This is a genomic window from Frigoribacterium sp. VKM Ac-1396 (assembly GCF_015350895.1).
GTDB lineage: Bacteria > Actinomycetota > Actinomycetes > Actinomycetales > Microbacteriaceae > Frigoribacterium.
This window is the reverse complement of the sequence record NZ_JADKSD010000001.1, coordinates 410719-526061: the sequence shown is the minus strand read 5'-3', so window position 1 is coordinate 526061 and position 115343 is coordinate 410719. Positions and strand designations below refer to the sequence as shown.

The window sequence follows — 115343 nt, the reverse complement described above, 5'->3', positions numbered from 1 at the left end:
TCGCGAGAGGCAGATGGTCAGCGACGCCAGCCACGAGCTGCGCACGCCCTTGGCGGTGCTGACCACCCGGCTCGAACTGGCCCACCGCGAGTTCGGCGACGCGGCGGCCCTCGAGCGCGAGCTGCTCTCGGCCGAGCAGACCGTGGCCCGGCTCACGGCACTGGCCTCGACCCTGCTCGAGCTCTCGAGGCTCGAGTCGACCGAGGTGGCCTCGACCGAGGTCGTCACGGGCGCGGACCTCGTCACCGAGGCCATGGCGGCCGTCGACCGGGCCCGGGTGCTGGCCGGCCCGGGCGGCGACGCCCCCGGCTCGGCCGTCGACCTCGAGGTCGACGTGCCTGACGAGGCCGTCGGCTACGCGTTGTCGGTCACCGCCCTCGGACGGGTGCTCGACAACCTCGTGGCGAACGCGCTCTCGGTTCGACCGGCCGCCCGGTCGATCACCGTCTCGGTCGGGCAGACGGTCGACCGTCGACTGGTCGTGTCGGTCGTCGACGACGGCCCGGGCGTGCCCGAGGACTTCTTGACCGTGGCCTTCGACCGGTTCTCGCGCGCCGACCCGTCACGGGCCTCCAGCGGGGGCAGCGGACTGGGCCTCGCGCTGGTCCAGGCCGTCGCTCGGCGGGCCGGCGGCCGGGCGGCCCTCGTCAACGAGCCCGGCGGGGGTGCGCGCGCGACCATCACCGTGCCTCCTCGGGGCTGATCGCCTCGGGGCCCGGAGCCCCCGGCCGATGTGAGCATTCGAAGGCGACGGGGCGGCCGTTCGGAGTCCTCTCATGGGCGAGCCCGCGAGTCTCGGACCACCCCGGCGGGTCGAGGCTCCACGCTCGGCCCGTCGGGCCCGACCGGAGGCCCACCATGACGACGACCCGCACGGCACCCCGTGGCACCCCGCCGCACCCGGCCCCGCCTCGACCCACCCCCGGGCCGGCTCCCGACGCCCGCCGTCGACGTCGGGCCTGGCGCCGTCGATCGGTCGCGGCCGACGGCCTCCAGACCGCCTGCTGGGCGTCCGTGGCCCTGGCCGTCGCCCTGTGGCTGTCCTCCGGTGGCGCGGCGACCGTCGTCGACGTCGACGTCGCGAGCGTCGTCACCGCGGCCGGCATCGTCGCCGGGCTCGTCGCGACCGACCTGGTGCTGGTGATGATCGTGCTGGCCGCCCGCATCCCGTGGATCGACCGCACGGTCGGTCACGACCACGCCCTCGCCGTGCACCGCTCGCTCGGCAAGCCCGTGCTGTACCTGCTGCTGACCCACGGTGCCCTCATCACCGTCGGCTACGCCCTCGCCGACGGGGTCGACCCGGTCGCCGAGACCGTCTCGATCTTCGGCGGCATCGCCGACGCGCCCCTCGCGTACCTCTCGCTGCTGCTGTTCGTCATGGTGGTCGTCTCGTCCCTCGTCGTCGTTCGCCGGCGCTGGCCCTACGAGGCCTGGCACGTCGTCCACCTGCTGACCTACGCCGCCGTGCTCGTCGCGCTGCCGCACCAGCTGAGCGCGGGCAGCGTGATGGCGACGGGCACGCCGCAGCGCGCCTACTGGATCGCCCTCTACGCCCTCGCGGTCGGATCGATCGGCTGGTTCCGGTTCGTCCGGCCGGCCGTCGTGAGCCTCCGACACCGGGTGCGGGTCGTCGACGTGGTCGAGATCGCGCCGGGCGTCGTGTCGATCCACCTGACCGGCCACGACCTCGACCGGCTCGGCGTCCGGGGCGGCCAGTACGGCATCTGGCGGTTCTGGTCGGCTTCGACCTGGTGGCACGCGCACCCCGTCTCGTTCTCGGCGATGCCGACCCGCGACGCCGCACGCATCACCGTGCGTGACCTGGGCGCCGGCTCGGCTCGCCTGGGGCGCCTGCGTCGGGGGACGCGCGTGTCGCTCGAGGGCCCCTACGGCCTGTTCACCGACGACGCCCGGACCAAGCCGTACCTCGCGGTGATCGCCTCGGGGATCGGCGTCACCCCGGTGCGCACGCTCGTGGACTCGGCCACGCTGCGACCGGGCGAGGCCACGGTGCTGCTACGCGCCTCCGATGCTTCGCAGGCGTACCTGTGGGACGAGGTCGTCGAGCTGGGGCGTGGGTCGGGCACGGCCGTGTACTCCATGGTCGGCCACCGACCGTCGCACGGGTCGACCTGGCGGTCGGCGGAGGCCGTCGCGCGGGGCGTCACCCTGCGGAGCGTATTCCCGCACCTCGACGAGTCCGACCTCTACGTCTGCGGACCGCCCGCCTGGAGCGACCTCGTCGTGCGTGACGCCCGGGCCGAGGGCGTGCCCGAGCACCGCATCCACCTCGAGAGGTTCAACTCGTGAGCGTCCGCGGCCGGGTGGCAGGGGTCGTCACCTCGGCGGTCGTGCTCGTGTTGGGCTGGCAGGTCGGGCAGGCGTCGCAGGTCTCGCCCGGGACGACGGCCACGGCTCCGGTCGTGCCGGGGCCGACCGCGTCGACTGCCGCCGGTGCGACGGCGTCCCCGTCGCCGACCACGGTCCCGCCGTCGACCGCGCCACCGGCCGCCACCGCTCCGGCTCCGGCCCCCGCGGCCCCGGCCGTCGTCGACGGGACCTACACCGGCGTCGTGAGCCGGACGCCCTACGGCCCGGTGCAGGTGGCTGTCACGGTCACCGGGGGAGCCCTCGCCGACGTGACCGCCGTGCAGCTCACGAACGACGGTGGCCGCTCGGTGCAGATCAGCAACCGGGCCGCCCCGATCCTGCGGCAGGAGGCGCTGGCCGCGGGGTCGGCGAACGTCCAGATGGTCAGTGGCGCGACCTACACGAGCCAGGGCTACCTGACGTCGCTGCAGTCGGCGCTCGACCAGGCCGGCCTGTGATGCGCACGGCGCGGGTGATGGGCACGGTCGCGAGTCTGCACGCGCCCGACGACCCCGGCGACGAGGCGTGGAGCGAGGTGCTCGGCGTCTTCGAGCGGTGGGAGGGCGTCTTCAGCCTCTGGCATGCCGACTCTGAGCTCGACCGGATGGCCCACGGACGCTTGGCGCTGCCCGACGCGTCGCCGCTGGTGCGCGAGGTGTACGCACAGGCCCTCGGCTGGCGGGCGGCCACCCGGGGAGCGTTCACGCCCCACCGGCCCGACGGGGTGGTCGACCTGTCGGGTCTCGTCAAGGCCCTCGCGACCGACGAGGCCGGCCGTGTGCTCGACGAGACGTCGGAGTCGTGGCTGCTCGGGGTCGGCGGGGACGTGCTCGGCCGGGGCGGGCAGGCCGTCGACGCGCGTCACGAGCCGTGGCGCTGCGGCGTGGTCGACCCCGGCCGTCGGGACGCCCTGCTCGGCGTCGTCGAGCTGACGGGGCACCGCCGGGCCGTGGCGACGTCGGGTACGGCGGAGCGCGGCGAGCACGTGTGGCGACGCGAGTCGGGTGCGGTCTTCACGCAGGTGACGGTGTGCGCCGACGACCTGGTCACGGCCGACGTGCTGGCGACGGCGATCCTGGCCGGAACGCCGGACGACCTCGACGGCATCACCGACGCGTGGGACGTCGACGTCGCGACGGTCGACCGTGACGGCGTCCTGTCGGGCACCCCCGGCACCCTGGGCTGGTGGCCGGCCTGCGAGGTCAGCGCGGAGCCGGGGCGGTGAAGCGCGCGGCCGCGCGCCGGGTGCGGTTCGGCGCACCCGGCGGGGCCGTCGCTCAGCGGCGCGCGGTGCTGCGGCGACCCGAGACGGCGACCCAGATCGCGAGGACGACGATCGCGCCGATGATCGAGCCGATGATGCCGGCGGGCTGGAAGAACCCGTCCGTGGGGTCGTGCTGGAACAGCAGGAACCCGAGGAACCCGCCCACGAACGAGCCGATGACGCCCAGCACGATCGTCATGACGATCGAGAGGCTCTGACGGCCGGGGACGACCGCCCGGGCGATGAACCCCGCGATGAGGCCGACGACGAGCAGGCTGATGATGAGACCGATCATGGTCTTCTCCTTCCAGGAGGGGAGCGACGGGCACCGGCGGTGCCCTGGCGTCGCATGACACAGCAGACCACCCCTGGGGAGGTGGCGGCACACCCCTCGGGGTGGGATGGTGTCGTCATGCCCCTCGCACCGACCCGATCGATCACCGTCGCCCTCGTCGACGACTACGACGTCGTGCTCGCCGGTCTCGCGCACCTCTTCGACCGGTACCGCGACCGGGTGGTCGTGGCCGAGATCGACGCGACGACGGCGTTGTCCGACCGGGTCGACGTCGTGCTCTACGACTCCTTCGCCCAGCCCGAGTCCGACCACCACGAACTCGCCGAGCTCGTCGCCAACCCCGCGGCCGGCAAGGTCGTCGTCTACACCTGGAACTTCCACCCCGAGCTCGTCGAGGCGGCCCTGGCGCAGGGCGTGCACGGGTACCTGTCGAAGACCCTCACCGCGCGCGAGCTCGTCGAGGCGCTCGAGGCGGTCCACCGCGGCGAGCAGGTCGTCAGCGACGTGCGGGGGCGGGCGCCGAGCGCGCCGGGCCTCGACTGGCCCGGTCGCGGCGAGGGCATCACCGACCGCGAATCCGAGATACTCGCCCTCATCACCCAGGGCAAGAGCAACGCCGAGGTCGCGGCGCTGACCTACCTGAGCCCGAACACGGTCAAGTCGTACATCCGCTCGGTCTACCGACGGATCGGCGCCACGAGCCGCACGCAGGCCGTGCTGTGGGGCGTCGAGAACGGCTTCCGCCCCGACCACCACCGCATCGACCACTGGTTGGGCGGTCCCTGAGTCGTGACCCGCGCCTCCTACCGGTCGGTGCGGGTGGCGAGCACGGCCCGGGCGGCCATGCCGATCACGGCGCTGTAGGTCGGGTAGGCGAACCGGACGTCGGCCAGGGTCGCGACGTCGACGCCGCCCGCCATGGCGGTGGTGACCGCCTGGACGACCTCGACGGCGCTCTCGCCGACGGCGTGGGCGCCGAGCACCAGGTCGCGACGCCGGTCGGCGATCAGCTTGAGAAAGCCGGTCTCGCGGTCGTCGATCACGGCGCGATCGACGCTCGAGTACGGGATGGTGACGACGACGCAGCCCTCGTCCGCCTCGCGGGCCTGCTCCTCGGTGAGGCCCACGCCGGCGTAGTCGGGGTCGGTGAACCCGCCGGCGGGCAGCAGGTGGTGCGGCGTCCGACGGTTCGCCCCGAGGACGGCGTTCTCGGCCGCCGCCTCGCCTTCGAACTGCGCCGCCTGCACGAGCATGTCGCGGCCGTTGGCGTCGCCGACCGCGAACACGTGCGGCACCGCCGTCCGGAAGTACCGGTCGGCGGGGATCGACGACCGGACCACCTCGATGCCGGCGTTCTCGAGCCCGAGGTCGTCCACGTCGGCCGGCCAGCCGGTGGCCATGACGACGACGTCGAAGTCGGCCGAGAGCATGTCGTCGTCCTGCCGCCAGGTCAGCGTGATCGAGCCGTCGTCCGCGCGGGCGAGGCTCTCGACGCCGTCGATGCCGGTCCGCACGTCGATGCCCTGCTCGGCGAACGCCCCGGCGACGACCTCCGAGATCGAGGCGTCCGAGGCCATCAGCACGCGAGGGGCGAGGTCGAGCAACGTCACGTCGCTGCCGAACGCGTCGAAGACGGTCACGAGTTGGGCACCCGTGTTGCCCGCACCGATCACGGCCACCCGGCGCGGCAGGGTCGGCAGGTCGAGGACGTCCTCGGGCACCGTGGCGAGTTCGGCACCGGGGATGGGCAGCCGTCGCGAGTGCCCTCCGACGCAGATCAGGATCGACTCCGCCGAGATCGTCCGTCCGCTGTCGAGGACGAGGGTGCTGTCGTCGACGAACCGGGCGCGGCCCTCGTGGACCAGCTCGACGTCGGCGGCCTCGAAGCGTTCGGCCTCGCGCTTGATCGAGCGCACCCGGTCGACGCGCTCCCGGACGCGGGCGACGGTCGCCGCCCAGTCGATCGTCGGGGGAGCGACGTCGACGCCGTACACGTCGGCGTGCCGGGTCTCGCGGATCAGCCGCGCCGTCTTGGCGAGCACCCGGGTGGGAACGCACCCGGTGTTGACGCAGGTGCCGCCGACACGTGCCGCCTCGAGGACGACGACCCGTGCCCCGAGCTCGGCCGCGCGCAGGGCCGCGGCGGTGCCCGCGGGGCCCGCGCCGATGACGGCGACGTCGTAGTCCTTCTCCGAGATGCCCATGTGCTGCCTACCCCTTCGTGCGGTCGAACGTTCGGGTGCACTCAACCAGCCGCACATGCGCGGCGGCCCGGACGCCCCCGGGGCCAAGGGGCGTCGTGCGTCGACGTGGGGGCCGTCCACGGGACCGACGGTGCTCGTGGGGCTCACCGGGCCGGGCACGAGTAGCGTCGCGGCCGTGAAGCCGAGCCCGACCCGTGAACCCGCCCGCGCCTCCTCGGGGGTCCGCGTGCCCCTGGCCGCGAGGCTCGTCCTGCCCCGCGCGCTCGTCCCTTTCTTCTTGCGGGCCACGCACGCGAACCGCACCTTCGTCACCGCCGCGGGCGCTCGGCGGCGCATCCGACAGCGCTCGTTGCGACCGGCACCGTTCGGCCCGCCGGCGACCCTGCGCGACGACGTCCGGGTCGACGTCGCGCAGCGCGGCGGCTGGCCGGTCTACACGATCACCCGGCGTGACGGCGCCTCGCACGGCACCATCGTCTACGCGCACGGCGGTGGCTGGGTGGGCGAGATCGTCTCGCAGCACTGGCACCTCGCCGCGCAGCTCTCCGCCGAGGTGGGCGCGACCGTCGTCCTGCCCATCTACCCGCTGGTCCCCTTCGGCACCGCCGAGGAGGCGCGGGTCGGCCTCGTCGACCTGGTCACCTCGGCCGACGGCCCGGTCGCCCTCGCGGGGGACTCGGCCGGCGGTCAGATCGTGCTCTCGGCCGCCCTGGCGCTGCGGGACGCGGGCGTCGTCGTGGCGAACACGGTGCTGATCGCCCCGGCGCTCGACCTCACCTGGAGCAACCCGCGCATCCCCGAGGTGCAGCCCACCGACCCGTGGCTCGGGACGCCCGGCGGTCGCGTGCTGGCCGAGCACTGGCGTGGCTCGCTCGACCTCCGGCACCCCACGGTCAGCCCGCTCTTCGGCGAGCTCGCCGGGCTGGGGCCGGTGACGGTGTTCACGGGCACGCGGGACGTCCTCAACCCCGACGCGCACCTCCTCCGCGAGCAGGCGGCCCGGGCGGGCGTCGCCCTCGAGTGGCACGAGGGCGAGGGCGACGTGCACGCGTACCCGCTGCTGCCGACGCGCTCGGGCCGGGAGGCGCGGGCCGCCATCGTGCGGACCCTGCGGCGGTCGTTCGGTCGCTGAGGCGGCACGGCCGCCGGACCGGGAAGACGGGGCCCACCCCCGTCGTTGTCCCCGTCACGCAACCGAAAGGAACACCATGTCCACGATCGTCACCGCCGCCTCCGGTCAGCTCGGCCGCCTCGTCGTCGAGGTCCTCCTCGCCCGCGGGGCCGCCCCCGAGAGCGTCGTCGCCACGTCGCGCGACGTCTCGAAGCTGGCCGACCTCGCCGAGCGCGGCGTGCGCACCGCCGAGCTCGACTACGCGCGGCCCGACACCGTCGCGGCCGTCATCGGCGCCGGAGACGTGGTGGTGCTCATCTCGAGCGACGCCGTGGGGCAGCGCGTGGCGCAGCACACCGCCGTCGTCGACGCCGCGAAGGCCGCCGGGGCCGCCCGCGTCGTCTACACGAGTGCCCCCAAGGCCACGACCTCGGCCCTCGTGCTGGCGCCCGAGCACAAGGCGACCGAAGAGCACCTGGCCGCGTCGGGCGTGTCCGCGACCGTCCTGCGCAACGGCTGGTACACCGAGAACTACGCCGGCGAGGTCGCCACGGCCCGTGAGTCGGGCGTCGTCTCCGCGAGCGTGGGCGACGGCCGCGTCGCGAGTGCCAGCCGCCGCGACTACGCCGAGGCCGCGGCAGTGGCCGCCCTCGACGACTCGACCGCAGGGCGGACCTTCGAGCTGTCGGGCGACCACGCCTGGAACTGGGACGAGCTGGCCGAGGCCGTCGCGGGCATCACCGGCACGCCCGTCCGCTACGAGTCGCTCACGCCCGAGCAGCACGCCGAGCGCCTGCGCGGCGCCGGCCTCGACGAGGGCACAGTCGGCTTCGTCGTCGCCCTCGACGGCAACATCCGCGACGGACTGCTCGCCGAGACGAGCGGTGACCTCCGGGCGCTGATCGGCCGGCCGACCACGCCGCTGGCCGAGGGCCTCCGGGCCGCCTCGGCCGAGTAGCCCGAGCCGCCGAGTGCCCCGAGGAGGCGCGGTGCCGGTCGCCCCGGCACCGCGCCTCCTCGTCCGTCGTAGGCCTCGATCAGGCGACGAGCCGGGCGACGAGCCGGGCGGCGAGCCGTGGGACGCATGCCGCGAGCGGGCGCCCGGTCACGCGCGACCCGCCAGGTCGTCGTCCGAGACGTGCTCGAGCCACGTCGTGGTCGTGGCCGGGTCGTCGCCGGCTTCGAGCATCGCGATGTGCTCCATGAAGCCGTCGCCCCCGGCGGCGTGCCAGTGGTCCTGCCCGGGCGGGGTGTAGATCGTCTGGCCCGCGTGCACCTCGTGGACGGTGCCGTCGCGGTCGCCGAAGCGCGCGACGCCGGCCGTGACCCTCAGGTACTGCCCCCGGGCGTGCGAGTGCCAGGCGGTCCGGGCGCCCGGGGCGAAGCGGACCGTCGCGACGGTCATGCGCTGGTCGTCGGTGTGCGGCGCGGCGATCACGTCGAGCCAGACGTCGCCGGCGAACTGCTCGGGCGGGTTCTTGACGGTGGGGGTGGTGGGTTCGATCTGCATGGTGGTCCTTCCCGTGTCGGTGCCTCGACGCTAGGCCCGGGTCGTCCGGCGAGAGAGGCACTGACGTGCCCCCTCAGCGGTGCCACCGGGCCGACGGACCGGGGCTGGCGCGGCCCGCGGGTGTCTAGGCTCGGGGCATGGCCACCCTCGTCCTCGTCCGGCACGGACGCACCACCGCCAACGCGAGCGGCGTGCTCGCCGGACGGACGGCCGGCGTCCGGCTCGACGACGTCGGTCGCGAGCAGGCGCGGCGCACGGCCGAGCGCCTCGCCGTCGTCCCGCTCGTCGGCGTCGTGTCGAGTCCGCTCGAACGGTGCCGCCAGACGGCGCGGGCGATCCTCGACCGCCAGACCGGGGCACCGGCGACGCCGATCGACCGCGGCATCACCGAGTGCGACTACGGCGACTGGCAGGGCCGGCCGCTCAAGGACCTCTCGACCGAGCCCCTCTGGTCGGTGGTGCAGAACCAGCCCTCGGCCGCGGTGTTCCCCGGCGGCGAGTCGCTGCTGACCATGCAGTCGAGGGCGGTCGCCGCGGTCCGTCGACACGACGCGGCGTTCGAGGCCGAGCACGGGCCCGGTGCCGTCTGGGTCGCCGTCAGCCACGGCGACATCATCAAGTCGATCCTGGCCGACGCCTACGGCATGCACCTCGACCTCTTCCAGCGCATCTCCGTCGGTCCCGCCTCGGTGTCGATCGTGCGCTACGGACCGAACCGCCCCGACGTCGTCGCGACGAACACCGACTCGGGCGACCTCTCGTGGCTGCGGCAGGCGGCGCCGGCGGCCGACGCGGCCGTCGGAGGAGGCGCGGGTCCGGCCGGTCACGACGGTGGCGCCGGGCAGTCTGCCGCGACCTGAGCGCCCGCGTCGGGCCGCTCGTAGACTCGACCCATGCCCTCCATCGTCCACGCCTTCGACTGGCCGGATCGCGTCGTCGTCGGCACCGTCGGCCGCCCCGGCGCCCGCGCGTTCTACCTCCAGGCCCGTGACGGGGCCCGCGTCACCAGCGTCGGGCTCGAGAAGATGCAGTCCGCCGCCCTCGCCGAGAAGATCGACGAGATCCTCGACCAGGTGATGGCCGCCGACGGCAACCCGGTCAGCGTCCCCACGGGCATCCCGGTCGAGCTCGTCGACAACGAGCCCCTCGACCAGCCGGTCGAGCCCGAGTTCCGTGCCGGTGCGCTCAGCCTCGGCTGGGACCCGTCGACCGCCCAGGTGGTCATCGAGGCGTTCCCGCTCGTCGAGGTCGACGACGACGCCGAGCTCGACGACGAGACCGCGGTGGAGCCCGACGAGGTCATGGTCGTCCGCATCCCCGTCGGCACGGCGCGCGCGTTCGCGGCCCGCACCCTCGAGATCGTCGGCGCGGGGCGTCCCCTGTGCCCGTTCTGCGGTCAGCCGATCGACCCCGAGGGTCACGTCTGCGTCCTGCCCGGCGACCTCTGATGTCGTCGGCGCCGTCGGACGACGCCGAGGTCGACGAGCCCGGCTCGGGCGCCGACCCCGGCCCCGTCGCGACCGACGACGTCGAGCTCGAGCTCACCGGTCGGATCCGCACGGCGTCGAACGCGTCGTTCCTGGCCCGCCTGGGCGACGTGTCGGTCATCTACAAGCCGGTGGCCGGCGAACGACCGCTCTGGGACTTCCCCGACGGCAGGCTCGCCGACCGCGAGGTGGCGGCCTACCTCGTCTCCGAGGCCCTGGGCTGGGACGTCGTGCCCCGCACCTGGCTGCGCGACGGTCCGCTCGGTGAGGGCATGGTGCAGCTCTGGCAGGACGTCGACCCCGAGCACGACGCCGTCGACCTCGTCCCGGTCGACGACCTGCCCGACGACGGTTGGCGCCTGGTCCTCGAGGGGGACGGCGACGACGGGCCCGTGGCCCTGATCCACGAAGACACGGAGGCGCTCCGGCGCATGGCGGTCTTCGACGTCGTGGTCAACAACGCCGACCGCAAGGGCGCCCACGTGCTCGCAGTGCCCGACGGGCGGCGGTTCGGCGTCGACCACGGTCTCACCTTCCATGCCGAGCACAAGCTGCGCACGGTCCTCTGGGGGTGGGTCGGCGACCCCCTGACGTCGGCGGAGGTCGAGGGCGTCGCCCGCGTCCGGTCGGGTCTCTCGGGCGCCCTGGGTGCCGCCCTGAGCACGCTCGTCACGGCCGACGAGCTCGAGGCCCTCGACGACCGGTGCGACCGACTGCTCGCCGCCGGGGTCTTCCCCGGACCGCACGGCCCTATGCCGGCGGTTCCGTGGCCCTTGTTCTGACGTACGACCCCACGACCGCGGCACCGAGGTCGTCGACGTCCGGCGCCACCACGGTGCCGTCCACCCGGCGGGCCATCCCGTCGACGAAGCGTGCGAGCCCCGGGTGGTCGCCGAGGCGGAAGAAGCTGGTGTGCGCGCCGAGTCGGCGGGCGACGTCGAGCTGCTCGACCGCCCGGAGGATCGTCACGGGGTGCGGCGGGTAGTCGAAGAACACCTCGCCCCCGGGTTCGAGGTGCGAGGTCGGCTCGCCGTCGGTGACGATCAGGAGCACGGGTTGCGCCGTCGGGTGCTTGCGGAAGTGCCGGTTCGCCAGCAGCAGCGCGTGGTGCAGATTCGTGCCCTTCTCCCACTTCGCGTCGAGGGCGACGAGCTGCTCGATCGGCATCACCTCGGCGTGCCGTCCGAAGCCGATCAGCTGGAGGTCGTCCCCCCGGAAGCGCGACGTGATCAGGGTGTGCAGGGCCAACGCGGTGCGCTTCATCGGCACCCAGCGGTCCTCCATCGCCATCGAGAACGACGTGTCGACGAGCAGGGCGACGCAGGCCTGGGTCCGGGCGTCGGTCTCGTGCACCTCGACGTCGCCGATCTCGATGCGCACCCCGGCGTCCGTCCGGGCGCCCTCGGCCGCGGTCCGCGTGACCGCATTGGTGATCGTCCGCGTCACGTCCCACGGCTCGGTGTCGCCGAACGCCCACTCGCGACTCGCGCCGGAGCGGTCGCCGAGCGCTCCGGCGGACCGCAGCTCGCGCCTCCCGGATCGCCCGGACAGCTTGGTGGCGACGTCGCGCAGGAGGTCCTTGCCGAGCTGGCGCATGGCCCGCGGCGTGAGCGCCAGCGTGCCGTCGGCCCGACGCCGGAGGGCTCCCGAGTCGCGGAGCGCCTTTTCGAGTCGTCGCAACGCGGCGGCGTCGACGGCGGCCTGCTCGCCCAACTGGCGCCTGAGGGCGTCGACGTCGACGTCGTCGAGCGTCGACCCACGGGACTGCTGGGCCAGTTGCTCGGCGAGCGCGTCGAGGTCGGCGAGGTCCTGGAAGACCCCGGTGCCGTCGCCGAGCCCGAGGCCCTGCTCGCCGTCCATGCCCTCGGAGCCGCCCCAGTCCTGCCCGGGTCGCAACGAGCGCAGGGTGCCGTCGAGTTGTTCGAGCGACTGCATCAGGTCGGGGGAGCCGAAGGCCTGCTGGGCCAACGCGTCGAGTTCGGCTCGTTGCTCGGCCGTCATCGAGTTGCGGAGGCGCTGGGCGGCGGCGGCGCGGGCGGCCAGCGCGTCGATCAGCTCGTCGACGTCGCCCGGCTGCTCGGGGAAGGACGCCCCGTGCTTCGCCATGAAGTCGTCGAACTGCTCGGGGGTGTCGTCGCCGCGGGCGTGGGCGTCGAGCAGGTCGTTGAGGTCGCGCAGCATCTCGGCGACGGCCTCGCGGTCGGCGTCGGTCGCGTTCTCGAGGGCGCCCTTCATGCCGGCGAAGCGCTGGTCGAGCATCTCGCGACCGAGGAGGTCCTTGATCTGCTCGTAGGCCTGTCGGGCCTCGCCGCTCTGCCACCCGTAGTCGGACAGCTCGGCGACCGCCCCGGCCGGGGACGGCGGCAGGCTGTCGAGTTGCAGCTGGGCCAGCGCGCGATCGCCGTCGTCGAGGTCGACGTCGCGGGCGAGCTGCGCCCGTTCGGCTCGGACCGCCCGGTCGAGCAGCTCGCGGACCTCCTGCAGCGTGCCGTCGAGGTGGTGGTCGCGGGTGAGGGCCCTGCGGCGTTCGGCGACCTGGCGGGCGAGGTCGTCGAGACCGGTCTGGTCCTTCCCCCCGCGGCGCAGGAACTCTCGCAGCGCGGCCTCGGCGCTCGTGCCCGCCATGACGTCGCGCCCGACGGCGTCGAGCGCCTCGGAGAGGTCGGCAGGAGGCGCGAGCGGGTCGGGGCCGTCGGCGTACGCCTGGTAGCGCGCGGCCCGGTGCAACCGCCGGTTACTCCTGGCCACGTCGCACCTCAGAACCCGTAGGCCGCTTCACCGTCGCCGCTCTCCTTGCTGACCCGCCGGGCCAGGAAGAGGCCCTCGAGCGCGAGTTCGACCGCTCCCGCGCGGGCGCCGTCGGACGTCGCGCCGAGGCGCTCGGCCACCCGGTCGTAGAGGTCGTTCTCGCCGAGCGAGGGCAGCCCTGCCAGGAAGTCCCGGGCGGTCACCTGCTCGCCGGTGGTCACCATGACGCCCGACTCGAGGGCGTCGACGAGGGCGTCGAAGTCCAGGCCCCTGAAGTGCGCGCGCACCGTCTCGGCCGTCGCCGTCCTCAGCAGGTGCTCGAGCACCTCCTCTGCCCGGTCCTCTTCGCCCGACTCGAACTCGATCTTGCCGCCGAGCACGTCGACCGCGGTCTCGAGGTCGATCGGGCGCGCCACCGCCACGTCCTCGCCCTGACGGGTCGCACGGTGCAGCGCCGCGGCGGCGATGGTCTCGGCCCCGGCGATGGCGAACCGGGCGCTGACGCCGCTGCGCTGGTCGACCGACGGCGACTCGCGGAGGGCCCGCGTGAAGCGGGCCAGGATCTCGACGAGGTGGTCGGGCACCTCGGCGACGAGGTCGGCCTCCTGTCGGACGACCGCGACCTCGTCGACCAGCTCGGTCGGGTAGTGCGTGCGGATCTCGGCTCCGAAGCGGTCCTTCAGCGGCGTGATGATGCGCCCGCGGTTGGTGTAGTCCTCGGGGTTGGCGCTGGCGACAACGAGCACGTCGAGCGGCAGGCGCAGCACGTACCCGCGGATCTGGATGTCGCGCTCCTCCATCACGTTGAGCATCGCCACCTGGATGCGTTCGGCGAGGTCGGGCAGTTCGTTGACCGCCACGATGCCGCGGTGTCCGCGTGGGATCAGCCCGAAGTGGATCGTCTCGGGGTCGCCGAGGCTGCGGCCCTCGGCCACGCGCATCGGGTCGACGTCGCCGATGAGGTCGGCGACGCTCGTGTCGGGCGTCGCGAGCTTCTCGACGTACCGCTCGTCGCGGCCCCGCCAGGCGACCGGCAGGTCGTCCCCGAGCTCGCCCGCCCGGCGACGGCTCTCGGTCGTGATCGGCTCGAACGGGTGCTCGCCGAGCTCGGACCCCTCGATGACGGGCGACCACTCGTCGAGCAGGCCCGCGAGGGTGCGCAGCAGCCGGGTCTTGCCCTGGCCGCGCTCGCCCAGCAGGACGACGTCGTGGCCGGCGATCAGGGCCCGCTCGAGCTGGGGGATGACCGTCGACTCGAAGCCGTGGAGCCCGGGCCAGGGGTCGCGGCCCTCCCGCAGGGCGTCGAGCAGGTTGTCTCGGATCTCGGTGCGGAGGGGCTTCGGGACGTGGCCCGAGCGCCTGAGCTCGCCGACTGTTCTCACGGAGGGAGGCATCACCCCGGTGACGCTACGCTCCCTGCCCCGCACTGGCGAGGGGCGCCTCCTGCGAGCTTGCCGTGACGTCACGATTCGACGACATCCGTCGCGTGACGGTGGTCGCCGGCGATCGACGGACCGGCCCGGACGCCGCTACTGCACCGCCGCGGTCAGGCGCGCGACGTTGTCGAGCACCTGCAGGGGGGCGGGTCGGGTCAGCCAGCCGGCGAGGGTGATCTCGTGCGACTTCGCGCGGTAGTCCTCTTCGATCTCGCGCACCTGCTCGACGAACCCGGCACCGCGCACCATGAGCGACACCTCGAAGTTCAGGCTGAACGACCGCATGTCCATGTTGCTCGAGCCGATGACCGCCACATCGTCGTCGACCGTGAAGTGCTTCGAGTGCAGCACGATCGGCTTCTCGTACAAGAAGATGCGCACCCCGGCGCGCAGCAGCGTCTCGTAGTACGAGCGCTGGGCGTGGTAGACGAGGAACTGGTCGGCGACCTCGCAGGCGAACAGCTGGACGTCGACCCCGCGCTCGGCGGCCGTCGTGATGGCGTAGAGCATCGAGTCGTCGGGCACGAAGTACGGGCTGGCGATGATCAGGCGCTCCTGCGCGCCGTAGACCAGGGCGTTGAACAGCCTCAGGTTGTTCTCGCCGTCGAACCCGGGCCCGCTCGGGACGACCTGGCACTCGAACGCGTCGTCACCCGTGCGCGGTTCGACGCGGGGCCCGGCCTGGGCGTCCGTCGGCAGCTCGTCGGTCTCGCTGTACCAGTCGGTGATGAACAGGGCGTTCAGGCCGATCGCGGCGGGCCCGTCGAGGCGCACCATGAGGTCCTTCCACTGCAGACCGCGCCGGATGTTGCCGCGCTTGTTGTAGCTCGGGTCGGTCATGTTCTGCGAGCCGGTGAAGGCCACGTCGCCGTCGACGACGACGATCTTGCGGTGGTTGCGCAGGTCGGGGCGCCGCCACATCCCCTTGGTCGGGTGGAACGGCAGCATCTCCTCGAAGCGGATGTCGTTCTCGCGCAGCCACGTGCGCGTCACGCGTCCCTGGGGGTTGCGGATGGTCGCCCAGTGGTCGTAGAGCACCCGCACCTTGACGCCGCGGTCGTGGGCACGCTTCAGGGCGTCGAAGAACAAGAAGGTCGACTCGTCGCGGGTGAAGATGTAGAACTCGACGTGCACGTAGCGCTCGGCCGCGTCGACCGCCTCGGTCATCGCCGCGATCGACCCGGCGTAGTCCGGCAGCAGCCGGGTCGCGTTGCCGGGGATCAGGGGCATCGCGCCGAGGGTGCGGTTCAGCTGGACCACCGTGCCGAACCAGGGCGGCTGGGCGTCGGTCGGCACCCGGTTGTCGAGGCCCTGGGTGTTCTCGAGTATGAGCGAGTTGATCTCGCGCTGCTTGTCACGCCGGTCCTTGGGCAGCTTCGAGCTGCCGAGCAGCGCGTAGAGCACGCTGCCCGGGATGGGGGCGACGAAGATGGCCATCAGCCACGCCATCGCCGAGCTCGGGCGCCGGTTGCGGGGGACGACCGCCACCGAGACGATGCGGATGAGGACGTCGACCACCAAGACAACGGTGGGGAAGGCCTTGAGGAGCTTGCGCCAGGTCATCCGCCGATCATGGCAGGTCGCGGGCACCCGGGGCCGCCCCGTCACGGGGAGGGTCAGCGCCCGCTGCCCGCGAGGCTCGCCGTCTCGCCCTCGGGGTCCGTCATGAGGTAGCAGGTGACCTCGCGGTCGCCGGCGGTCCACGAGTCCTCGGTCGGCGTCAACCAGCCGTAGTCCAGGGCGGAGTCCTCCCACGACGACCCGACGTACCCGGCGAACGACTCGTAACAGGCCTCGTCGCCCAGCCGGGTCACCTCGTCGTCGCCCGGGAACGCCACGTCGTCGAGGACGGGCTCGGCGAACACCTCGAAGTGGTGCATCTCGCCGCAGGTGGTCACGTCGACGAACGTCTGGCGCTCTTCGTCGACGCCGTCGGTCATGTCGAAGCAGTCGCCGGTGGCGAGTTCGGTCACGAGCTCCGACCCGGTCTCGACGAGGGCGCCTTCGCCGCCGTTCGCCTGGTACATCGCGAAGCAGACGGCGCCGAAGGCGATGACGCCGACCGCACCCAGCACGCCGAACAGCACTCCGCGGCGGTCCTTCGACGACGGTGCGCCCGGCGCCGAGGTCGGCGCGAGCCACGCGGGCGCGGACCAGGGCGTGCCCAGGCGGGACTCCGGCGGCACGAGGGTCGCCCAGTGGGCCACCACGCCGGTCGCGGCCTCGAGGACCGCGGGCGTCCCCTCGCCCACGCCGACGCCGAAGGGATCCCGCCGCCGCTGGTCGAACGGCGTGGGCCCGGCCACGTCGATGCGCAGCGGCACGGCGAACCACTGCGACCCGTCGTGCGCCAGGTCGACGAACTCGGTGGTGCCGAGGCGGACGCGCAGCATCTCGGGGTGGCCTCCGGGCGTCGCGGCGAGGCCAGCTACGGGGTAGTCGCTCGGCACGACGAACATCTCGAGCGGTCCGAAGCGCTGCACGAGCCCCTCGGCCAGGTCCGACGCGGTCGTCACGCCGTGCTGCGCCGCTGCCGTCGAGTGGTCGTCCGGTCGGTCCACGAGGTCCCCCTGCTGTCGCGCGGACCGCGTCCCGCGGCGGCCGTCGTCGGATGGTACCGGCACCCGGTGACGCCGCAGCAGCCCCCCGTCGGTGGGGCACGGTCGGGGGCGTCCGCACGACGCGAGCCGACGGGCGGTGCCGCACCGCGCCTCCTATGCTCGGGGGATGCCCGCCGGTGACCCGCGCCCGTCCCGCCCCGACGTCGACCTGGTCGTCGTCGGGGGTGGGGCCATGGGGCTCGCGACGGCCTGGCAGGCCGCGTCGCGAGGCCACGAGGTCGTCCTCGTCGAACGGTTCGAGCAAGGGCACCACCGCGGCGCCTCGCACGGCGCGACCCGCAACCTCAACCTGGCCTACGACGACGCCGACTACGTCGCCCTCGCCGAGGAGGCGCGGGTGCGGTGGGACGCGCTGGCCGCCGAGACCGGCACCCCCCTGCTCGACCTCGTGGGGGTCGTGAACCACGGTCGCCCCTCGATGCTCCGCCGCATGCGGGCGCTGCACGCCGAGGCGGGCGTGGCGAGCGAGCTCGTCGACCCCGTCGACGCGGGGGAGCGGTGGCGGGGCATCCGCTTCGAGACCGAGGTGCTGCACGTGCCCGGCAGCGGTCGCATCCGGGCGGCCGACGCCCTCCGCGCCCTCGCCGGGGCCGCCGTCGCCCACGGGGCGCGGCTGCTCTGGTCGACGCCCGTGACGGGCCTCCACGTCGAGGGGCCCGACCGTGTGCGCGTCGTCACGGCCGACGCCGAGATCACCGCCCGTCGCGTCGTCGTGACGGCCGGTGCGTGGACCGCCGACGTCGTCGGCGGGCTCGTCCGCCTGCCGAGGCTCACCGTGACGCAAGAGCAGCCCGCCCACTTCGCCGTCCGCGACGTCGACGCCGTCTGGCCGAGCTTCAACCACCGGCCCGACCCCGACGACGCCGCCGAGTCGTGGTGGCCCGGCGTGGTCTACGGCATGCTGACGCCGGGCGAGGGCGTCAAGGCGGGCTGGCACGGCACGGGGCCGGTCGTCCACCCCGACCGGCGGTCGTACCGGGCCGACCCCGAGCAGCTCGACGCGCTGCGGCGCTACGCCCGCGAGTGGCTGCCGGGCGTCGACGCCGAGACGGCCGACCCGATCAGCTGCACCTACACCTCGACCGACGACGAGGACTTCGTCCTCGACCGGGTGGGCCCCGTCGTGGTCGGTGCCGCGTTCTCGGGGCACGGCTTCAAGTTCACGCCGCTCGTCGGCTCGATGCTCGTCGACCTCGTCGAGGGCGGCGAGGCCCCGGCGAGGTTCCGACGGCTGGGCCGGCCGTGACGCGGCGACCGGCCATGACCCGGGGCACCGTGGGCGGCCTGCCGTTCGTCCGACGCGGCGAGGGCACGCCCACCGTCCTGCTGCCGGGCGTCGGGCCGGGGCGGCACCACCCGTCGGCCTGGGACCGCACCCTGCTGCGACTCGAGACGGCGGCACTCGCGCACGAGGTCGACCTGTGGACGCTCGGCCGGCGGCGCGGACTGCCGCCGGGCACCACGATGCACGACCTCGCGGGCGACGTAGCCCGTGCCGCCGCCGAGATCTCGGACGGGCCGATCGACGTCGTCGGCACCTCGACGGGCGGCAGCATCGCCCTGCAGCTCGCGGTCGACCACCCCTCGGTGGTGCGTCGGCTGGTGCTCGTCTCGGCGGCCCACCGGCTCGGCGACGACGGCCGCGAGGCCCAGCGACGCGTGGCGGCACACCTCCGCGACGGCGACGCGAGGCGGGCCGCGGCGACCATGCTCGCGCAGACCACCACCGGCGTCACCGCCTCGAACCTGCTGCGCCGGTTCGGACGGCTCGCGCCCCACTTCGTCGTCGGCGAGCGTCACCACGACCTCCTCGCCACGCTCGAGGCCGAGGACTCGTTCGACGTGGGCGACCGCCTCGGCGCGGTCACCGCGCCGACGCTCGTCGTGGCCGGGGGAGCGGACGGCTTCTACCCCCTCGACCTCGTCGCCCGGACCGTCGCCGGACTGCCGGACGCGACGCTCGCCGTGCACCGGCGGTCCGGGCACCTGGGACTGGGCTCGCGGGGAGTCTCGCGCGAGGTGCTCGCCCACCTGACCCGCGCCTCCTGACCCTGCCGTCGCCGGCGCCACCCGACCGGGCCCCGCGAGACACCGAGCTCGACGAATGTGCCGGTCGGACCGGCGAGTCCGCCCGTCCGGCGGCCGTTCGTCACCTAGCATCCGAGCATGGCCGACAACGTGCAGACCGCGAGCGTCGGGGGCATCGCGCCCTCCGACGACGACGTCGCGTTCCACCGTCGCCGTGTGACGTTCGTCGCACCCCTCGACGACACCGCCCCCGCTCGAACCGCGCGGCCGGGCCGGCACGACCAGGAGCACCACCCCGTGAACCAGACCCTCGCCCCCGAGGCCCCCGCCGACCAGCTCGCCGGACCGTCCGAGACGATCGCGATCGAGCTCGCCCCGAGCGGTGCCGCCACCGCGACGGCCGACACCGTGATTGCCCACACCGCCGCGGCCGACACCGCCGACGCCGGGACCGACACCGCCGATGCTGAGGAGACCGACGCCGAGGCACCTGCGCACGCGTCGGCCGCGCCCACGGCCGTCGCGCCCACGTCCGCCGAGGCACCCGTCAGCCCGCCGCACCGCGAGCCCCGTCCGGTCTCGACCCCGTCGCACCGGGCCGACGTCGACCTCGACGACGTCGTCCCCACCGACGCGTACGAGGCCCGCCCCGCGAGCGTCGCCCGGCACTCCGTCGACACCTCGGTGATCACCCTGCCGGTGCTCGCGGTGTCGGTGCCCGACGGCCTGCCGCAGCCTCCCGAACGCCTCACGCTCGACGACGACGTGCTCGCCCGTCTGGTCGAGAAGCGCCTCGACGACACGGCGACGATCGACCTGATGGCCGTGGTCCAGGCCCAGCTCGACCTGCGTCGCGTCGAGGCCGCCCGCTTCGCCTCGTGGGAGGACGAGATCACCCGCGTCGGCACCGACGAGGCCGCCCGGGCCCTCGAGGCCACCCGCCTGCGCTTCACCGGCGTCGTGCCCGTGGTGACCCCCGGGGCGCCGCGTGACCCCCGACCCGTCGTCGAGGCCGGCCACGCGCCGTCCGCCCCCACCGACCCCGCCGTGGCTCCGGCGCCGGCCGACGCCCCCACCGTCATCGCACCGACCGGCCCCCAGGCCGTCGCCGCGACGGCTTCCGACGATGCCGACGAGCAGGTGGTTGCCGACGAGCAGGCGGTTGCCGACGAGCAGGCGGTTGCCGACCAGGAGGCGCTGGTCGCCCCGACCGCGTCGGCGCCCGACGCGCAGGCGGTCACCCACGCCCCCGTCCCGCCCCTGCTGCGTCGCCCCCTGGCGCTCGTGGTCGCCGCCGCGGCCCTGCTGGTCGTCGTGGCGGCCGTGGTGCTGGCCTTCGTGCCCGGCCTCGCCGTGGCCTCGGCCGTCGTCGCGACGGTCGCCGTGCCCCTGACGACCGGCATCGTCGGACTGGCGGCCCTGGCCTCGGTCTCGACCCGGCCCGACGACGCGTCGCGCGTCGCCCGCCGCGGCCCGATCGGCGTGGTCGCCGGGGTCGTGGTCGGCACCGTGGTCGGATTCGGCCTGCTGTTGAGCGAGCTGGGCTCGTTCGCCTGGCAGGGCTACCTCGTCCGCGCCGTCGACCTCACGGGCCTCTCGACGCCGGTCTCGGTCGTCGTCGCCCTCCTCGGCGCCGGTGTCGTCGCGTTCATCGTCGCGGTCATGATCACGGGGTTCCGCTCGACGGCTCGCGACTAGGCTGTCGAGGTGTCCACCCTCGCCTCGGTCAACTCCGTCATCGAACGTCTCTGGCCTCTCGCGGGCGCCTCGTCGTGGGACTCACCCGGCCTGGTGGTCGGTGATCCCGACCAGCCCGTGACCCACGTGCACTTGGCGGTCGACGCGGTGCTCGACACGGTCGACGAGGCCCTCGGCATGGGCGCCGACCTGCTGCTCGTGCACCACCCCCTGCTCTTCCACGGCGTGTCGACGGTGTCCGAAGACACGACCAAGGGCGCCGTCGTCGCGCGGCTCGTCCGAGCGGGGTGCGGCCTCGTCGCGGCCCACACGAACGCCGACGTCGTCGAGACCGGCACCTCGCGAGTCCTGGCCCACCAGCTCGGTCTCGTCGAGCAGCGTCCGCTCGTCGCGGGGTCGGTCGACGGCACCGGCCTGGGCGTCGTCGGGCGCCTGCCGCACGCCATGACCCTGGTCGCCCTCGCCCGTCAGCTCGGCGACGTCCTGCCCCCGACCGCGTCGGGCGTCCGCGTGGCGGGCGAGGCCGACCGCGTCGTCGAGACGGTCGCCCTCTGTGCCGGTGCCGGCGACTCGTTGCTCGCCGACCCCGGCGTGCTCGACGCCGACGTGTTTGTCACGAGCGACCTGCGACACCACCCCGCGTCCGACGCCCGCGAGCTCATGCGACTCGGTCGGGGCCCCGCCCTCGTCGACGTGTCGCACTGGGCGAGCGAGTGGCTCTGGCTCGACACCGCGGCCGCGCAGCTCCGCCTCGAGTTGCACGACGTCGAGGTCACCCTGAGCGACCTGCGGACCGACCCGTGGGACTTCGCCGTCGTGCAGTGAGCACCCCGGGTCGTCCGACGCGACGACCCTGCGGCGCGACCTCAGAGACCCCTCGACCCGCGCCTCCCGGGCACTCCGCCCCCGCCTCCCCCCGATCACGAGAAGAGCCCCCATGCCCCTGATGAAAGCCAGTTACGAGCACCAGGCCCTGCTGCTCGACCTGCAGCAACTCGACACCACGCTGCGTCAGATCGCCCACAAGGGGGCGAACCTGCCCGAGATCGCCGTGCTCGCCTCGCTGGAGGGCGACGGCTCGCGCCTGCGCAGCCGCCTCGCGACCGAGCAGGGCGCGTGGGAGGACGCACAGGCCGAACTGAAGCGCATCGAGTCCGACGTCGCCGTCGTCGAGGCGCGCGTCGCCCGTGACGAACAGCGCATCGCCTCGTCGTCGTCGACGAAGGACGTCGCCGCCCTCGAGGGCGAGCTGGCAGCCCTCGCCAAGCGCCGCTCCGACCTAGAAGACGTCGAGCTCGAGGTCATGGAGCGCGTCGAGGGCCTCGGTGCCGTCGCCACCGTCACACAGGGCGAGCTCGACCAGCTCGACACCCGCCGAGTCGACGCCGAGACGGGCCGCGATGCCAAGCTCGCCGAGCTCGAGGCCGAGCGGGCCGAGGTCGTGGCGAACCGCGAGACCATCGCCGCCACCGTGCCGCCCGAGTTGCTGGCCCTCTACGAACGACAGCGTGACCGCTACGGCGTCGGCGCCTCGTTGCTGCGCGGCGGCGTCTCGAGCGCCAGCGGAGTCGCCCTGACCGGCAGCGACCTCGCCGCGGTGCGTGCCGCAGCCGAGGACGACGTCGTGCTCTGCCCTGACAGCAACGCGATCCTCGTGCGGACCTACGAGTCGGGCATCTGAGCCCTGCCGATGCCTCCGTCGACGCCGGGCGGCGTCCGACACCGCTGCCCGGCACCCGGGCGTCGCGCGGCACCGGTAGGCTCGGTCACGCGGATGGGTCGACAAGACGGTCGCGTCGGCGGGTGCGAACCCGCCGCCGAGGAACGTCCGGGCTCCACAGAGCAGGGCGGTGGGTAACACCCACCCGGGGCAACCCGCGAGAAAGTGCAACAGAGAGCAGACCGCCACGGGTCGCACCTTCGGGGGCGACGCGGGGTAAGGGTGAAACGGCGGTGTAAGAGACCACCAGCGGCTCGGGTGACCGGCCGGCTATGTAAACCTCGCCCGGAGCAAGGTCAAAGAGGGGATGTCGACGCTGCTCGCCGAGTCCCCGGGTAGACCGCTAGAGGGCTGCGGCAACGCAGTCCCGAGAGAGATGGCCGTCCAGGGTGCTTCGGCACCGGGACAGAACCCGGCGTAACAGTCGGCCCATCCGTCTCACGCGACAAGACCCCGGGTCAGGAGGCGCGCCTCCTGACCCGGGGTCTTCTCGCGTCGGTCGCGACCCGCCTCAGAACGCCGGGTTCGAGTCGGCGGCCAGCGCGGCGGCACCCATGATGCCGGCGTTGTTGCGGAGCTCGGCCGGGACGATCTCGGCCCGCAGGTCGAGCAGCGGCAAGAACTCGTCGTGGTGCTTCGAGACGCCCCCGCCGACGATGATCAGGCGCGGGTAGAGCAGGGCCTCGAGGTGCGAGTAGTACTTCTGCAGGCGCTTGGCCCAGTGCTTCCAGCTGAGGTCGTCGCGCTCCTTCGCGGCGAACGAGGCCTTCGTCTCGTAGTCCTTGCCGCCGATCTCGAGGTGGCCGAGCTCGGCGTTGACGATGAGCACACCGTCGTTGATGAGGGCGGTGCCGATGCCCGTGCCCAGGGTCGTCATGACGACGAGGCCCTTGACGCCTTTCGCGGCGCCGAAGCGCGTCTCGGCGTAACCCGCGGCGTCGGCGTCGTTGACGAAGTGGATGTTCCGGCCGAGGGTGGTCTCGAACAGCTTCTCGGCCTCGAAGCCGATCCACTTCTTCGACACGTTGGCCGCCGACAGGGTCTTGCCGTCCATGATCGCGGCCGGGAAGCACACGCCGACCGGCAGCGAGGCGTCGTCGAGGCCGAGCTCGTCGACGATCTGCTTGACGACCGCGACGATGGCGTCGGGCTCGCCGCCCTCTGGGGTGCTCTTCTTGATGCGGTCCGAGAGCAGTTCGCCGCTGTCGAGGTCGACGATCGCCCCCTTGATGCCGGTGCCGCCGATGTCGATTCCCACTGCCGTGCGTGCCATGGGGGTCCTTTCTCAGGAGAGCGTGAGGATGTCGGCACCGCGTTCGGTGACGACCAGGGTGTGTTCGAACTGGGCCGTGAGGCTCTTGTCGCGGGTGGTGACGGTCCAGTCGTCGTCCCAGACGTCGGCGTCGATGCCGCCGAGGGTGAGCATGGGCTCGATGGTGAAGACCATGCCGACCTCGATGACGTCGTCGTACTGCGGGGCGTCGTAGTGGGGGATGATCAGGCCCGAGTGGAAGGCGCGCCCGACGCCGTGGCCGGTGTAGTCGCGCACGACGCCGAGGCCGAAGCGCTTGGCGTACGACTCGATCGCGCGACCGATCACGTTGACCTGACGCCCCGGGGCCACGGCCTTGATGCCCCGCCGCAGGGCCTCGCGGGTGCGGTCGACCAGGTCGACGGTCTCGGGCGACCCCTCGCCGACGACGAAGGTGCGGTTGAGGTCGCCGTGCACGCCGTTCTTGAAGGCGGTGATGTCGACGTTGATCAGGTCGCCGTCGACCAGGACGGTGTCGTCGGGGATGCCGTGGCAGATCACCTCGTTCAGCGACGTGCAGACCGACTTGGGGTACCCGCGGTAGCCCAGGGTCGACGGGTACGCGCCGTGGCCCACGACGTACTCGTGCGCGACGCGGTCGAGCTCGTCGGTGGTGACGCCGGGGCGGAGGGCGGCCTCGACGGCGTCGATCGCCTGCGACGCGATGCGGCCGCTCTCGCGGATGAGCTCGACGGTCTCGGCGTCGTACACGTCACCGCCGGTGTACTCGGCCGGCGCGGCCTTGCCGACGTACTCGGGTCGGGCGATCGACGGGGGGACCGGACGCTGTGCTGAGATCCGGCCCGGGGTCAAGAATCCGTGGGAGTCCCGGGGCATACGATCAAGCTTAGGGGGAGCGCGACGGGCTCGCGTTCTCGACAGCCGCACCGAGAGGACGACACCATGGCCGAGTTCTGGTTCAACACGAAGACGCACGAGGTCGAAGAGGGCAAGGTCTCACCGGCCGTCGACCGAGTCGGGCCCTACGCCACGCGCGACGAAGCCGCGCACGCCATCGAGACGATCAAGGCGCGCAACGCCGCCCTCGACGCCGAAGAGGCCGCCGACGACTGATCGGCTCGGCCGTCCCGTCGGCGGACCGCCGACGGGACGCCGGGGCCTCAGACCGTCGTCGGCCGGTACGTGATGGGCAGGCGGCGGTCGCGGCCGAAGGCCATGCCCGAGATCTTCGGACCGATCGCCCCCTGGCGGCGCTTCCACTCTGACCGGTCGACCAGCGTGGTGATCTCGGCCACGGTGTCGGCGTCGTAGCCGAGCGCGACGACGTCCGACGCCCCGAGCGCGTTCGTGACGTAGCCCTCGAGGATGCCGTCGAGCACCTCGTAGGGCGGCAACGAGTCCTCGTCCTTCTGGTCGGGGCGCAGCTCGGCCGACGGCGGCTTGGTGATCGAGTTCTCGGGGATCGGGGCCGTCTCGCCGATCGACTCGGCGTGGGCGTTGCGCCAGCGCGCGAGCTCCCAGACCATCGTCTTCGGGACGTCCTTGATCGGGGCGAACCCGCCCACCGAGTCGCCGTAGATCGTCGAGTACCCCACGGCCAGCTCGGTCTTGTTGCCGGTCGTCAGCACGAGGTGGCCGTGCAGGTTCGACAGGCCCATCAGCACGAGGGCCCTGGCCCGCGCCTGGACGTTCTCGGCGGCCAGGCCGGTGAGGTGAAGTTGCGTCTCGAAAGGGGCGACCAGGTCGGCGATCGGCTCGGTCGAGTACCGCACGCCGATCCGCTCGGCGACGTCGTCGGCGTCACTGCGGCTGTGGTCGCTCGACCACCGACTCGGCATCGAGACGCCGTACACGGCGTCGGCGCCGATGGCGTCGGCGGCGATCGCCGCGCACACGGCCGAGTCGATGCCGCCCGACAGGCCGAGGATCACGCTGCGGAACCCGTTCTTGCGGACGTAGTCGCGGGTGCCGAGCACCAGGGCGTTCCAGAGCTGCTGACGGTCGTCGGGCACTTCGGCGACGTCGCGCTCGGGTTCGGCGGTGGAGTCCGACGAGGAGGCGCGGGTCGCGTCGGCCGACGACGAGTCGCCACCCTGCCCGGTCGCGTCGCCGGGCGGGCCGAGCTCGACGCGGCGGATGCCCTCGGGCAGCTCGGTGTCGGTGGCCGCCTCGGGGTGGAGGTCGACGACGAGCAGGTGCTCGTCGAACTGCGGGGCCCGGGCGAGGATCGTCCCGCTGCCGTCGACGACGACGCTGTCGCCGTCGAAGACGAGGTCGTCCTGGCCGCCGACGATGTTGACGTAGGCCACGAGGGTGTCGTTCTCGACGGCCCGACGGGTCACGAGCGGGAGGCGCACCTCGTCCTTGTCGCGGACGAACGGGCTGGCGTTGATCACGACGAGCAGGCCGGCGTCGGCGTGGAGCACGCGTTCGACCGGGCCGCCGTCGCGCCAGAGGTCCTCGCAGATCACGAGGGCGACGTCGACGCCTGCCACGCGGACGACCAGCAGCTCGTCACCGGGGATGAACACGCGGTACTCGTCGAAGACCGAGTAGTTCGGCAGGTGGTACTTGGCGGTGGTCGTGACGACACGCCCGCCCTGCAGCACGCTCGCGCAGTTCTTCGCGATGGCCGTCGGGGCGTTGCTCGTGCCGAGCAGTCGCGGCTCGAAGGGGCCGTCGGCGTGGCCGACGACGACGGGCAGGTCGCCCAGTCCCTCGGCCTCGAGGGTCTCGGCGAGCACCTCGACGGCGTGCCGGCTGGCCTGCAAGAAGCTCGGCCTGCTGGCGAGGTCCTCGATCGGGTAGCCCGTGACGCTCATCTCGCCGGCGGCGAGCAGGTCGGCGCCCGAGGCGTGGGCACGACGGGCCGCCTCGACGATCTGGGCGGAGTTGCCGGCGAGGTCGCCGACGACGGGGTTGGTCTGCGCGAGCGCCAAGCGGAGTCGGGGCATGTCCACTACCGTAGTGGCGGAGCAGAAAGGCCGTGGCATGGACAAACAGAGGGACTTCGTCCTCCGCACGATCGAAGAGCGCGGCATCAAGTTCATCCGCCTCTGGTTCACCGACGTGATCGGCACGCTCAAGTCCGTCGCCATCGCTCCGGCCGAGGTCGAGGGGGCGTTCGCCGAGGGCATCGGCTTCGACGGTTCGGCCATCGAGGGCCTCACCCGTTCGTACGAGGCCGACGTGCTCGCCCAGCCCGACCCGACGACCTTCCAGATCCTGCCCTGGCGGGGCGAGATCGACCCGACCGCCCGCATGTTCTGCGACATCACGACGCCCGACGGCCAGCCCGCCGTCGCCGACCCTCGCAACGTGCTGAAGCGCACCCTGGCCCGGGCCGGTGAGCGGGGCTTCACGTTCTACACGCACCCCGAGGTCGAGTTCTACCTCTTGAAGAGCGCACAGCTCGGCGCCGACGGCCCGCAGCCGGTCGACTCCGCCGGCTACTTCGACAACGTGCCCGGTGGCACCGCACACGACTTCCGTCGCCGCTCGGTGCGCATGCTCGAAGACCTCGGCATCTCGGTCGAGTTCAGCCACCACGAGGCAGGCCCCGGCCAGAACGAGATCGACCTCCGGTACGCCGACGCGTTGACGACGGCCGACAACATCATGACCTTCCGCACGGTCATCAAAGAGGTCGCCATCGAGCAGGGCGTCTTCGCGTCGTTCATGCCGAAGCCGTTCAGCCAGCACCCCGGCTCGGGCATGCACACGCACATGTCGCTCTTCGAGGGCGACTCCAACGCCTTCTACGAGGCCGGCGCCGAGTACCAGCTCTCGACCATCGGCCGCCAGTTCATCGCCGGCCTGCTCAAGCACGCCCCCGAGATCACGGCCGTCACGAATCAGTTCGTCAACAGCTACAAGCGCCTCTGGGGCGGCGACGAGGCACCGAGCTTCGTCACCTGGGGCCACAACAACCGCTCGGCCCTCGTGCGCGTCCCGTTGTACAAGCCGAACAAGGGCAACTCGAGTCGCGTCGAGTACCGGGCCATCGACTCCGCTGCCAACCCCTACCTGGCCTTCTCGCTCATGCTCGCGGCGGGTCTCAAGGGAATCGAAGAGGGCTACGAGTTGCCGGCCGAGGCCGAAGACAACGTCTGGGGCCTGAGCGACGCCGAGCGTCGCGCCCTCGGGTACCGCCAGCTGCCGGCCAGCCTCGACCACGCCCTCTCGATCATGGAGAACAGCGAGCTCGTGGCCGAGACGCTCGGCGAGCAGGTCTTCAACTACGTCCTGCTCAACAAGCGCCAAGAATGGAAAGAATACCGGGCGCAGGTCACGCCGTTCGAGCTGCGCTCGAACCTCGAGATCCTCTGACGACCGGCCGGCCCGTCCCCATGCCCCGATCCGCGACCGGTCTCTCCGAGCTGGCGCGGCTCGGGTTCGACGACCTCGGGGGCGGTCGCGACCGACTCGACCGCCTCGTGTCCGAGGTGGCCGGCATCCGCGACCTCGTCCCCTGGTTCGCCACGGTCGCCGACCCGGACGCGGCCCTGCGGCACCTCGAGAGATCGGTCGAGCGAGACCGTGCCGGCGTGGTCGCGCTGCTCGACGGCCAAGCCGGCCCGCGCCTCCTGAGGGTCTTCGGGGCGTCGGAGGGGCTCGCCGAGTTCGTCGCGAGACGTCCGGCCGAGGCGGCGGTGTTGCTCGACCCCCTCGACGAGCCACCGTCGGCCGAGGCCTACCGCCTCGACGTCCGACGGGCCGCCGAGGGCTTGACCGGCGACGAGGCGCGGGTCGCCCTGCGGGTGCGGTACCGACGGCACCTGCTGCAGCTCGCCTCGTACGACCTCGAGGCCGACGACCCCGTCGAGGTGCTGCCCCGCGTGGCCGCCGCCCTGGCCGACCTCGCCGGTGCCGCACTCGACGCGGCCGTCGACGTCGCCCGGCGTGAGGTGCCGTTCCCGGCGGCCGACGTCGAACGCACGCGCCTCGCCGTGATCGGCATGGGCAAGGCCGGGGCCCGCGAGCTGAACTACCTCAGCGACGTCGACGTGGTCTACGTCGCCGAGGGGGTCGACGGGCTCGAGAACGGTCGGGCCGTCGAGATCGGCAGCCGCCTCGCGATGCACGCGGCCCGGGCGATCTCCGATCTCGCGGTCGAGCCCGACCTGTGGGAGGTCGACGCCAACCTGCGTCCCGAGGGCAAGGACGGCGCCCTCGTCCGCACGCTCGAGTCGCACGTCGCCTACTACGACCGTTGGGCCAAGGGGTGGGAGTTCCAGGCCCTGCTGAAGGCGAGGCCGCTGGCGGGCGACGTCGAACTCGGCGAGCGGTACGTCACGGCGATGGCCCCCTTCGTCTGGTCCGCCGCGTCCCGCGAGAACTTCGTCGAGTCGGTGCAGGCCATGCGCGAGCGCGTCACGGCGTTGATCCCCGCCGACGAGGTCGACCGGCAGCTGAAGCTCGGCCCGGGTGGCCTGCGCGACATCGAGTTCACGATCCAACTGCTGCAGCTGGTGCACGGCCAGGCCGACGAGCGGGTGCACCAGCGGTCCACGCTGGACGCGCTCGGGGCCCTGGCCTCGCGCGGCTACGTCGGTCGCGCCGAGGCGGCCGAGTTCGACCGCGACTACCGCGTGCTGCGGTTGCTCGAGCACCGCATCCAGCTCACGCGACTGCGCCGCACGCACCTCATGCCCACCGACGAGAACGCCCTCCGCGTGCTCGCCCGCGGCACCGGCCTCGCGGCCGGCGCGACCCAGCTCGTCGACCTGTGGCAGGGGGTGAAGCGTCGGGTGCGGACCCTGCACGTCCGACTGTTCTACCGCCCTCTCCTCTCGGCGGTGGCCGCCCGACCCGAAGAAGACCTGGCCCTCAGTTCCGACCAGGCGACCGCCCGCCTCGCGGCCATCGGCTTCGCCGACCCGAAGGGTGCGCTGGGCCACATCGCGGCCTTGACCGCGGGTGTCTCCCGACGCGCCAACATCCAACGGCACCTGTTGCCGGCGATGCTGCAGTGGTTCGCCGACGGCACCGACCCCGACCTCGGGCTGCTGGCGTTCCGGCGGCTGAGCGACGGGCTGGGGGAGTCGTATTGGTTCCTCCGCATGCTGAGGGACTCGTCGGGGGCTGCCCACCGCCTGACCACGGTGCTGTCGTCGTCGACCTTCGCGGCCGACCTGCTCGAGCGCATCCCCGAGGCGGCGGCCTGGCTCGAGAACGACGCCGAACTCCGTGCCCGACCCCTCGAGAGCCTCCTCGACGAGACGCGGGCGACCCTGGCGCGTCACCGGTCGCCCGACGCGGCGGCCGCCGTGCTGCGCCAGGCCCGTCGACGCGAGATCCTCCGGCTCGCCGTCGGCGGCATCCTCGGCATCCTCGACATCGACTCGCTCGCCCGCGGGCTGACCGCGGTGACCACCGCGTCGGTGACCGGGGCCCTCGCCCTGGCCCGACGCGAGGCCGGCGACCTCGAGTTCGGCGTCGTCGCCATGGGGCGTTACGGCGGGGGCGAGCTCGGGTTCGGCTCGGACGCCGACGTCCTCTACGTCTACCGGGCCCGAGAGGGTGACGAGACCGCCCATCGCCGGGCACTCGCCGTCGCCGCCGAGATGAGCCGGCTCACCTCCGACGCCCTCGTGCCCTTCGACCTCGACACCGGGCTGCGCCCGGAGGGCAAGAACGGGCCGGTGGTCCGGTCGTTGGCGTCGTACCGCGCGTACTACGCCCGGTGGTCGCTCACGTGGGAGGCCCAGTCCCTGCTGCGTGCCCGACCCGTGGCCGGCGACCCGGCCCTGCTCGACGACTTCATGGCCGTCGCCGACGACGTGCGCTACCCGGCCGAGCTGACCGAGCAACAGGTCCGCGAGGTCAAGCGCATCAAGGCCCGGGTCGAGTCCGAGCGTCTGCCGAAGGGGGCCGAGCCCTCGAGGCACCTGAAGCTCGGGCGGGGTTCACTGAGCGACGTCGAGTGGTTCGTCCAGCTGTTGCAACTGCAGCACGCGGTCCGGGTGCCCGGCCTCCGGACGTCGTCGACGCTCGACGCGCTCTCCGCCGCCCGCGACGCGGGCCTCGTCTCGGCCGACGACGCGCAGCGCCTGCACGACGCGTGGATCATGGCGTCGCGGGCCCGCTCCGCCGTCACCCTCTGGACGTCGCGCACGCAAGACGTCCTGCCCCGCGATCGACGTCAACTCGAGGGAGTGGCTCGGTTGATGGAGTACCCGCCCGGCTCGGCCACGTCGCTCGAAGAGGACTACCTCGCCGCGACGCGCAGGTCACGGGCGGTCTTCGAGAGGGAGTTCTACGGCGTCGAGGAGACGCCCGAGCCCCTCGGCTGACGTCCGGCGTCGGACGCGACACGCCCGGGGTGCCGTCGAGGGGCGTTCTCGCGACGGGGTACTTCGGTGCCACACTCGTGTACCCCGAACGGGTCACCCGTACCCCGGCCCAGATGTCCGGGTCGTTTCGGCCGGATGGCCCGCATGCGCGGGCCGCGCGACCGTATCGGGCCCGCGGCCTTGAGTGCCCATAGGGCAACGACATGTCGACCACCGGGCATGGTGCCCCTGAGCTGCACTTTTGGCGACGACGCACGCGGCGCCGGCGTCGTTCCGCCCCCTGGGCGACACGGTCGCGTGGCGCGGGTCCACCGACGAGACCCGTGTCGGCACTTCGGCCGACAGCAGCTCGACGGACGCGATGTACCCCACGGTCGCCCCCGAGTGCCCCGCCCGCGGGGGGTGGTTGTGAGCGCACCGTCGGTGACTGAGAATTCCCTCAACCCGATAGACCAGTTCCCCAACGTCGCGGAAGTCGATCCCCTTCTCACACCTCAGGTGGCCATCGTGTTGACCTTCATCCTGCAACTCCGATCCATGGCGGGCGGATACCCCGAGATCTACCTCTTCGCCGCCTACAGCGCCCTCATCTGGGTGCTGTGGATCGTCAAAGTCCTGCTCTCGCGCCGGTACCGCCCCTTCACCGGCGAGTTCCGGGGCACCACGAGCGTCGTCGTCCCCGTCGTGGACGAACCTCTCGACCTGTTCCGTGACGTCATCGGCCGCATGGTCGAGCAGCGTCCGGGCGAGATCATCGTCGTCATCAACGGCAAGCCCAACCCCGAGCTCGCCGCCGTGTGCGACGAATTCGGCCCGCTCGTCCGGTGGGTGCACACGCCGATCCCCGGCAAGCGGAACGCCGTGATGATCGGCACCGAGCTGAGCCGCGGCGACATCACCGTCCTGGTCGACTCCGACACGGTGTGGACGCCCGGCACGCTGCCCGAACTGCTGCGGCCCTTCGCCCAGGAGAACGTCGGGGGAGTCACCACCCGTCAGCGCATCCTCGAGCCCGAGCGCAGCTGGATCACCCGGTGGGCCGACTGGCTCGAGAACTCCCGTGCCCTCTACTCGATGCCCGCCCAGAGCGTGCTCGGCCAGATCGGCTGCCTGCCCGGGCGCACCATCGCGTTCCGGCGCGAGATCCTCGTCCGGGTCATGGACAAGTTCATGACCGAGAAGTTCATGGGCGTCTTCCTCGAGGTCAGCGACGACCGCACCCTGACGAACCTCACGCTCAAAGAGGGCTACCGCACCGTGTACCAGCACACGAGCCTCGTCTACACGGACGCCCCGTTGCAGGTCAAGAAGCTCTACAAGCAGCAGCTCCGCTGGGCGCGCGGCAGCCAGTACAACACCCTGCGCATGATGCCCTGGATGGTCGGGCACGCGCCGCTGCTCGCGTTCTTCTTCGCGATGGACATCGTGCTGCCGTTCATGCTGATGGGTGTCATCGGTGGCTGGATCTACCGCGGCATCACGGGCCAGGGCGTCAACCTCTACCGGGGCATCCTCGAGGAGTACGGCGTCCAGACCGGCGTCATCGGCATCGTCGTGCTGATGGTGCTCTCGTCGGTGCTCAGCATGGCGATCCGCCAGATGCGCCACCTCGCCGAGAAGCCGTCGGACTTCTTCCGCCTGCCGGTGTTCATCATCGTGTCGACGTTCTTCCTCATGCCCATCCGGGTCATCGGCTTCTTCCGCATGGGTCACGCCAGCGGCTGGGGCACGAGGGCCGGCGCCTACGCAGGAGGCGCGGCGAACGACGAGATGCAGGGTGCGCTCGACGAGGTGGCCGACGAAGCCCCCATCGACGCCCTCGAGCGGCAGTTCCGTGACGGCGTCGACCCCGGCGTCGACACCCTCTTCGACTTCGGCTCCGCGGCCGACGAGACCGACGAGCGTGGTGCCGTCCTCGTGAAGAGCCGCAAGGCCGCGCTGGCCGCCGAGGCCGAGGAGGCCGGCGCGCCCGTCTCGACGCCGGTCGCCGCCGTGGCGACCGCCACCGCGCCTCCTCGACGACGCCTCAACCCCAAAGCCGGATTCCCGTACCTGATCGGCGCCGCCATCATCGCCCTGGAGGTCTTCTTCATTGTCTGACTCGACCCAGGACTTCGTCACACCCCTCCACATGCAGTCCGGCGCCTGGTGGGCGACCTCGCACGGCAACGCGCGCCGCACGGCACTCGGTGCCACGGCCGTGGTCGTGCTGCTCGCCATGATCTCGTGGTTGATCTGGATCTCACCGTCCGACAACGTCGTCCGCAGCGCCGTCACCGAGGTCACGGGCGTCGACCCGTCGATCAACGTCTCGTCGCTGAAGGCGGACCGGTCGGCACTGCTCGACCAACTCGTCTCGGCCAAGAAGCAACTCGCCGAGAGCAAGGCGGCCCTGGCCGACGTGCAGCAGCAGGCGTGGACCTCCGAGGGGCAGCTGACCGCGGCCCAGGCGAAGCTCTCCTCGGCCGAGTCGGCCCTCGCCCAGGCCCAGTCCGCCGCCGACTCGAGCGGTGGCGGGGCAGGCAGCGGCGCAGGCGGAGGCACGGGCGGCGGCACGGGCGGTGGAACGGGCTCGGGCAGCGCGGGCACGGCGTCCGGTGGTCGCGGCGACGGCGCGTCCGCCGGTGCCGGCACCGGGTCGGGAGGCGGTGGCGCGAACGGGTCGACCGGCGGTGGCACGATCGGCCCCGTGCCGGTCCAGACGCCGTCGCTCGCCTCCATCGTCGACCCCGAGTCCCGCTACTTCGGTCTCTTCACCGATCAGGCCCCGTTCAACTGGGCGACCTACGACGCCCAGGAGGCGGCCGTCGGGTCCGAGGCGAACATGGTCGGCTACTTCCAGGGCTTCGACCAGGACTTCCGGGCCGACGCCGTCCGGTCGTCGTGGTCGCGCGGCAAGCTGCCGGTGCTGACCTGGGAGTCGCAGCCGATCAAGGCCGGCAACAACGAGCCTGAGCAGCCCGACTACAGCCTGTCGAAGATCGTCGACGGCAGCTTCGACCAGTACCTCACCACCTACGCCGACGACATCGTGGCGAACGGCATGCCCCTGGCGCTCCGCTTCGACCACGAGATGAACGGCACCTGGTACCCCTGGAGCACCGACTACGGCAACAGCAAGGGTGCGGTGAACGGCAACTCGCCCACTGACTTCGTCGCGGCCTGGCAGCACGTGCACGACCTGTTCGAACGCCAGGGGGCGAACGACCTCGTCGCCTGGGTCTGGGCGCCCACGCGCGTCGACCGCCTGGCGACGGGCAAGACCGGCGGCAGCAACCACACGACGCAGGAGTTCCTGGCCACCCTCTACCCGGGTGCCGACTACGTCGACATCGTGGGCATGTCGGGTTACTACCGCCCGCCCTACGACGACAAGTCGAAGCCCACCTTCGACAGCACGTTCGGGGCCACCCTCGCGCAGCTCCGGGCCGTGGCGCCGGGCAAGAACATCCTGCTCGCCGAGATCGGCGCCAGCGAGACGGGCGGGTCGTCCGATCCCACCTCGACCAGCGAGAAGGCCCAGTGGTTCAACTCGCTGTTCACCGCCCTCGCGGATCCGGCGAACGACGACATCATCGGCTTCTCGTACTTCGACCTGGTCGCGACGACCGTCGTCGACGGGGTCCGCTCCACGAACGACTGGCGCCTCACCTCCCGTTCGGACAGCCTGGCCGCCTTCACCGAGGGCATCACCCGTCGAGACATCGGCTACGACCTGGAGCCGGCGACATGACGGCCCTCGCCACCACCTCACACCCCTCACGCACCTCCCTCACCCTCAGGAGCGCACCATGACGAACGACGCCACCACCCCCGAGCAGGCCACCCCCGAGCGGGCCACCCCCGAGCAGGCCACCGGCAGCAGCTCGGTCAAGCCGCGCATCAGCGTCATCGGCACCGGCTACCTCGGGGCCACGCACGCCGCCGCCATGGCCGAGATGGGCTTCGACGTGATCGGGGTCGACACCGACCCTGCCAAGGTCGCCGCCCTGGCCGACGGCCGCGTGCCCTTCTTCGAGCCCGGCCTGCCCGAGCTCATCGTGAAGCACGTCGCCTCGGGCCGGCTCGCCTTCACGACCGACCTGGCCGAGGCCGTGGCCGTGTCGGACGTGCACTTCGTCTGCGTCGGCACGCCGCAGCGCCGGGGGAGCCACGCCGCGAACCTCTCGTACGTCGAGGAGGCCACGCGCAACGTGGCCGCCGCCCTCAGCCACGACGGCCTGATCGTCGGCAAGTCGACCGTCCCCGTCGGCACGGCCGCCCACCTGCGTGAGATCGTCGCCGGCGTGGTGCCGGCAGGCGTCACGGCCGACCTCGTCTGGAACCCCGAGTTCCTCCGCGAGGGTCACGCCGTCGAGGACACCCTGCGTCCCGACCGCATCGTGTTCGGCGGCACCGACGTCCGCACCGAGGCCGTGATGCGCACGGTCTACGCGATGCCGATCGCCACGGGGACGCCGGTCATCTCGTGCGACCTGCCCACCGCCGAATTGGTCAAGGTCAGCGCCAACGCCTTCCTGGCGACCAAGATCTCGTTCATCAACGCCATCAGCGAGCTCTGCGAGGCCGCCGGCGCCAACGTGTCGACCCTGGCCGACGCGCTCGGCTTCGACGACCGCATCGGCCGCAAGTTCTTGAACGCCGGTCTCGGCTTCGGGGGCGGCTGCCTGCCGAAGGACATCCGCGCACTCATGTTCCGGGCGAACGAGTTGTCGGCACACCGCGTCGTCGGGCTCATGCAGCAGGTGGACGAGATCAACATGGCGCAGCGTCAGCGGGTCATCGACCAGGCGATCGACGCCTGCGGCGGATCGGTGCTCAACCGGCGCATCGCGGTGCTGGGCGCCGCGTTCAAGCCGCACACCGACGACGTGCGTGACTCGCCGGCGCTGAACGTGGCGGCCGCCCTGCACCTCCGGGGTGCCCAGGTGCTGGTGGTCGACCCCGAGGCGACGCAGACGGCCCAGCGCAGCTTCCCGACGTTGTCGTTCGCCGACTCGGCCGCCGAGGCCGTCACGGACGCCGACGCGGTGCTGCTGCTCACGGAGTGGCCCGAGTTCGTCGGGGCCGACGCGGCCGGGCTCGCCGAGCTCGCCGCGAACCCCGTGGTGATCGACGCACGCAACGTGCTCGACGCCGAGGTCTGGTCCGCCGCCGGGTGGGAGGTCCGTCCCCTCGGCGGCCGCCGCATCCCGGCCCAGCGCCGCGTGCTGGCGCCGACCGCCGTACCCGCCTGACCGGATCGTCGGGCACGGGCTGACGGGCCGCCTCCTGCGGGAGGCGGCCCGTCCTGCGTGCGCGAACCGCGCCTCCTCGTCGCCGGCGAGCCCGAGGAGGCGCGGGTCGCCTCGCCGAGGACGCCCACCCACCACAGGCGAGAGGCCCGCACCCCCGAAGGGATGCGGGCCTCTCGGCGATCGTCGCCGACGGGTCAGACGCCGAAGTACAGCTCGAACTCGAACGGGTGGGGACGCTGCGCCATGGGCAGGATCTCTTTCTCGCGCTTGTAGGCGATCCAGGTCTCGATGAGGTCTTCCGTGAAGACGTTGCCCTTGGTGAGGAACTCGTGGTCGGCCTCGAGCGCGTCGAGCGCACCGTCGAGCGACGCGGGCACCTGCGGGATGTTCTTCGCTTCTTCCGGGGGCAGCTCGTACAGGTCCTTGTCGACCGGCTCGTGCGGCTCGATGCGATTCTGGATGCCGTCGAGACCCGCCATCAGCTGTGCCGCGAACGCCAGGTAGGGGTTCGAGGCGGCGTCCGGCACGCGGAACTCGATTCGCTTGGCCTTGGGGTTCGTGCCCGTGATCGGGATGCGGATGGCCGCCGAGCGGTTGCCGGCCGAGTAGACCAGGTTCACGGGGGCCTCGAAGCCCGGGATCAACCGGTGGTACGAGTTGATCGACGGGTTCGTGAAGGCGAGCACGGCCGGGGCGTGCTTGAGCAGGCCGCCGATGTACCACCGCGCGAGGTCGGAGAGCCCGCCGTAGCCGTTCTCGTCGTAGAACAGCGGCTTGCCGTCGTTCCAGAGCGACTGGTGCGTGTGCATGCCCGAGCCGTTGTCGCCGAAGAGCGGCTTGGGCATGAAGGTCGCGACCTTGCCCCACTGCTCTGCGGTGTTCTTGACGATGTACTTGAACTTCAGGATGTCGTCCGCGGCGTGGACCATCGTGTCGAACTTGTAGTTGATCTCTTGCTGGCCGCCGGTGCCCACCTCGTGGTGCGCACGCTCGAGCTCGAGGCCGGAGTCGATCAGCTTGAGGCTGATGTCGTCGCGGAGGTCGGCGGTCTTGTCGACCGGGCTGACCGGGAAGTAGCCACCCTTGTAGGCCGTCTTGTTGGCGAGGTTGCCGCCCTCTTCGACGCGGCCCGTGTTCCAGGCGCCCTCTTCGCTGTCGACGCTGTAGAAGCTCGCGTTCTGCTTCACCTCGTAGCGGACGTCGTCGAAGATGTAGAACTCGGCCTCGGGTGCGAAGAACGCGGTGTCGGCGATGCCGGTCGAGGCCAGGTACTTCTCGGCCTTCTTGGCCACCTGGCGCGGGTCACGGCTGTACAGCTCGCCGTTGCGCGGGTTGAAGATGTCGAAGACGAGGACGAGCGTGCGCTCGGCGCGGAACGGGTCGACGTACCCGGTCGTCACGTCGGGGATGAGCTGCATGTCGGACTCGTGGATGGAGGCGAAGCCCCGGATGGAGGACCCGTCAAAGAGCTGTCCGACGGAGAAGAACTCCTCGTCGACCGTGGAGGCGGGGATGTTGAAGTGCTGCTGGACACCGGGCAGATCGGTGAAGCGGATGTCAAGGAACTTGACGTCGGTGTCCTTGATGAACTTCAGCACCTCGGAAGAATCGGTGAACATCTAGATGTCTCTCCAATGAGCTGGGAACGGATCGGATGCGGGACGCAGCCTCCGTCGAGGCTACGGAGGGGCCGTTTCGCTGCGGTGTCCCTCATGTTTCAGGCATGTTACGGCTCGACCCGTCGGTAGGCTCGGTGCATGCCCGATCGCACCGCGCCTCCCTCCCGCCCCTCGGTCGGCGGTCCCGACGACGGGGCGCAGCGCTGGCCGGGAGAACGTCTCGGCCTGCCCGAGAAGGGCCCGCGGTCGGTGGCACGGCTCGGACGACGCGTCGCCGGGCTCGCCGTCGACTGGGCGATCGCGTACGCCGTCGCCGCCCTCTTCTTCGGTGGCGAGGGGCTCGCGATCACGGGCGTCTTCCTGCTGATGCAGGTGCTGTTCCTCGTGCTGTTCGGCGGGTCGCTCGGGCACCTCGCGGTGGGCCTGCGCCTCGTGCCGATGGCGGGCGGCCGCATCGGCGTCTGGCGACCTGCGCTGCGATCGGCCCTGCTCGTCCTGGTGATCCCGGCCGTCGTCTGGGACCTCGACCAGCGGGGCCTCCACGACCGCGTCGCCGGCACCCTCCTCGTCCGCGTCTGACCCGCGGACCTCGCCACGGACGACGACGGCGCCCCTCCTGATCGGAGGGACGCCGTCGTCACGTCACGTCGGGGCCGGGCTCAGCGCGGACGGCCCGACCGCACCTTGAAGGGGTCGACGCCCTTGGGGATCGGCAGGCCGTTCTGACCGAGCGACTGGAGGCGGTTGCTCACCGCGAGCACCTCGTTGCGGTTGATGGACGACTTCAGCTTGTTCATGCGTCCGGCGAGCTTGTGCAGCGGGACGGCATCGGCGTCCGGGCCGACGTTCAGTACGTGGACGGGCACGTTCGGCAGGATGCGCGTGATCTTCCGGCGTTCTTCGTCGACGAGGCGGCGGGTCTGACCGGCACCGCCCTCGGCGATCAGCACGACGCCCGGCCGACCGACGGCGCGGTAGACGGCGGACTGGCTGCGGCCCTGGACGGCGACCGGCATCTCGGCGGCCCGCCAGGCACGACGCAGGCCACTCTTCATGACGGCACCGACCGCACCCGGCTGGCCCTCGATCTGCGAGTAGGCGGCACGCTCGGCCTTCCGGCCCAGCACGATCAGCAGCAGCAAGAACCCGAGCATCACGCCGACGACGATGTACAGCACGAGGGCGAGGACGTTGCCGTCCGTCAGCAACAGGGCCGCGGCCACGCCGAGCAGCACCGGCACGAAGAACGCCAGCAGCATCATCGGCAGCGCCGTCTTGTCGATGCGGCGGGTCATGGTGAAGACCTGCCACATCTGCTTGAGACGGCCGGGTTCTTTCGGCGGTTTCGGGGACGTGTTCTCGGGGGACGTGCGTCGAGCCATGTGGACCAGGATACGGGGTCGGGCGGGCTCACGGGTCCTCCACAGGGGACCGGAAACGACGGTGATCGACAGGGGCGGAGACGTCGCCTCCACGAGGGGTCGCCGAACCGAGACCATCGGGCCATGACGGACGAGTCGACCGGCCCCTACCGCGTGCTCTCGCGACGTCTCGACGGCGACGTCGAGCGCCTCCGGGCCGAGGCGCCCGACGGGCGTCGCGTCGTGCTCAGGAGGCGCGGGTCGCGACCGACGGTCACGCCTCCTGTCGCCGAGGCGGTCGCCTTCGCCCACGCGGACCACCCGCACGTGGCCCGGCTCGTCGACGTCTTCACGGGCCCGACGGGGGAGCTCGTGCTCGCGTTCGACGACGTCGGGGGCGACCCCCTGGCATCGTGGCTGGCCGCGCGTGGACGCCCCGAGACCGGTGAGGTGGTCACGCTCGTCGTCCCCGTGCTGGGTGCCGTCCAGCACCTGGCGCGCCGCGGTGTCGCCCTCTCCGCGCTGGGCGTCGACGACGTCGAGATTGACGGACGAGGGGCGCCCGTGATCGTCGGACTCTCCGGGGCCTCGGCCGCGGGCCCCGACGCCGAGGCCGCCTCGTTGCCCGTCGCAGCCGAGTTCGCCCGGTCGATGGTCGGACGCGCGACCCGGCCCGGCGGGGGAGGTGCGGCACCGGCCCTCGACCCGATGACCTTCGAGTCGCTGGTCGAGTCGGTCTTCGACCTCGGCGAGGCCGTACCGCTCTCGAGCGTGGACGCACCGCACGGCGACCTGCCGGCGGGCCACCACGACGAGACCGTCCCGCCGGACGAGCCGGCGGCCCCGGCCTGGTGGGCCCTGCTGCCCGAGTCCGAGGTGATCGACAGGGTCGTCGCCTGGCTGCCCGGTCTCCGGGCGCAGGACGTGGTCGCCGGCCTCCGGCGGGTCCGGCCCCGCTACCGGGCGCTCGGAGCCGGGGCCGTGCTGGTGGGTGCGGCGGCGCTCGTGCTGGGAACGACGGCGACAGGAGGCACCGATCGCGGGGCGGGCGCCTCCGGTGATGCCGTCGCCGCCGCGACCTCGGGCGAGGTGGTGGCGACGGCCGTCCCGGCGACGCCCGACGATCGATCGGTCACCGACGAGCCGGTGGTCACGGATTCGCCGACCGAGGGTGCGTCGACGGCCGCGCCAACCGTTCCCGGCCGGCCGCGCACGACGGGCGAGCCGAACGAGATGGCCGTGCTCGGCGACGACGCCGGTGCGGCTGCCGCGGTGCTGCTCCGCGCAAGGCTCGACTGCCTCCGGGAGGCCACACCGTCCTGCCTCGCGGCCGTCGACCAGGCGGGGTCGCCGATCGCGCTGCGCGACGCGACGGTGCTCGACGACCCGTCGCTGGCAGCCGACCGGACGATCTCCGTCGAGCTGACGGGGGAGTCCTCGGCGACGGGTGGCGCGGTCCTCCTGGCGGCCCGCGGCCCCGACGGCGAACCGGCCTCGGTCCTCGTGATGAGGACCGAGGCCGGTTGGCGGCTTCGCGACGTGTTCGTCGACGGGTGAGGCGTCCGACGCCTCAGACGACGATCGTCAGATGCCGAGCTTCGACGTGAAGTCGCCGCCTTCGAGGCGGTCCTTTACCGCGACCAAGAAGCGTGCGGCGTCCGCACCGTCCACGATGCGGTGGTCGTACGACAGGGCCAAGTACACCATCGAGCGGATCGCGATGGACTCCGAACCGTCCGCCTTGATGACCACGGGACGCTTCACGACGATGCCCGTGCCGAGGATGGCCACCTGCGGCAAGAAGACCACGGGGGTGTCGAACAGCGCGCCGCGCGAACCGGTGTTGGTGACGGTGAACGTGCCACCGGCCAGCTCGTCGGGCTTGAGCTTGTTGTCGCGCGTGCGCTGGGCGAGGTCGGCGATCTGGCCGGCGATGCCCGCCAGGTCGAGGTCGGACGCGTTCTTGAGGACGGGCGTCAGGAGGCCCCGCTCGGTGTCGACCGCCATGGCCACGTGCTCGTGGTCGGGGTAGACGATCGAGTCACCGTCGACCGTGGCGTTCAGCTTCGGGTGAGCCTTGAGGGCTTCTGCCGCGGCCAGGGTGAAGAACGGGAGGAACGACAGCTTGTTGCCGGTCTTCTCGAGGAACGCACCCTTGTGGGCGTCGCGGAACGCGGCCACCTTCGTGACGTCGACCTCGACCACGCTGGTGAGCTGGGCCATGGCCTGCATCGACTGGACGGCGCGCTCGGCGACGACCTTGCGCAGACGCGACATGGGCACGGTCGTGCCCCGCAGCGGCGAGACCTCGATCGGCGCCGGGCCGGTCGACTCGGGCGTCGAGGCGGCCGACGACGTCGCGGCCTCGGCGGCGGCGAGGACGTCCTCCTTGCGGATGCGTCCACCCACTCCGCTGCCGGTGAGGGTCGAGATGTCGACGCCCTTCTCGTTCGCGAGCTTGCGGACGAGGGGGGTCACGTACCCGACGGGTGCACCACTGCTCGGTGCCGGGGCAGCCGGAGCCGGGGTGGCCGACTCCGACGAGCCGGTCGCCGGCGAGGGGGTCGGGGCCGACGGGGCGGACTGCTCGCTGCTCGGCTGCGTCGCCTCGGGCTGGGCGGCGGCGGGCTGCTGCCCGGCGTCGTCCTGCTTCACGGCGGGCGCCGGGTCCACCGCGGCGGCGGGCTCCGGCGCACTCGCGGCGGATTCCTCGCCGGGGGCGGGAGCCGCGGACGAGGGGACGACGGGCTCTTCGGCCTCGGCCTCGGCCGGTGCTTCGGGGGCCTGCTCGGGTTCGGCGGCGGCCTCGGGTTCGGCGGCGGCCTCGGGTTCGTCGGCCGGTGCCTCGGAGGCGCTGCCGTCACCGATGCGGACCAGTGCGGTGCCGACCTCGACGGTCTCGTCCTCGCCGACGAGGATCTCTTCGATCACACCGGCGACGGGGGAAGGGATCTCGGTGTCGACCTTGTCGGTCGAGACCTCGAGCAGCGGCTCGTCGACCTCGACGCGGTCACCGACGTTCTTCAACCAGCGGGTGACCGTACCCTCGGTGACACTCTCACCGAGTGCCGGGAGGTTGACGGATTCGCTCATCTGTGGGGCTCCTTTGACGACATTGTGTGTCTGTGGTTGCTGTGATGGTGGTGCGGGCCCCTGCCGGGCAGGAGCGGGTGGTGCTCGCGGGTCACATCGCGTGGAGGGGCTTGCCGGCCAGGGCCAGCATCGCTTCTCCGAGTGCCTCGTTCTGGGTCGGGTGCGCGTGGATCAGGGGCGCGACGTCCTCGGGGTAGGCCTCCCAGTTGACGGCGAGCTGTGCCTCGCCGATCAGCTCGCCCACGCGGGCTCCGATCATGTGGACGCCGACGACGGGCCCGTCGACGACGCGGACGACCTTGACCGAACCGCTCGTGCCGATGATGTGGCTCTTGCCGTTGCCGGCGAGGTTGTAGTCGTAGCTCGTGACCTTGTCGGCACCGTACTGGTCGGCGGCCTTGACCTCGGTGAGCCCGACCGACGCGACCTCGGGGTCCGAGTAGGTGACCTTCGGGATGTTGACGTCCGAGATGACCTGCGGCTTGAGGCCCGCGATCTCTTCGGCCACGAAGATGCCGTGCTGGAAGCTACGGTGCGCGAGCTGCAGACCGGGGACGATGTCGCCGAGCGCGTAGACGCCGGGAACGTTCGTCGCGAGGCGTTCGTTGGTCAGGACGAAGCCACGGTCCATCGTGATGCCGACCTCTTCGTAGCCGAGACCGGCCGTCGAGGGCCCGCGGCCGACGGCGACCAACAGGAGGTCGGCGTCGAAGGTCTTGCCGTCCTCGAGGGTCACGACGACGCCGTCGTCGTTCTGCTCGACGCCCTGGAAGCGCACGCCGAGCGAGAACGCGATGCCGCGCTTGCGAAACGCCCGCTCGAACTGCTTCGAGATCGACTCTTCTTCGTTGGGGACGAGGTGGGGCAGCGCCTCGACGATCGTCACGTCGACGCCGAAGCTCTTCCAGACGCTGGCGAACTCGACGCCGATGACGCCGCCACCGAGGATGACGACCTTGTTCGGCACGTGGTCGAGGGCGAGCGCGTGCTCGCTGGTGATGACCTTGCCGCCGATCTCGAGGCCCGGCAGGCTGCGCGAGTACGAGCCCGTGGCGAGCACGACGTTCTTGGCCTTGAGCGTGGTCTCGCCGACCTGCACGGTCGACGGGGACGTCAGCTTGCCTTCGCCCTCGACCGTGGTGATTCCACGGGCCTTGACGAGGCCCTGCAGTCCCTTGTACTTGCTGGCGACGATGCCCTCGCGGTACGAGGTCACGGCCGCGATGTCGATGCCGTGGAAGTCGGTGTTCACGCCGTACTTGGCGGACTCGCGCGACACGTCGGCCACCTCGGCCGAGTGCAGCAGGGCCTTGGTGGGGATGCAGCCGCGGTGCAGGCAGGTGCCCCCGACCTTGTCCTTCTCGACGAGTGCGACGCTCAGGCCCAACTCGCTCGCTCGCAGCGCTGCGGCGTATCCGCCACTTCCGCCGCCGAGCACCACCAGGTCAAAATTCTGTTCCGACACCCAGCAACTCCCTCGTGCGTTCGGCGGTGCCCCGACGCCGAGGCGGGGCCGTCGCGGTGGCGACGACGCCCGACCCCGAACCGACCGCACCGTTCGGCGGCGTCGTCGTGACGCACGTCGGCGGATGCTCTCGGAGGACCGATCTCAGCGGGTTTCTCCCGCCCCCACGACCCTACTACGCAGCGGAAAACTTGTCGGCCAGCTCGATCAGGGTGCGGACGGACACACCCGTCGAGCCCTTGGCCGTGTAGCCGTACCCGCCGCCCTTGTTGTTCGACGGCCCCGCGATGTCGAGGTGGGCCCAGGGGATGGGCGTCGTCGAGCCCTCGCGGGCCCCGACGAACTCGTTCAAGAAGACCCCCGCCAGCAGCATGCCGGCCGCGGTGTTGCCCGGGGTCGCGTTCACCAGGTCGGCCACGTCGGAGTTCAGGCGGGCCCGCAACTCGGCGGCCAGCGGCATGCGCCAGAAGGTCTCGCCGGCCGCGTCGGCGACCGAGACGATCTCGGTGGCCAGGTCGTCGTTGCCCATGACGCCCACGTACCGGGTGCCGAGCGCGACGACCTGCGCGCCCGTCAACGTCGCGACGTCGACGATCGCGTCCGGCTGTTCTTCGCTGGCCGCCACGAGCCCGTCGGCCATGACCAGACGCCCCTCGGCGTCGGTGTTGGTGACCTCGACGGTCGTGCCGCCCTTGATGGTGAGGACGTCGTCGGGCCGGATGGCCGTGCCGCTCGGCATGTTCTCGGCGATGCAGAGCCATGCGGTGAGCCGGACGGGCAACCCCAGCTTGGCGACGGCCACCGTCACGGCGAGCACCGTGGCGGCGCCGGTCATGTCGTCCTTCATGCCGAGCATGCTCGCGGCGGGCTTGAGCGACAGGCCGCCTGTGTCGTAGGTGATGCCCTTGCCCACGAGGGCGAGGTGCTTGGTCGCGCCGGCGGGGGAGTACTCCACCTTGACGAGACGGGGCCCCCGGCTCGAGCCCTGGCCGACGCCGAGGATGCCGCCGTAGCCGCCCTCGCGGAGGGCCTCCTCGTCGAGGACGGTCACCGAGAGGGCGTCGTCCGAGGCGTGCTCGACCGCGAAGTCGGCGAGGGCCTGCGGGTACATCTGCTGCGGGGGCGTCGTGGCGAGGTCGCGCACGGTGTGCACCGCCTCGGCCACCACGGTGGCTCGTTCGACGACGACGGCCGGCACGTCGACCGACGTCGCGAGGGCGACCTCGCGGGCGTGCCGACGACTGTCCGAGGCCGACGCGTGACGGAAGGCGTCGAACTCGTACGAGGCGATCGCCGCTCCCTCGAGCGCGGCGAGCGCGTCGAGGTCGTCGGCGACCGGCAGGGCCAGCACGACGCGGTCGACGGCGGTGAGCTGACGCACGGCGGAGCCGGCGGCGTAGCGGAGGCCCTCGGCGGTGACGGAGTCCCCGAGGCCGACGAGCGCGACGATCGAGGCGGTCACGCCGTGGCCGGGCACCTTGACGAGCTCGTCGCGGGCGCCGGTCACGCCGAGCGCCGCGAACGAGTCGGACAGCCCCTCGACCCGGACGGTCGCCTCGGGGCCGTCGGCCCCCTTGACGACCCCGACGACGAGGACGTCGGCCTCGGCGGTGGTCGGATCGGACGGGAGGACGGAGAGCGTGGCGACGGTCATCCGTCAATCGTATCCACCGCGCTGTTCGCTCTCGGCACGTGGTCGTCGGCACCGGTGGACGACGGCCGATGCCTAGCATGGACACCATGCACGACCCCGCAGCCCTCTACGATCTCAGCCCCGACGCCGACGACGTGCCCGAAGGGCTGCCGCTCGTCGCGGGCCTGACCGGGTTCGCCGACGCGGGCTCGGCGGTGAGCCAGCTCGCGGACTACGTCCTCGACGCCCTCGACCACACCCTCGTGGCGACGTTCGACGCCGACGAGCTGCTCGACTACCGGGCCCGTCGTCCGACCTTCACGTTCGACCAGGACCACATCTCCGAGATCGAGCCCTCGACGCTGTCGCTCCACCTCGTCCGAGACGACCTCGGTCAACAGTTCCTGCTGCTCGCGGGCTTCGAACCCGACTTCCAGTGGCAGCGCTTCACCGCGGCCGTCGTCCAACTCGTCGAGCGATACCGCGTCTCGACCACCACCTGGGTGCACTCGATCCCCATGCCGGTGCCGCACACCCGGCCGATCGGGGTGACGGTCAGCGGCAACCGCTCCGATCTGGTCGAGGCCATGTCGGTCTGGAAGCCCGTCACGCAGGCACCCGCCAACGCGCTCCACCTCGTCGAGCACCGACTCGGAGAGACCGGCCACCCGACGGCCGGCTTCGTCCTCCTCGTGCCCCACTACCTCGCCGACACCGAGTTCCCCGACGCCGCGGTCGCAGCGCTGTCGAGCATCAGTGCCGCGACCGGTCTCATCTTCCCCACCGACCGCCTCCGCGAAGAAGGTCGCGAGTTCATGGTCAAGGTCGACGAGCAGGTCGCGGGCAACCACGAGCTCTCGCGCCTCGTCGCCACCCTCGAAGAACGACACGACACCTACATGCAGGGCAACCCCCTGCCCTCGCCGCTGACCGACCAGGACGGCCAGGTGCCCACGGCCGACGCCCTGGCGGCCGAGCTCGAGAAGTTCCTCGCCACCCGGCGGGTGGACGGCGAAGGCGACGACCGCGACTGACCCGCACCGCGCCTCCCGGGTGCGTCCCGTCGTCCGGGCGCAGGAGGCGCGGGCCGGCGGCCAGCCCCCCGTCGGCTAGGGTCGCGGGGTGAACTCCGCCCGCGCCTGGCTCGTCTGGGGCGCCGCCGTCTTCGCCTACGTCGTCGCCGTCCTGCAGCGCTCGTCGCTCGGCGTCTCGGGCGTCGAGGCCCAGCAGCTCTTCGGCGTCTCGGCCTCGACCCTGTCGACCCTCGCGGTCGTCCAGCTCGTCGTCTACGCCGGACTGCAGATCCCCGTGGGCGTGCTGCTCGACCGGGTGGGGCCCAAGAGGCTCATCTTCGCCGGCGCCGTGCTCCTCGCCGCGGGTCAGCTCGTCGTCGCGCTCTCGCCGCCGACGATCGGCGTGGCGGTCGCGGGCCGCGTGCTCGTCGGGGCCGGCGACGCCATGACGTTCATCTCGGTCATCCGACTCCTGCCCGCGTGGTTCCGCGGCCCGATCCTGCCGCAGATCTCGCAGTGGACCGGCAACGTCGGGCAGCTCGGACAGGTGCTGTCGGCGGTGCCGCTGTCGATCGTGCTGCACGGAGCGGGGTGGACGCCGGCCTTCCTGAGCGCTGCATCCCTCTCGGTCGTGGCCGCCGTGGTCGTGCTGGCGGTCGTCAAGGAGTCTCCGGTCGGCCGCATCCGGTCCGAGGCGGTCGTCACCTGGGCCGACGCGGGGCGACAGCTCGGTCAGAGCGTGAAACGCCCGGGCACGCGGCTGGGCTTCTGGTCGCACTTCGTCACGCAGTCGTCGGGCACCGTCTTCAGCCTCCTGTGGGGTGTGCCACTGCTCGTGGGCGGTCTCGGGTTCTCGACCGGCGAGGCCTCGGGCATGCTCTCGCTGCTGGTGTTGTCGGGCGTCGTCGCGGGGCCGGTGCTGGGCGTCCTCGTGGCGAGGTACCCCATGCGGCGGTCGAACCTCGTGCTCGGCATCGTCACGATGCTCGGCGTGGTGTGGACGACGCTGCTGGTCTGGCCCGGGACGCCGCCGCACTGGCTCGCCTACGTCCTGGTCGTCGCGCTGGGGGTGGGAGGTCCGGGGTCGCTGATCGGCTTCGACTTCGCGCGGACCTTCAACCCCCTCCGCAGTCTCGGCGTCGCCAACGGGGTGGTGAACGTCGGAGGGTTCCTGGCCAGCTTCGTCATGATGTTCCTCATCGGGGTCGTCCTCGACCAGCTCGACTCGGCTCGCGTCGCCTCCGGCCGGCCGAGTGACCTGTTCTCGTTCGATTCGTTCCGCATCGCCCTCCTGGTGCAGTACGTCGTGGTCGGCGGGGGAGTCGTGGCGCTCCTGGTCGAACGGCGGCGGACGCGGCGGGGCCTCCGCCTCGAGGAGGGAATAGAGGTCGCCCCGCTCTGGGTTGCCCTCAACAGGCGGTGGCAGGCCACGTGGTGGCGACGCAGGGGCGGACCGACTGCCTGACCTGCCTCGTGTCGTCCGGCCTGCGCAGGACGTGCAATAATGAGACACGGACCCGTTCATGTCCATCGATCGAGATCGCGAGTCGGCACAGCCGACGCGCTTGCGGCCGAGGACTTGACATGGGTCCTCGTACTGCCCGAATTCGGCCGACGCCCAGTGCCGGTCGACGTCCCCACCGGCGCACGAGAACGCGACGACCGCGTCCGGCCAGGACGTACCGAGAACTGAAAGGTGTTCGCATGGCTACACGCACCAAAGCGACCACGGCCCCCGACGAGGCCGTGAGCGACGACACGGCCGTCGAGGCCGAGACCACGGCTCCCGCCGCCAAGAAGGCGCCGGCGAAGAGGGCCCCCGCCAAGAAGGCGGCAGCGAAGGCTCCGACGAAGGCTGCGGCGGCGAAGAAGGCCGCCGCGTCCGAGGCGAGCGACGACGAGGTCGACGCCGACGCCGTCGTCGACCCCGCGGCGTCCGACGACGCCGATGCCGACAGCCCGACCCCGGCCCCCGAGATCCTGCCGACTGGCGCCCTCGTCATCTCGCAGGACGACGACGACGAGATGCCCGTCTACTCGACGACCATCACCGGCGCGACCGCCGACCCCGTCAAGGACTACCTCAAGCAGATCGGCAAGGTCGCCCTGCTGAACGCGGCCGAAGAGGTCGAGCTCGCCATGCGCATCGAGGCAGGGCTCTTCGCCGACGACAAGCTGGCCAACAGCACCGGCCTGAGCCGCGAGCTCGAGCGCGAGCTGCGCTGGGTGTCCCGCGACGGCCAACGCGCCAAGAGCCACCTCCTCGGCGCCAACCTCCGACTCGTGGTCAGCCTGGCCAAGCGCTACACCGGCCGCGGCATGCAGTTCCTCGACCTGATCCAAGAGGGCAACCTCGGGCTCATCCGCGCCGTCGAGAAGTTCGACTACACCAAGGGCTTCAAGTTCTCGACCTACGCCACCTGGTGGATCCGTCAGGCGATCACCCGCGCCATGGCCGACCAGGCGCGCACGATCCGCATCCCGGTCCACATGGTCGAGGTCATCAACAAGCTCGCCCGCGTCCAGCGCCAGATGCTGCAAGACCTCGGTCGCGAGCCCACGCCCGAAGAACTGTCCCGCGAACTCGACATGACGCCCGAGAAGGTCGTCGAGGTCCAGAAGTACGGTCGAGAGCCCATCTCGCTGCACACGCCCCTCGGTGAAGACGGCGACAGCGAGTTCGGCGACCTCATCGAAGACACCGAGGCCGTCGTGCCCGCCGACGCCGTCGGCTTTACCATGCTGCAGAAGCAGCTGGAGTCGCTGCTCGACAGCCTGTCCGAGCGTGAGGCCGGCGTCATCCGCATGCGCTTCGGGCTGGGCGACGGCATGCCCAAGACCCTCGACCAGATCGGTGACACGTTCGGCGTGACGCGTGAGCGCATCCGCCAGATCGAGTCGAAGACGATGGCGAAGCTGCGCCACCCGTCGCGATCGCAGTCGCTCCGCGACTACCTCGAGTAGGCCCGTGCGTTATCTCGTCCCCGTCCTGGCCGGTCGTCTCGTCCGGGCCGTCGCCCGCCTGCGAGGCGGCGGTTCGGCGTACCCGGGGCGCACCGTACTGACGCTCGCTCCCGACTTCCTGACTCACGTCTCGTCGCAGTTCGAGCGCGGCGTGGTCTTCGTGCTCGGCTCCAACGGCAAGTCGACCACGACGATGATGCTGACCGAGACGCTTCGGGCCCACGGCCTGAAGGTGTTCACGAACCCGACGGGTGCCAACCTGCCCCAGGGCATCGCGTCCGCCTTCCTCCGCGAGGTCACGCCGTTCGGTCGCGTCCGCGACGACATCGGGGTCATCGAGGTCGACGAGGCGTTCGCCGTCGAACTCACGAAGTCGCTCCATCCGTCGACCGTGTTGATGCTGAACGTCCAGGTGGACCAGCTCTACCGGTTCTTCGAGACCGAGCGCGTCGGCACGATGATGACCGACACGGCGGCCGAGGCCACCACCGCGGTCGTCACGAACCGCGACGACCAGCACCTCGGTCCGTACCAGGGCGTGGGCCGCCAGGCCGTGACGCGCTTCGGTGCCTCACCCGAGGTCGTCTCGGCCTCGCCCAACGGCCTGCAGAACGCGCACGACTTCAGCCGTCGGGCCGACGACTCCCTGGTGGCAGACACCGAGGTCACCGCCCTCACCGGCAACGGCGCCACCATCACCGTGTCGGGCACCCCGATCGACGTCCGCCTGCCGGCCCGCGGCCTGCATTACGCCGTCGACGCCGCCGCGGCGCTGCAGACCGCGTCGGTGGTCCTGGGCCACCCCGTCGACCCCGATGCCGTCCGTCGGGCCTTCGACGGGATGAAACCCGCCTACGGGCGCGGCGAACGCATGTCCCTCGGCGACGACGAGGCCGAGTTCATCATGTTCAAGAACGCGGCGAGCCTGCAGCTCAACCTGGACGCGCTCCCTCAAGACGTCGAGCAGGTCATGTTGGCGATCGACGAGGGCACGCCCGACATCTCGTGGATCTACGACATCGATTTCTCCCACCTGGACCACGTCGACGTCCTGGCCGGGGCCAAGGCGTGGCAGCTCGCCCTGCGGCTCGAGCACGAGGGCATCCCGGTGCACGTGATCGAAGAGGACATCTCGAAGGCCATCCGGCTCATGCGTGCGCTGCCGTCGTCCGGCGACCACACGAAGCACTTCGTCACGAACTACGAGCAGATGATGCTGGCGCGCCGCATCCTCGGCCACCCCGACCTGGAGAAGACCGCGTGAGCGACGACGTCCTCCGAATCGTCCACCTCTACCCCGAAGAACTCGGCGTCAGCGGTGATCGGGGCAACGTGACCACGCTCGCCGTCCGAGCCCGTCGTGCCGGCATCGAGAGTTCCGTGCTCGAGTACCGGGTCGGCGACGACGTGCCGACCGTCGCCGACGTCGTCGTGGTCGGTCACGGGCCGCTGTCCGGCGTCCGCTCGGTCTCCGCCGACGCACGTCGCCTGGGTCCGGCCCTCGACGCGTTCGCCGCCTCGGGCGTCCCGGTGGTGGCGGTGGGCGGCGGACTCGAGCTGCTGAGCCGCGGGGTCGAGACCGTCGAGGGCGAGACCGTCGAGGGTGTCGGATTCTTCGACGCCCTCGTCCGTCGGGGTGCACCCCGCAGGACGAACTACCTGACGGTGACCACGGACTACCAGGGCGACGAGATCACGCTCTTCGGCTTCGAGGACCACGCTGCGCATCTCGAACTCGGCTCCGGTGCCCAGGCCTTCGGCTCCGTGGTCCACGGCGGAGGCAACGGCGACGGCCGCGAGGGCGTGCTGCGGGGAGCATCCTTCGGCACGCAGCTCAAGGGGCCCGTGCTGCCGCTCAACCCGACGTTGACCGACCGGGTGCTGCGCGTCGCGCTGAGCCGCCGCATGATCTCGTACGCGTCGGGCACCGCACACGCCAAGCTCGACGAGTACGCGGCCGCATCACAGCGGGTGATCGCCGACAACCTCGAACGGTCCTTCAAGGCCATGTGACCTCGCCGTCGGCGCACACACGACGAAGGCCCCGCACCGATTGGATGCGGGGCCTTCGTCGTGCGTGCGATCCGGGCTGTGGTCCGGTGTCGACGCGGGGTCTCAGTGGGCGAGGAGTTTCGAACTCTCGTCGAGCCACTCGATGGCGGTGGGCTGCAGCTTCTCTCTGAACTTCGCGCCGTGGTGGGCGCAGAAGAGCAGTTCGCCCGTGGCCATGGTGGCGCGGATGTAGGCCTGGGCCCCGCAGCTGTCGCAGCGGTCTGCGGCGCTCAACTGGTAACGGGAGCCGAGCTCGTCGACGGCGGTCTGGTCGGTGGCCATCTGAGTCATGTGATGCTCCTCCTGACGGTGGTGCGGTGGGTGGTGACACTCATCAAAACACGCCGACGTCGGTATCGCGTGACATCGGCCCCGATTTCGCTCATCGCGTAGAGCGGACGGCCCGATCGAGTGTCGGAGCCGCCCTGTCGGCGGCTCTCGGTAGGCTGTAACGCGGTCACCGCCTCCTCGCATTCCCGCCGTCGAGCCGAAGGCTCCTGGAGAACCATGCCCCCCACTTCGTCCGCACCCGCCTCCGACTACTCGGCCCGGCACCTCTCGGTGCTCGAGGGCCTCGAGGCCGTGCGCAAGCGGCCCGGCATGTACATCGGGTCGACCGACTCCCGCGGGTTGATGCACTGCCTGTGGGAGATCATCGACAACTCCGTCGACGAGGCCCTGGGTGGCCACGGCGACACCATCGACGTCGTCCTGCACGACGACGACAGCGTCGAGGTCCGAGACAGCGGTCGTGGCGTGCCGGTCGACATCGAACCCAAGACGGGGCTCAGCGGCGTCGAGGTCGTCTTCACCAAGCTCCACGCGGGCGGCAAGTTCGGCGGGGGCTCGTACACGTCGTCCGGGGGCCTGCACGGGGTCGGGGCGTCCGTGGTCAACGCGTTGTCCGAGCGACTCGACGTCGAGGTCGACCGGGGCGGCAAGACCTACGCCATGTCGTTCCGCCGCGGCGAGCCCGGCACCTTCGACGACACCGGCGCACCGACGCCCGACTCCCCGTTCACGCCGTTCGTCTCGGGCAGCGTGCTCCGCGAGGTCGGCAAGACCAAGCGGGGCGTCACGGGCACGCGCGTGCGGTACTGGGCCGACCGGCAGATCTTCACCCGCGGTGCGTCGTTCCAGACCGACGAGCTCTCGGGGCGGGCTCGACAGACCGCCTTCCTCATCCCTGGGCTCACGCTGACACTTCGCGACGAGCGAGCCGGGTCGCTCACCGACGGCGGCTTCCCCCTCGAGAGCACGTTCCGCTTCGACGGGGGCATCAGCGAGTACGTCGAGTTCCTCGCGCCCGACACCGCCGTGACCGACACCTGGCGCATGACGGGGTCCGGCACCTACACCGAGACCGTGCCCGTCCTCACCGAGGGCGGCGCCATGATCGCCACCGAACTCGAACGCGAGTGCGACGTCGACATCGCCCTGCGGTGGGGCAGCGGCTACGAGACGGTCTTCCGCAGCTACGTGAACATCATCGCCACGCCGAAGGGCGGATCGCACCAGGCGGGGTTCGAGGCCGGCCTCCTCAAGTTCGTCCGCCAGCAGGTCGAGGCGAACGCACGCCGGCTCAAGGTCGGCAACGACAAGATCGACAAAGACGACGTCCTCGCCGGCCTGACCGCCGTGCTCACGGTGCGTCTGCCCGAGCCACAGTTCGAGGGTCAGACCAAAGAGATCCTGGGCACGCCGGCCGTCCGGGCGATCGTGGCGAACGTGGTGGCAGACGAGTTCGGCAAGCTCTTCGCGTCCACCCGTCGAGAAGACAAGGCCCAGACCGGCCTCGTCCTCGACAAGGTCGTGGCCGAGATGAAGTCCCGCATCGCCGCCCGCGCGCACAAAGAGACCCAGCGTCGCAAGAACGCCCTCGAGAACTCGACGCTGCCGGCCAAGCTCGTCGACTGCCGGTCCAACGACGTCGCGAACAGCGAGCTCTTCATCGTCGAGGGCGACTCGGCCCTCGGAACGGCCAAGGTCGCTCGCAACAGCGAGTTCCAGGCCCTCCTGCCGATCCGCGGCAAGATCCTGAACGTGCAGAAGGCCTCGGTCAGCGACATGCTCTCGAACCTCGAGTGCGCCTCCATCATCCAGGTGCTGGGTGCCGGCTCGGGGCGTTCGTTCGACCTCGACGCGGCCCGCTACGGCAAGGTGATCATCATGAGCGACGCCGACGTCGACGGTGCCCACATCCGGACGCTGCTGCTCACGCTGTTCTTCCGGTACATGCGTCCGATGATCGAGGCCGGGCGGGTGTTCGCCGCAGTGCCTCCGCTTCACCGCGTCGTGGTCATGCACCCCGGCAGCAAACCGAACCAGACGCTCTACACGTACTCCGAGAAAGAGCTGCACGGCGTTCTCGCCGGTCTCAAGCGCACCAACAAGAAGTTCCAAGACCCCATCCAGCGCTACAAGGGCCTCGGCGAGATGGATGCCGAGCAGCTCCGCACGACGACGATGGAACGCCAGAACCGCATGCTCCGCCGCGTGAAGGTCGACGATGCCGAGAACGCGGCGCGGGTCTTCGAGTTGCTCATGGGCAACGACGTCGCTCCTCGAAAAGAGTTCATCATCGACGGAGCAGGCCTCAGCCGCGACCGCATCGACGTCTGAGCCTCGGTCGGCCCGCCGCCCCGCACGACGTCGCTCCCCGTTCGCGACGGGCGGCGTCGTCCCACGCCGGGGCTGGCCCGGGCCAGGTCACTCGCTCGGTTCGGCTCCGGCTTCGAGGCCCGTCGCCGAGTCGGTGATGTAAGCCACGGACGCCCCGATCGACCCGACGACGGCATCCAGCGGAGTGCCCGAGCCGTCGCGTCGGGAGAGTTCGGTCGGCAGGGTGCGCACCGAGCCGTCCGGTCCGACCGCCTGCGCGGGCCGGGGGCCGACCCAGGCCAGGAAGAGGGCGTCCTCACCCTTCAGCAGCGAATGGGAGCGGACGCCGCCGGTCGCCCGGCCCTTGCCCGGGTACTCGTCGAACGCGCTCAGCTTGGCCCGCCCGGGGTCGGTGCCGACGATCGTCGCACTGCTGCCGGAGACGGTCGCGACGACGGCCTCGCGGCCTGCGGGCACGGAGCCGAAGAAGATGACCGTGGCGTCGTCCGCCAGGTTGATGCCCGCGACGCCTCCGCCGGCCGGCCCCTGCGGACGCACCGACGAGGCGGTGAATCGCAGCAGTTGCGTGGCCGACGAGACGAAGACCAGTTCGTCGTCGTCGACGCCCTGGGCGACACCGACGACCTCGTCGCCCTTCTTGAGCGAGATCACGGGGAAATCGGGTCGAGCCGGGTACTGGCCGGTCGCGACGCGCTTCACGACGCCTCGCGCGGTGCCGAGGGCGATGGTCCGCTCGGAGGTCAGCGAGACGAGTCCGAGGACGCGCTCCTTCTTGTCGACCAGACCGACGTAGTCCCGGACGGGGACCCCCGCGCCGAGCTGGACCGAGGTCGGCGGCACGGACGGCAGGTCGACCGGGGTGAGTCGGACGAGGCGACCGAAGTTCGTCACCGCACCGATCTCGGTGCGTGCCGTGGTGTCGATCGACGACAGGACCGCGTCGTGCTTCGTGCGTCGCGCCGGGGGAGAGGGCACGGCCGAGTCGGGGTCGAGGTGGTCCACGCGCAGGATGCGGCCCGTGGTGGAGAGGAACACCCTGGTCGGGGTGTCGGCGATCTCGAGGACGGGGGCGGCCTTGCTGCCACGACCCGTCGTGGCGACGCTCGGTCGGGCCTCGGTCAGCAGCGTGCGCCGTGGGGTGCCGAACTGCTCGGCGATCTCGCCGAGCTCGCTCGAGACGAGGGCCCGCAGTCGGGCCGGGTCGGCCAGCAGCGCCTGGAGGTCGGCGATCGCCGCGAGCAGTTCGTCGCGCTCGGCTTCGAGTTCGATCCGGCTGAACTTCGTCAGGCGCCGCAACTGCAGGTCGAGGATGTACTCGGCCTGGATCTCGCTGAGGTCGAAGACCTCGCGGAGACGGGCTCGCGCGGCGGCGGTGTCGTCGCTCGTCCGGATGACCTGGATGACCTCGTCGATGTCGACGATGGCGACGAGCAACCCTTCGACGAGATGGAGGCGGTCCTCTTTCTTCGCGAGCCGGTAGCGGCTGCGACGCGTCACCACCGCGACTCGGTGCGCGACGTAGACCTCGAGCATCTCCTTCAGCCCGAGCGTCCGCGGCTGACCCTCGACGAGGGCGACGTTGTTGATGCTGAAGCCGTCCTCGAGCGGCGTGTAGCGGTAGAGCTGCTCGAGGACGGCCTCGGGGCTGAAGCCCGTCTTGATGCCGATGACGAGACGAAGGCCGTGCGTGTGGTCCGTCAGGTCGGTGACGTCCGTGATGCCCGTGAGTTTCTTCGCCTGCACCCCGTCCTTGATCTTCTCGATGACCTTCTCGGGGCCGACGAGGTAGGGCAGCTCGGTGACGACGAGACCGTTCTTGCGCGCCGTGATGCTCTCGACGGCGACGCGCGCCCGGGTCTTGAAGCTGCCACGACCCGTGGCGTAGGCGTCACGGACCCCGGCGAGGCCGGCGATCGTGCCTCCGGTCGGCAGATCGGGACCGGGCACGAAGGCCATTAGGTCGTCGAGGCTCGCGTCGGGGTGGTCGATGAGGTGACGAGCGGCGCCGACGACCTCGACCAGGTTGTGCGGGGCCATGTTCGTGGCCATGCCCACGGCGATGCCGCTGGCACCGTTGACGAGCAGGTTGGGGAACGCCGCGGGCAGCACCTCCGGCTGCATCAGCTGGTTGTCGTAGTTCGGGACGAAGTCGACGACGTCCTCGCCGAGCCCCTGGGTCATGGCCAGCGACGCCTCGGCGAGCCGGGCCTCGGTGTACCGGGGCGCCGCCGGGCCGTCGTCGAGGGAGCCGAAGTTGCCGTGACCGTCGATCAACGGGACCCGCATCGTGAAGGGCTGCGCCTGCCGGACCATGGCGTCGTAGATCGCCGTGTCACCGTGGGGGTGCAGCTTGCCCATCACCTCGCCGACGACCCGTGCGCTCTTGACGTGTCCGCGGTCGGGTCGGAGGCCCATCTCGGACATCTGGTAGAGGATGCGCCGCTGGACCGGCTTGAGACCGTCGCGCGCGTCCGGGAGGGCCCGCGAGTAGATGACCGAGTACGCGTATTCGAGGAACGACCCCTGCATCTCGAGCGAGACGTCGATGTCTTCGATGCGTTCGCCGTGGTCGGGGTCGTTCGTGTTCTCGGTGGTGGTCATGCACTTCTCACGGATCGGGGTGGAGGAGGCCCCCGGTCGTCGCTGTGCCAGACTGGGGCCGGTGTCTTCCATCGTACCGGCGCGCCCTCGAGGGGCCGCGAGCCTGGCCGACGTGGTGCCTTCCTGTCTCGCCTCCCTGCGGGGTGAGGTCAACGTGCTCGGCCTGCCGGCCGTCCGGGCCGCCGTCGTCGTCGTCGTCGACGGTCTCGGGCAGGCGGCGCTCGGCGCCCGTCGCGGCCACGCCCGCACGTTGTCCGGGGTGAAGGGCAGCCTGTGGTCCGGCTGGCCGACGACCACCGCCGCGGCCCTCACGACCCTGACGACGGGGGCCTTGCCGGGGCAGCACGGACTCGTGGGCTACTCGGTCCTCGACGCCGAGAACGACCGCGTGGTCAAGCAGCTCTCCGGCTGGGACGACCGCATGCGACCCGACGAGTGGCAGCGTCGCCCCACCCTGTTCGAGACGGCGACCGACGTCGAGTCCCACGCGGTCGGCCCGAAGCGCTACCGGTCCTCCGGCCTGACCGAGGCGATCCTCCGCGGAGCGACGTACGACGTCGCCGAGAGCGTGGCGGACCGCTTCGCGACCGCGGCGCAGCTCGTGGAGTCGGGCCGCGCCTCCCTGATCTATCTGTACGTCCCCGAACTCGACATGATCGCGCACCGGGCCGGGTGGGAGTCCGACGAGTGGATCGACGCCCTCGAGGGCGTCGACTCCGAGGTGCGCTCGCTCGAGGCAGGGCTGCCGCCGGACGTCGGGGTGATCGTCACGGCCGACCACGGCATGGTCGACGTGGGGGAGCGGCGCCGCATCGTGTTCGGCGGGACGCCCGCCCTGGTGGACGGGGTCCGCCACGTCGCCGGTGAACCCCGGTGCCTGCAACTGCACCTCGAACCCGACGCCGGCGACGGTCGACGGCGCGCGCTGCTGGAGTCCTGGCGGTCGGCCGAGGGCGACCGCGCCTGGGTGCTGACCCGGGAGGAGGCGGTGGACGCAGGCTGGTTCGGTCCGGTCGACCCCGTGGTCGTGCCCCGCATCGGGGACGTCCTCGTCGCCGCCCGACGTGGCGTGGCCTACTACGACGGCCGTGACCGGGGCGGTGAACCCGGCACGATGGTCGGGCAGCACGGCTCGTGGTCCGACGACGAGACGATGGTGCCCCTGAGGGCGTTCGGTGCGTACCGCCGCCAGCCAGCGAGGTGACGCCGGCCGTGGTCAGGCGGGATCGTCGTCGGAGCGCGCGCCGAAGACGATCTCGTCCCAGCTCGGCATGGACGTGCGGCCGCGGGCCTTCTTGGCCGGCTGAGCACTCGGCATCTCCCGGCGGGCCGCGCGTCCACGGCTGCCGCGGATGCCCGTGGGTTGGACGGGCACGCTCTCGACCGTGATCTCGCCTCGATCCGACAGGTCGGGCAGGGCGGGCGTCGGCTTGGTGGCCCCCTCGGGCAGGTCGAAGTCGTCGAGGGGGACGTCGATCACCCGGATCGAGCCCGTCGCCGGGTGGTCGCCGCGCCCGTCGTCGTCCGAGAATCGTGCCGCCTCACGTTCGCCGCGACGGCGACGCAGGGCCTCGAGCAGGTCGGCGGTCTGGTCGTGGCCGCTCGCGTCGTCGGGGGTCCGGTTGGCGGCAGCGAAGGAGGCGGTGCTCCGGCCCCCGGGACGCAGCCGGTCGGTCGCCGGCTCGGCGGGCACCTCGACCTCGGCGTCCTGCTCGACGAGGAACGCCCCGCTGTCGAAACGCCCCGACGTGTCGTCCGGACGGGAGTCACGGCCCACGGCCCGGAGACGGGGGACGAGCGGACCGGCTTCTTCGTCGTGTCGGGACAGACGGTGGGCGTCCCCGCCGAGCGGCACCAACACCGACTTCTTGGGATCGAACCGCCAGGTCGCGTCTCGCTCGACCTCGTGGGTGACGAAGGCCACGTGGACCACCCAACCGTGCTCGGCGTCCTTGTAGGCGGTCCACTCGCGCTGCGTGGTCTCGGCGCCGTCGAGCCGCTCGTCGATGACGGTGCCGAAGGTCGTCGCGGGCACGTCGTCTGCCACGGACACGGGGACGGCGCGGGCGCTCGCGAGGACGAACGCGCGCTCGGCGAGCACGGGCCCCTCGAACCGGTGCACGTAGTCGACGTCGGCGCCGGTCAGTTCGGCGACCTGGCCGGCCGTCTTGCCGGCACGGACGAGGGCCTGGATCTCACGAGGCGGCGCCTTGCGTTCGACCGGGGCGTCGGCGGGGCTGGCCGCCCGGAGCTGGGAGTGGAGCGTGTGCGTGACGGGAAGGCGGTACTCGCCACCGGCGTCGGTCGCGACGAGCAGAGCTCCGCTCTGGACGCCGATGACCCTGAGATCCTGCATTTTCCACGCCTTTCACCGTCGTGATCCGGTGCCAAGAGTCGCATGCCGGGGCCCGTTCTCGCGGGAATACGACGGGCGTGCCGTCAGTTCTTCCGAGGCGGCCGAAAGGCCGTGGGAACCGGTTTGCTATTCGACAACGAGTGATGCAAACTGCACCCGCCGAATCGGGCACACGAACGACCGAAGAACTGGATGGGCATGGCCACCGACTACGACGCACCTCGAAAGAACGACGACGACGGCTCGGAGTCGATCGAGGGGCTCAAAGAGAGGGTCCCCGACAAGATGACCGGCGTCGTCGACGACGACGCCGACAACCCGGGCTCGTTCGAGCTCGCCGGGCAAGACCTCTCGGACCTCGACCTCGACGTCGTCGTCCTCCCCCCTCAGGTCGACGAGTTCACCTGTGTCGAGTGCTTCCTCGTGAAGCACCGTTCGCAGCTCGACCACGAGACCAAGCTGGGCGCTATCTGCCGGGAGTGCGCCGCCTGAGCTCCTCCAACCGGTGGACGACCTCGTCGGGACGACGGGTCGACACCAACCAGTAGGGTGCCGGGTCGTCGAGATCGGTCAGCGAGATCTTGACGACCGGACGCACCCAGCCCCGGAACAGGGTCCATGCTCGCGCGTCGAGCCTGGGCCCTCTCTCTTTGGTGGCCTCGGCACCGCTGAACCCCTCGGCCTCGCCGATCTCGTGGGCGAACAGCCGGGCCCTGCCTGCCGTGAACCCCTCGTCGTCGATCGTCAGCACCGGCGAGGTGAGGACGAGCGCGACGACGGCTCCCACGTAGAAGACGACGGCCATCACGACGCCCACGGTCGAGTTGATGGGCAGGAAGACCAGCAGGGTGGCGGGGACGAGCAGAGCGCACGCCACGAAGACGGAGAGCGGCGGGAGCAGGCGCTCACGGTAGGGGTTCATGGGGTCCATTCGACCAGACTTCTGCACTACCCTCGACACGTGACCCAGACCCTCGACGTCCTCATCGCCGCCGAGGCGACCTCGGTGCCCGAGTACGCCCACCCCGGTGACGCCGGGGCCGACCTGCTGTCGACCGACGACCTGGTGCTCCTCCCGGGGCAGCGCGCACTCGTCGGCACGGGGGTGTCCATCGCTCTGCCCGAGGGCTTCGCCGCGTTCGTCGTGCCCCGCAGCGGCCTGGCGGCCAAGCACGGCATCACCGTCGTGAACTCCCCGGGCACCGTCGACTCCGGCTACCGCGGCGAGATCAAGGTCTCGTTGCTCAACACCGACCTGGCGGCGGAGCACCACGTCGCCGTCGGCGACAAGATCGCCCAGCTCGTCATCATGCCCGTCGTCCGTGCGACCTTCGTCACCGTCCCGACGCTCCCCGAGAGCGTGCGCGGGGTCGACGGGCACGGCTCGACCGGATACGCACACAACCCAGGAGGCACCGCGTGAGGAAGTCCAAGCGCCGCGAGCAAGAAGTGGCCGAGGTCGCGATCGACGTCGAGTCGGCCGACGTCGCCGACGTCGAGGTCGACATCGAATCCCTCGACGAGACCGAGGTCGAGGTCTTCGACGACTCGAAGTCGGCACCCGGTGACCGCGCCGAGGTCGGCCCGCTCGACGAGACCGAGGCCAACCCGGTCCGTCCGTACGTCGACCTGGGCGGGGTGAAGGTCCTGCCCCGCGAGGGCCTGCACCTCCGGCTCGAGGTGGAAGAGGGCAGCAAGCGCGTCGTCGCCGTGGGCCTCGACTTCGCCAAGTCGACCCTCCAGGTGCAGCCGTTCGCCGCACCGCGGACCACCGGTCTCTGGAACGAGATCCGGGGTCAGATCAGCGAGCAGATCGAGAAGCAGGGCGGGACGACCGCCGAGGTCGAGGGGCCCTTCGGCCCGGAGGTCCGTGCAGAGATCCCGGTGATGGGCGGTGACCCCGGCACGACCCGGCGGGCTCGCTTCATCGGCGTCGACGGCCCGCGGTGGTTCCTGCGAGGCGTCATCGCCGGCGACGCTGCGGACGACGGCGAAGCCGCCGAGAAGATCGAAGAACTGTTCCGCAGCATCGTCGTCGTGCGTGGCACGACCCCCATGCCTCCCCGCGAGCTCATCCCGCTGGCCATGCCCAAGACCGGTCCGACCGACGCCCCGGGCACCACGCCCTCGGTGGTCTGACCCGTCGTGTCCGTGACGCCCGAGCGGCCCGATCCGTCCGATCCGGCCCCGCTCGACGACCCGAGGGTCTCGCTGGCGGCGCAGCTCCAGGCCGCGGCGCGGCGGGCCGGCATCGGTCAGGTCGCGCCGGGCGAGGTGCCCACGGCCGCGGCGTTGCTGACGGCCATCGGTGGCGTCCGGGGCCTCGTCGAATCGATCGTCCCGGGCCTCGGGTTCGTGGTCGTGTACACGATCACCCGCGACGTCGTGCCGTCGGTGCTCATCCCCTTGGTGCTAGCCGTGGCGTTCGTCGTGGCGCGGGCGGTGCAGCGCGGCCCCGTCGCGCAGGCCCTGGCCGGGGTCTTCGGCATCGCCCTCTCGGCAGGCATCGCGCTCCTCTCCGGCCGGGCCGAGAACAACTTCGTCCCAGGGCTGATCATCAACGCCGCATCGCTCCTCGCGATGCTCGTGAGCATCGCGGTGCGCTGGCCGCTCATCGGCGTCGTCGTCGGGTTGCTCACCAACGACGGCACGGGGTGGCGAGCGGACCGCGCCAAGCGGCGGGTCCTCGTGCTGGCCACGTGGCTCTGGGCCGGGCTCTTCGCCGCGCGTCTGGCCGCCCAGGTCCCGCTCTTCCTCGCCGGAGACGTCGCCCTCCTCGGCACCCTCAAGCTCGTCATGGGCGTGCCGCTCTACGCCGGCCTGCTCTGGGTGACGTGGTTGCTCGTCCGGACGGTCTACCGCGGACGCGACGCCGCGGACGACGCGCGGGGCCGTACGAGCTGACCCGCACCTCCTGGTGCTATGTTTTGTCTCGACATCGAGACAAATCGCTGGGATCGGCCCCGGGGACACCCCGCGGACTTAGGCTGACCTCGCTGGTGGGCGTCGCGCCCACCGGCCAAGATGAGGGCGTAGTCAGCAAGGGAGACGGCACGTGTCTGCAATCAACAGTTTCGGCTCGAAGAACACCCTCACGGTCGGGTCCACCGACTACGAGGTCTACCGCATCGACGCGGTCGAGGGTTCTTCGAAGCTTCCGTTCAGCCTCAAGGTCCTGCTCGAGAACCTGCTCCGCACCGAAGACGGTGCGAACGTCACGGGCGACCAGATCAGGGCTCTCGGCTCGTGGCAGCCGACCGCCGATCCCGACACCGAGATCCAGTTCACGCCGGCTCGCGTCGTGATGCAGGACTTCACCGGGGTGCCCTGCATCGTCGACCTGGCAACCATGCGCGAGGCCGTCGCCGAACTCGGCGGCGACCCCACCAAGATCAACCCGTTGGCACCCGCCGAGCTCGTCATCGACCACTCGGTCATCGCCGACCTGTTCGGCTCCGAGGACGCCCTCGAGCGCAACGTCGAGATCGAGTACGAGCGCAACGGCGAGCGGTACCAGTTCCTCCGCTGGGGCCAGACCGCCTTCGACGACTTCAAGGTCGTCCCGCCGGGCACCGGCATCGTGCACCAGGTCAACATCGAGTACCTGGCCCGCGTCACCTACAGCCGTGAGGTCGGCGGCGTGCTCCAGGCGTACCCCGACACCCTCGTCGGCACCGACTCGCACACGACGATGGTCAACGGCCTCGGCGTGCTCGGATGGGGCGTCGGCGGCATCGAGGCCGAGGCCGCCATGCTGGGTCAGCCGGTGTCGATGCTGATCCCCAAGGTCGTCGGCTTCAAGCTGTCGGGCTCGATTCCCACCGGGGTGACGGCCACCGACGTCGTGCTCACCATCACCCAGCAGCTCCGTCGCCACGGCGTCGTTGGCAAGTTCGTCGAGTTCTACGGCGAGGGCGTGGCCGAGGTGCCGCTGGCCAACCGCGCCACCATCGGCAACATGAGCCCCGAGTTCGGCTCGACGGCCGCGATCTTCCCGATCGACGACGTCACCCTCGACTACCTGCGCCTCACCGGCCGGTCGGACGAGCAGATCGACCTCGTCGAGCAGTACGCCAAGCTGCAGGGGCTGTGGCACGACCCGTCGACCGAGCCCGTCTTCAGCGAGTACCTCGAGCTCGACCTCGCCACGGTCGTCCCGTCGATCGCGGGTCCGAAACGCCCGCAGGACCGCATCGAGCTGACCGTGGCCAAGTCGCAGTTCGAGGTCGACCTCGAGAACTACGCGACCACCGACCACTCCCAGATCGACGCCGCCGTCGAGGGCACCTTCCCGGCGTCCGACCCCGTCGGCTTCACGGCCGAGGACGACGACGACGCCCAGCCGCACTCGATCTCGCACACGTCACACGCCCCGGCCAAGGTCTCCAAGCCGACGTCCGTCGCGCTCGGCGACGGTTCGACCTTCACGCTCGACCACGGCGCCGTCGCCATCGCGGCCATCACGTCGTGCACCAACACGTCGAACCCGTCCGTCATGCTCGCCGCGGGCCTGCTCGCCCGCAACGCCAGCAAGAAGGGCCTGAAGGCCAAGCCCTGGGTCAAGACGACCCTGGCACCCGGCTCGAAGGTCGTCACCGACTACTACGAGAAGGCCGGTCTGACCGCCTACCTCGAAGACCTCGGCTTCTACACCGTCGGTTACGGCTGCACGACCTGCATCGGCAACTCGGGTCCGCTGCTCGACGAGATCTCGACGGCGGTCCAGGACAACGACCTGGCCGTCACCGCCGTCCTGTCGGGCAACCGCAACTTCGAGGGTCGCATCAACCCCGACGTCAAGATGAACTACCTCGCCAGCCCGCCCCTGGTCATCGCCTACGCCCTGGCCGGCTCGATGAACTTCGACTTCGAGAACGACGCCCTCGGCACCTCCGACGACGGCACCGACGTCTACCTCCGCGACATCTGGCCCGACGCGGCCGAGGTGCAGCAGACGATCGACTCGTCGATCGACACCGACATGTTCACCCACGAGTACGCGGGTGTCTTCGACGGTGACGAGCGCTGGCGGTCGCTGCCGACCCCGACCGGTGCGACGTTCGAGTGGGATTCCGAGTCGACCTACGTCCGTAAGCCCCCGTACTTCGAGGGCATGACGATCGAGACGACGCCGGTGAGCGACATCCACGGTGCTCGCGTCCTGGCCAAGCTCGGCGACTCGGTCACGACCGACCACATCAGCCCGGCCGGTTCGATCAAGGTCGACAGCCCTGCGGGCCACTACCTGGACGAGCACGGCGTCGACCGCAAGGACTTCAACTCCTACGGCTCGCGCCGGGGCAACCACGAGGTCATGATCCGTGGCACCTTCGCCAACATCCGGCTCAAGAACCAGCTGCTGGACGGCGTCGAGGGCGGCTACACCCGCGACTTCACCCAGCCCGAGGCCCCGCAGTCGTTCATCTACGACGCCAGTGCCCGCTACCAGGAGCAGGGCACGCCCTTGGTCATCCTGGGTGGCAAGGAGTACGGGTCGGGTTCGTCCCGTGACTGGGCCGCCAAGGGCACCAGCCTGCTGGGCGTCAAGGCGGTCATCACCGAGAGCTTCGAGCGCATCCACCGCTCGAACCTCATCGGCATGGGCGTCGTCCCGCTGCAGTTCCCCCAGGGCGAGACCTGGGAGACCCTCGGGCTCGACGGCACCGAGCAGATCGACATCGTCGGTCTCGAGCAGCTGAACGACGGCACCACCCCGAAGACGGTCCACGTCTCGGCGACCCCGACGGCCCACTCGCCCGAGGGCAAGCAGCCGGTCGAGTTCGACGCCGTCGTGCGGATCGACACCCCGGGCGAGGCGGACTACTACCGCAACGGTGGCATCTTGCAGTACGTCCTGCGCAGCCTGGTCTGATCGCCGGTACGCACCGACCCGAGACCCCCGGACGAGCACGCGCGTCGTCCGGGGGTCGTACGGCGTTCTCGCCGGGCGCGTGCCTAGAGTGGACGGATGCCCGAGAGGGCGGAGGAGGAAGACCAGCATGAGCCTGTTGCAGACGATCACGGGGCCTCGCGACCTCGACCGCCTGACGAACGAACAGATGGTCGATCTGGCCGCCGAGATCCGTCGGTTCCTCGTGACCGAGGTGTCGAAGACCGGGGGGCACCTGGGGCCGAACCTGGGCGTCGTCGAACTGACCTTGGCGATGCACCGCGTGTTCCACTCGCCGCACGACGCGTTCGTCTTCGACACGGGCCACCAGTCGTACGTCCACAAGCTGCTCACCGGGCGTCAGGACTTCTCAGGGTTGCGCCTCCGCGGCGGACTCGCCGGGTACCCCCAGCGGTCGGAGTCCGAGCACGACATCGTCGAGAGTTCGCACGCCTCGAGCTCGCTCTCGTGGGCCGACGGCATCTCGAGGGCGTTCCAACTCACCGGTCGCGACGACCGGCACGTCGTCGCCGTGGTCGGCGACGGTGCCCTGACCGGCGGCATGACGTGGGAGGCCCTGAACAACATCAGCGACGACAACGACCGTCGCCTCACGATCGTCGTCAACGACAACGGTCGGTCGTACGCACCCACCATCGGCGGCATGGCCAGGTTCTTGAACACCGTCCGCACCCGCCAGGCCTACCGAGAGCTCCACGTCGGCAGCCGAGCCGTGTTCGACAGACTCGGTCACCCCGGTCGGGCCGTCTACCGCGGCGTCCGAGGGGGACTGCACGGCTTCCTGAGCCGCTTCACCAACAACGAGGCGCTCTACTCGAACCTCGACATCAAGTACATCGGCCCGGTCGACGGGCACGACCAGGTCGCGATGGAAGAAGCGCTGCTCCAGGCGAAGAACTACGGCGCCCCGGTCATCGTGCACGCGATCACCGAGAAGGGCCGCGGCTTCGACCCGGCGCGGGCCGACGTCGCCGACCAGTTCCACGCGGTCGGGCAGATCGACCCCGAGACGGGCGAGCCGCTCGAGGCCGCCACATCGCCCTCGTGGACGTCGGTCTTCGCCGACGAGATCGTCGACATCGCCGAGCACGACGAGAAGGTCGTCGGCATCACCGCGGCCATGCTCCGACCGGTGGGCCTGCACAAGCTCGCCGAACGCTTCCCCCACCGGGTCTTCGACGTCGGCATCGCCGAGCAGCACGCCGTGACGAGTGCCGCAGGCCTGGCCTTCGGCGGTCTGCACCCCGTGGTCGCGTTGTACGCGACGTTCGTGAACAGGGCGTTCGACCAGGTCTTGATGGACGTCGCACTCCACCGAGCCGGCGTCACCTTCGTCCTGGACCGCGCCGGCGTCACGGGGCCCGACGGACCGAGTCACCACGGCATGTGGGACCTCGCCCTGCTGCAGATCGTGCCGCACATCCGCCTCGCGGCTCCGCGTGACGCGACCAGGCTCCGCGAAGAACTCCGCGAGGCCGTCTCGGTCGACGACGCCCCCACGGTCATCCGGTTCTCCAAAGGTGCGGTCGGCGTGGAGCACGAGGCCGTGGAGCGTCTGTCGGACGGCGTCGAAGTCCTTCGTCGGGCCGGTCACGACGACGTCTTGATCGTCTGCGTGGGCCCCATGGCCGGCATCGGGCTCGACGTGGCCGAGCGACTGGAGGCCCAGGGCATCGGCGCGACGGTCGTGGACCCGCGCTGGGTCGTTCCCGTCCCGACGAGCATCATCGAGCTGGCCGCCACGCACCGTCTCGTGATCACCATCGAAGACGGCGTGCGCGTCGGTGGCATCGGGACGCGGGTGCGGCAGGACCTCCGCGGCGCCGGCGTCGACACCGCCGTGACCGAGCTGGGCCTGCCGGACGAGTTCCTCGAGCACGGCTCGCGGGCCGAGATCCTCGAGGAGGCCGGCCTCACCCCCCAGCACATCGCTCGGGACGTCGTCGCCCAGGTGCTGGGCAGCCGCATCCCGGTCGCGCGTCCCCTCGACGAGGACGCGCCCACACCACGCAACGAGGACGCGCGACACGACTGATCATCGCCGGAACCGACCATCGGCGCGACGGACCGTCGACGCCACGGACCGTCGACACCACTGATGCAGTCGAAGCGGACGCCCTCGCCTCGGAACGACGAACGCCCCGTCTCGACCTGAGACGGGGCGTTCGTCGCTGAGGGGGCCGAGCCGCGACGGGACCTACTCGACGCCGCGGATCGCGGGCTCGTGGAAGTCGCGTCCGCGCACGCGCCGCGAGGCGCCGACCCGGTCGAGGTACGGCGTCACCCCGCCCATCTGGAAGGGATACCCCGCCCCGAGGATCAGGCAGAGGTCGATGTCTTCGGCCGCCGCCACCACGTGGTCGTCGAGCATGCGTCCGACCTCGTCGGCGAGCCCGTCCTCGATGCGGACCCGCAGCTCGTCGTCGGTGAGGGCCGTGCCGGGCCCGGCTGCCAGGGCGACGGCCTTCTTGTCGAACCCCTTGCGGCGTCCCTTCGAGTCACGCTCGAAGATCGTGCCGTGCTCGGCCAGACGATGCAGCCCGTCACTCGCGAAGAACCGGTCGGGGAAGGCCGCGTGGTGGGTGTCGAGCACGTGCGCCCCGACCGTGAGCCCGACGAGTTCGAGCAGTTCGAAGGGGGTCATGGGCAGGCCGAACGGTGCGGTGGCACGATCGACCACCTCGAAGGGCGTCCCCGTCTCGACCGCGTGCATGGCCTCGCCGAGCAGTTTGGCCAGGATGCGGTTGACGACGAACCCGGGGGTGTCGGCCGTGATGACGGCGTTCTTCCCCAGGGCCTTGGCCGTGACCATGGCCGTGCTGAGCGTCTCGTCGTCGGTCGCGGGCGTCTTGACGACCTCGATCAACGGCATGACGGCGACCGGGTTGAAGAAGTGGAACCCCACGAGTCGCTCGGGGTGGGCGAGCCGCGCCCCGATCTGCTCGACGCTGAGCGACGACGTGTTCGTCGCCAACACCGTCGTGTCGGAGACGACGGCCTCGACGTTCGAGAAGACCTCTTGTTTGACGCCGAGTTCTTCGAACACGGCCTCGATCACCCAGTCGGCGTCGGCGAAGTCCGCCAGGTCGGTCGTGCCCGTGATCAACGCCTTGAGGCGGTTCGACTCGTCTCGCGAGATGCGGCCCTTGCCCTGCAGCTCGTCGATCTCTCCGTGGATGCGGCCGAGGGCCGTGTCGACCCGGGCCTGGTCGAGGTCGGTGATGACGACGGGCACGCGGAGGCGGCGGACGAAGAGCAGGGCGAACTGGCTCGCCATGAGGCCTGCCCCGACGATGCCGACCTTGCCGACCGTGCGGGCGAGGTCGGGCGAGGGCGCCCCCGCCGGCCTCTTCGCCCGCTTCTGCACGAGGTCGAAGGCGTACATGCTGGCGTGGAACTGGTCACCGGCCACGAGGTCGGCCAGGGCTTCGTCCTCGGCCGCGAAGCCGGTCACCCGGTCGGTGTTCTTCGCCGCCTTGAGCAGGTCGAGGGCGGCGTACGGGGACTTCGCCACGGTGCCGATCTTCGACTCGAGCGACTTGCGCGCCACCGACACGGCGACGTCCCACTTCACCGCACGCTCGAGCTTGCCGGGCACGTTCGGCCGCTTGACGACGACGCGTCCCGTCAGCACGTCGTCGGCCCAGCGGATGCTGTCCTCGAGGAACGCGGTCGGGCCGAACATCACGTCGACGATGCCGAGCTCGAGGGCCTGGGCGGGCTTGAGGGTGCGGTTGTTCTTCAGCGGGTTCTCGATGACGACCTTGAGGGCGTTCTCGATGCCGATGAGATTCGGCAGCAACCAGGCCCCGCCCCAGCCCGGGATGATCCCGAGGAAGACCTCGGGCAACGCGATCGCCGCGGCGGACGAGTCGACCGTGCGGTAGTCGGCGTGCAGGCCGATCTCGACCCCACCGCCGAGGGCGAGCCCGTTGACGAACACGAAGGTGGGCACGGCGGCGTCGTGCAACTTGCCGAGCACGGCGTGGCCGAGCCGGGCCAGCTCGCGGGCGACGTCTCGACTCGGGATGGCGCTGACCTTGCTCAGGTCTGCACCCGCCGCCAGGAAGTACGGTTTGCCCGTCACCGCGATCGCCGCGATCTCACCAGAGGAGGCGCGGGTGCGGACCGCGTCGAGGGTCGCGCCGAACTCGTGCAACGTCGCCGGCCCCAGGGTGCTCGGCCGGGTGTGGTCGCGACCGTTGTCGAGGGTGATGAGGGCGAGGACGCCCCCCGAGGGCAGCGGGACGTCGCGGACGTGGGAGTGCGTGACCACCTCGTCGGCCGACAGCTCGGTCAGTTGTTCGGTCGCCGTGCTCATGCTCGAGCCGCCTTTCGCGAGTGGTGGGGGTTCTCCCAGATGACGCTGCCGCCTTGACCGAGGCCGACGCACATGGCCGTGAGGCCGTAACGCACCTCGGGGTGCTGCTCGAACTGGCGGGCCAGCTGGATCATGAGCCGGACGCCCGACGAGGCGAGGGGGTGCCCCACGGCGATGGCGCCGCCCCAGGGGTTCACGCGGGGGTCGTCGTCGTCGATGCCGAAGTGGTCGAGCAACGACAGCACCTGGACGGCGAACGCCTCGTTGAGTTCGAAGAGGCCGATGTCGTCGATCGAGAGCCCGGCCTTGCGCAACGCCTTCTCGGTGGACGGGACGGGGCCGATGCCCATGATCTCGGGCTCGACGCCGGCGAAGGCGAAGCTGACGAGACGCATCTTGGGGGTGAGCCCCAGCTCTTTCGCGGCTGCCCCGGACGCCATCAGACTGACCGTCGCCCCGTCGTTCAGCCCGGACGAATTGCCCGCCGTGACGCGACCGTGCGGCCTGAACGGCGTCCGGAGGGCAGCCAGCCCCTCCATGGTGGTCTCGGGGCGTGGAGCCTCGTCGCGGGTCGCGAGCCCCCAGCCCTGGTCGGTCTTGATCGCGACCGGGACGAGGTCGGGTTGGATCTGGCCCGCCTCGTAGGCGGCGGCCAGCTTCTGCTGGGACCGCATCGCGTACCGGTCGGAGCGTTCTTTGGTCAACTGGGGGAACCGGTCGTGGATGCGCTCGGCGGTGTTGCCCATGTTGAGGGCCTCGCCACTGACGAGCTTCTCGGCGACGAACCGCGGGTTCGGGTCGGCGGCGAAGCCCATCGGGTGGCGCCCCATGTGCTCGACGCCGCCGGCGAGGGCCACGTCGTAGGCACCGAAGGCGATGCCACCGGCCACGGTGGTGACGCTGGTCATGGCACCGGCGCACATGCGATCGATCGCGTAGCCGGGCACGGACCGGGGCAGGCCGGCGAGGAGCGCCGTGGTGCGGCCGAGGGTCAGGCCCTGGTCGCCCTGCTGCGTCGTCGCGGCGATGGCGACGTCGTCGATGCGTTCGGGGGGGAGCGACGGATTGCGTTCGAGAAGGCCCTTCATCGCCTTCACGACCAGGTCGTCGGCCCGGGTCTGCCAGTACATGCCTTTGTCGCCGGCCCGACCGAACGGGGTGCGTACCCCGTCGACGAACACGACATCGTTGCTCTCGGCCACAGTGCCTCCAGTGTCAGGATCTGCTCCTGATCTTAGGGACGAGGCCGGGGGCCCGAGAATCGTTCGAGCAATCCTACGAAGGGCCGTCGCTCGTCGGCTCGGGCTCTTGGTGGGCGTCGACAAAGGCCTCGGCGACGGCCTCGGCCACGGCGTCGACCTGCCAGGGGCGTGCCCCGAGCTCGACCATCGCCGCCGAGATCGTGGGCGCGTCGAACGGGATCGGGGGATCCCAGGCGAGGCGGCGCAGCGTCTCGGGCGTGAGCAGGTTCTCGACGGGGAGGTCGAGACCCTCGGCGATCTCGGTCACGCGCGGCCGCACGGCTTTGTACCGGGCGTCGGCGAGCGGGTTCTTGTCGGCCCACGAGCGGGGAGGGGGCAAGGTGTCGCTGGCCGGGCCACGGTGCGACGGCAGGTCGGTCGTGGCTCGACCGCGTTCGATGGCGGCGAACCACCGGTCGAGTTCACTGCGGCTGGCGCGGCCGACGAACTCCTTGATGCCGGCCAGGGCACGCTTGTCGGTCGGCATGGCCCGGGTCGCCGCGACGAGCGACGAGTCGGGCACGAGCCGCCCGGGTGCCGTGTCGATCTCTCGGGCGTAGTCGTCGCGGGCCTGCCAGAGCTCGCGCGCGACGGCCAGCGAGCGCGACCCGCGCAGGCTGTGCAGCCCGGTCAGGCGACGCCACGGGTCGACCCGGGCGGGCTTGGCCTCGCGGCGCAGCGTCGCCTCGAACTCCTGACGCGCGATCTCGAGCTTGCCCGCGTCCGCGAGCACCGCCTCCATGGCGTCCCGCAGGTCGACGAGCAACTCGACGTCGAGCGCGGCGTAGACGAGCCAGCTCTGGGGGAGGGGACGCGTGGACCAGTCGGCCGCGCTGTGCTCCTTGGCGAGGTGGACGCCGAGCAGGTGTTCGACGACGGCTCCGAGCCCGACCTTCGGCAGGCCCGCGATGCGGGCACCGAGCTCGGTGTCGAAGATCCGGCTGGGATCGAGGCCCACCTCGCGCAGGCAGGCAAGGTCTTGGCTGGCGGCGTGGAGCACCCATTCTTCGTCGCCGATGACGTCCTGCAGCTCGGCGAACGAGCCGATGGCGGGCGGGTCGAGCAAGAACACCCCTGACCCCCGACGGAAGACCTGGATCAGGTAGGCGCGTTGCGAGTAGCGGTAGCCGGAGGCGCGCTCCGCGTCGATGGAGACGGGTCCGGTGCCGGCCCGGATCGCCTCGACCGCCGCGAGGTACCCCTCACGGTCGTCGATGACGACGACCTCGCCGTGGACCGAGTCCGCCGTCTCGACCCGGGGTCGGACGGTCACCCGGGGCTCCACGCCGCCGGAGCCGTCGCCGACGGGTGTTGCCTCGTCTGGTGTCGCTGTGGTCATGTCTCCGCTGTTCCTGTCCGGGGGCGCTGTTCTGGTCCGGTCGCGCCGTCCTGGTCCGGTGGGTCAGTCCCGCCCGACCCGCCGCGAGGCGAGGAGCGTCACGCCCTCGACCGTCGGGGGCAACCCGGCGAGCGTGCAGATCAGCTCGCTCCAGGCCTCGATGTGCGGGGCCAGGTCGGTGCTGGTGGGACTCCACGAGGCCCGGAGCTCGAGCTGGGCCCCGTCGCCGTGGCTGGCCAGCTCACCGTATCCGGTCGAGAGGATCTTCGTGGCGGTGCCGGAGGCCTGGTCGTACGAGGCGCCCCGGGCGTCGAGGCTGTCGACCAACCAGGACCACGCGACGTCCGCCACGAACGGGTCGAGGGCGATCTCGGTCTCGAGGGGGGCCTGCGCGAAGCTGACGACCCGGAACGGACCGCCCCAGGCCTCGGGCTCGTCCTCGTCGTAGAGCAGGACGAAACGCCCCGTGCCCAGGTCGGGATCGGGGCGACCGGCGGCACCCACGACGTCGCCGGCGAGGGCCAGGGCGTGCGGTGCGAGGCCGTTCGGCGCGGGGATCTCGGTCACGGCGAGCGCGTCCCGGGCGGAGGCGCGGTGGACGGACTCGACGGCCGCGGCGAACGCGGGCGGCCGGGTCGGCGTCGGGGGGATCTCGGACACCCTCGAAGACTAGGGTCGAACCCGAGGGCGACCCTCGCGGCACGCCGCGCCCGGCTCAGCAGATCCACAGGTCACCCCGAAGCCACCTGCCGTCGCCCGAGGAGCCGCCCGTGATCCGCCCCGCCCCCACCGGTCGACGGGGCCCCGGCCCGCTCGCGATCGTCTCGATCGCCGTCGGCGGCACCGTGCTCCTGTCGTCGGCGGCCCTGGCCTCGGGGGTCGTGGCCATCGCGCGCAAGATCGTGACCCCGGCCCGTCGGCGACGCGACGACGTCCGGATCGAGGCCCACGACGCCTCGGCCGGGACGGTGACCCTGTCCTCGACGCCCGACACGCGCCTCCCCGGCCGGTACAGCTTCTGGTTCGACCGCGGCCGGGGGCACGCCCGCCTCGGCGAGGTCGTCCGCGACGACGGTCGGCACGTCGTGCGTCGGGTCGAGGCCGTCGAGGGCGGCGAGCTCGACCGGGCCCGCCACGGCCGCATCGGGGGCTGGCTCTTCCCGACGCCGCGGGACGCGGGCCTCGACGCGCACGAGGTGACGGTCGCCACCGAGGTCGGCCCTGCCCCGGCGTGGCTCGTCCCGGCCGCGACCGGCACCGACGGCCCCTGGACGATCGGCGTCCACGGCCGGGGGGTGACCCGCGCCGAGACGATCCGCGCCGTGCCGGTCTTCCACCGCCGCGGCGTCACCTCGCTGCTCGTGTCGTACCGCAACGACGGTGAGGCACCCCCGTCGCCGGACGGCCGGTACGCACTCGGCGACTCCGAATGGCGTGACGTCGAGTCGGCCCTCCGGTACGCCGTCGAACACGGCGCGACGTCGGTCGTCCTGATGGGCTGGTCCATGGGCGGTGCCCTCGTGCTGCAGGCGGCGACGCGCTCGGCCCTCCGAGGGGTCGTCACGGGCCTCGTGCTCGAGTCGCCGGTGGTCGACTGGCGGACGACCCTCGCGTACCAGGGCGCGGCCATGCGCGTGCCGCCGGCCGTCCAGGGCGTCGTGCTGCGCCTCCTGGGGTCGCCGCTGGCCTGCCGGCTGGCGGGCAGCGCCGAGCCGATCGACTTCGACCGGCTCGACCTCGTGGCGCGGTCCGGTGACCTCGAGGTGCCGGTGCTCGTGCTGCACAGCGACGACGACGGCTTCGTGCCGTCCACCGCGTCGCACGCGCTGGCCGAGGCGCGACCCGACCTCGTGACGCTCGAGGTGTTCGAGGTCGCCCGGCACACCAAGCTCTGGAACCTCGACCCCGAGCGGTTCGACGCGGCGATCTCGGGGTGGCTGGACCGTCAGCGGCTCGCCGGGCCGCCCTCGACCGACCACCGCGCGTAGAGCGTGCTCTGCTCGTCGACGAGCAGCTGGCCGAGCACGAGCGACGCCGGGTCGAACCGTTCGCGTCCGAACACGGGCAGTCCGCTGCCGATCACGAGCGGCGAGGTCGACAGGCACAGCTCGTCGACGAGCCCGTCGCGCAAGAACTGCCCGGCGAGCGACGGCCCGCCCTCGCAGACGAGCGAAAGGAGGCGCTGGTCGCGGAGGCACCGCAAGATCGCGGCGGGCTCCAGCCGACCGTCGTCGTCCGGTGCAGTCAGCACGGCCGCGGCCGCCCAGATCGCCTCGCCAAGGGTCTCGCGGACCCGCGCCCGGGCGGAGGCCGGACAGACCACGACGACGCGCTCGGCCTCGGTCGGGTCCATGCGGTGGCCCGAGAGGTCGCCGGACGACGTGACGACGACCAACCGGGACGACTTCGGCACGCGGTAGCCCTCGGCCCGCACGCTCGCCGCGCCCACGAGGACGCCGTCGGCGAGCGAGCGGATGGCCGCCAGGATCGTGCGGTCGGTGGCGTTGCTCAGCGTCTCGGAGGTGCCGTCCGAGCCCGCGGCGTCACCGCTGACCGCGGCGATGAGGTTCAGGCGCAGCCAGGTCTCGCGAGGTGGGGCGTACAGGTCGCGGATCCGGGCCGGCGCCTCGGCGTCGTCGATGTCGAGCTCGACCCCGACGTCGGTCGGCCGCTCGAGCGCGTGCAGCACCCGAAGCGTCACGCGGCGGCGGTCCGCTCACGGATCTGGCGCTTGGCCCGACCCAGCAGGGCGGTCATGCCGCGGATGCGCAACGGGCTGACCGCCTCGGTCAGGCCGATGGTCTGCGGGTAGTCGTCGGGGACGTCGTCGAGCACCTGCGCCACCGTGAGCCCGTCGAGCCCCTGGGCCAGGATGGACGCGAACCCCCGCGTCGTCGGCGCCTCGCGCGGAGCCGTGGCGTGCAGGTGGACACGGCCCTCGGCGACCTCGACGAAGAGGAACACGGGGGACTGGCACTCCACCACCCGCTCGAGCAGGTCGGGGTGGTCGGCGTAGCGGTCGGGCAACTCGGGCAGCTCGTTCGAGAACTCGAGCAACAGTTGCAGACGGTTGCGGACGTCGAGCGCCAGGAACTCCTCGCGGATCTCGACGAGTGCCTCGGGCAGTGCGCCGGGGGAGGCGGCCACGTCGGTCACCGGGCCGGCACCTCGCCCGGCTCGGTGCCCTGGACGATCGGGACGCGCACGGCGCTGCCCCACTCGGTCCACGAGCCGTCGTAGTTGCGGACGTCCTCGAAGCCCATGAGGTGCGTCAGGACGAACCAGGTGTGGCTCGACCGCTCACCGATGCGGCAGTAGGCGACGACCTGGTCGCCGTCGGCGAGGCCCGCGCCGTCGCGGTAGATCACGTCGAGCTCGGCGAGCGGACGGAAGGTGCCGTCGTCGGCCGCGGCCTTGCCCCACGGCACGTTCTGCGCGCTCGGGATGTGGCCGGCGCGCAGGGCGCCCTCGTCGGGGTAGGCCGGAGCCGTGGTGCGCTGACCCGAGAACTCCTCGGGCGACCGCACGTCGATCAAGGGCTTGCCGAGGTGCGCGAGCACGTCGTCCTTGTACGCCCGGATGACGCTGTCGTCGCGCTCGACGACGGGGTAGTCCGTCGGCTCGACCGCCGGGGCGTCGGTCGTGTAGTCGCGCCCCTCGGCCTCCCATTTGGCGCGGCCGCCGTCGAGCAGGCGGACGTCCTCGTGACCGAACAGCGAGAACACCCAGAGGGCGTACGCGGCCCACCAGTTGTTCTTATCGCCGTAGATCACGACGGTGCTGTCGCGCGAGATGCCGCTGCGGGCCATCAGGGCGGCGAAGCCCTCGCCGTCGACGTAGTCGCGCTGGACGGGGTCGTTCAGGTCGAGGTGCCAGTCGATCTTGACGGCGCCGGCGATGTGGCCGGTCTCGTAGAGCAGGACGTCCTCGTCGGACTCGACGACGACGAGCCCGGGGGTGCCGAGGTGCTGCTGCAGCCACTCGGTGCTCACGAGTCGCTCGGGGTGGGCGTACTCGCCGAAGCGGGCGGACGTGTCGTGCTCGACGGCCATGGTGTCTCCTCGTTCAAGGTGTCGGGATGGGGCCGGCGGCGGGCGACGGGTCGTGCCCGGCGGCGTAGGATCGCCTCTGGTCGGCCCCGTCGAGGTTACGCATGCCGCGTGACCGTCGCCCGGGAACCGTACGACTCTGACACATCCCCGCCCCCACCACCGCGAGGCCGCCGCCATGCCCCCCGAATCCGTCAGCACGCTCGTCTCGTTGACCGACCGCACCCCGACGATCACCGGGGCCGAGATCGTGACGCAGCTCGTGCCTCCCCGGCAGTTCGCCGACGCCTCGCTCGAGAACTACCGCCCCGACCCCGAGTTCGCCTCGCAGGCCGAGGCGGTCGCCGCCGTGACGACCTTCGGAGGCGCGGGTGCCGAGGCACCGAAGAGGGGACTGTTCCGCAAGAAGCCGGCCGCCCCGGCCGTCCGCCCGGGGCTCTACCTGGACGGCGGCTTCGGCGTGGGCAAGACCCACCTGCTGGCCGCCCTCTGGAACCGCACGACGGGGCGGCGCTACTTCGGCACGTTCATCGAGTACACGGCGCTCGTCGGTGCCGTCGGCTACGCCGGTGCGGCCGCGCAGCTGAAGGGCGCGTCCCTGGTCTGCATCGACGAGTTCGAGCTCGACGACCCGGGCGACACGATGATGATGACGCGGTTGCTCGGCGACCTGGCCGACGACGGCACGCGCATCGCGGCCACCTCGAACACCCCGCCCAACGCGCTCGGCGAGGGCCGCTTCGCCGCGGCGGACTTCCTCCGCGAGATCCAGGGGTTGAGCGACAAGTTCCTCACCCTGCGGATCGACGGGAACGACTACCGGCGACGCGAGGTCGAGGCCAGGGCACACGTGGTCGACGACGTCGACGCCGCGGCGGCCTCCCTCGGCGGCACGGTGTCGCTCGACGACTTCGACGGCGTCGTCCGCCACCTCGCGACCGTCCACCCCAGCAAGTACGTCAAGCTCGTCGACGACCTCGACGCCGTCGGCCTCCGTGACGTGCACGTCCTCACCAGCCAGGTCGACGCGCTGCGCCTCGTGGCCTTCGTCGACCGTCTCTACGACGCGCAGATCCGGGTCGTCGCGTCGGGCACGCCCCTCGACCAGGTCTTCTCCGACGAGATGCTCGCCGGCGGCTACCGCAAGAAGTACCTGCGCGCCGTGTCGCGCCTCGTGGCGCTCACCTCGCTCTGACCGTCGTCACGCCCGATGCCGGTGATCTGGTAACACGTTGTTTACCTGCGCCCGAATCGTGTTACATCGGGGAAACAATCCCGCACACGGACCGAAACCTCACCCCGAGACACTGAGGACCGCACCGGACGAGAGCGTCCCTCACCCCAGCCCGTGAACCCACGCGGTGGACCTCGACGTCGGTGCCTCCCCGGCTGAAGAAACTCGAGAGGTGACCCACCCATGGACCAAGGCAACACCGCCTTCATGTTGATCTGCGCGGCACTCGTGCTGCTCATGACCCCCGGCCTGGCCTTCTTCTACGGCGGACTCGTCAAGGCCAAGAGCGTCATCAGCATGATGATGCTGAGCTTCGGGGCCATGGGCCTCATCGGAGTGCTGTGGGTGCTCTACGGCTACTCGATCGCCTTCTCGAACGGGCCGTCGGGCCCCGCCGGGACCGACACGTACATCGGCTGGGACGGCGTCTTCGGCTTCGACCCGTCGATGTTCAGCCTGGACTCGCTCTTCCAGGAGAGTGCCGACCCGACCGGTGCGTACCCCACCATCGCCTTCGCGGCCTTCCAGGCGACCTTCGCCATCATCACCGTCGCCCTCATCTCGGGCGCGATCGCCGACCGTGCCAAGTTCGGCGCCTGGATGATCTTCGCCGGCGTCTGGGCCACGGTCGTCTACTTCCCGGTCGCGAGCTGGGTCTTCAACTTCACGCTCGGTGACGACGGCTCCGTCGTCGACGGCGGCTGGATCGCGAGCATGGGCGTGATCGACTTCGCCGGCGGCACGGCCGTGCACATCAACGCGGGTGCCGCGGCCCTCGCCCTGGCGCTGGTGCTCGGCAAGCGCGTCGGCTTCGCCAAGGGTGCCGACAAGCCGCACAACCCTCCGTTCGTCCTGCTCGGCGCCGGTCTGCTCTGGTTCGGCTGGTTCGGCTTCAACGCCGGCTCCGAGCTCGCAGCCGACGGCGTCGCGGCCCTGGCGTTCCTCAACACCATCGCTGCTCCCGCCGCCGCCATCCTCGGCTGGCTCGTCGTCGAGAAGCTCAAGGACGGCAAGGCGACCTCGGTCGGTGCCGCGTCGGGCGCCGTCGCGGGTCTCGTCGCGATCACCCCCGCCTGCGCCGCCCTGTCGCCGTTCTGGGCCATGGTCCTCGGTGCGGTCGCCGGCGCGGTCTGCGCCCTGGCCATCGACCTGAAGTTCAAGCTCGGCTTCGACGACTCGCTCGACGTCGTGGGCATCCACCTCGTCGGTGGCCTCATCGGCACGCTGTACCTCGGGTTCTTCGCCAACGGCAGCGGCCTGCTCTTCTCGGGCTCGTTCCGTCAGCTCGGCATCCAGGCCCTCTCGGCCCTCGCCGTCATGCTCTACTCGTTCGTCCTGGCCTTCGTGATCGGCTTCGTCATCGAGAAGACGATCGGCTTCCGCGTCAAGAACGAGGACGAGGTGGCCGGCATCGACCTCGCCCTGCACGGTGAAGAGGGCTACGTGCTCGAGAACTCGCGCGCCTGACCCCACCCGCTCGACGAACGGCCCCGGTCCTCGGACCGGGGCCGTTCCGCGTCCCGCGGGCACGTCCCCCGGCAGAGGGCAGGAGGCGCGGTGCGAGACCGCCTGCACCGCGCCTCCTGCGCGTGGCCGCGTCGGGCCACCGGGCCCGACCCTCGGCGCGACGGCGGTCGACACTCGGCCTCAGCGCAGCGAGAACCAGACCGTCGTCTCGCCCGGCACCTCGGTGACGCCGGCGAGCGTGTCGTGCAACGGCTCGCTGGAGGCCAGGACGCGTGCCCCGGCGGGCAGGTCGACCGGGCCACCACCGACGTTCGTCAGCGAGTGCCAGCCGTCGTGTCGCGAGAAGTGCACGACGTCGTCCGGGGCGCCGTCGGCCCACCGCAGGCTCTCACCCTGCTGCAGCTCGTGTCGCAGGGCGAGCGCGCGGCGGTAGATCGACAGGGTGGACTCGTCCTCGTCGTCCTGCACCGAGACGGCCAGGTCTTCGAACCACTCGGGTTGCGGCAGGTGCGGCGCGTGGTCGCCGAAGCCCAGGGCGGGCTCGCTGGTGTCCCAGGGCAGGGGCACGCGGCTGCCGTCGCGGCCCTTCCGCTTGTGGCTGGTGCGGGTCCAGACGGGGTCCTGCAGGTCGGCCGGCTGCAGGTCGGCCACCTCGAAGAGGCCCAGCTCTTCGCCTTGGTAGACGTAGGCGGAGCCGGGCAGGGCGAGCATCAGCAGCGTCGCGGCCCGCGCCCGACGCAGGCCCGCGTCGGGGTTGAGGGTCGGCCTGCGGCCGTCGCTCAGCACGAAGGCGTCGAGGTCCTGCCCCTTCGGCAGGCCGTAGCGGGTGGCGTGCCGGACGACGTCGTGGTTCGAGAGCACCCAGGTGCTCGTCGCGCCGCTGACGGCGGCCTGCTCGAGGGTCGAGGCGATGATCGTGCGGAACTGGTCGGCGTCGAAGTCGGCGCGTGTCAGGGCGAAGTTGAAGGCCTGGCCGAGTTCGGTGGGGCGGGCGTACAGGGGCACGCGCTCGGGCTGCACCCAGGCCTCGGCCACGGCGCTGCGAGGCGGGTCGTACTCGTCGAAGACCCGGCGCCAGCCCTCGAAGATCGTGTGCACCTCGTCACGGTCGTAGAGCGGGTCGCTGCCGTCGACCGGCAACACGGAACGTTCGGCGGCGTCGCGGAGGGGCTCGGTCAGGTCTTTCGCCAGCCCGTGGGCGACGTCGACCCGGAAGCCGTCGACGCCGCGGTCCGACCAGAAGCGCAGCGTGGCCTCGAAGTCGGCGCGCACCTCGGGGTTGCCCCAGTCGAGGTCGGGCTGTTCGGGGGCGAAGAGGTGCAGGTACCACTGCTCCGGCGTCCCGTCGGGGCGGTGCAGGCGGGTCCAGGCGCCTCCGCCGAAGTTCGACACCCAGGTCGACGGGGGAGTCTCGCCGCCGTGGCCGAGGCCGTCGCGGAAGACGTACCGGTCCCTGGCCGCGCTGCCGGGCTCGGCCGCGACCGCCTCACGGAACCACACGTGCTCGCTCGAGGTGTGGTTCGGCACGATGTCGACGACGACCTTGATGCCGGCCGCGTGCAAGGCCGTGACCATCTCGTCGAAGTCGGCGAGGGTGCCCAGCCGCGGGTCGACGTCGCGGTAGTCGGCGACGTCGTAGCCCCCGTCGGCGAGCGGTGACGGGTAGAACGGGCTCAACCAGACGGCGTCCACCCCGAGCCGCCGGAGGTACGGTACGCGGGAGGTCACGCCCGGCAGGTCGCCGATGCCGTCGCCGTTCGCGTCGGCGAAGCTGCGCGGGTAGACCTGGTAGACGACCGCCTGACGCCACCAGTCGGCGTCGGGGACGGTGGCGGGGCGGTCCGGGGAGGCGCGCGCGGCGGGGGAGTCGGAGGAGACGGTCATGGGCCGAGGATGCCACGATCCGAGCGGCCGGGGCCTGCGGGGTGCCCGAGAGCGCGAGCCGGCAGGCCCTGGCCCCGAGACGACGAGAGGCCCTGCAGCTGCAGGGCCTCTCGGGGGTGGTGGTGGGCGATACCGGGCTCGAACCGATGACCTCTTCCGTGTGAAGGAAGCGCGCTACCAACTGCGCCAATCGCCCGTGTGGGACTCGACGATGCTAGTGCATCGCGGGCTGCGAACGCCATTCGGCGCAACGCCGGGTCGTGCGTCCACAGCCCTCCGGCGGCGACCTGAGACACGAAGTTCGCTCGATTTGGTTTCTGCCCCGGGGTGTGGGTATTGTTCTTTTGCACGCAGAAATGCAAAGCGAAATGCGGATGTGGCGCAGCGGTAGCGCATCACCTTGCCAAGGTGAGGGTCGCGAGTTCGAATCTCGTCATCCGCTCGAGTGTAATGCTCACCAGAGGGTGGTCCACCGACTGGTGGCCTCCCTCTGGGGGCTACTCGTATGGTGGAGTGGCCGAGAGGCGAGGCACCGGCCTGCAAAGCCGTTCACGCGGGTTCAAATCCCGTCTCCACCTCCATTCGATCGAGGCGAAAGTCTCCGATCGATGCAGTAAGTGAATAGTGCGGTTCGAGATGTACGTCCCGAACTGCAGAAACATGAGCGATTGGCGCAGCGGTAGCGCGCTTCCCTGACACGGAAGAGGTCGCTGGTTCGATCCCAGTATCGCTCACACACAGAAAGCCCCGGCCTCGGCCGGGGCTTTCGTCATGTCCGGGCTGGCCATGTCGGGGCTGCTCATGTCCGGGCTGGTCGAGACGGGCGGCGCACCGTGACGTCCCGGTGCGCCGGGGAGGGTCAGGGGCCTCCAGCGCCGACCTCGGCGCCGGGGCCGGTCTCGGCGTTGCCGAGACCTACGCCGTTCCCGGTCCCCCCGCCCACACCGTTCCCGGTCCCCCCGCCTACACCGTTGCCGTTCACTCCGCCCACACCATTGCCATTGCCATTGCCATTGCCATTGCCGTTGTCGCCGTCGTTGCCGGGCCCGCTGTTCCCGCCGGGGGTGTCGACACCGGGGACGTCGACGGTCGGAGGGGTCACGGGGTCGACCGTCGGCTGCGTCGTCGGCTCGACCGGCGCCTCCTCGGTCGGGCTGACCTCGTCCGAGGGCTCCGGGTCGGCCGGCGACTCGTCGGTCGGGTCCTCGGACGGCGAGGGCGATCCGTCGTCCGTCGACTCGGAGGGCGTCGACGACGGATCCGTCTCGACGCCGGGGCTCGAGCTCTCGGTCGGGTCGACCGTCCCGCCGTCGCGGGTGGCGGCCCAACCGATGCCCGCTGCGAGCAGCACGGCGACGACGAGGGCCGCCAGGACGAGCGGCCAGCGCCGACGTGCCCGCGGGCCCTCCGGCTCGACGTCGGGGACGACGTCCGTGGCATCCGCCGCCGAGGCCGCACCGGCCCCGAGCACCTGCGTGCGGGCGTCGTCGCCCCGGGGCAGGACACGGGTCGCGGCGTCACCCCCGGGCAGGGCGGCCGTGGCGACGTCGGGCGCCGCCATCACCCGAGTGACGGCGTCGGTCGACCCGGCCCCCTCGGCGGCCAGCGTCCGAGCGGCCCTGGCCACCTCGGCGGCGGCGGGGCGGTCTTCGGGTGCCCGGGACGTCATGCGCGTGAGCAGGTCGACCCACCCGGCACCGATCGACGCCGGGATCTCGGGGTCGCGGGTCAGGCGCGCCATGACCGACTCGACGACCGACCCCGTGAACACCCGACGCCCGGTCAGCGCCTCGACCAGCACGAGGCCGAGCGAGTAGACGTCGGACGCCGGGGCCGGCGGTCGCCCCTCGGCCTGCTCCGGGCTGACGAAGGCGGCGGTGCCCATCAGGGTGCCCGTGGCCGTCACCCGCGTGGAGTCGATCAGGTACGCGATGCCGAAGTCGGCGAGCTTGGCCCGACGGGGGTCGCCGTCGTGGTCCGGCGAGGCGAGCAGGATGTTCGCGGGCTTGACGTCGCGATGGACGACGCCGGCACGGTGCACGGCGGCGAGGCCGTCCGCGACGTCACCGAGCAGGGCCGCGGCCTCGGCGTGCGAGAGCGGCCCCTCGGCCAGGACCGTCTGCAGGGTCGGACCGTCCACGTACTCCATCACGAGGTACGCGTCGTCGTCGTGCCCGTCCCCTTCGACCCGGGCGTCGTAGAGGGTCACGAGGCCGGGGTGGTTCAGCGACGCGAGCAGGCGGACCTCGCTCACCTGCCGACCGAGGTCGTGCACGTCGTGACCGTCCGAGCCGAAGAGCTTGACCGCGACGTCCCGCCCGAGGTCGAGGTCGTGGGCCCGGTACACGGCTCCCATGCCGCCGCGCCCGACGATCGCGTCCAGTCGGTAGCGGCCGCCCACGATCGTGCCGAGACGGGGGTCGCCCTGCTCGCGGGGGCTCACGCGCCCGCTCCCGTCGAGACGCCTTGCGGCCGGGGTGGCGAGCTGGTCCGTCCGTCTCGTGCCGAGCGGTGCGACGCCACGGCGTCCCACACGACCCCGGCCACCGCCGACTTCGACCCCGCGTGCTCGGACACCACGTCGCCGTCGGCGTCGATCACGACGACGGCCGTGTCGTCCGCGCCGAACCCGGTCGTCCAACCGACCCGGTTGAGGACGAGCAGGTCCGCTCCCTTGCGCCGTTGCTTGGCGCGTCCGAGCTCGAGCAGGTCGTCGCGGTCCCGGGCGGTCTCGGCGGCGAAGCCGACCACGACCTGCCCGACGGGCCGACGGGCGACCAACCCGGCGAGGACGTCGGGGGTGCGGACGAGGCGGACCGTCAACTCGTCGCCCGAGTCGTCCTTGCGGATCTTGCCGTCGGCGACCGAGACGGGGCGGTAGTCGGCGACGGCCGCGGCCATGACGACGACGTCGGCCTGGGGTGCGTGCTCGGCCAGCGCGGCCTCGAGCTCGAGCGCGGTTCCGACGTCGACGAGCTCGACGTCACCCCGCGCCACGAGACCCTGCCGCACGGCACCGTCGAGTGCGGCGCCGACGACGGTGACCCGGGCTCCACGGTCGGCCGCCGCGAGGGCCAGGGCCGCTCCCTGCTTGCCGCTCGACCGGTTGCCGACGAAGCGCACGGGGTCGAGGGGCTCGCGGGTGCCACCGGCGGAGACGACCACCCGCAAGCCGTCGAGGTCGCCGACCCGCACCTCCTCGTGCCGAGCACCGGGGACGGCGGCGGGGGAGGCGTCGAGGCCGGCCGGGCCGGTCACGCGGGCGAGGGCGGCGGCCACGATGTCGTCGGGCTCGCTGAGGCGCCCCGGCCCCACGTCCCCACCGGTGAGCGGCCCGTCGTCGGGCCCGACGACGGTCACCCCGCGCGACCGGAGCAGGTCGACGTTGGCGACGGTGGCGGGGTTCCGCCACATCTCGGTGTGCATGGCGGGGGCGACGACGAGCGGCGCGGTGCTCGCGAGGATGGTCGTGCCGAGCAGGTCGTCCGACAGGCCGTGGGCGATCTTCGCGAGCGTGTGCGCGGTCGCGGGGGCGACGACGATCAGGTCGGCCCGCTGGCCCAGGGCCACGTGCCGCACCTCGGCGACGTCGTCGAAGACGGACGTGTGCACGGGGTTGCGGCTCGTGGCCTCCCAGGTCGGTGCCCCGACGAAGCGCAGGGCGGCCTCGGTCGGGACGACGTGCACCTCGTGCCCGCGCAGCACGAGGCCGCGGACGACGCCGACGGCCTTGTAGGCCGCGATCCCGCCCGAGACGCCGACGACGACGGACAGGCGACGCGGGGCGTCGGCGGGGGAGGAGCGGGGGTGGTCGTGCGTCACGGTGGGCCTCGTCGATCGATGCGTCGGTCGGCCGACCCGGTGTCGGGTCGGTAGCGTTGCCCACCACGATGCCGCATCCCGCGGCCGAGCGTCGGCCCCCGACCCGACGAGCCCCCACCCTGAGGACCTCATGTGCACCGTCGTCGTCGCCGTCCAGCCGGGCGCGCCCTGGCCCGTCGTCTTCCTGGGGCTCCGTGACGAGTCGCCCGACCGCCCCTGGGACGAGCCCGGCGCTTGGTGGCCCGAGCTCGGCGACCGGGTCACGGGCGTCCACGACCGCGAGGCCGGCGGGGCCTGGCTGGCCACCGCCCGGGGCCCGAGCCGCGCGAGCGTCGTCTCAACCGCCACGAGACTCCCGAGCCGCCCGCGGGCGGCTGGACGACACGCGGGGCCCTGCCGCTCCGGGCCGCCGCCGACGGCGCGCTTCCCGAGGGCCCGCAGACGACCCGCACCTTCAACCTGCTCACCGCGTACGCGGGAGGCGCGGTGCACTCCGTGTGGGACGGCACCGTCACCGAGACGGCCCGCCTCGAGCCCGGCGTGCACCTGCTGACGCACGCCGGGCCCGACGACCGGAGCGTGCCCCGCGTCGACCGCTGGCTGCCCCGGTTCCGTGACGTCGCGCCTCCGTCCGGTCCGTTGCCGGCGGCGGCCGAGGGCGAGGGCAGCTGGACGCCGTGGCTCGACCTGCTGCGCGAGAGCAGCGCCCTGTCGACGGACGACGACGACGCCATCGTCCGGGCCGACCTCGTCGACGGCCACCTGTTCCACTCGTTGTCGCTCAGCACGGTCGCCGTTTCGGGCGACGCCGTCGCCCACCGGCACGTCCGCCTCGACGGGGCGCCCTCGGTCGCCGAGGCGATCGCACGACGCTGACCGTCCCCGGCGAGGCCCGGTTCCCCCGGCGCCGACGTCACGGGGAGTCATCGGGAATCCCGCCCGCCCCCGCGGCGTTAGGGTCGTGAGGCTCGTCCGACCCCCGAGCCGCAGCAAAGGAACCCTCGTGAAGATCACCGCCGTCCGCACCGTCCGTCGCCTCGCCTCGGTCGGCGTCATCGCCGCCGCCGCCGTCGCCCTGGCCGCCTGCGCGCCCGCCTCCACCGACGGGGTCGTCCAGTCCACCGGCAGCGCGACCGCCGACACGAGCGCCGCCAAGAGCCTGTCCGACATCCAGGCGGCCGGCGAGATCGTCATCGGCACCGAGGGCACCTACCAGCCCTTCACGTACCACGAGGGCGGGGCCGGCGCGCTGACCGGCTACGACGTCGACGTCGCCACGGCCGTCGCCGAGAAGCTCGGCGTCACCCCCAAGTTCGAAGAGACCCAGTTCGACGCCCTGCTCGCCGGGCTCACCGCCGGTCGCTTCGACCTCGTCGCGAACCAGATCTCGATCACCGACGAGCGCGAGGCGACGTACGACTTCTCGACGCCCTACACGGTCAGCCGCGGCGTCGTCATCACGCCCGCCGACAACACCGACATCACCTCGCTCGCCGACCTTAAGGGCAAGACGACGGCCCAGTCGCAGTCGAGCAACTTCTACACGACCGCGAAGGACGCGGGCGCCGACGTGCAGGTCGTCGAGGGCTGGGCCCAGTCCGTCGCGCTGCTCGAGCAGGGCCGCATCGACGCGACGGTCAACGACGAACTGACCTTCCTCGACTACGTCAAGACCAACCCCGACCAGGCCGCCGGCATCAAGATCGCGGCGACCACCGACGACGTCTCGCGCTCGGCCCTGGTCACCACCAAGGGCAGCGACGACCTCGTGACGGCGATCGACGACGCCCTCGCCGAGCTGAAGTCCGACGGCACGCTGTCGACCATCAGCGAGAAGTACTTCGGCCAGGACGTCAGCGAGTAAGCGTGCAGTCCTCCCTCGACCTGTTCTGGCGGTCGCTCTGGCCGATCGTGTCGGGGGCGCTCGTCGCGTCGATCCCGCTCGCCTTCGCGTCGATGGCGATCGGGCTGGTCATCGCCGTCGTCATCGCGCTCGTGCGACTGTCGGGCACGGCGGTGCTCGCGGGCATCGCCCGGGTCTACATCTCGATCATCCGGGGCACGCCCCTGCTCGTGCAGCTGTTCGTCGTCTTCTACGGCCTGCCGTCGATCGGCGTCAGGCTCGACCCCTGGCCGAGCGCGATCATCGCGTTCTCCCTGAACGTCGGCGGGTACGCCGCCGAGGTCATCCGGGCCGCGATCCTCTCGGTGCCCAAGGGGCAGTGGGAGGCCGCCCACACGATCGGCATGTCGCGGGGGCTCGCCCTCCGGCGGATCATCCTGCCCCAGGCGGCCCGGGTCTCGGTGCCACCGCTGTCGAACACGTTCATCAGCCTCGTGAAGGACACCTCGTTGGCGAGCGTCATCCTCGTCGTCGAGCTGTTCCGTCAGGCGCAGCAGATCGCGACCGTCTCGAACCAGTTCTTGCTGATCTACCTCGAGGCCGCCCTGGTCTACTGGGTGATCTGCCTGATCCTGTCGTTCGGGCAGGACGCACTCGAGAAGAGATTGGACCGCCACGTTGCCCGCTGACGTCACCCCGCCCCGGCCGGCCGACCCGACCGGCGCCCCCGTGCTGACCGTCCGCGGCCTGCACAAGTCGTTCGGCGAGAACGAGGTGCTGCGGGGCATCGACCTCGAGGTGAGGCGAGGGCGCGTCGTCGCCATCATCGGCCCCTCGGGCTCGGGCAAGACGACCGTGCTGCGCTCGCTCAACAGCCTCGAGGTGCCCGACGGGGGAGTCGTCACGCTCTCCGACGGTCGGTCGATCGACTTCGGAGGCAAGGTCGGCAAGCGCGATCTGCTCGCCCTCCGCGACCGGTCGTCGATGGTGTTCCAGCACTTCAACCTGTTCCCGCACCTCACCGTGCTGCAGAACGTCGTCGAGGGCCCGGTCCGCGTCCAGGGTCGAGACCCGCAGGAGGCGCGGGTCGAGGCCGAGGGCCTCCTCGCGCGCGTGGGCCTCGCCGAGAAGGCCGGGGCCTACCCCTCCGAGCTCTCGGGCGGGCAGCAGCAGCGCGTGGGCATCGTCCGGGCGCTCGCCCTGCGGCCCGAGCTGCTGCTCTTCGACGAACCGACCTCCGCACTCGACCCCGAACTGGTCGGCGACGTGCTCACCGTCGTGAAAGAGCTCGCCGACGAGGGCTGGACGATGATCGTCGTCACCCACGAGCTCGAGTTCGCCCGCCGCGTCGCCGACGAGCTGCTCTTCATGGACGCCGGCGTCGTCGTCGAGCGCGGTCGGCCCGCCGACGTGCTCACGCGACCCCGCGAGGCCCGCACCCGGCAGTTCCTGCAGCGGGTGCTCAAGCCGCTCGACGACTGACGGGCCTCCCGTGCCCGAGACGACCCGCGCCTCCTCGTCCACCGGACCAGGAGGCGCGGGTCGTCCGCCGGGGGACGCTCAGCCGAACAGGCGGTGCGACGCGATGCGCGCGCCCTCGCCGAGCGAGGCCAGCTTGGCCACGGCGATCTGCGGGTGGATGCGACCGCCCAGGCCGCAGTCGGTCGAGGCGACGACGTTCTCGGGGCCGACCACCGAGGCGAACCGTTCGATGCGGTCGGCCACGAGCTCGGGGTGCTCGACCACGTTCGTGGCGTGGCTGACGACGCCCGGGACGATCGTCTTGCCGGCCGGCAGCTCGACGTCGCGCCAGAGCTTCCACTCGTGGTCGTGACGGACGTTCGCCGCCTCGAACGAGTACGAGCCGGCATCGATCTCGAGCATGAGGTCGACGATGTGCCGGAACTCGACGTCGGTCGTGTGCGGTCCGTGCCACGAGCCCCAACAGAGGTGGAAGCGCACCTGCTCGGGCGGCAGGCCGCGCAGGGCGTGGTTCAGCGCCTCGACCCGGATGCGGGTGAAGGCGCGGTAGTCCTCGACGCTCGGCTCGGGGTTGATCTGGTCCCAGTTCTCGGCGATCGACGGGTCGTCGATCTGCACGGTGAGGCCGGCCTCGACGATCGCCGTGTACTCCTCGCGCAACACCTCGGCCCAGGCCCAGATGTGCTCCTCGTCGGTGGCGTAGAAGTCGTTCGCGATGCGGGCGCCGCTGCCCGGTGACAACGAGGTGATGAACCCCGGCGCGTCGCCGCTCGCCGCGAGCCCGGCCGTCAGGTTGGCGATGTCGGAGGCGATGGCGTCGTGCCCGACGTACGTCAGCGGGCCCGTCGTGCTCGGGAACGGCGTGGCACCCGAGCCCGTGCCGATGCCCGAGGTCGGGTCGGTGTAGGCGTCGTGGAACGTCTGCCAGTCGCGGCGGTCCGGGAACGACGTCAGCCGGACGTCGCCGGGGGAGGACCGCACCGCCGGCTGGCTGAAGATGTCCGACCCGGTCAGCGAGAGCCCGCTCACGCGCTGGAACGAGTACGACCACCAGGCGCCGTAGTCGACCACGCTCGTCATGGCCTTGCCGTACTCGCCGTCGCCGACGATCGTGATGCCGAGGTCGCGCTGGCGGCGGACGAGGTCGACGACGGCGTCGGTCAGCAGGGCGTCGAACTCGGGCGTGCGCTCGAGGGTGAAGCCGTCGTCGCCGAGGGCGCGGGCGTCGTTGGCGGCGATCAGCTCGGGGGTGCGCGGCAGGCTTCCGGCATGGGTGGTCTCGATGCGGCCGGGGGTGGTCGTCATGGGGTGCTCCGTTCGTCGCCACCACTCTGGCCCCCGACCCCCGCCGTGGGCGACGTGCACGACACGGGGCGTCACAGCCGTGCGGTCGGGAACACCGGGCGGTCGGCGACCGTTGCGTCCTGTGTCGGCCGACGCCAGGACCCTCGCGGTGCCTCGCTACGATCGACGGGAAGGGACACCGTGACCACCACCTCCTCCGCACCATCCACCGCCCGTCCGGGGCTGTCCGACGACGACGCCCGCCGCCTGCGCGCCGACTTCCCGCTGCTGGGGCAAGACGTCTCCGGCGAGCCGCTCGCCTACCTCGACTCGGGGGCCACGGCACAGCGCCCGACCGCGGTGCTCGACGCCGAGCGACGCTTCCTCGAGACCGTCAACTCGGCCGTGCACCGCGGGGCCCACACCCTCGCGGCCCTGTCGACCGAGGCCTACGAAGAGGCGCGAGAGACCGTCGCACGCTTCGTCGGTGCCGACGTCGACGAGGTCGTCTGGACCTCCAACGCGACCGACGCCCTCAACCTCGTCGCGTACGGCCTCGCGAACGCCACGCACGGACGGGGAGGCGACGCCGCCCGGCGCTTCGCGCTCGCGCCCGGCGACGAGATCGTGGTGACCGAGGCCGAGCACCACGCCAACCTCGTCCCGTGGCAAGAACTCGCCGCGACGACGGGGGCCACGCTGCGGTTCGTGCCCGTCGGCGACGACGGCACGTGGACGAGCGCCGACGCGGCGTCCGTGATCGGGCCCCGCACGCGCCTCCTCGCCTTCGCCCACGTCTCGAACGTGACCGGCTTCGTCGCGCCCGTCGCCGAACTGGTCGACCTCGCGCACGCCGTCGACGCCCTCGTGGTGCTCGACGCCTGCCAGTCGGCCCCGCACCGACCCCTCGACCTGCACGCCCTCGACGTCGACTTCGCCGCGTTCTCCGGCCACAAGATGCTGGGGCCCACGGGCATCGGCGTGCTGTACGGCAAGGCCGAGCTGCTGAACGCCCTGCCCCCCTTCCGCACCGGGGGCTCGATGATCACGACCGTCACGATGGAGGGGGCGGAGTACCTGCCCGCCCCGCAGCGCTTCGAGGCCGGCACGCAACCCGTGTCGCAGGCCGTCGCCCTCGCCGAGGCCGTCCGCTACCTCGAGGCGGTCGGCATGGACCGCGTCCGCGAGCACGAGGAGGCCCTGGCCGAACAGCTCGTCCGCGGGCTCTCGGCCCTCGACGGCGTCACGGTCGTCGGCCCGCCCGCCGGGGTGCCGCGCTCCGGGCTCGCCAGCTTCGTCGTCGAGGGTGTGCACGCCCACGACGTCGGGCAGTTCCTCGACGCGCGCGGCATCGCCGTGCGGGTCGGACACCATTGCGCCCAGCCCCTGCACCGACGCCTGGGGGTGACGGCCACGACACGGGCCAGCACGTACCTCTACTCGTCGGGCGACGAGGTCGAGCGCCTCGTCGCCGGGGTCGCCGAGGTGCGTGCCTACTTCGGCGTTGCGGGCGCCGCCGACGACGAGAAAGCCGAGGAGGCGCGGTGAGCGCCGCCCTCGACGGCCTGTACCAGCAGGTCATCCTCGACCACGCCAAGGCGCGGCACGGCGACGGCGAGCTGCCCGGGGCCGACGCCCAGCACTTCGAGCGCAACCCGACCTGCGGTGACGAGATCACCGTCCGCGTCGCCCTCGAACCCGGCACCGACCGCATCGCGGACCTGCGCTGGCAGGGTGCGGGCTGCAGCATCTCGATGGCCTCGGCGTCGGTGCTCTCGCAGCTGGCCCCCGGTCGCACGTTGGCCGAGCTCGACGCCCTCGTCGGGGAGTTCCGCGAGATGATGCGGTCGCGCGGAGCCGGCGAGCCCGACGACGAGGTGCTCGGCGACGCCGTGGTGTTCCACGGGGTCTCGAAGTTCGTCATGCGCGTCAAGTGCGGCATGCTCGCCTGGGTCGCGGCCGAGGCGTGTTCGACCGAGCTGCGCGCGGCCTGAACGGTCCGGGGCCCCGTCGCCGCGCCTCCGGCCGCCGACGGGGCGGGCGTCGGTCGGCGGCTAAAGTGGTCTCCGCCCCTCGACGATAGGAACCACCGCCGTGTCCGACCAGACCGACCTCGACCCGACCGCCTCCTCAGCCCCGTCCGGCCCCGCGGCCGTCGAGGCCACCGAGACGACCACCGGCTTCGACCTGTTCACCGACAAGGCGGTCGTCGCCGTGCGCGTGGCCGGTGAACTGCGTGACCTCGCGACCGAGCTGCAGGCGGGCGACGTGGCCGAGCCGGTCACGATCGACTCGCCCGACGGGCTCGCGATCCTGCGACACTCGGCGGCGCACGTCATGGCGCAGGCCGTGCAGCAGATCAACCCCGAGGCCAAGCTCGGCATCGGGCCGCCCGTCACCGACGGCTTCTACTACGACTTCGACGTCGCCGAGCCCTTCACCCCCGACGACCTCAAGGCGATCGAGAAGGGCATGGAGCGCATCATCCGTCAGGGCCAGCGCTTCCGTCGACGCGTCGTGAGCGACGACGAGGCGCGCGAACTGCTGGCCCACGAGCCGTTCAAGCTCGAACTGATCGGGCTCAAGGGCGGCTCGGCGGACGAGCTCGGTGCCGACGGCGAGTCCGTCGAGGTGGGCGGGGCCGAGCTCACCGTCTACGACAACGTCGACCCGAAGACCGGCGACGTCGTCTGGTTCGACCTCTGCCGCGGTCCGCACGTTCCCAGCACGCGCCTCCTCGGCAACGCCACCAAGCTCATGCGCGTGGCGGCCGCCTACTGGCGGGGGTCCGAGAAGAACCCGCAGCTGCAGCGCATCTACGGCACCGCCTGGCCGACGAAGGACGACCTGCGGGCCTACCAGGCCCGACTCGAGGAGGCCGCCAAGCGCGACCACCGCAAGCTCGGCGCCGAGCTCGACCTGTTCTCGTTCCCCGACGAGATCGGCTCGGGTCTGGCGATCTTCCACCCCAAGGGCGGCATCATCCGCCGCCAGATGGAGGACTACTCGCGCGAGCGCCACGAGAAGGCGGGCTACGAGTTCGTCTACACGCCGCACATCACCAAGGCGGCCCTGTTCGAGACCTCAGGTCACCTGGGCTGGTACAAGGACGGCATGTTCCCGGCGATGCACCTCGACGAGGCCCGCAACGACGAGGGTGAGATCACGCGACAGGGCGCCGACTACTACCTGAAGCCCATGAACTGCCCGATGCACATCCTGGCGTACCGGTCGTCGGCCAAGTCGTACCGCGACCTGCCCCAGCGCCTGTTCGAGTTCGGCACCGTCTACCGCAACGAGAAGTCCGGGGTCATCCACGGCCTCACCCGCGTGCGCGGCATGACCCAGGACGACGCGCACATCTTCACGACGCGCGACGACATGGCGTCCGAACTCAAGGGCACGCTCGACTTCGTGCTCAGCCTGCTACGCGACTACGGCCTCGACGACTTCTACCTCGAGCTCTCCACCAAAGACCCCGAGAAGTACGTCGGCGACGACGCCACCTGGGACGAGGCGACGGCCACGCTCCGCCAGGTCGCCGAAGAGACCGGTCTCGAACTCGTGCCCGACCCGGCCGGTGCCGCGTTCTACGGCCCCAAGATCTCGGTCCAGGCACGTGACGCCATCGGGCGCACGTGGCAGATGTCGACGGTCCAGCTCGACTTCAACCTGCCGGAGCGCTTCGACCTCGAGTACACGGCGGCCGACGGTTCGCGCCAGCGGCCGGTCATGATCCACCGCGCGTTGTTCGGCTCGATCGAGCGCTTCTTCGGGGTGCTCACCGAGCACTACGCCGGGGCGTTCCCGGTCTGGCTCGCCCCCGTCCAGGTCGTGGCGATCCCCGTGGCCGACGAGTACGGCGACTACCTCGACGAGGTCGTGGCGCGACTGCGCGAGGTCGGCGTCCGTGCCCAGGTCGACCACAGCGACGACCGCATGCCCAAGAAGATCCGGACGCACACCAAGGCCAAGGTGCCGTTCCAGCTCATCGCCGGAGAAGACGACCGCGCGGCCGGGGCCGTCAGCTTCCGGTACCGCGACGGCTCGCAGGAGAACGGCGTGCCGATCGACGAGGCCGTGGCCAAGATCGTCGCGGCCATCGAGACCAAGGCCCAGGTCTGATCGTGCGCGTCGAGGGTGCCGAGGCCGAGTCGTCCGCCGACTTCGCCGCGGTCCCCGACGCGTTCCAGCGACTCTGGACGCCGCACCGCGCGGTCTACGTCGAGGCGGGGCAGGGGGCCCACGACGAGTCGTGCCCCTTCTGCAGCGCTCCCTCGAAGTCGGACGACGAGGCCCTGATCGTGGCCCGGGGCGAGCACGCCTACGTGCTGCTCAACCTGTACCCGTACAACCCCGGCCACCTGCTGGTCTGCCCCTACCGGCACGTCTCGACCTACGACCTCGCCAGCCCGGGCGAGGTCGCCGAGATCGCGACCCTGACCCAGACGGCCATGCGCGTGCTGACCCGGGTGTCGCACGCGCAGGGCTTCAACATCGGGATGAACCAGGGCCAGGTCGGCGGGGCGGGCATCGCCGAGCACCTCCACCAGCACGTGGTGCCGCGCTACGCGGGGGACTCGAACTTCTTCCCGATCGTCGCCGGCACGAAGGCCGTCACGCAGTTGCTCGGCGACGTCCGGGTGGCCGTGGCCGAGGCGTGGCCGACCGACGGCGCCGGTGTGGCCCCCCCGGCGTCGCCGACACCCTGATCGGGCCTAAGATGGGGGCCATCATGAGCGACACGACCTCCGCCTCCACCCAGTCCTCCACCACCGGCTCGAGCCGCGTCAAGCGCGGTCTCGCCGAGATGCTCAAGGGCGGCGTCATCATGGACGTCGTCAACGTCGAGCAAGCGAAGATCGCCGAAGACGCCGGGGCCGTGGCCGTCATGGCGCTCGAGCGGGTCCCCGCCGACATCCGCTCGCAGGGCGGCGTCGCCCGCATGAGCGACCCCGACATGATCGACGAGATCGTCGCCGCGGTGTCGATCCCCGTCATGGCGAAGGCCCGCATCGGGCACTTCGTCGAAGCCCAGATCCTGCAGACCCTCGGCGTCGACTACATCGACGAGTCCGAGGTGCTGAGCCCGGCCGACTACGTCAACCACATCGACAAGTGGAACTTCACCGTCCCGTTCGTCTGCGGCGCCACCAACCTCGGCGAGGCCCTGCGCCGCATCACCGAGGGGGCCGCCATGATTCGCTCCAAGGGTGAGGCCGGCACCGGTGACGTCTCCGAGGCGACCAAGCACATCCGCACCATCTCGAAAGAGATCGCCCAGCTCCGGGGCCTCAAGGCCGACGAACTCTACGTCGCCGCCAAAGAGCTGCAGGCGCCCTTCGAACTCGTCCGCGAGATCGCCGAGACCGGCAAGCTGCCCGTCGTGCTCTTCACGGCCGGTGGCGTCGCGACGCCCGCCGACGCGGCCCTCATGATGCAGCTCGGCGCCGACGGCGTCTTCGTCGGCTCGGGCATCTTCAAGTCCGGCAACCCGGCCGAGCGCGCCAAGGCGATCGTCAAGGCGACCACGTTCTTCGACGACCCCCAGGTGGTCGCCGACGCCTCGCGCGGCCTCGGCGAGGCCATGGTCGGCATCAACGTGCCCGACCTGCCCGCACCGCACCGCCTCGCCGAGCGTGGCTGGTGACCGGCGGCTCCGTGACCCGATGACCGCCGAGCGGGGCCCCCGGGTCGGCGTCCTCGCCCTCCAGGGCGACTTCCGAGAGCACCTGGCCGTCCTCACGTCGCTCGGTGCCGAGGCGGTGCCCGTGCGTCGCGCCTCCGAACTCGACGAGATCGACGGGCTCGTGATTCCGGGCGGCGAGTCCAGCGTCATGGACAAGCTGTCCCGCACGTTCGACCTCGACGGGCCCCTCCGCCGTGCCATCGCCTCGGGGCTGCCGGTCTACGGCACCTGCGCCGGCCTGATCATGCTGGCCGACCGCATCGTCGACGGCATCCCGGGTCAGAAGACGCTCGGGGGGCTCGACGTGTCGGTCCGGCGAAACGCCTTCGGCTCGCAGACCGAGTCGTTCGAGACCGACGTCGACGTGCCCGTGCTCGAGGGCCCCCCGGTCCACGCCGTGTTCATCCGGGCTCCCGTGGTCGAGCAGGTCGGCCCGGCAGCCACGGCCATCGGCGTCCTCGACGACGGCCGGGTGGTCGCGGTCGAGCAGGGGCCGCTGATGGGCACCTCGTTCCACCCCGAGGTCACCGACGAGCTGCGTTTCCACGCGCGCTTCCTCGACAAGGCCCGCGCGCGGGCGTCACGGTAGACTCGTCGAGATCCACGTCAGCATCTGAAGGAGCACCGTGTCCGGGCATTCCAAGTGGGCAACGACCAAGCACAAGAAGGCCGTCATCGACAGCCGTCGCGCCAAGTCGTTCGCCAAGCTCATCAAGAACATCGAGGTCGCGGCCAAGCAGGGCGGTGCCGACATGTCCGGCAACCCCACGCTGGTCGACGCAGTCCAGAAGGCCAAGAAGACCTCGGTCCCCAACGACAACATCGACCGTGCCGTCAAGCGGGGCGCCGGCCTCAGCGGCGAGAGCGTCGACTACCAGACGATCATGTACGAGGGCTACGGCCCCAACGGCGTCGCCCTGCTGATCGAGTGCCTCACCGACAACAAGAACCGCGCGGCGGCGAACGTCCGCACGGTCATGTCGCGCAACGGCGGCACCATGGCCGATCCCGGCAGCGTCGCCTACAACTTCAGCCGCAAGGGCGTCATCGCCGTCATGAAGACCGGCGACCTCACCGAGGACGACGTGCTCACGGCCGTCCTCGACGCCGGCGCCGAAGAGGTCACCGACCGGGGTGAGGGCTTCGAGATCGTCACCGAGGCGTCCGACCTCGTCCCGGCCCGCTCGGCCCTGCAGGAAGCCGGCATCGACTACGACTCGGCCGACATCGAGTTCGTGCCCGGCCTCAAGATCGAGGTCGACCTCGAGACGGCGCGCAAGGTGTTCCGGCTCATCGACGCGCTCGACGACGACGACGACGTGCAGAACGTCTACGCGAACCACGACGTCCCCGCCGACGTGCAGGCCGCACTCGACGACGAAGAATAGGTCGCCGCGGTGACGCTCCGGGTGCTCGGCATCGACCCCGGGCTCACCCGGTGCGGCGTCGGCGTCGTCGAGGTCGACGCTCACCGGCGGGCGACCCTCGTCGACGTCCAGGTGATCCGTACCGCCCCCGACCTCGCGCTCGAACTCCGTCTGCTCGCCCTCGGTCGAGGCATCGACGCCCTGATCGACCAACACCGTCCCGACGCCATGGCGATCGAGCGGGTCTTCGCGCAGCAGAACGTCCGCAGTGTGATGGGCGTGGCTCAGGTCAGCGGCCTCGCCCTGCGAGCGGCTGCCGAACGCGAGATCCCCGTCACCCTGCACACGCCGTCCGAGGTCAAGGCGGCGGTCACCGGGTACGGGTCGGCCGACAAGAAGCAGGTCGGGGCGATGGTGGCCCGGCTGCTCGGGCTCGCCGACGCGCCGAGACCGGCGGACGCCGCCGATGCCCTGGCCCTGGCCATCTGCCATGCCTGGCGGGGCGCACCCGCCGCCGCCCGCGCCTCCTCGGGGTCGCTCACCCCGGCCCAGCGAGCGTGGCGCGACGCCGAGAAGTCGGTGCGCACTCCTAGGCTGGGGGCATGATCTCGAGTGTCCGCGGTACCGTCCTGTCCGCGTCCGGCACCTGGGTCGTCGTCGAGGTCGGTGGCGTGGGGATGCGCGTCTCGGTCACCCCACAGCTCGCCCTGACGGTGCGCGTCGGCGAGCAGGCGCTGCTGCACACCGCGTTGATCGTGCGCGAAGACGACCTCTCGCTGTTCGGGTTCGCCGAGCGAGAAGAACTCGAGGTGTTCGACCTGCTGCGCAGCGTGACCGGGGTGGGGCCGAAGTCGGCGCAGGGCGTGTTGTCCACCCTCACCCCCCACCAGGTCGCCACGGCCGTGGCCGACGACGACGACGCCGCCTTCCGCCGGGTGTCGGGCATCGGGCCCAAGACCGCCAAGCTCATCGTCCTGTCCCTCACCGGCAAGCTCGACGTCGCGCCCACCGCCCCGACCGTGACCGCCGCCTCGACCACCGCGGCCGACGTGCTCGTCGCCCTGGTGGGCCTCGGCTGGTCCGACCGCGAGGCCCAGGCCGCGATCGACGCCGTGGTGGCCGACCGGGGCGACGCCGTCGCCGTGGCCGTCCCGCAACTGCTCCGAGCCGCCCTCGGTCACCTGGGCCCGCAGAAGTCGGCCGGTGCCCGCGCGTGAGCGACGACGACCTGACGCGTCCGACCCTCGAGTCCGAGGCCGAGCTGGCCTTCGAGGGGGCCCTGCGCCCCACCTCGCTCGGTGAGTTCGTCGGGCAGACCAAGGTGCGGGGCCAGCTCGAACTCCTGCTCAAGGCGGCGACGATGCAGGGGCGGACGCCCGACCACATCCTCCTCGCGGGTCCGCCCGGGCTCGGCAAGACGACCCTGGCCATGATCGTGGCCCACGAGGGTGCCCGGCCCCTCCGCATGTCGTCGGGCCCCGCGATCCAGCACGCCGGAGACCTGGCCGCCGTCCTCTCGGCGCTCGTGCCGGGCGAGGTGCTCTTCATCGACGAGATCCACCGCATGGCTCGACCGGCCGAAGAGATGCTCTACCTCGCGATGGAGGACTACCGCATCGACATCATGGTGGGCAAGGGTGCCGGCGCCACGAGCATCCCCCTCGAGCTCTCGCCGTTCACCCTCGTCGGGGCGACGACGCGGAGCGGGCTCCTGCCGAACCCCCTCCGTGACCGGTTCGGCTTCACGGCCCACCTCGAGTTCTACGACGAGGCGGAGTTGACCGAGGTGCTCCGCCGCGCGGCGTCGTTGCTCGGCATCGCCGTCGACGGGTCGGCCCTCGCCGAGATCGCCGGTCGGTGCCGGGGCACGCCCCGCATCGCGAACCGCCTGCTCCGTCGTGTGCGCGACTACGCACTGGTCCACGGGCGCGAGGCCGACCTAGCCACGGTCCGCGAGGCCCTCGACCTCTACGACGTCGACTCGCTGGGGCTCGACCGCCTCGACCGCGAGGTCGTCCAGACCGTCCTGACCCGCTTCGGTGGCGGGCCCGTCGGCCTCAACACCCTCGCGGTCTCGGTCGGCGAAGAGGCCGACACCATCGAGTCGGTCGTCGAACCCTTCCTCGTCCGCGTGGGCCTGCTGACCCGCACGCCTCGGGGTCGGATCGCGACGCCCGAGGCATGGCGCCACTTCGGACTGACCCACGCCTCAGGGGCGCTGTTCGGCGATGACCTATAATTCCTGCAGGCCCGAGGCCGTCGCTCGCTGAAGCGAGTCCCGCTCGGCCCACACCCCCAACAGCGAAAGGGAGTTCCGCATGGATCCCGCAACCCTGATCATGGTCCTCCTCCTGGTGGTCCTCGTCGTCTTCATGTTCCGCAACAAGAAGAAGCGCGACCGCCAGCAGGCCGAACTGCAGAACAAGCTCGTCCCCGGCGTCGAGGTCATGCTTTCGTTCGGCGTGTACGGCACCGTCGTCTCGATCGACGACGAGAACAACGTCGCCGAGGTCGAGGTCTCGCCCGGCACCGTCCTCAAGGTCCACCGCCAGACCCTGGGCCGCGTCGTCGACCCGGTCATCGACGAGCCCGTCGCCGACGACGCCGAGTCGTCGATCGACGGCACGCCCGGTCACGACCGCGTCATCGGCGACGCCCCCGAGTTCGGTGAGCGGTCCACCACGTCCCCGGTCGACTCGACCGTCGCGAAAGACTCCGACAACAAGGCCTGACCCGACGACCGCCCCGACCGCCTGGCGCGGTCGGGCCCGATCCGCGGCGCGCGCTCCCGGTGAGCGCGCGCTCCCATGAGAAAGCAGAGTTCCTCCGTGGCACGCTCGACGCCGGTGAAGAAAGCAATACGATCCCTGACCTGGTTGTTGGTCATCATCGCCGGCCTCACGGCACTGAACGGCACCGCCACGCTGCTGAACGACTCCGGTCGCGACGGCTGGTGGAACGGTGCCAGCTGGGTGCCCGAGTTGGCCCTCGACCTGCAGGGCGGAACGCAGATCACCCTCGCCGCACAGCTGCAGAGCGGTGAGTCGGTCTCGTCGCAGCAACTCGACCAGGCCGTCACGATCATCCGCCAGCGCATCGACTCCGCCGGCGTCTCCGAGTCCGAGATCACGAAGCAGGGCACGCAGAACATCGTCGTGTCGATCCCGGGTCGTCCCGACAACGAGACCCTCGAGCGCATCGAGGCGTCGGCCAAGCTGACCTTCCGCCCCGTGCTCTACACCGAGGCCGTGTCGAGCGCAGCGGTGGGCGGCGAGGGCGACGGCGCGACGGCCAGCCCGTCGGCGACCCCCTACACGCCCAACCCCGACCTCGAGAGCACGCCCACGGCGTCGCCGACCAACGGGTCCGACCTGGCGTGGATCACCCCGCAACTCGCCGACCTGTACCAGAACTACGACTGCGCGGCGGACAACGAGTTGGCCACGGCCCGTGACGACCAACCCCTCGTCACCTGCTCGACCGACGGCACGGCCAAGTACATCCTCGGTCCCGTCGAGGTGCAGGGCTCCGACATCAGCGACGCCACGAACGGCCTCGCCGCCGACTCGCAGGGCAACTCGACCAACACGTGGGCCGTCAACCTCGAGTTCAACGGGCAGGGCACCGACCAGTTCTCGGAGGTCACCTCGCGACTGGTGTCGCTGCAGGCTCCGCAGAACCAGTTCGCCGTCACCCTCGACAACCAGGTCATCACGGCCCCGTCGGCCAACGCGGCCATCACGGACGGCCGCGCGCAGATCACGGGCCAGTTCACCCAGGACTCCTCGAAGACGCTCGCCGACCAGCTCAAGTTCGGCGCCCTGCCGCTGAGCTTCTCGGTCCAGAGCAACGAGACCATCACGGCCACGCTCGGCCAGACCCAGTTGGTGAGCGGACTCATCGCCGGGTTGATCGGCCTCCTCCTGGTCGTCGCCTACTCGCTCGTGCAGTACCGCGCGCTGGCGTTCGTCACCGTGCTCTCGCTGGTCATCGCCGCCGTGCTCACCTACCTGGTCATCGCGATCCTGTCGTGGCGCGAGGGGTACCGTCTGTCGCTGGCCGGCGTCACCGGCCTCATCGTGGCGATCGGCATCACGGCCGACTCGTTCATCGTCTACTTCGAACGCATCCGTGACGAGCTCCGTGACGGCCGCATCCTCGAGAGCGCCGTCGAGTCCGGCTGGAAGCGCGCCATCCGCACGATCGTCGCGTCCGACACCGTGAACTTCCTGGCCGCCATCACGTTGTTCATCCTGGCGGTCGGCAACGTCAAGGGCTTCGCCCTGACCCTGGGCATCACGACGGTCATCGACCTCATCGTCGTGTCGCTCTTCACCCACCCCATGCTGCAGTTGATCGCCCGGACGCGCTTCTTCGGTGAGGGTCATTCGTTCAGCGGACTCAACCCCCGAGCACTCGGCGCCGTCTACCGGGGTCGTGCGCAGTTCCGCACGCCTGCCGTCGAGGGCCGCAAGGGGGCCGGCGGTCGCGAGGCCGTCAAGCGCCAGACCATCGCCGAGCGCAAAGCCGCCGAGAAGAACACCGAGAGCGTCGACGCGTCGACCGCCGGTGAAGGGAAGAAGGACTCCTGATGGCCAGTTTCTCGAAGTTCGGCAACGACCTCTACACGGGCGCCCGGTCGTACGACATCGTCGGTCACCGCCGTCGGTGGTACTGGATCGCCGCCCTCGTCATCCTCATCTCGGTCACGGTCCCGTTCCTGCGTGGGGGGTTCCACTTCGGCATCGAGTTCACGGGCGGCTCCGAGTTCCAGGTGGCCCAGCCCGCCGAGCTCGACCAGGACGTCGCCTCCCAGACGGTCGACGAGGTCGTGCCCGGGTCCAACCCCCGTGTCACCCAGGTGGGCACCGACACGATCCGCGTGCAGACCTCCCAGCTCGAGGCCACGCAGACGAACGACGTCGCCGCGGCCCTGGCCACGGCGTACGACGTCCCCGACGACCGTGTGACCTCGTCCTTCATCGGCGCCTCGTGGGGTGCGGACATCACGGGGCAGGCCATCAAGGGCCTCGTGATCTTCCTGATCCTCGCGGCGATCGGCATGACGCTGTACTTCCGCACCTGGAAGATGTCGCTCGCCGCCATGGCCGCTCTGCTCCACGACCTCGTGCTCACGGCGGGCATCTACGGCATCGTGGGCTTCGAGGTGACCCCCGCCGCGGTCATCGGGTTCTTGACGATCCTCGGCTACTCGCTCTACGACACCGTGGTGGTGTTCGACAAGATCCGCGAGAACACCGCGGACGACGGTGAGGGTTCGCGTCGCACCTTCGGCCAGTCGGTCAACCTGGCGGTCAACCAGACCCTGGTCCGGTCCATCAACACGTCGGTCGTGGCCCTGCTCCCGGTCGCCGCGATCCTCTTCATCGGAGCCTTCGTCCTGGGGGCCGGCACGCTCCGCGACATCTCGCTCGCCTTGTTCATCGGCATCCTGGTCGGCACGTACTCGACGATCTTCATCGCGTCGCCCCTCTACGCGACCCTCCGCATGCGCGAGCCCGAGATCGCCAAGCGCGACGCCCGCAAGCTCGAGGCCCAGAAGACCACGCCGCTCACCGTGGACGAGACGGTCGGCGCATGATCGGCGAGTCCTCGCGCCCCGAGGTCACCGCTCGCGAGGCCATCGACGCACTCGCGGCCGGCTCGTACGTGCTCGACGTCCGTGAACGGCACGAGTGGGACGACGCCCACGCCCCCGGTGCCACGCTGATCCCACTGTCCGAGCTGAACGAGCGCGTGGACGAGGTCCCGACCGACCGCACCGTCCTCGTGGTCTGCCACTCGGGCATGCGCTCCGCCCGCGCGACCGACGCCTTGCGGGGCATCGGCGTCGACGCCCGGAACGTCGCAGGGGGCATGCTGGGCTGGCGTGACGCGGGTGGCACCGTCGTCTCCGGTGACGACGACGAGGGTCGTCCGACGGACTGATCGGCGACGGGTACCCTTGACCCACGGGGCACGCCCGCGACCACGACGGTCGACGGTGGTGCCCTGACCCGAGAGGACGAGGTGCTGTCGTGACAGAGATCACCACACGGAACAACTCGGCTCCGCCCGAGACGCCGGGCGGCCAGAACACGGCCTCGCTCCGCACGTTGTTGCCCAGGCTGTTCTCACGCAGCCAGCCTGCGGGTGCGGTCGACCGTCTCGTCAAGACCGTGCGCATGCACCACCCCAAGGCCGATCTCGTCATCATCGAGCGCGCCTACTCGGTCGCCGAGAAAGCCCACACGGGCCAGCTGCGCAAGAGCGGCGAACCGTACATCACGCACCCCGTCGCCGTGGCGCAGATCCTCGCCGACCTCGGCATCGGTTCCAAGACCGTCGCCGCCGCCCTGCTGCACGACACGGTCGAAGACACCGACTACACGCTCGCGATGCTGCAGCGAGACTTCGGCGACGAGATCGCCATGCTCGTCGACGGGGTCACCAAGCTCGACAAGCTCAAGTACGGCGACAGCGCCCAGGCCGAGACCGTCCGCAAGATGGTCGTCGCCATGTCGAAAGACATCCGCGTGCTCGTCATCAAGCTCGCCGACCGTCTGCACAACGCCCGCACCTGGGGTTTCGTCGAATCGGCGTCGGCCACGCGCAAGGCGACCGAGACCCTCGGGATCTACGCCCCCCTGGCCCATCGACTCGGCATCCAGACCATCAAGTGGGAGCTCGAAGACCTCTCGTTCGCCGTCCTGCACCCGAAGCTCTACGTCGAGATCGACAACCTGGTCAAGCAGCGCACGCCGCAGCGCGAGCAGTTCGTGCAGAACGTCATCAACGCCGTCAAGTCCGACCTCAAGTCGACGAAGATCCGTGGCGACGTCATGGGGCGTCCGAAGCAGTACTACTCGATCTACCAGAAGATGATCGTGCGCGGTCGCGAATTCGACGAGATCTACGACCTCGTCGGCATCCGCATCCTGGTCAACTCGCTGAGGGACTGCTACGCCGTGCTGGGGTCGATCCACGCACGCTGGAACCCCATCCCCGGGCGGTTCAAGGACTACATCGCGACGCCGAAGTTCAACCTGTACCAGTCCCTGCACACCACGGTCATCGGCCCGAAGGGTCGCCCCGTCGAGATCCAGATCCGCACGCACGAGATGCACCAACGTGCGGAGTTCGGCGTCGCCGCGCACTGGAAGTACAAGCAGCGCATGAACGGCGGTCGCGACGACCAGGGCGGCGCCAAGACCGAGACCGACATGGCCTGGCTCGCCCACATCTCGGACTGGCAGGCCGAGACCGCCGACCCGAGCGAGTTCCTCGACAGCCTCCGCTTCGAGATCGGCGCCAAAGAGGTCTACGTGTTCACGCCCCAGGGCAAGGTCATCGGGTTGCCGTCCGGTGCGACGCCGGTCGACTTCGCCTACGCGGTCCACACCGAGGTCGGGCACCGGACCATGGGCGCCAAGGTGAACGGCCGACTCGTGCCGCTCGAGAGCGTCCTCTCGAGCGGTGACGTGGTCGAGGTGTTCACCTCGAAGAACCCCGACTCGGGGCCCAGTCAGGACTGGCTCGCCTTCGTCAAGAGCCCCCGCGCACGGAACAAGATCCGCCAGTGGTTCACGAAAGAGCGGCGCGACGAGGCGATGGAGCAGGGCAAGGACGCCATCGCCCGCGCCATGCGCAAGCAGAACCTGCCGCTGCAGAAGCTCATGACGCAAGACAGCATCGCCGAGGTCGCCGCCACGATGCGCTACGACGACGTCTCGAGCCTGTACGCCGCCGTCGGCGAGGGGCACATCTCGACGCAGTCCGTGATCGAGAAGATACTGGCGGCGGTCCACACGCAGACCGAGGTCGACGAAGGCGAGTTCGAGTTCCCCAGCCAGGGCCGTGCCCGTCCGCTCCGCAACAGCGACTCGGGCGTGCTCGTCCGAGGCGCTCCCGACATCCTGGTCAAGCTCGCGAAGTGCTGCACGCCCGTACCAGGGGACCAGATCGTCGGGTTCGTGACGCGAGGGCAGGGCGTGAGCGTCCACCAGGCCAACTGTCACAACGTCCAGGGCCTGCTGAAAGAGCCCGAACGGATGATCGAGGTCGAGTGGGCGCCGTCGTCCAAGAGCGTCTTCATGGTGCAGATCCAGATCGAGGCCCTCGACCGGAGCGGCCTCCTGTCAGACGTCACGCGCGTCCTCTCGGAGCATCACGTCAACATCTTGTCGGCGACGGTGTCGACCTCGACCGAGCGCCTCGCGCTCAGCCGCTTCGTCTTCGAGATGGGCGACACGACCCATCTCGACCGGGTCTTGAACGCCGTGCGACGCATCGACGCCGTCTACGACGTCTACCGGGTGAGCGCCGGCTGATCCGTCGGCACACTCATGGCGTGGACGGCGGTGCCGGCGTCCGAGCTGCCGGCCGTGGGCCGGGCAGCCAGAGCCGTCTCAGTCGGTCGAGGGTGCGGTGACGACGGGGCAGCCTGCCTCGACGATCGAGTACGGCGATCGCCTCGTCCATCGTCACGCCGTGCAGGTCGCACACGTCTCGGGCGATGGTCTCGTCTCGAGCCGCCCACGAGTCGCCCCGCGCCAGGTCGACCACCGTCCGAGCCGGGGTGGTGACGGACACGCCGCGGATGACGACCATCTCGTCGTCGTCGACGACGACCTGACGCACGACCGAGCCACGGCTCTGATGCTTGACCCGCGAGGGCGACACCACGAGTCCGGTGTGGGGGAGCGGCGCAGGGCCCCGCGCCCCCCACACCCAGGCCGCGGTCCGTTCGGCGACGACCACGCCCTGGCCGAGCGACAGCCCGGCGGCCACGGCCCGACCGGTGTGATCGTCGATCTCGGCGATGCTGCACCAGGCGTCGGCGACCGCGTAGAGCTGGCCGTCCAGGGCCGCCGCCCGGAGCTCGGGCCCCGGCAGGTCGGCCTCGGTGAGCAGCTCGGGCAGTCGTACGGACATGACTCCAGCGTGCCCGACGTGGGCCCTGACGACGAACCGTCCGACGCACCCTGTGGAGAGTCGGGCGGTCCGTCGTACCGGTGGGCGACTAGCCCAGCGCGTCCAGCCAGACCTTGCGGGCGTCGAGGGCCTCGCGAGCCTCGCGGACCCGGCGGGCGTCACCGCTCGCCTCGGCCGTGGCCAGTTCGTCCTCGAGCTTGCCGATGGCGTCGTGCAGTTGGCTGGCCAGACCCTGCGACCGGGCCTGACGCTCGGGGTTGTTCTTCTCCCAGAACTGCTCGTCGAGTTGACGGACGTGCGACTCGACCTTGCGGAGGCGGTCCTCGACGACACGGACCTGCTCACGGGGCACGCGGCCGATCTCGTCCCATCGCAACTGCACCGAGGTGAGGGCCTCGCGGGCCGGGACGCGGTCGGTCACGGTGAGGATGCGCTCGGCCTCGGTCAGCAGTTCGAGCTTCTGGGCGAGGTTGGCGTCGTACTCGGCGGCGTCCTGGGCCACGACCTCGGACTTCGCCGCGTAGAGCACGTCGCCGGCGCGCTTGAACTTCGCCCAGAGGGTGTCGTCGTACTTCTTGCCGGCCCGGCCGGCGCGCTTCCAGTCGTCGAGCAGTCCGCGGTACGCAGGAATGCCGTCGACCCCCTTCGGGGCGAGGGCCTCCGCCGACTCGACGAGGGCCTGCTTGCGTTGGCGGGCGTCGCGGTGCGTGGCGTCCAACTCGGCGTAGAACGCCTTGCGGTGCTGGTCGATGGTCGTGCGCGCGGCACGGAAGCGCTTCCAGAGGTCGTTGCCCTCGCCCTTGGGGATGCGCGGCCCGTCCTGCTGGTGCTTCTGCCATCGGGCGAAGATGTCGTCGATGCTGGCCGTGACCTGCTTCCACTGCACGCGGGCGGGGTCTTGGGCGGCGAGGGTCTCGGCCTCGACGACGAGCGCCGTCCGGTACGCGACCGCCTCGGTCAGGGCCTGTTGAGCCTCGGCGCTCTGCTGCTGCGTCAGTTCGTCGACCGTGGAGTCGAGGGCGGAGACTCGGGTGCGGAGGGCCTCGAGGTCACCGACCGCACTGGGCTCGACCAGCTGCTGGCGCAGGTGCGTGACGGTCTTGACGACGTCACCCGCCGAGGCACCGCGCTTGATGCGCTGTTCGAGCAGCGTCACCTGCCCGGCGAGTTCGGTGAACTTGCGCTCGTAGTAGGCGAGCGCCTCGGCAGGCGTCGCGTCGGGGTACTGCCCCACGGCGCGCTCACCGTCGGCCTCGCGGACGTAGACCGTGCCGTCGTCGTCGACGCGGCCCCAGGGTGCCTGATCGTCAGTAGCCACTTTTATCCCTTGCTGAAAGTGCTCGTCGCGGAACCAGGACGGGCCACCGCGATGGGTGCCCAGCCTATTGCACGGCGGGCCGGGACGGCCTACTCGATGGTGGCGCCCGTGATCGTGGTCGCCACGACGGGGGAGCCGTCGGTCTCGCTCGTGCCGGGAGTCAGGCCCGCGTCGGTGATGTCCGCCTCGAGTTGGTCGAGTCCGCTCGTGACCCGGCCGACGACCGTGTACCCGCCGGTGGAGCCGTCGAGGGTCGTGTCGCCGTACGTGACGAAGAACTGCGTCGACTGCGAGTACGGGTCGCTGCTGCGGGCCATGGCGATGGTACCGGCCGGGTAGACGCCGTCGGTGGGCACGTTCTCGAGCGGACCGAAGGTGAACCCGGCGTCGCCCGTGCCGTCACCGTTGGCCGAGCCGCACTGGAGGAACTCCGCCGTCGGGGCGTTGCTCATCCGGTGACAGGTCGTCCCGGTGTAGAAGCCCTTCTGGATCAGGTCGATGAGGACGCTCGCCGCCTGCGGCGCCGCGGCACCGTCGAGCTCGATGCCGAGGTCGACGCTGTCGTTGAGCGTCAGCTGACCGGTCCAGGTCCGTCCATCGGCGATGGTCTCGCTCGGCACGTCGCCCACGTTCTCGCCTGCGGCGGGGGTCGAGGAGGCGCTGGGCGCGTCCGACGGGACCGCCTCCGGGGCGCCCGGCCCGCTCGTCGACCAGAAGACCTGCGACACGGCCGCCAGGCCGACCACGACCACGACGGCGACCACGGCGAGGACGTTGTCGCGGCGCCGGCGGGCGACCTGCGTGGCGTGCACCTGCTGACGAGCGGTGTACCTGCGGAGCCGGTCTCGGTTCTCACGGTCCGGGTTCTTGCTCGGTGCCACGGGTCCTCCAGCTCGGTGATGTCCAGCCTGCACTGTATCGGAGGGCCGGTCTAGCATGGGTCACCATGAGCCCGCTCCCGCAGAGCTCGACCCCCCTCGCGGTCCGCATGCGTCCCACCACCCTCGACGAGGTCGCCGGCCAACGACACCTGCTGCGGCCGGGGTCGCCACTCGTCACGCTGGCCTCCGACACGGGTGCCGACCAAGGGGCGGTCTCGGTCATCCTCTGGGGCCCGCCGGGGACGGGCAAGACCACCCTCGCGCAGGCCATCGCCCGCAGCTCGGGCCGGCAGTTCATCGAGCTCTCCGCCGTGACCGCCGGCGTGAAGGACGTGCGCCAGGTGATGGAGAAGGCCCTGTCGAACCGGGACCTCTACGGCACGACGACCGTGCTCTTCCTCGACGAGATCCACCGGTTCACGAAGGCGCAGCAGGACGCCCTGCTGCCCGGGGTCGAGAACGGTTGGGTCATCCTGATCGCGGCGACGACCGAGAACCCGTCCTTCTCGGTCATCACGCCCCTCCTGTCCCGGTCGCTCCTGCTGACCCTCGAGCAGCTGAGCGACGACGACCTGGCCCAGCTGGTGCAACGGGCCGTCGTGGACCCGCGCGGCCTCGACGGGTCCGTCCGCCTCGACGACGAGGCCCTGGCGACCATCGTCCGGCTGGCCTCGGGCGACGCACGTCGGGCGTTGACGGCCCTCGAGGCGTCCGCACAGTCGGCCTGGGCCACGAAGCTCGAGGCCGACGCGGTCCCGACACCCTCGGCCGACGACGCGAGCGAGGCCGACTTCGACCCCGACGCCGAGTACGACGAGACCGACCCCGACGACGACCGACCCGCCATCACGTCCGAGATCGTCGCCCAATCGGTCGACAGGGCGCTGCTCCGCTACGACCGCAACGGCGACGAGCACTACGACGTCATCAGCGCCTTCATCAAGTCCATCCGGGGTTCGGACGTGGACGCCGCGCTGCACTACCTCGCCCGCATGATCGAGGCGGGAGAAGACCCCCGCTTCATCTGCCGACGGATCATCGTCTCCGCCGGCGAGGACATCGGCATGGCCGATCCCCAGGCCCTCACCGTGGCGGTGTCGGCCGCGACCGCCGTGCAGATGATCGGCATGCCCGAGGGGCGCATCCCGATGGCCGAGGCCGTCGTGTACCTGGCGACCGCCCCGAAGTCCAACCGGTCCTACTCCGCCCTCGACGCCGCGATCGCCGACGTCCGGGCGGGCAAGGCCGGACGGGTGCCCAAGCACCTCCGGGACGCGCACTATCCCGGGGCGAAGCGCCTCGGGCACGGCAAGGGGTACCGATACGCCCACGATTCCGAGTTCGGCGTGGTCGAACAGCAGTACCTGCCCGACGAGCTCGTCGGGCACGAGTACTACGACCCGACCGCGAACGGCAACGAGCGCGACGTCGCGGCGCGCCTCGAGAAGCTGCGTCGCATCACCCGCGGGCACTGACGACCCGCCCGTGCCCGCGCTCGCATCAGCCTCCTGGCTCCTGTATGCTCGGGGGGTTGCCTGTTCTCGGGCGTCGACGCGCGGCTGCTGACGACGACCCGATCAAGGTGAGACGACCTGTAGCCGGTCGCCACCGCGGCACTCACCCCTCTTGTTACGCCGCCCGGCGCTCACGCGCTGGGGCGGTCCACGACGATCCACCGACAAGAAAAAAAGGAACAAGTGTCCACCAAGTCACGTACCCGCAGCAAGACCCGTCTCTCGCGTGCCCTCGGCATCGCGCTGACCCCCAAGGCTGCTCGTTACCTCGAGAAGCGTCCCTACGCACCCGGCGAGCACGGCCGCACGAAGCGCAAGACCGACAGCGACTACGCCGTCCGTCTGCGTGAGAAGCAGCGCCTGCGCGCCCAGTACGGCATCCGCGAGGCCCAGCTCAAGATCGTCTTCAACGAGGCCCGCAAGGCCTCGGGCCTGACCGGTGAGAACCTGGTCGAGCTGCTCGAGACGCGTCTCGACGCCCTCGTCCTGCGTGCGGGCTTCGCCCGGACCACGGCTCAGGCTCGCCAGATGGTCGTCCACCGTCACATCCTCGTCGACGGCAAGCTCGTCGACCGCCCCTCGTTCCGCGTCAAGCCGGGTCAGATGATCCACGTGAAGGAGCGCAGCGAGAAGACCGAGCCCTTCCAGGTCGCCGCGGCCGGCGGTCACGTCGACCTGCTGCCCAAGGTGCCCGGCTACCTCGAGGTCGAGATCGACAAGCTGCAGGCGCGCCTCGTGCGTCGCCCCAAGCGCGTCGAGGTCCCGGTGACCTGCGAGGTCCAGCTCGTCGTCGAGTACTACGCGGCGCGCTAGAACCCACCATCCCGTCAGGAGCGGGCCACGGTCGTGGCCCGCTCCTTTCGCGTTCCCCGGGCCGGTAAGCTGACGTGTCGTCGCGCTCGCACGTCGCGGCACCAGCCCCGAAGAGGAGTCCCCGTGAAGAGCCTGTTCCTGCTCGCCGTCGGTGTCGTCGGCGGTTTCGCCGTCGCGCACCAGCTCAACAAGACGCCCCGCGGTCAGCAGTTCTTCGGTGACCTCGACGGCAACGTCAAGTCGTTCCGCGCCGCCGTGGTCGACGGCTACAAGGCCCGCGAGGCCGAGCTGCGCACCGACCGCGACGAGTCCTGAGCGCCGAGCCGCGCCTCCTCGTCCTGACACACGACCCACCACCCACGGGAGAAGAATGCAGACCGCCGAAATCCGCCGCCGTTGGCTCGACTACTTCGGCGACCGGGGCCACACCGTCGTCCCGTCCGCGTCGCTCGTGAGCGACGACCCGAGCCTCCTCTTCACGGTCGCCGGCATGGTCCCGTTCATCCCGTACCTCACCGGGCTCGTCCCGACGCCCTACCCGCGGGCGACGAGCGTCCAGAAGTGCATCCGGACGAACGACATCGAAGAGGTCGGCAAGACGCCCCGCCACGGCACGTTCTTCCAGATGAACGGCAACTTCTCGTTCGGCGACTACTTCAAGGAGGAGGCGATCGGCTACGCCTGGGAGCTCCTCACCTCGAGCGAGGCGGACGGCGGGCTGGCGTTCTCGCCGGACGACCTCTGGGTCACCGTCTACGAAGAGGACGACGAGGCCATCGCCCTCTGGAAGAAGGTGGCCGGCCTGCCCGACGAGCGCATCCAACGCCTCGGCAAGGACTCCAACTACTGGCACACCGGTCAGCCCGGACCGGCGGGGCCCTGCTCCGAGATCTTCTTCGACCGTGGCCCGGCCTACGGTGTCGACGGCGGTCCGGCGACGGACGACGACCGCTACGTCGAGATCTGGAACCTCGTGTTCATGCAGTACCAGATCGAGAACGTCCGGTCGAAGGTCGACTTCGACATCGTCCGCGAGCTGCCGAACAAGAACATCGACACGGGCATGGGCCTCGAGCGCGTCGCGTTCCTCAAGCAGGGCGTCGACAACATGTACGAGATCGACCAGGTGCGCCCGGTGCTCGACCGGGCCGCCGAACTGTCGGGGCGTCGCTACGGCGCCGTCCACGACGACGACGTCCGCATGCGGGTCATCGCCGACCACGTCCGCAGCTCGCTCATGCTGATGTCCGACGGCGTGCGCCCGTCGAACGAGGGTCGTGGCTACATCCTGCGCCGCCTGCTGCGCCGCACGGTGCGTTCGATGCGCCTGCTCGGCGTCGAGGGAGCGACCTTCCCCGAGCTCTTCCCGGCGTCCCGCGACGCCATGAAGGCCGCCTACCCCGAGGTCGAGGCCGACTACGAGCGCATCTCGCGACTGGCCTACGCCGAAGAAGAGACGTTCTTGCGCACCCTCGCCGCCGGCACGGACATCCTCGACATCGCCGTCGACGACACCAAGCAGCGTGCCTCGACGGGGACGACCCCCCGGTTGCCGGGCGACACGGCGTTCCTGCTGCACGACACGTTCGGGTTCCCGATCGACCTCACGCTCGAGATCGCCGAGGAGAACGGCCTCACGGTCGACCGTGACGCGTTCGACCGGCTGATGTCCGAGCAGCGCGCCCGTGCCAAGGCCGACGCCAAGTCGCGGAAGGTCGCCCTGGCCGACCTCAGCGTCTACAGCGCGTTCCGCGCCCAGGGCGAGACCGTCTTCACCGGCTACGACGAGCTCGACACCGAGACCCGGGTGCTCGGTCTGATCGTCGACGGCGTCGACGTCGACCGGGCCGTGGCGGGCGACATCGCCGAGGTCGTCCTCGCCGAGACGTCGCTCTACGCGGAGTCCGGCGGGCAAGAGGCCGACTCGGGTCGCATCGTCGGCACGGGCTTCGACCTCGAGGTCCTCGACGTCCAGAAGCCCGTCAAGGGCCTCATCAGCCACCGGGTGCAGGTGACCTCCGGCGAAGTGGGCGTGGGCGACGCGGCGACGAGCGTCGTCGACCCGACCTACCGACGGGGTGCGACGCAGGCGCACTCGGCGACGCACCTCATCCACGCTGCCCTGCGTGAGGTGCTCGGCCCCGAGGCGCACCAGGCCGGCTCGTACAACAAGGCGGGCTACATGCGGCTCGACTTCAACTGGAACCAGGCCCTCAGCCCCGAGACGCGCTCCGAGATCGAAGAGATCGCGAACGGTGCCATCCGCGACGACCTGCAGGTCGTCACGCGCGAGATGCCGCTCGACGAGGCGCGCGCCCTCGGCGCGATGGCCTTGTTCGGTGAGAAGTACGGCGAGACGGTGCGCATGGTCGACATCGGCGGACCGTGGTCGCGAGAGCTGTGCGCCGGCACCCACGTGTCGACGAGTGCCCAGGTCGGTCTGATCAACCTCGTCAGCGAGAGCTCGGTGGGCTCCACCAACCGACGGGTCGAGTCCCTCGTCGGGGCGGACGCGTTCCGCGATTTCGCCGCCGAGCGTGCCATCGTCTCGCAGCTGACCTCGTCGCTCAAGACCCCCCGCGACCAGGTCGCCGACCGCGTCGGCGACCTCGTCACGAGCCTGCGCGCGGCCGAGAAGAAGATCGCCGAGTTCGAGTCCGCCCGTCTGGCGACCCGGGTTCCGGCACTGGCCGAGGCGGCGAGCTCGGTGGGCGACCTCACGGTCGTCGCCGAGTCGGTCGGGTCCCTGGGGTCGACCGACGACCTGCGCTCGCTCGCCCTGTCCGTCCGCGAGCGGCTCGGTTCGTCCGGTTCGTCCGTGGTCGCCCTGGCCGCCGACGTGTCCGGCAAGCCCGCCGTCATCGTCGCGACGACCGAGGGTGCCCGCCGGGCCGGCGTGAAGGCCGGGCGTCTCGCCAAGGGGGCCGCCGCGGCCCTCGGCGGAGGCGGTGGCGGCAAGGACGACCTCGCCCAGGGCGGCGGGTCCGACGTCTCGGCGATCCCGGCGGCGCTGGCCGGCATCGTCGCCGAGCTGCGGGCCTGAGCTCCGACATGCGTCGCGGAGTCCGCATCGGCATCGACGTGGGCAAGGCCCGGGTCGGTGTCGCACGCACCGACCCCGACGGCTTGATCGCCACGCCGGTCGAGACGCTCGCGCGGACCACCGACGGCGTCGCCGACGTCGGAGCGGTCCGTGACCTCGTCGCCGAGCTGGACGCCCTCGAGGTGATCGTCGGGCTGCCCATCGCCCTCTCGGGTCGCGACACGGCGTCGACGCACGACGCCCGCGACTTCGCCGAGTCGATCGCCCGTGCCGTGCGCGTCCCCGTCCGACTGGTGGACGAGCGGCTGTCGACGGTCAGCGCGCAGGGTGCCCTCCGCGCCTCCGGCCGCAAGGGCAGGTCGCAGCGGTCCGTGATCGACCAAGTGGCCGCTGTTATCATCGTCCAGCACGCGCTCGACCTCGAGCGCTCGAGTGGACGACCGCCCGGGCGGACGGTCGACGTGACCCGAGAGACGGGCGGCGACGACGCCGCACCCGCCACCGACGAAAGACAGTGATTCGTGGCCGACGAACCCGATTGGGACGAGATCTTCTCGTCACAGCCCCAGAACGACCGCCCTGCCGCGACCTCCGGTCACGACGGAAGCACCTCGGCTCGTGGCGAGTCCGGTCACGGTGACGGTGCCCCCTTGCGGCGCAGCACCCACCAGGAGGCGCCGGTCCGGTCTCGTCGAGAGCAGCGTGAGCGTGAGCGCCAGGACGAACCCGCGCTCGTGCCTCCGGCCGACGGCGGGGGGCGCCGGGGTCGGGGCAGGCCGGAGCGCGAACCGCGCCCGCACCGGTCCAAGAAGGGCCCGATCGTCCTCGCGTCGATCCTGGTGCTGGTCCTCGCCGGCGGCACGGCCGGCGTCGCGGCCGCCTGGGGGCAGGTGCAGCCCCTCATCGCGAAGTTCACCGGTGACGACGAGCCCGCCGACTACGCGGGCAGCGGCAACGGCACGGCCGTCGACTTCGCCATCGTGTCCGGGCAGGTCGGTTCCGACATCGCCCAGAACTTGGCCGACGCCGGCGTCACGCAGAGCTACGAGTCCGCGTACGCGATCCTCGTCTCCGACCCGTCGATGACCTTCCAGCCGGGCACGTACACCCTGCAGCAGCAGATGAGCGCCCAGTCCGCCCTCGACGCCCTGCAAGACAGCACGAACCGCATCACGAACAAGGTCGTCATCCCCGAGGGGACGGTGGCGGCCGACGTGTACGAGCTCCTGGCCTCCGCGACCTCGATCCCCGTCGCCGACGTGCAGGCCGCGGCGGCGGACTACACCTCGTTCGGCCTCCCGGCCGAGGCCACGAGCCTCGAGGGGTGGCTGTTCCCCGCCACCTACGAGCTCGACCCGGGCAAGTCGGCACACGACTACCTGCAAGACATGGTCACGACCATGACCCAGCACCTCCAGACGGCCGGGGCGCAGCCGGCCGACTACCAGAAGACCATCGTCTTCGCCTCGCTGATCCAGAAAGAGGCCGGCCTCGCGGACGACTACCCCAAGGTGGCCCGGGTCTTCCAGAACCGGCTCGACCAGGGCATGTTGCTGCAGTCCGACGCGACGGTCGCCTACGGCACGGGCAACACGCACCGCGTCACGACCACCGACGAAGAACGAGGCGACGCCGCCAACGCCTACAACACGTACGTCCACGAGGGCCTGCCGGTCGGGCCGATCTCGAACCCGGGCGACCTGGCCCTGAACGCCGCCCTCAACCCGGCGGACGGCACCTGGCTCTACTTCGTCACCGTCAACCTCGACACCGGAGAGACCGCGTTCTCGACCACCTTCGGCGAGCACGAGGCCGCGGTGAAGCAGTGGCAGGCATGGATGCGCGAGCACCCCGAGTACCAGTAGCACCGAGGCAGGGCCAACCGGCGATCGCCCCGGTCGCCCGCCCGAGGGGCCGATCGACCGTCACCCGGTCGGTCGGCCCCTCTCTCTGTGGGAAGATCGACACCATGCTTCGTTGGTTGACCGCTGGAGAATCTCACGGGCCCGAGCTCGTCGCCGTCCTCGAGGGGCTGCCGGCCGGCGTGCCGGTCTCGCTCGACGCGATCCGCGCCGACCTCGCCCGCCGCAAGCTCGGCTACGGCCGCGGGTCGCGCATGAAGTTCGAGCAAGACGAGCTGAACATCTCGGGTGGCGTCCGCCACGGCTTCACGATGGGCAGCCCCGTCGCGCTGCGCATCGGCAACACCGAGTGGCCGAAGTGGGTCGAGGTGATGAACCCCGAGCCCGTCGAGGTCAGCGAGGCGTCGCGTGGTCGCAGCGCCCCGCTCACGCGGCCCCGCCCGGGTCACGCCGACCTCGTGGGCATGCAGAAGTACGACTTCGACGAGGCTCGTCCGATCCTCGAGCGAGCGAGCGCGCGCGAGACCGCGGCGCGCGTCGCGCTCGGCGCCGTGGCACGGTCCTTCCTCGCCGAGCTCGGCATCGAGCTCGTCAGCCACACCCTGTCCATCGGTCCCGTCCGCGTGCCCGAGGGCAGTCCGGTGCCCGTGCCGTCCGACGTCGACCGCCTCGACGACGACGCGTTGCGCTGCTTCGACCCCGCGACGAGCGCCCTGATGGTCGACGAGGTCGAGTCGGCGAAGAAAGACGGCGACACCCTCGGCGGCGTCGTCGAGGTCCTCGCCTACGGCGTGCCGCCCGGGCTCGGCTCGCACGTCCAGTGGGACCGTCGCCTCGACTCGCAGCTGGCCGCCGCCCTCATGGGCATCCAGGCCATCAAGGGCGTCGAGGTCGGCGACGGCTTCGAGACGACCAGGAGGCGCGGCTCGGTCGCCCACGACGAACTGCACCGTCAGGGCGGGGTCA

At 71.3% G+C, this 115343-nt stretch carries 99 protein-coding genes, 4 tRNA genes and 1 other RNA gene (2 of these 104 only partly in view); 70 read left to right on the top strand and 34 right to left on the bottom strand.

Annotated features, from left to right (window positions below; genetic code table 11):
• The 4 genes from ITJ55_RS02490 to ITJ55_RS02475 all read left to right on the top strand — a co-directional run.
• Nucleotides 1-703, top strand: the 3' portion of a protein-coding gene (locus ITJ55_RS02490; protein WP_194593939.1) for a HAMP domain-containing sensor histidine kinase. The gene continues 668 nt to the left of window position 1, outside the view; 703 of the gene's 1371 nt are visible here — the last part of the coding sequence; its start codon lies beyond the left edge, outside the window; its stop codon occupies nt 701-703.
• A 155-nt stretch (nt 704-858) separates the two neighbouring features.
• Nucleotides 859-2313: a ferredoxin reductase family protein gene (locus ITJ55_RS02485; protein WP_194593938.1), complete on the top strand. Its 1455-nt coding sequence runs from the start codon at nt 859-861 to the stop codon at nt 2311-2313.
• Nucleotides 2310-2831 (top strand): FMN-binding protein, encoded by a 522-nt coding sequence (locus ITJ55_RS02480; RefSeq protein ID WP_194593937.1) that lies wholly within the window; start codon nt 2310-2312, stop codon nt 2829-2831. Before ITJ55_RS02485 ends, ITJ55_RS02480 begins: the two co-directional genes overlap by 4 nt.
• The gene (locus ITJ55_RS02475; protein WP_228497545.1) at nt 2831-3598 is read left to right on the top strand and encodes an FAD:protein FMN transferase; all 768 of its coding nucleotides are present in this window, start codon (nt 2831-2833) and stop codon (nt 3596-3598) included. The genes ITJ55_RS02480 and ITJ55_RS02475 overlap by 1 nt, the downstream gene beginning before the upstream one ends.
• A gap of 52 nt (nt 3599-3650) precedes the next feature.
• On the opposite strand, the gene ITJ55_RS02470 is transcribed toward ITJ55_RS02475, so the two are convergent.
• Complete coding sequence (locus tag ITJ55_RS02470; protein WP_056256595.1) at nt 3651-3932, bottom strand: GlsB/YeaQ/YmgE family stress response membrane protein; 282 nt, start codon at nt 3930-3932, stop codon at nt 3651-3653.
• A 117-nt stretch (nt 3933-4049) separates the two neighbouring features.
• On the opposite strand from ITJ55_RS02470, the gene ITJ55_RS02465 reads away from it, so the two are divergent.
• On the top strand, nt 4050-4718 hold the full coding sequence (locus tag ITJ55_RS02465; RefSeq protein ID WP_056256592.1) for a response regulator transcription factor: 669 nt from the start codon (nt 4050-4052) through the stop codon (nt 4716-4718).
• 17 nt (nt 4719-4735) lie between these two features.
• On the opposite strand, the gene ITJ55_RS02460 is transcribed toward ITJ55_RS02465, so the two are convergent.
• The gene (locus ITJ55_RS02460; RefSeq protein WP_194593936.1) at nt 4736-6136 is read right to left on the bottom strand and encodes an NAD(P)/FAD-dependent oxidoreductase; all 1401 of its coding nucleotides are present in this window, start codon (nt 6134-6136) and stop codon (nt 4736-4738) included.
• Nucleotides 6137-6311: 175 nt separating this feature from the next.
• Here ITJ55_RS02460 and ITJ55_RS02455 point away from each other — a divergent pair, with 175 nt between their 5' ends.
• Together ITJ55_RS02455 and ITJ55_RS02450 are read left to right on the top strand one after the other, a co-directional pair.
• Entirely contained in the window at nt 6312-7268 is a 957-nt protein-coding gene (locus tag ITJ55_RS02455) for an alpha/beta hydrolase fold domain-containing protein (protein ID WP_370543975.1), read from the top strand.
• Nucleotides 7269-7344: 76 nt separating this feature from the next.
• Nucleotides 7345-8205 (top strand): NAD(P)H-binding protein, encoded by an 861-nt coding sequence (locus ITJ55_RS02450; protein ID WP_194593934.1) that lies wholly within the window; start codon nt 7345-7347, stop codon nt 8203-8205.
• A gap of 147 nt (nt 8206-8352) precedes the next feature.
• On the opposite strand, the gene ITJ55_RS02445 is transcribed toward ITJ55_RS02450, so the two are convergent.
• The gene (locus tag ITJ55_RS02445; RefSeq protein ID WP_194593933.1) at nt 8353-8757 is read right to left on the bottom strand and encodes a cupin domain-containing protein; all 405 of its coding nucleotides are present in this window, start codon (nt 8755-8757) and stop codon (nt 8353-8355) included.
• A 137-nt stretch (nt 8758-8894) separates the two neighbouring features.
• On the opposite strand from ITJ55_RS02445, the gene ITJ55_RS02440 reads away from it, so the two are divergent.
• The 3 genes from ITJ55_RS02440 to ITJ55_RS02430 are packed head-to-tail and all read left to right on the top strand — an operon-like array spanning nt 8895 to nt 11026.
• Nucleotides 8895-9617, top strand: coding sequence for a histidine phosphatase family protein (locus ITJ55_RS02440; protein ID WP_194593932.1), 723 nt, complete (start codon nt 8895-8897; stop codon nt 9615-9617).
• Between the two features lie 33 nt (nt 9618-9650).
• Nucleotides 9651-10205: a DUF3090 domain-containing protein gene (locus tag ITJ55_RS02435; RefSeq protein WP_194593931.1), complete on the top strand. Its 555-nt coding sequence runs from the start codon at nt 9651-9653 to the stop codon at nt 10203-10205.
• Nucleotides 10205-11026, top strand: coding sequence for an SCO1664 family protein (locus tag ITJ55_RS02430; protein WP_194593930.1), 822 nt, complete (start codon nt 10205-10207; stop codon nt 11024-11026). Before ITJ55_RS02435 ends, ITJ55_RS02430 begins: the two co-directional genes overlap by 1 nt.
• On the opposite strand, the gene ITJ55_RS02425 is transcribed toward ITJ55_RS02430, so the two are convergent.
• The 4 genes from ITJ55_RS02425 to ITJ55_RS16415 form a co-directional block, all read right to left on the bottom strand.
• A complete protein-coding gene (locus ITJ55_RS02425) occupies nt 10995-12992 on the bottom strand; it encodes a VWA domain-containing protein (RefSeq protein WP_194593929.1) in 1998 nt (665 codons plus the stop codon). The genes ITJ55_RS02430 and ITJ55_RS02425 overlap by 32 nt on opposite strands.
• An 8-nt stretch (nt 12993-13000) precedes the next feature.
• On the bottom strand, nt 13001-14386 hold the full coding sequence (locus ITJ55_RS02420) for a magnesium chelatase (protein ID WP_194594707.1): 1386 nt from the start codon (nt 14384-14386) through the stop codon (nt 13001-13003).
• A gap of 135 nt (nt 14387-14521) precedes the next feature.
• Nucleotides 14522-15991 carry a cardiolipin synthase gene (cls, locus tag ITJ55_RS02415; RefSeq protein ID WP_194593928.1) on the bottom strand — a complete coding sequence of 490 codons (1470 nt, stop codon included), beginning with the start codon at nt 15989-15991 and terminating at the stop codon, nt 14522-14524.
• Between the two features lie 53 nt (nt 15992-16044).
• The gene (locus ITJ55_RS16415; protein WP_194593927.1) at nt 16045-16989 is read right to left on the bottom strand and encodes a septum formation family protein; all 945 of its coding nucleotides are present in this window, start codon (nt 16987-16989) and stop codon (nt 16045-16047) included.
• 166 nt (nt 16990-17155) lie between these two features.
• Here ITJ55_RS16415 and ITJ55_RS02405 point away from each other — a divergent pair, with 166 nt between their 5' ends.
• The 6 genes from ITJ55_RS02405 (at nt 17156) to rnpB (ending at nt 22931) form a co-directional block, all read left to right on the top strand.
• Nucleotides 17156-18295: an FAD-dependent oxidoreductase gene (locus ITJ55_RS02405; RefSeq protein ID WP_194593926.1), complete on the top strand. Its 1140-nt coding sequence runs from the start codon at nt 17156-17158 to the stop codon at nt 18293-18295.
• Between the two features lie 14 nt (nt 18296-18309).
• Nucleotides 18310-19098, top strand: a complete 789-nt coding sequence (locus tag ITJ55_RS02400; protein WP_194593925.1) for an alpha/beta fold hydrolase — start codon at nt 18310-18312, stop codon at nt 19096-19098.
• A gap of 117 nt (nt 19099-19215) precedes the next feature.
• Entirely contained in the window at nt 19216-20775 is a 1560-nt protein-coding gene (locus tag ITJ55_RS02395; protein WP_194593924.1) for a hypothetical protein, read from the top strand.
• A gap of 9 nt (nt 20776-20784) precedes the next feature.
• Nucleotides 20785-21600: a Nif3-like dinuclear metal center hexameric protein gene (locus ITJ55_RS02390; protein ID WP_194593923.1), complete on the top strand. Its 816-nt coding sequence runs from the start codon at nt 20785-20787 to the stop codon at nt 21598-21600.
• Nucleotides 21601-21712: 112 nt separating this feature from the next.
• Nucleotides 21713-22456 (top strand): zinc ribbon domain-containing protein, encoded by a 744-nt coding sequence (locus ITJ55_RS02385; RefSeq protein ID WP_228497544.1) that lies wholly within the window; start codon nt 21713-21715, stop codon nt 22454-22456.
• A 94-nt stretch (nt 22457-22550) separates the two neighbouring features.
• Nucleotides 22551-22931, top strand: an RNA gene (gene rnpB / locus ITJ55_RS02380) — RNase P RNA component class A.
• 75 nt (nt 22932-23006) lie between these two features.
• Here rnpB and ppgK read toward each other — a convergent pair.
• Entirely contained in the window at nt 23007-23768 is a 762-nt protein-coding gene (ppgK, locus tag ITJ55_RS02375; protein WP_194593922.1) for a polyphosphate--glucose phosphotransferase, read from the bottom strand.
• Between the two features lie 12 nt (nt 23769-23780).
• On the bottom strand, nt 23781-24644 hold the full coding sequence (gene map, locus ITJ55_RS02370; protein ID WP_194593921.1) for a type I methionyl aminopeptidase: 864 nt from the start codon (nt 24642-24644) through the stop codon (nt 23781-23783).
• A 66-nt stretch (nt 24645-24710) separates the two neighbouring features.
• On the opposite strand from map, the gene ITJ55_RS02365 reads away from it, so the two are divergent.
• Entirely contained in the window at nt 24711-24881 is a 171-nt protein-coding gene (locus tag ITJ55_RS02365) for an SPOR domain-containing protein (RefSeq protein WP_194593920.1), read from the top strand.
• A gap of 47 nt (nt 24882-24928) precedes the next feature.
• On the opposite strand, the gene ITJ55_RS02360 is transcribed toward ITJ55_RS02365, so the two are convergent.
• Complete coding sequence (locus tag ITJ55_RS02360; protein ID WP_194593919.1) at nt 24929-26722, bottom strand: NAD+ synthase; 1794 nt, start codon at nt 26720-26722, stop codon at nt 24929-24931.
• A gap of 37 nt (nt 26723-26759) precedes the next feature.
• Between ITJ55_RS02360 and ITJ55_RS02355 the strand changes: the two genes are divergently transcribed.
• The 5 genes from ITJ55_RS02355 (at nt 26760) to ITJ55_RS02335 (ending at nt 36300) form a co-directional block, all read left to right on the top strand.
• The gene (locus ITJ55_RS02355; protein WP_043592660.1) at nt 26760-28097 is read left to right on the top strand and encodes a glutamine synthetase family protein; all 1338 of its coding nucleotides are present in this window, start codon (nt 26760-26762) and stop codon (nt 28095-28097) included.
• A gap of 20 nt (nt 28098-28117) precedes the next feature.
• A complete protein-coding gene (locus ITJ55_RS02350) occupies nt 28118-31063 on the top strand; it encodes a bifunctional [glutamine synthetase] adenylyltransferase/[glutamine synthetase]-adenylyl-L-tyrosine phosphorylase (protein ID WP_194593918.1) in 2946 nt (981 codons plus the stop codon).
• Nucleotides 31064-31570: 507 nt separating this feature from the next.
• Complete coding sequence (locus ITJ55_RS02345) at nt 31571-33163, top strand: glycosyltransferase family 2 protein (protein ID WP_194593917.1); 1593 nt, start codon at nt 31571-31573, stop codon at nt 33161-33163.
• Nucleotides 33156-34796: a glycoside hydrolase family 26 protein gene (locus tag ITJ55_RS02340; RefSeq protein ID WP_194593916.1), complete on the top strand. Its 1641-nt coding sequence runs from the start codon at nt 33156-33158 to the stop codon at nt 34794-34796. The genes ITJ55_RS02345 and ITJ55_RS02340 overlap by 8 nt, the downstream gene beginning before the upstream one ends.
• A gap of 58 nt (nt 34797-34854) precedes the next feature.
• On the top strand, nt 34855-36300 hold the full coding sequence (locus tag ITJ55_RS02335) for a UDP-glucose/GDP-mannose dehydrogenase family protein (protein WP_194593915.1): 1446 nt from the start codon (nt 34855-34857) through the stop codon (nt 36298-36300).
• 194 nt (nt 36301-36494) lie between these two features.
• Here the strand turns inward: ITJ55_RS02335 and glnA are convergent, their stop codons facing one another.
• Entirely contained in the window at nt 36495-37919 is a 1425-nt protein-coding gene (glnA, locus tag ITJ55_RS02330) for a type I glutamate--ammonia ligase (RefSeq protein ID WP_056256541.1), read from the bottom strand.
• Nucleotides 37920-38057: 138 nt separating this feature from the next.
• On the opposite strand from glnA, the gene ITJ55_RS02325 reads away from it, so the two are divergent.
• On the top strand, nt 38058-38498 hold the full coding sequence (locus tag ITJ55_RS02325; RefSeq protein ID WP_194593914.1) for an RDD family protein: 441 nt from the start codon (nt 38058-38060) through the stop codon (nt 38496-38498).
• Between the two features lie 80 nt (nt 38499-38578).
• On the opposite strand, the gene ITJ55_RS02320 is transcribed toward ITJ55_RS02325, so the two are convergent.
• Nucleotides 38579-39301: a DUF4191 domain-containing protein gene (locus ITJ55_RS02320; protein WP_194593913.1), complete on the bottom strand. Its 723-nt coding sequence runs from the start codon at nt 39299-39301 to the stop codon at nt 38579-38581.
• 123 nt (nt 39302-39424) lie between these two features.
• Between ITJ55_RS02320 and ITJ55_RS02315 the strand changes: the two genes are divergently transcribed.
• Complete coding sequence (locus ITJ55_RS02315; protein WP_194593912.1) at nt 39425-40837, top strand: hypothetical protein; 1413 nt, start codon at nt 39425-39427, stop codon at nt 40835-40837.
• Nucleotides 40838-40864: 27 nt separating this feature from the next.
• Here the strand turns inward: ITJ55_RS02315 and sucB are convergent, their stop codons facing one another.
• From sucB to ITJ55_RS02300, 3 genes are all read right to left on the bottom strand, one after another.
• Entirely contained in the window at nt 40865-42373 is a 1509-nt protein-coding gene (gene sucB, locus ITJ55_RS02310) for a 2-oxoglutarate dehydrogenase, E2 component, dihydrolipoamide succinyltransferase (RefSeq protein WP_194593911.1), read from the bottom strand.
• A gap of 91 nt (nt 42374-42464) precedes the next feature.
• On the bottom strand, nt 42465-43838 hold the full coding sequence (lpdA, locus tag ITJ55_RS02305) for a dihydrolipoyl dehydrogenase (protein WP_194593910.1): 1374 nt from the start codon (nt 43836-43838) through the stop codon (nt 42465-42467).
• A 175-nt stretch (nt 43839-44013) separates the two neighbouring features.
• On the bottom strand, nt 44014-45492 hold the full coding sequence (locus ITJ55_RS02300; RefSeq protein WP_194593909.1) for a leucyl aminopeptidase: 1479 nt from the start codon (nt 45490-45492) through the stop codon (nt 44014-44016).
• 86 nt (nt 45493-45578) lie between these two features.
• Between ITJ55_RS02300 and ITJ55_RS02295 the strand changes: the two genes are divergently transcribed.
• The 5 genes from ITJ55_RS02295 (at nt 45579) to ITJ55_RS02275 (ending at nt 51461) form a co-directional block, all read left to right on the top strand.
• The gene (locus tag ITJ55_RS02295) at nt 45579-46505 is read left to right on the top strand and encodes a proteasome assembly chaperone family protein (protein WP_194593908.1); all 927 of its coding nucleotides are present in this window, start codon (nt 45579-45581) and stop codon (nt 46503-46505) included.
• Between the two features lie 88 nt (nt 46506-46593).
• The gene (locus ITJ55_RS02290; RefSeq protein ID WP_194593907.1) at nt 46594-47949 is read left to right on the top strand and encodes an MFS transporter; all 1356 of its coding nucleotides are present in this window, start codon (nt 46594-46596) and stop codon (nt 47947-47949) included.
• Nucleotides 47950-48188: 239 nt separating this feature from the next.
• On the top strand, nt 48189-49448 hold the full coding sequence (locus ITJ55_RS02285) for an RNA polymerase sigma factor (protein WP_194593906.1): 1260 nt from the start codon (nt 48189-48191) through the stop codon (nt 49446-49448).
• Between the two features lie 4 nt (nt 49449-49452).
• Nucleotides 49453-50712, top strand: a complete 1260-nt coding sequence (locus tag ITJ55_RS02280; RefSeq protein WP_194593905.1) for a MurT ligase domain-containing protein — start codon at nt 49453-49455, stop codon at nt 50710-50712.
• Entirely contained in the window at nt 50709-51461 is a 753-nt protein-coding gene (locus ITJ55_RS02275; RefSeq protein ID WP_194593904.1) for a cobyric acid synthase, read from the top strand. Before ITJ55_RS02280 ends, ITJ55_RS02275 begins: the two co-directional genes overlap by 4 nt.
• Nucleotides 51462-51563: 102 nt before the next feature.
• On the opposite strand, the gene ITJ55_RS02270 is transcribed toward ITJ55_RS02275, so the two are convergent.
• The gene (locus ITJ55_RS02270) at nt 51564-51791 is read right to left on the bottom strand and encodes a hypothetical protein (protein ID WP_194593903.1); all 228 of its coding nucleotides are present in this window, start codon (nt 51789-51791) and stop codon (nt 51564-51566) included.
• 216 nt (nt 51792-52007) lie between these two features.
• Here ITJ55_RS02270 and ITJ55_RS02265 point away from each other — a divergent pair, with 216 nt between their 5' ends.
• Nucleotides 52008-54122 carry a type IIA DNA topoisomerase subunit B gene (locus tag ITJ55_RS02265; protein ID WP_194593902.1) on the top strand — a complete coding sequence of 705 codons (2115 nt, stop codon included), beginning with the start codon at nt 52008-52010 and terminating at the stop codon, nt 54120-54122.
• An 87-nt stretch (nt 54123-54209) separates the two neighbouring features.
• Here ITJ55_RS02265 and ITJ55_RS02260 read toward each other — a convergent pair whose 3' ends face one another.
• Complete coding sequence (locus ITJ55_RS02260; protein WP_194593901.1) at nt 54210-56723, bottom strand: DNA topoisomerase (ATP-hydrolyzing) subunit A; 2514 nt, start codon at nt 56721-56723, stop codon at nt 54210-54212.
• Between the two features lie 61 nt (nt 56724-56784).
• On the opposite strand from ITJ55_RS02260, the gene ITJ55_RS02255 reads away from it, so the two are divergent.
• A complete protein-coding gene (locus ITJ55_RS02255) occupies nt 56785-57927 on the top strand; it encodes an alkaline phosphatase family protein (RefSeq protein WP_370543973.1) in 1143 nt (380 codons plus the stop codon).
• Between the two features lie 12 nt (nt 57928-57939).
• Here the strand turns inward: ITJ55_RS02255 and sepH are convergent, their stop codons facing one another.
• Nucleotides 57940-59079: a septation protein SepH gene (gene sepH, locus ITJ55_RS02250; protein WP_194593899.1), complete on the bottom strand. Its 1140-nt coding sequence runs from the start codon at nt 59077-59079 to the stop codon at nt 57940-57942.
• A 198-nt stretch (nt 59080-59277) separates the two neighbouring features.
• Between sepH and ITJ55_RS02245 the strand changes: the two genes are divergently transcribed.
• Nucleotides 59278-59571 carry a DUF4193 domain-containing protein gene (locus ITJ55_RS02245; RefSeq protein WP_043592858.1) on the top strand — a complete coding sequence of 98 codons (294 nt, stop codon included), beginning with the start codon at nt 59278-59280 and terminating at the stop codon, nt 59569-59571.
• Here ITJ55_RS02245 and ITJ55_RS02240 read toward each other — a convergent pair.
• Nucleotides 59546-60001 (bottom strand): DUF3093 domain-containing protein, encoded by a 456-nt coding sequence (locus tag ITJ55_RS02240; protein ID WP_194593898.1) that lies wholly within the window; start codon nt 59999-60001, stop codon nt 59546-59548. The two genes, ITJ55_RS02245 and ITJ55_RS02240, sit on opposite strands and share 26 nt — an antisense overlap.
• Before the next feature lie 39 nt (nt 60002-60040).
• On the opposite strand from ITJ55_RS02240, the gene dut reads away from it, so the two are divergent.
• The 5 genes from dut (at nt 60041) to dxs (ending at nt 67025) form a co-directional block, all read left to right on the top strand.
• A complete protein-coding gene (dut, locus tag ITJ55_RS02235) occupies nt 60041-60502 on the top strand; it encodes a dUTP diphosphatase (RefSeq protein ID WP_194593897.1) in 462 nt (153 codons plus the stop codon).
• An 83-nt stretch (nt 60503-60585) separates the two neighbouring features.
• Nucleotides 60586-61218: a DUF3710 domain-containing protein gene (locus tag ITJ55_RS02230; RefSeq protein ID WP_194594705.1), complete on the top strand. Its 633-nt coding sequence runs from the start codon at nt 60586-60588 to the stop codon at nt 61216-61218.
• Between the two features lie 6 nt (nt 61219-61224).
• The gene (locus ITJ55_RS02225; RefSeq protein WP_194593896.1) at nt 61225-61983 is read left to right on the top strand and encodes a DUF3159 domain-containing protein; all 759 of its coding nucleotides are present in this window, start codon (nt 61225-61227) and stop codon (nt 61981-61983) included.
• Between the two features lie 151 nt (nt 61984-62134).
• Nucleotides 62135-64951 carry an aconitate hydratase AcnA gene (gene acnA / locus ITJ55_RS02220; protein WP_194593895.1) on the top strand — a complete coding sequence of 939 codons (2817 nt, stop codon included), beginning with the start codon at nt 62135-62137 and terminating at the stop codon, nt 64949-64951.
• Nucleotides 64952-65078: 127 nt separating this feature from the next.
• On the top strand, nt 65079-67025 hold the full coding sequence (gene dxs / locus ITJ55_RS02215; protein ID WP_194593894.1) for a 1-deoxy-D-xylulose-5-phosphate synthase: 1947 nt from the start codon (nt 65079-65081) through the stop codon (nt 67023-67025).
• A gap of 162 nt (nt 67026-67187) precedes the next feature.
• Here the strand turns inward: dxs and ITJ55_RS02210 are convergent, their stop codons facing one another.
• From ITJ55_RS02210 to ITJ55_RS02195, 4 genes are all read right to left on the bottom strand, one after another.
• Complete coding sequence (locus ITJ55_RS02210) at nt 67188-69311, bottom strand: 3-hydroxyacyl-CoA dehydrogenase NAD-binding domain-containing protein (protein WP_194593893.1); 2124 nt, start codon at nt 69309-69311, stop codon at nt 67188-67190.
• Complete coding sequence (locus tag ITJ55_RS02205; RefSeq protein ID WP_056256490.1) at nt 69308-70513, bottom strand: thiolase family protein; 1206 nt, start codon at nt 70511-70513, stop codon at nt 69308-69310. The genes ITJ55_RS02210 and ITJ55_RS02205 overlap by 4 nt, the downstream gene beginning before the upstream one ends.
• A 73-nt stretch (nt 70514-70586) precedes the next feature.
• Nucleotides 70587-71825 carry an HRDC domain-containing protein gene (locus tag ITJ55_RS02200; RefSeq protein ID WP_370543972.1) on the bottom strand — a complete coding sequence of 413 codons (1239 nt, stop codon included), beginning with the start codon at nt 71823-71825 and terminating at the stop codon, nt 70587-70589.
• A 129-nt stretch (nt 71826-71954) separates the two neighbouring features.
• Nucleotides 71955-72551 (bottom strand): DUF3000 domain-containing protein, encoded by a 597-nt coding sequence (locus tag ITJ55_RS02195; RefSeq protein WP_194593891.1) that lies wholly within the window; start codon nt 72549-72551, stop codon nt 71955-71957.
• A gap of 110 nt (nt 72552-72661) precedes the next feature.
• Here ITJ55_RS02195 and ITJ55_RS02190 point away from each other — a divergent pair, with 110 nt between their 5' ends.
• The gene (locus tag ITJ55_RS02190; protein WP_370543971.1) at nt 72662-73879 is read left to right on the top strand and encodes an alpha/beta hydrolase family protein; all 1218 of its coding nucleotides are present in this window, start codon (nt 72662-72664) and stop codon (nt 73877-73879) included.
• Here the strand turns inward: ITJ55_RS02190 and ITJ55_RS02185 are convergent.
• Genes ITJ55_RS02185 through ITJ55_RS02175 form a run of 3 tightly spaced genes read right to left on the bottom strand, consistent with a single transcriptional unit; the run spans nt 73837 to nt 75943 of the window.
• The gene (locus tag ITJ55_RS02185; RefSeq protein WP_194593890.1) at nt 73837-74592 is read right to left on the bottom strand and encodes a dihydrofolate reductase family protein; all 756 of its coding nucleotides are present in this window, start codon (nt 74590-74592) and stop codon (nt 73837-73839) included. The genes ITJ55_RS02190 and ITJ55_RS02185 overlap by 43 nt on opposite strands.
• The gene (locus tag ITJ55_RS02180) at nt 74589-75047 is read right to left on the bottom strand and encodes a SufE family protein (RefSeq protein ID WP_370543970.1); all 459 of its coding nucleotides are present in this window, start codon (nt 75045-75047) and stop codon (nt 74589-74591) included. Before ITJ55_RS02180 ends, ITJ55_RS02185 begins: the two co-directional genes overlap by 4 nt.
• Nucleotides 75044-75943, bottom strand: coding sequence for a sulfurtransferase (locus ITJ55_RS02175; protein ID WP_194593889.1), 900 nt, complete (start codon nt 75941-75943; stop codon nt 75044-75046). The genes ITJ55_RS02180 and ITJ55_RS02175 overlap by 4 nt, the downstream gene beginning before the upstream one ends.
• Nucleotides 75944-76118: 175 nt before the next feature.
• Between ITJ55_RS02175 and zapE the strand changes: the two genes are divergently transcribed.
• Nucleotides 76119-77135: a cell division protein ZapE gene (gene zapE, locus ITJ55_RS02170; RefSeq protein WP_194593888.1), complete on the top strand. Its 1017-nt coding sequence runs from the start codon at nt 76119-76121 to the stop codon at nt 77133-77135.
• Nucleotides 77136-77357: 222 nt separating this feature from the next.
• Nucleotides 77358-78641, top strand: coding sequence for an ammonium transporter (locus ITJ55_RS02165; RefSeq protein WP_194593887.1), 1284 nt, complete (start codon nt 77358-77360; stop codon nt 78639-78641).
• 180 nt (nt 78642-78821) lie between these two features.
• Here the strand turns inward: ITJ55_RS02165 and ITJ55_RS02160 are convergent, their stop codons facing one another.
• The gene (locus tag ITJ55_RS02160; RefSeq protein WP_194593886.1) at nt 78822-80525 is read right to left on the bottom strand and encodes a glycoside hydrolase family 13 protein; all 1704 of its coding nucleotides are present in this window, start codon (nt 80523-80525) and stop codon (nt 78822-78824) included.
• Between the two features lie 120 nt (nt 80526-80645).
• Nucleotides 80646-80721: transfer RNA gene (locus ITJ55_RS02155), tRNA-Val, on the bottom strand.
• A 174-nt stretch (nt 80722-80895) separates the two neighbouring features.
• Here ITJ55_RS02155 and ITJ55_RS02150 point away from each other — a divergent pair.
• From ITJ55_RS02150 to ITJ55_RS02140, 3 genes are all read left to right on the top strand, one after another.
• Nucleotides 80896-80967, top strand: a tRNA-Gly gene (locus ITJ55_RS02150).
• Nucleotides 80968-81032: 65 nt separating this feature from the next.
• Nucleotides 81033-81106, top strand: a tRNA-Cys gene (locus tag ITJ55_RS02145).
• A gap of 81 nt (nt 81107-81187) precedes the next feature.
• Nucleotides 81188-81259: transfer RNA gene (locus ITJ55_RS02140), tRNA-Val, on the top strand.
• Between the two features lie 125 nt (nt 81260-81384).
• Here the strand turns inward: ITJ55_RS02140 and ITJ55_RS02135 are convergent.
• Nucleotides 81385-82968, bottom strand: a complete 1584-nt coding sequence (locus ITJ55_RS02135) for a serine/threonine-protein kinase (protein ID WP_194593885.1) — start codon at nt 82966-82968, stop codon at nt 81385-81387.
• Nucleotides 82965-84299, bottom strand: a complete 1335-nt coding sequence (gene coaBC / locus ITJ55_RS02130; RefSeq protein WP_194594702.1) for a bifunctional phosphopantothenoylcysteine decarboxylase/phosphopantothenate--cysteine ligase CoaBC — start codon at nt 84297-84299, stop codon at nt 82965-82967. Before coaBC ends, ITJ55_RS02135 begins: the two co-directional genes overlap by 4 nt.
• Nucleotides 84300-84477: 178 nt before the next feature.
• Here coaBC and ITJ55_RS16410 point away from each other — a divergent pair, with 178 nt between their 5' ends.
• From ITJ55_RS16410 to ITJ55_RS02110, 5 genes are all read left to right on the top strand, one after another.
• Nucleotides 84478-84900: an NRDE family protein gene (locus ITJ55_RS16410; RefSeq protein ID WP_370543969.1), complete on the top strand. Its 423-nt coding sequence runs from the start codon at nt 84478-84480 to the stop codon at nt 84898-84900.
• Nucleotides 84834-85223 (top strand): hypothetical protein, encoded by a 390-nt coding sequence (locus tag ITJ55_RS02125; RefSeq protein ID WP_194593884.1) that lies wholly within the window; start codon nt 84834-84836, stop codon nt 85221-85223. The genes ITJ55_RS16410 and ITJ55_RS02125 overlap by 67 nt, the downstream gene beginning before the upstream one ends.
• A gap of 133 nt (nt 85224-85356) precedes the next feature.
• Nucleotides 85357-86211, top strand: coding sequence for an amino acid ABC transporter substrate-binding protein (locus ITJ55_RS02120; RefSeq protein ID WP_194594701.1), 855 nt, complete (start codon nt 85357-85359; stop codon nt 86209-86211).
• A gap of 2 nt (nt 86212-86213) precedes the next feature.
• Nucleotides 86214-86879 carry an amino acid ABC transporter permease gene (locus tag ITJ55_RS02115; RefSeq protein WP_194593883.1) on the top strand — a complete coding sequence of 222 codons (666 nt, stop codon included), beginning with the start codon at nt 86214-86216 and terminating at the stop codon, nt 86877-86879.
• Nucleotides 86869-87672, top strand: coding sequence for an amino acid ABC transporter ATP-binding protein (locus ITJ55_RS02110; RefSeq protein ID WP_305038553.1), 804 nt, complete (start codon nt 86869-86871; stop codon nt 87670-87672). The genes ITJ55_RS02115 and ITJ55_RS02110 overlap by 11 nt, the downstream gene beginning before the upstream one ends.
• A 78-nt stretch (nt 87673-87750) precedes the next feature.
• On the opposite strand, the gene ITJ55_RS02105 is transcribed toward ITJ55_RS02110, so the two are convergent.
• The gene (locus tag ITJ55_RS02105; protein ID WP_194593882.1) at nt 87751-88977 is read right to left on the bottom strand and encodes a cobalamin-independent methionine synthase II family protein; all 1227 of its coding nucleotides are present in this window, start codon (nt 88975-88977) and stop codon (nt 87751-87753) included.
• A 180-nt stretch (nt 88978-89157) separates the two neighbouring features.
• On the opposite strand from ITJ55_RS02105, the gene ITJ55_RS02100 reads away from it, so the two are divergent.
• From ITJ55_RS02100 to ITJ55_RS02030, 15 genes are all read left to right on the top strand, one after another.
• Entirely contained in the window at nt 89158-90504 is a 1347-nt protein-coding gene (locus tag ITJ55_RS02100) for an aminotransferase class V-fold PLP-dependent enzyme (protein ID WP_370543968.1), read from the top strand.
• Complete coding sequence (gene sufU, locus ITJ55_RS02095) at nt 90501-90950, top strand: Fe-S cluster assembly sulfur transfer protein SufU (RefSeq protein ID WP_194593880.1); 450 nt, start codon at nt 90501-90503, stop codon at nt 90948-90950. Before ITJ55_RS02100 ends, sufU begins: the two co-directional genes overlap by 4 nt.
• Before the next feature lie 193 nt (nt 90951-91143).
• The gene (gene thrS, locus ITJ55_RS02090) at nt 91144-93081 is read left to right on the top strand and encodes a threonine--tRNA ligase (RefSeq protein WP_228497661.1); all 1938 of its coding nucleotides are present in this window, start codon (nt 91144-91146) and stop codon (nt 93079-93081) included.
• Nucleotides 93081-93668, top strand: coding sequence for an HIT domain-containing protein (locus ITJ55_RS02085; protein ID WP_194594699.1), 588 nt, complete (start codon nt 93081-93083; stop codon nt 93666-93668). The genes thrS and ITJ55_RS02085 overlap by 1 nt, the downstream gene beginning before the upstream one ends.
• Before the next feature lie 23 nt (nt 93669-93691).
• On the top strand, nt 93692-94606 hold the full coding sequence (pdxS, locus tag ITJ55_RS02080; protein WP_194593878.1) for a pyridoxal 5'-phosphate synthase lyase subunit PdxS: 915 nt from the start codon (nt 93692-93694) through the stop codon (nt 94604-94606).
• 19 nt (nt 94607-94625) lie between these two features.
• Complete coding sequence (gene pdxT / locus ITJ55_RS02075; RefSeq protein ID WP_194593877.1) at nt 94626-95234, top strand: pyridoxal 5'-phosphate synthase glutaminase subunit PdxT; 609 nt, start codon at nt 94626-94628, stop codon at nt 95232-95234.
• Between the two features lie 37 nt (nt 95235-95271).
• A complete protein-coding gene (locus ITJ55_RS02070) occupies nt 95272-96033 on the top strand; it encodes a YebC/PmpR family DNA-binding transcriptional regulator (RefSeq protein ID WP_056256450.1) in 762 nt (253 codons plus the stop codon).
• A 9-nt stretch (nt 96034-96042) separates the two neighbouring features.
• Nucleotides 96043-96618 carry a crossover junction endodeoxyribonuclease RuvC gene (ruvC, locus tag ITJ55_RS02065; protein ID WP_194593876.1) on the top strand — a complete coding sequence of 192 codons (576 nt, stop codon included), beginning with the start codon at nt 96043-96045 and terminating at the stop codon, nt 96616-96618.
• Nucleotides 96615-97229 carry a Holliday junction branch migration protein RuvA gene (gene ruvA / locus ITJ55_RS02060; RefSeq protein ID WP_194593875.1) on the top strand — a complete coding sequence of 205 codons (615 nt, stop codon included), beginning with the start codon at nt 96615-96617 and terminating at the stop codon, nt 97227-97229. The genes ruvC and ruvA overlap by 4 nt, the downstream gene beginning before the upstream one ends.
• Nucleotides 97226-98251, top strand: a complete 1026-nt coding sequence (gene ruvB / locus ITJ55_RS02055; protein ID WP_194593874.1) for a Holliday junction branch migration DNA helicase RuvB — start codon at nt 97226-97228, stop codon at nt 98249-98251. Before ruvA ends, ruvB begins: the two co-directional genes overlap by 4 nt.
• 79 nt (nt 98252-98330) lie before the next feature.
• Nucleotides 98331-98744, top strand: a complete 414-nt coding sequence (yajC, locus tag ITJ55_RS02050) for a preprotein translocase subunit YajC (RefSeq protein WP_194593873.1) — start codon at nt 98331-98333, stop codon at nt 98742-98744.
• Nucleotides 98745-98840: 96 nt separating this feature from the next.
• The gene (gene secD, locus ITJ55_RS02045) at nt 98841-100604 is read left to right on the top strand and encodes a protein translocase subunit SecD (RefSeq protein ID WP_194593872.1); all 1764 of its coding nucleotides are present in this window, start codon (nt 98841-98843) and stop codon (nt 100602-100604) included.
• Nucleotides 100604-101614, top strand: a complete 1011-nt coding sequence (secF, locus tag ITJ55_RS02040; protein ID WP_056256434.1) for a protein translocase subunit SecF — start codon at nt 100604-100606, stop codon at nt 101612-101614. Before secD ends, secF begins: the two co-directional genes overlap by 1 nt.
• Nucleotides 101611-101961 (top strand): rhodanese-like domain-containing protein, encoded by a 351-nt coding sequence (locus ITJ55_RS02035; RefSeq protein ID WP_194593871.1) that lies wholly within the window; start codon nt 101611-101613, stop codon nt 101959-101961. The genes secF and ITJ55_RS02035 overlap by 4 nt, the downstream gene beginning before the upstream one ends.
• An 89-nt stretch (nt 101962-102050) precedes the next feature.
• Complete coding sequence (locus tag ITJ55_RS02030) at nt 102051-104342, top strand: bifunctional (p)ppGpp synthetase/guanosine-3',5'-bis(diphosphate) 3'-pyrophosphohydrolase (RefSeq protein ID WP_370543966.1); 2292 nt, start codon at nt 102051-102053, stop codon at nt 104340-104342.
• Nucleotides 104343-104355: 13 nt separating this feature from the next.
• Here the strand turns inward: ITJ55_RS02030 and ITJ55_RS02025 are convergent, their stop codons facing one another.
• From ITJ55_RS02025 to ITJ55_RS02015, 3 genes are all read right to left on the bottom strand, one after another.
• Entirely contained in the window at nt 104356-104946 is a 591-nt protein-coding gene (locus ITJ55_RS02025) for a hypothetical protein (RefSeq protein WP_194593870.1), read from the bottom strand.
• 88 nt (nt 104947-105034) lie between these two features.
• Nucleotides 105035-106264 carry a DUF349 domain-containing protein gene (locus ITJ55_RS02020; RefSeq protein WP_194593869.1) on the bottom strand — a complete coding sequence of 410 codons (1230 nt, stop codon included), beginning with the start codon at nt 106262-106264 and terminating at the stop codon, nt 105035-105037.
• An 89-nt stretch (nt 106265-106353) separates the two neighbouring features.
• Nucleotides 106354-107145 (bottom strand): peptidylprolyl isomerase, encoded by a 792-nt coding sequence (locus ITJ55_RS02015; RefSeq protein WP_370543965.1) that lies wholly within the window; start codon nt 107143-107145, stop codon nt 106354-106356.
• A 65-nt stretch (nt 107146-107210) separates the two neighbouring features.
• Here ITJ55_RS02015 and ITJ55_RS02010 point away from each other — a divergent pair, with 65 nt between their 5' ends.
• From ITJ55_RS02010 to aroC, 7 genes are all read left to right on the top strand, one after another.
• Nucleotides 107211-108620, top strand: a complete 1410-nt coding sequence (locus ITJ55_RS02010; RefSeq protein ID WP_194593867.1) for a replication-associated recombination protein A — start codon at nt 107211-107213, stop codon at nt 108618-108620.
• Nucleotides 108621-108842: 222 nt separating this feature from the next.
• Nucleotides 108843-109472 carry a 30S ribosomal protein S4 gene (gene rpsD, locus ITJ55_RS02005; RefSeq protein WP_043592736.1) on the top strand — a complete coding sequence of 210 codons (630 nt, stop codon included), beginning with the start codon at nt 108843-108845 and terminating at the stop codon, nt 109470-109472.
• Nucleotides 109473-109595: 123 nt separating this feature from the next.
• Complete coding sequence (locus ITJ55_RS02000) at nt 109596-109787, top strand: hypothetical protein (RefSeq protein ID WP_194593866.1); 192 nt, start codon at nt 109596-109598, stop codon at nt 109785-109787.
• 55 nt (nt 109788-109842) lie between these two features.
• Entirely contained in the window at nt 109843-112515 is a 2673-nt protein-coding gene (gene alaS / locus ITJ55_RS01995) for an alanine--tRNA ligase (protein ID WP_194593865.1), read from the top strand.
• 8 nt (nt 112516-112523) lie between these two features.
• A complete protein-coding gene (ruvX, locus tag ITJ55_RS01990; RefSeq protein ID WP_194593864.1) occupies nt 112524-113033 on the top strand; it encodes a Holliday junction resolvase RuvX in 510 nt (169 codons plus the stop codon).
• Nucleotides 113034-113036: 3 nt separating this feature from the next.
• On the top strand, nt 113037-114380 hold the full coding sequence (gene mltG / locus ITJ55_RS01985) for an endolytic transglycosylase MltG (RefSeq protein ID WP_194593863.1): 1344 nt from the start codon (nt 113037-113039) through the stop codon (nt 114378-114380).
• Nucleotides 114381-114484: 104 nt separating this feature from the next.
• A protein-coding gene (aroC, locus tag ITJ55_RS01980) for a chorismate synthase (protein WP_194593862.1) crosses the window boundary here: on the top strand, nt 114485-115343 show its 5' portion. 347 nt of this gene lie beyond the right edge of the window; 859 of the gene's 1206 nt are visible here — the first part of the coding sequence; its start codon is at nt 114485-114487; its stop codon lies off the right edge, out of view.

Coding starts and splice junctions, on each gene's coding strand:
- ITJ55_RS02485 (WP_194593938.1), top strand. CDS start 859: ATGACGACGACCCGCACGGCACCCCGTGGCACCCCGCCGCACCCGGCC.
- ITJ55_RS02475 (WP_228497545.1), top strand. CDS start 2,831: ATGCGCACGGCGCGGGTGATGGGCACGGTCGCGAGTCTGCACGCGCCC.
- ITJ55_RS02470 (WP_056256595.1), bottom strand. CDS start 3,932: ATGATCGGTCTCATCATCAGCCTGCTCGTCGTCGGCCTCATCGCGGGG.
- ITJ55_RS02465 (WP_056256592.1), top strand. CDS start 4,050: ATGCCCCTCGCACCGACCCGATCGATCACCGTCGCCCTCGTCGACGAC.
- ITJ55_RS02460 (WP_194593936.1), bottom strand. CDS start 6,136: ATGGGCATCTCGGAGAAGGACTACGACGTCGCCGTCATCGGCGCGGGC.
- ITJ55_RS02450 (WP_194593934.1), top strand. CDS start 7,345: ATGTCCACGATCGTCACCGCCGCCTCCGGTCAGCTCGGCCGCCTCGTC.
- ITJ55_RS02445 (WP_194593933.1), bottom strand. CDS start 8,757: ATGCAGATCGAACCCACCACCCCCACCGTCAAGAACCCGCCCGAGCAG.
- ITJ55_RS02440 (WP_194593932.1), top strand. CDS start 8,895: ATGGCCACCCTCGTCCTCGTCCGGCACGGACGCACCACCGCCAACGCG.
- ITJ55_RS02435 (WP_194593931.1), top strand. CDS start 9,651: ATGCCCTCCATCGTCCACGCCTTCGACTGGCCGGATCGCGTCGTCGTC.
- ITJ55_RS02430 (WP_194593930.1), top strand. CDS start 10,205: ATGTCGTCGGCGCCGTCGGACGACGCCGAGGTCGACGAGCCCGGCTCG.
- ITJ55_RS02420 (WP_194594707.1), bottom strand. CDS start 14,386: ATGCCTCCCTCCGTGAGAACAGTCGGCGAGCTCAGGCGCTCGGGCCAC.
- cls (WP_194593928.1), bottom strand. CDS start 15,991: ATGACCTGGCGCAAGCTCCTCAAGGCCTTCCCCACCGTTGTCTTGGTG.
- ITJ55_RS02405 (WP_194593926.1), top strand. CDS start 17,156: ATGCCCGCCGGTGACCCGCGCCCGTCCCGCCCCGACGTCGACCTGGTC.
- ITJ55_RS02400 (WP_194593925.1), top strand. CDS start 18,310: ATGACCCGGGGCACCGTGGGCGGCCTGCCGTTCGTCCGACGCGGCGAG.
- ITJ55_RS02395 (WP_194593924.1), top strand. CDS start 19,216: ATGGCCGACAACGTGCAGACCGCGAGCGTCGGGGGCATCGCGCCCTCC.
- ITJ55_RS02385 (WP_228497544.1), top strand. CDS start 21,713: ATGCCCCTGATGAAAGCCAGTTACGAGCACCAGGCCCTGCTGCTCGAC.
- ppgK (WP_194593922.1), bottom strand. CDS start 23,768: ATGGCACGCACGGCAGTGGGAATCGACATCGGCGGCACCGGCATCAAG.
- map (WP_194593921.1), bottom strand. CDS start 24,644: ATGCCCCGGGACTCCCACGGATTCTTGACCCCGGGCCGGATCTCAGCA.
- ITJ55_RS02365 (WP_194593920.1), top strand. CDS start 24,711: ATGGCCGAGTTCTGGTTCAACACGAAGACGCACGAGGTCGAAGAGGGC.
- ITJ55_RS02360 (WP_194593919.1), bottom strand. CDS start 26,722: ATGCCCCGACTCCGCTTGGCGCTCGCGCAGACCAACCCCGTCGTCGGC.
- ITJ55_RS02355 (WP_043592660.1), top strand. CDS start 26,760: ATGGACAAACAGAGGGACTTCGTCCTCCGCACGATCGAAGAGCGCGGC.
- ITJ55_RS02350 (WP_194593918.1), top strand. CDS start 28,118: ATGCCCCGATCCGCGACCGGTCTCTCCGAGCTGGCGCGGCTCGGGTTC.
- ITJ55_RS02335 (WP_194593915.1), top strand. CDS start 34,855: ATGACGAACGACGCCACCACCCCCGAGCAGGCCACCCCCGAGCGGGCC.
- glnA (WP_056256541.1), bottom strand. CDS start 37,919: ATGTTCACCGATTCTTCCGAGGTGCTGAAGTTCATCAAGGACACCGAC.
- ITJ55_RS02325 (WP_194593914.1), top strand. CDS start 38,058: ATGCCCGATCGCACCGCGCCTCCCTCCCGCCCCTCGGTCGGCGGTCCC.
- ITJ55_RS02320 (WP_194593913.1), bottom strand. CDS start 39,301: ATGGCTCGACGCACGTCCCCCGAGAACACGTCCCCGAAACCGCCGAAA.
- ITJ55_RS02315 (WP_194593912.1), top strand. CDS start 39,425: ATGACGGACGAGTCGACCGGCCCCTACCGCGTGCTCTCGCGACGTCTC.
- sucB (WP_194593911.1), bottom strand. CDS start 42,373: ATGAGCGAATCCGTCAACCTCCCGGCACTCGGTGAGAGTGTCACCGAG.
- ITJ55_RS02300 (WP_194593909.1), bottom strand. CDS start 45,492: ATGACCGTCGCCACGCTCTCCGTCCTCCCGTCCGATCCGACCACCGCC.
- ITJ55_RS02295 (WP_194593908.1), top strand. CDS start 45,579: ATGCACGACCCCGCAGCCCTCTACGATCTCAGCCCCGACGCCGACGAC.
- ITJ55_RS02285 (WP_194593906.1), top strand. CDS start 48,189: ATGGCTACACGCACCAAAGCGACCACGGCCCCCGACGAGGCCGTGAGC.
- ITJ55_RS02270 (WP_194593903.1), bottom strand. CDS start 51,791: ATGACTCAGATGGCCACCGACCAGACCGCCGTCGACGAGCTCGGCTCC.
- ITJ55_RS02265 (WP_194593902.1), top strand. CDS start 52,008: ATGCCCCCCACTTCGTCCGCACCCGCCTCCGACTACTCGGCCCGGCAC.
- ITJ55_RS02260 (WP_194593901.1), bottom strand. CDS start 56,723: ATGACCACCACCGAGAACACGAACGACCCCGACCACGGCGAACGCATC.
- sepH (WP_194593899.1), bottom strand. CDS start 59,079: ATGCAGGATCTCAGGGTCATCGGCGTCCAGAGCGGAGCTCTGCTCGTC.
- ITJ55_RS02245 (WP_043592858.1), top strand. CDS start 59,278: ATGGCCACCGACTACGACGCACCTCGAAAGAACGACGACGACGGCTCG.
- ITJ55_RS02240 (WP_194593898.1), bottom strand. CDS start 60,001: ATGAACCCCTACCGTGAGCGCCTGCTCCCGCCGCTCTCCGTCTTCGTG.
- dxs (WP_194593894.1), top strand. CDS start 65,079: ATGAGCCTGTTGCAGACGATCACGGGGCCTCGCGACCTCGACCGCCTG.
- ITJ55_RS02210 (WP_194593893.1), bottom strand. CDS start 69,311: ATGAGCACGGCGACCGAACAACTGACCGAGCTGTCGGCCGACGAGGTG.
- ITJ55_RS02175 (WP_194593889.1), bottom strand. CDS start 75,943: ATGGCCGTCGAGCACGACACGTCCGCCCGCTTCGGCGAGTACGCCCAC.
- zapE (WP_194593888.1), top strand. CDS start 76,119: ATGCCCCCCGAATCCGTCAGCACGCTCGTCTCGTTGACCGACCGCACC.
- ITJ55_RS02165 (WP_194593887.1), top strand. CDS start 77,358: ATGGACCAAGGCAACACCGCCTTCATGTTGATCTGCGCGGCACTCGTG.
- ITJ55_RS02160 (WP_194593886.1), bottom strand. CDS start 80,525: ATGACCGTCTCCTCCGACTCCCCCGCCGCGCGCGCCTCCCCGGACCGC.
- ITJ55_RS16410 (WP_370543969.1), top strand. CDS start 84,478: ATGTGCACCGTCGTCGTCGCCGTCCAGCCGGGCGCGCCCTGGCCCGTC.
- ITJ55_RS02105 (WP_194593882.1), bottom strand. CDS start 88,977: ATGACGACCACCCCCGGCCGCATCGAGACCACCCATGCCGGAAGCCTG.
- pdxS (WP_194593878.1), top strand. CDS start 93,692: ATGAGCGACACGACCTCCGCCTCCACCCAGTCCTCCACCACCGGCTCG.
- pdxT (WP_194593877.1), top strand. CDS start 94,626: ATGACCGCCGAGCGGGGCCCCCGGGTCGGCGTCCTCGCCCTCCAGGGC.
- ruvA (WP_194593875.1), top strand. CDS start 96,615: ATGATCTCGAGTGTCCGCGGTACCGTCCTGTCCGCGTCCGGCACCTGG.
- yajC (WP_194593873.1), top strand. CDS start 98,331: ATGGATCCCGCAACCCTGATCATGGTCCTCCTCCTGGTGGTCCTCGTC.
- secF (WP_056256434.1), top strand. CDS start 100,604: ATGGCCAGTTTCTCGAAGTTCGGCAACGACCTCTACACGGGCGCCCGG.
- ITJ55_RS02035 (WP_194593871.1), top strand. CDS start 101,611: ATGATCGGCGAGTCCTCGCGCCCCGAGGTCACCGCTCGCGAGGCCATC.
- ITJ55_RS02025 (WP_194593870.1), bottom strand. CDS start 104,946: ATGTCCGTACGACTGCCCGAGCTGCTCACCGAGGCCGACCTGCCGGGG.
- ITJ55_RS02010 (WP_194593867.1), top strand. CDS start 107,211: ATGAGCCCGCTCCCGCAGAGCTCGACCCCCCTCGCGGTCCGCATGCGT.
- alaS (WP_194593865.1), top strand. CDS start 109,843: ATGCAGACCGCCGAAATCCGCCGCCGTTGGCTCGACTACTTCGGCGAC.
- ruvX (WP_194593864.1), top strand. CDS start 112,524: ATGCGTCGCGGAGTCCGCATCGGCATCGACGTGGGCAAGGCCCGGGTC.